Annotated in this window: 118 protein-coding genes (2 of these 118 cut by a window edge); 53 read left to right on the top strand and 65 right to left on the bottom strand. The window is 31.5% G+C overall.

Annotated elements, in window-relative coordinates; translation table 11 throughout:
- On the bottom strand, positions 1–218 hold the 5' portion of the coding sequence (locus tag D3P13_RS06060) for a YtxH domain-containing protein (RefSeq protein WP_117880431.1). 115 nt of this gene lie to the left of the window's left edge; the window shows 218 of its 333 coding nt (coding positions 1–218); it begins with the start codon at positions 216–218; the stop codon falls past the left edge of the window.
- A gap of 186 nt (positions 219–404) precedes the next feature.
- Between D3P13_RS06060 and D3P13_RS06055 the strand changes: the two genes are divergently transcribed.
- From D3P13_RS06055 to D3P13_RS21870, 8 genes are all read left to right on the top strand, one after another.
- On the top strand, positions 405–899 hold the full coding sequence (locus D3P13_RS06055; protein WP_117880430.1) for a hypothetical protein: 495 nt from the start codon (positions 405–407) through the stop codon (positions 897–899).
- Positions 900–1,185: 286 nt separating this feature from the next.
- Positions 1,186–1,389: a dodecin family protein gene (locus tag D3P13_RS06050; protein ID WP_117880429.1), complete on the top strand. Its 204-nt coding sequence runs from the start codon at positions 1,186–1,188 to the stop codon at positions 1,387–1,389.
- 150 nt (positions 1,390–1,539) lie between these two features.
- The gene (locus D3P13_RS06045) at positions 1,540–2,196 is read left to right on the top strand and encodes a carboxymuconolactone decarboxylase family protein (protein ID WP_117880428.1); all 657 of its coding nucleotides are present in this window, start codon (positions 1,540–1,542) and stop codon (positions 2,194–2,196) included.
- Between the two features lie 101 nt (positions 2,197–2,297).
- On the top strand, positions 2,298–3,071 hold the full coding sequence (locus D3P13_RS06040) for an RNA polymerase sigma factor (protein ID WP_117880427.1): 774 nt from the start codon (positions 2,298–2,300) through the stop codon (positions 3,069–3,071).
- Positions 3,072–3,083: 12 nt separating this feature from the next.
- A complete protein-coding gene (locus D3P13_RS06035) occupies positions 3,084–4,019 on the top strand; it encodes a DnaJ C-terminal domain-containing protein (RefSeq protein WP_117880426.1) in 936 nt (311 codons plus the stop codon).
- A gap of 11 nt (positions 4,020–4,030) precedes the next feature.
- Entirely contained in the window at positions 4,031–4,438 is a 408-nt protein-coding gene (locus tag D3P13_RS06030; RefSeq protein WP_117880425.1) for a hypothetical protein, read from the top strand.
- A gap of 65 nt (positions 4,439–4,503) precedes the next feature.
- Entirely contained in the window at positions 4,504–4,803 is a 300-nt protein-coding gene (gene trxA, locus D3P13_RS06025; protein WP_117880424.1) for a thioredoxin, read from the top strand.
- 36 nt (positions 4,804–4,839) lie between these two features.
- Positions 4,840–5,196, top strand: a complete 357-nt coding sequence (locus D3P13_RS21870; RefSeq protein WP_157972839.1) for a hypothetical protein — start codon at positions 4,840–4,842, stop codon at positions 5,194–5,196.
- Between the two features lie 412 nt (positions 5,197–5,608).
- Here D3P13_RS21870 and D3P13_RS06015 read toward each other — a convergent pair whose 3' ends face one another.
- From D3P13_RS06015 to D3P13_RS05870, 30 genes are all read right to left on the bottom strand, one after another.
- Positions 5,609–6,370, bottom strand: a complete 762-nt coding sequence (locus D3P13_RS06015; protein ID WP_117880423.1) for an exodeoxyribonuclease III — start codon at positions 6,368–6,370, stop codon at positions 5,609–5,611.
- A gap of 26 nt (positions 6,371–6,396) precedes the next feature.
- Positions 6,397–7,053 carry a BON domain-containing protein gene (locus D3P13_RS06010; protein WP_157972838.1) on the bottom strand — a complete coding sequence of 219 codons (657 nt, stop codon included), beginning with the start codon at positions 7,051–7,053 and terminating at the stop codon, positions 6,397–6,399.
- A 344-nt stretch (positions 7,054–7,397) separates the two neighbouring features.
- Entirely contained in the window at positions 7,398–8,294 is an 897-nt protein-coding gene (locus tag D3P13_RS06005) for a 3-hydroxyacyl-CoA dehydrogenase (RefSeq protein ID WP_117880421.1), read from the bottom strand.
- Positions 8,295–8,417: 123 nt separating this feature from the next.
- Positions 8,418–9,086 (bottom strand): BON domain-containing protein, encoded by a 669-nt coding sequence (locus D3P13_RS06000; RefSeq protein WP_117880420.1) that lies wholly within the window; start codon positions 9,084–9,086, stop codon positions 8,418–8,420.
- A 176-nt stretch (positions 9,087–9,262) separates the two neighbouring features.
- Positions 9,263–9,916: a BON domain-containing protein gene (locus D3P13_RS05995; RefSeq protein ID WP_117880419.1), complete on the bottom strand. Its 654-nt coding sequence runs from the start codon at positions 9,914–9,916 to the stop codon at positions 9,263–9,265.
- A 428-nt stretch (positions 9,917–10,344) separates the two neighbouring features.
- Positions 10,345–11,748: an NAD-dependent succinate-semialdehyde dehydrogenase gene (locus tag D3P13_RS05990; RefSeq protein ID WP_394336454.1), complete on the bottom strand. Its 1,404-nt coding sequence runs from the start codon at positions 11,746–11,748 to the stop codon at positions 10,345–10,347.
- Positions 11,749–12,049: 301 nt separating this feature from the next.
- Positions 12,050–12,703, bottom strand: a complete 654-nt coding sequence (locus D3P13_RS05985; protein ID WP_117880417.1) for a BON domain-containing protein — start codon at positions 12,701–12,703, stop codon at positions 12,050–12,052.
- A 171-nt stretch (positions 12,704–12,874) separates the two neighbouring features.
- Positions 12,875–13,345, bottom strand: a complete 471-nt coding sequence (locus D3P13_RS05980) for a TspO/MBR family protein (protein WP_117880416.1) — start codon at positions 13,343–13,345, stop codon at positions 12,875–12,877.
- A gap of 188 nt (positions 13,346–13,533) precedes the next feature.
- On the bottom strand, positions 13,534–14,865 hold the full coding sequence (locus D3P13_RS05975) for a ferredoxin reductase family protein (RefSeq protein ID WP_198679978.1): 1,332 nt from the start codon (positions 14,863–14,865) through the stop codon (positions 13,534–13,536).
- Positions 14,866–15,002: 137 nt separating this feature from the next.
- Entirely contained in the window at positions 15,003–15,479 is a 477-nt protein-coding gene (locus D3P13_RS05970; RefSeq protein ID WP_117880415.1) for a Dps family protein, read from the bottom strand.
- Positions 15,480–15,650: 171 nt separating this feature from the next.
- Complete coding sequence (locus D3P13_RS05965; protein ID WP_117880414.1) at positions 15,651–16,286, bottom strand: DUF2238 domain-containing protein; 636 nt, start codon at positions 16,284–16,286, stop codon at positions 15,651–15,653.
- 204 nt (positions 16,287–16,490) lie between these two features.
- Positions 16,491–17,060, bottom strand: a complete 570-nt coding sequence (locus D3P13_RS05960) for an HdeD family acid-resistance protein (protein WP_117880413.1) — start codon at positions 17,058–17,060, stop codon at positions 16,491–16,493.
- Positions 17,061–17,080: 20 nt separating this feature from the next.
- Positions 17,081–17,581: a hypothetical protein gene (locus D3P13_RS05955; protein WP_157972837.1), complete on the bottom strand. Its 501-nt coding sequence runs from the start codon at positions 17,579–17,581 to the stop codon at positions 17,081–17,083.
- Between the two features lie 60 nt (positions 17,582–17,641).
- Positions 17,642–18,142 carry a hypothetical protein gene (locus D3P13_RS05950; protein ID WP_117880411.1) on the bottom strand — a complete coding sequence of 167 codons (501 nt, stop codon included), beginning with the start codon at positions 18,140–18,142 and terminating at the stop codon, positions 17,642–17,644.
- A gap of 12 nt (positions 18,143–18,154) precedes the next feature.
- The gene (locus D3P13_RS05945) at positions 18,155–18,643 is read right to left on the bottom strand and encodes a hypothetical protein (RefSeq protein WP_157972836.1); all 489 of its coding nucleotides are present in this window, start codon (positions 18,641–18,643) and stop codon (positions 18,155–18,157) included.
- 16 nt (positions 18,644–18,659) lie between these two features.
- The gene (locus D3P13_RS05940) at positions 18,660–19,370 is read right to left on the bottom strand and encodes a 2,3-bisphosphoglycerate-dependent phosphoglycerate mutase (RefSeq protein ID WP_117880409.1); all 711 of its coding nucleotides are present in this window, start codon (positions 19,368–19,370) and stop codon (positions 18,660–18,662) included.
- A 34-nt stretch (positions 19,371–19,404) separates the two neighbouring features.
- A complete protein-coding gene (locus tag D3P13_RS05935) occupies positions 19,405–20,223 on the bottom strand; it encodes a DUF1269 domain-containing protein (RefSeq protein ID WP_117880408.1) in 819 nt (272 codons plus the stop codon).
- A gap of 54 nt (positions 20,224–20,277) precedes the next feature.
- Complete coding sequence (locus D3P13_RS05930) at positions 20,278–20,787, bottom strand: ferritin (protein WP_117880407.1); 510 nt, start codon at positions 20,785–20,787, stop codon at positions 20,278–20,280.
- 130 nt (positions 20,788–20,917) lie between these two features.
- Complete coding sequence (locus D3P13_RS05925) at positions 20,918–21,190, bottom strand: DUF5661 family protein (RefSeq protein WP_117880406.1); 273 nt, start codon at positions 21,188–21,190, stop codon at positions 20,918–20,920.
- A 172-nt stretch (positions 21,191–21,362) separates the two neighbouring features.
- Positions 21,363–22,634 carry an MgtC/SapB family protein gene (locus tag D3P13_RS05920; protein ID WP_117880405.1) on the bottom strand — a complete coding sequence of 424 codons (1,272 nt, stop codon included), beginning with the start codon at positions 22,632–22,634 and terminating at the stop codon, positions 21,363–21,365.
- Positions 22,635–22,655: 21 nt separating this feature from the next.
- Positions 22,656–24,338, bottom strand: coding sequence for an ABC1 kinase family protein (locus D3P13_RS05915; protein WP_117880404.1), 1,683 nt, complete (start codon positions 24,336–24,338; stop codon positions 22,656–22,658).
- A gap of 218 nt (positions 24,339–24,556) precedes the next feature.
- Positions 24,557–25,378, bottom strand: a complete 822-nt coding sequence (locus D3P13_RS05910; protein ID WP_117880403.1) for a 5'-nucleotidase, lipoprotein e(P4) family — start codon at positions 25,376–25,378, stop codon at positions 24,557–24,559.
- Between the two features lie 80 nt (positions 25,379–25,458).
- The gene (locus D3P13_RS05905; protein WP_117880402.1) at positions 25,459–25,809 is read right to left on the bottom strand and encodes a carboxymuconolactone decarboxylase family protein; all 351 of its coding nucleotides are present in this window, start codon (positions 25,807–25,809) and stop codon (positions 25,459–25,461) included.
- A gap of 184 nt (positions 25,810–25,993) precedes the next feature.
- Entirely contained in the window at positions 25,994–26,383 is a 390-nt protein-coding gene (locus D3P13_RS05900; RefSeq protein WP_117880401.1) for a hypothetical protein, read from the bottom strand.
- Between the two features lie 159 nt (positions 26,384–26,542).
- Positions 26,543–26,908 carry an arsenate reductase family protein gene (locus D3P13_RS05895; RefSeq protein WP_117880400.1) on the bottom strand — a complete coding sequence of 122 codons (366 nt, stop codon included), beginning with the start codon at positions 26,906–26,908 and terminating at the stop codon, positions 26,543–26,545.
- A 25-nt stretch (positions 26,909–26,933) separates the two neighbouring features.
- Entirely contained in the window at positions 26,934–27,152 is a 219-nt protein-coding gene (locus D3P13_RS05890; RefSeq protein ID WP_117880399.1) for a hypothetical protein, read from the bottom strand.
- 39 nt (positions 27,153–27,191) lie between these two features.
- On the bottom strand, positions 27,192–28,406 hold the full coding sequence (locus tag D3P13_RS05885) for an ABC transporter permease (RefSeq protein WP_117880398.1): 1,215 nt from the start codon (positions 28,404–28,406) through the stop codon (positions 27,192–27,194).
- 10 nt (positions 28,407–28,416) lie between these two features.
- Positions 28,417–29,169, bottom strand: a complete 753-nt coding sequence (locus tag D3P13_RS05880) for an ABC transporter ATP-binding protein (RefSeq protein WP_117880397.1) — start codon at positions 29,167–29,169, stop codon at positions 28,417–28,419.
- Between the two features lie 6 nt (positions 29,170–29,175).
- A complete protein-coding gene (locus tag D3P13_RS05875) occupies positions 29,176–30,396 on the bottom strand; it encodes an efflux RND transporter periplasmic adaptor subunit (RefSeq protein ID WP_117880396.1) in 1,221 nt (406 codons plus the stop codon).
- Between the two features lie 93 nt (positions 30,397–30,489).
- Positions 30,490–30,960: a hypothetical protein gene (locus D3P13_RS05870; protein ID WP_117880395.1), complete on the bottom strand. Its 471-nt coding sequence runs from the start codon at positions 30,958–30,960 to the stop codon at positions 30,490–30,492.
- A gap of 438 nt (positions 30,961–31,398) precedes the next feature.
- Here D3P13_RS05870 and aroC point away from each other — a divergent pair, with 438 nt between their 5' ends.
- From aroC to D3P13_RS05845, 5 genes are all read left to right on the top strand, one after another.
- Positions 31,399–32,460: a chorismate synthase gene (gene aroC / locus D3P13_RS05865; protein ID WP_117880394.1), complete on the top strand. Its 1,062-nt coding sequence runs from the start codon at positions 31,399–31,401 to the stop codon at positions 32,458–32,460.
- A 287-nt stretch (positions 32,461–32,747) separates the two neighbouring features.
- Positions 32,748–33,569 carry a T9SS type A sorting domain-containing protein gene (locus tag D3P13_RS05860; RefSeq protein ID WP_117880393.1) on the top strand — a complete coding sequence of 274 codons (822 nt, stop codon included), beginning with the start codon at positions 32,748–32,750 and terminating at the stop codon, positions 33,567–33,569.
- Between the two features lie 123 nt (positions 33,570–33,692).
- Positions 33,693–36,857, top strand: coding sequence for a S41 family peptidase (locus D3P13_RS05855; RefSeq protein WP_117880392.1), 3,165 nt, complete (start codon positions 33,693–33,695; stop codon positions 36,855–36,857).
- A gap of 77 nt (positions 36,858–36,934) precedes the next feature.
- Entirely contained in the window at positions 36,935–37,867 is a 933-nt protein-coding gene (locus D3P13_RS05850; RefSeq protein WP_117880391.1) for a peptidylprolyl isomerase, read from the top strand.
- A 99-nt stretch (positions 37,868–37,966) separates the two neighbouring features.
- Entirely contained in the window at positions 37,967–38,509 is a 543-nt protein-coding gene (locus D3P13_RS05845; RefSeq protein WP_117881173.1) for a YfiT family bacillithiol transferase, read from the top strand.
- A 7-nt stretch (positions 38,510–38,516) separates the two neighbouring features.
- Here D3P13_RS05845 and D3P13_RS05840 read toward each other — a convergent pair whose 3' ends face one another.
- From D3P13_RS05840 to D3P13_RS05790, 11 genes are all read right to left on the bottom strand, one after another.
- A complete protein-coding gene (locus tag D3P13_RS05840) occupies positions 38,517–39,983 on the bottom strand; it encodes a M14 family zinc carboxypeptidase (protein WP_117880390.1) in 1,467 nt (488 codons plus the stop codon).
- Between the two features lie 87 nt (positions 39,984–40,070).
- Positions 40,071–40,727: a peptidoglycan recognition protein family protein gene (locus D3P13_RS05835; protein ID WP_117880389.1), complete on the bottom strand. Its 657-nt coding sequence runs from the start codon at positions 40,725–40,727 to the stop codon at positions 40,071–40,073.
- Between the two features lie 329 nt (positions 40,728–41,056).
- Entirely contained in the window at positions 41,057–41,668 is a 612-nt protein-coding gene (locus D3P13_RS05830) for a hypothetical protein (protein ID WP_117880388.1), read from the bottom strand.
- A 1-nt stretch (position 41,669) separates the two neighbouring features.
- Entirely contained in the window at positions 41,670–42,155 is a 486-nt protein-coding gene (locus tag D3P13_RS05825) for an RNA polymerase sigma factor (RefSeq protein ID WP_117880387.1), read from the bottom strand.
- Between the two features lie 55 nt (positions 42,156–42,210).
- Positions 42,211–42,624, bottom strand: coding sequence for a 3D domain-containing protein (locus D3P13_RS05820; protein ID WP_232829137.1), 414 nt, complete (start codon positions 42,622–42,624; stop codon positions 42,211–42,213).
- 98 nt (positions 42,625–42,722) lie between these two features.
- The gene (locus D3P13_RS05815) at positions 42,723–43,844 is read right to left on the bottom strand and encodes a DEAD/DEAH box helicase (protein ID WP_117880385.1); all 1,122 of its coding nucleotides are present in this window, start codon (positions 43,842–43,844) and stop codon (positions 42,723–42,725) included.
- Positions 43,845–43,898: 54 nt separating this feature from the next.
- Positions 43,899–45,152 (bottom strand): carboxypeptidase-like regulatory domain-containing protein, encoded by a 1,254-nt coding sequence (locus D3P13_RS05810; protein ID WP_157972835.1) that lies wholly within the window; start codon positions 45,150–45,152, stop codon positions 43,899–43,901.
- Between the two features lie 134 nt (positions 45,153–45,286).
- On the bottom strand, positions 45,287–46,804 hold the full coding sequence (locus tag D3P13_RS05805; RefSeq protein WP_117880383.1) for an alpha-isopropylmalate synthase regulatory domain-containing protein: 1,518 nt from the start codon (positions 46,802–46,804) through the stop codon (positions 45,287–45,289).
- A gap of 24 nt (positions 46,805–46,828) precedes the next feature.
- Positions 46,829–47,425 (bottom strand): 3-isopropylmalate dehydratase small subunit, encoded by a 597-nt coding sequence (gene leuD / locus D3P13_RS05800; protein ID WP_117880382.1) that lies wholly within the window; start codon positions 47,423–47,425, stop codon positions 46,829–46,831.
- A gap of 45 nt (positions 47,426–47,470) precedes the next feature.
- Complete coding sequence (gene leuC, locus D3P13_RS05795) at positions 47,471–48,868, bottom strand: 3-isopropylmalate dehydratase large subunit (protein ID WP_117880381.1); 1,398 nt, start codon at positions 48,866–48,868, stop codon at positions 47,471–47,473.
- A 131-nt stretch (positions 48,869–48,999) separates the two neighbouring features.
- Complete coding sequence (locus tag D3P13_RS05790) at positions 49,000–49,671, bottom strand: hypothetical protein (protein WP_198679977.1); 672 nt, start codon at positions 49,669–49,671, stop codon at positions 49,000–49,002.
- 178 nt (positions 49,672–49,849) lie between these two features.
- Here D3P13_RS05790 and D3P13_RS05785 point away from each other — a divergent pair, with 178 nt between their 5' ends.
- Complete coding sequence (locus D3P13_RS05785; protein ID WP_117880380.1) at positions 49,850–51,208, top strand: dipeptidase; 1,359 nt, start codon at positions 49,850–49,852, stop codon at positions 51,206–51,208.
- 45 nt (positions 51,209–51,253) lie between these two features.
- Here D3P13_RS05785 and D3P13_RS05780 read toward each other — a convergent pair whose 3' ends face one another.
- On the bottom strand, positions 51,254–51,664 hold the full coding sequence (locus D3P13_RS05780) for an acyl-CoA thioesterase (RefSeq protein ID WP_117880379.1): 411 nt from the start codon (positions 51,662–51,664) through the stop codon (positions 51,254–51,256).
- A gap of 112 nt (positions 51,665–51,776) precedes the next feature.
- Here D3P13_RS05780 and D3P13_RS05775 point away from each other — a divergent pair, with 112 nt between their 5' ends.
- Positions 51,777–53,039, top strand: coding sequence for a mechanosensitive ion channel family protein (locus tag D3P13_RS05775; protein ID WP_117880378.1), 1,263 nt, complete (start codon positions 51,777–51,779; stop codon positions 53,037–53,039).
- A 2-nt stretch (positions 53,040–53,041) separates the two neighbouring features.
- Here D3P13_RS05775 and D3P13_RS05770 read toward each other — a convergent pair whose 3' ends face one another.
- Positions 53,042–53,434: an acyl-CoA thioesterase gene (locus D3P13_RS05770; protein ID WP_117880377.1), complete on the bottom strand. Its 393-nt coding sequence runs from the start codon at positions 53,432–53,434 to the stop codon at positions 53,042–53,044.
- 127 nt (positions 53,435–53,561) lie between these two features.
- On the opposite strand from D3P13_RS05770, the gene D3P13_RS05765 reads away from it, so the two are divergent.
- On the top strand, positions 53,562–53,951 hold the full coding sequence (locus tag D3P13_RS05765) for a glyoxalase (RefSeq protein ID WP_117880376.1): 390 nt from the start codon (positions 53,562–53,564) through the stop codon (positions 53,949–53,951).
- On the opposite strand, the gene D3P13_RS05760 is transcribed toward D3P13_RS05765, so the two are convergent.
- Positions 53,937–54,662 (bottom strand): DUF3307 domain-containing protein, encoded by a 726-nt coding sequence (locus D3P13_RS05760; RefSeq protein WP_117880375.1) that lies wholly within the window; start codon positions 54,660–54,662, stop codon positions 53,937–53,939. The two genes, D3P13_RS05765 and D3P13_RS05760, sit on opposite strands and share 15 nt — an antisense overlap.
- A 32-nt stretch (positions 54,663–54,694) precedes the next feature.
- A complete protein-coding gene (locus D3P13_RS05755) occupies positions 54,695–55,342 on the bottom strand; it encodes a SatD family protein (protein ID WP_117880374.1) in 648 nt (215 codons plus the stop codon).
- A 150-nt stretch (positions 55,343–55,492) separates the two neighbouring features.
- Here D3P13_RS05755 and D3P13_RS05750 point away from each other — a divergent pair, with 150 nt between their 5' ends.
- The gene (locus D3P13_RS05750; RefSeq protein WP_117880373.1) at positions 55,493–55,843 is read left to right on the top strand and encodes a GIY-YIG nuclease family protein; all 351 of its coding nucleotides are present in this window, start codon (positions 55,493–55,495) and stop codon (positions 55,841–55,843) included.
- A 150-nt stretch (positions 55,844–55,993) separates the two neighbouring features.
- Here the strand turns inward: D3P13_RS05750 and D3P13_RS05745 are convergent, their stop codons facing one another.
- Entirely contained in the window at positions 55,994–56,671 is a 678-nt protein-coding gene (locus D3P13_RS05745) for a DUF2461 domain-containing protein (protein ID WP_117880372.1), read from the bottom strand.
- Between the two features lie 135 nt (positions 56,672–56,806).
- Here D3P13_RS05745 and D3P13_RS05740 point away from each other — a divergent pair, with 135 nt between their 5' ends.
- On the top strand, positions 56,807–57,247 hold the full coding sequence (locus tag D3P13_RS05740; protein ID WP_117880371.1) for a hypothetical protein: 441 nt from the start codon (positions 56,807–56,809) through the stop codon (positions 57,245–57,247).
- Positions 57,248–57,404: 157 nt separating this feature from the next.
- Here D3P13_RS05740 and D3P13_RS05735 read toward each other — a convergent pair whose 3' ends face one another.
- The 10 genes from D3P13_RS05735 to D3P13_RS05690 form a co-directional block, all read right to left on the bottom strand.
- Positions 57,405–58,868, bottom strand: a complete 1,464-nt coding sequence (locus D3P13_RS05735; RefSeq protein ID WP_117880370.1) for a magnesium chelatase — start codon at positions 58,866–58,868, stop codon at positions 57,405–57,407.
- A 9-nt stretch (positions 58,869–58,877) separates the two neighbouring features.
- Positions 58,878–59,999 carry a vWA domain-containing protein gene (locus tag D3P13_RS05730; protein ID WP_117880369.1) on the bottom strand — a complete coding sequence of 374 codons (1,122 nt, stop codon included), beginning with the start codon at positions 59,997–59,999 and terminating at the stop codon, positions 58,878–58,880.
- 49 nt (positions 60,000–60,048) lie between these two features.
- Positions 60,049–60,645 (bottom strand): bifunctional phosphoribosyl-AMP cyclohydrolase/phosphoribosyl-ATP diphosphatase HisIE, encoded by a 597-nt coding sequence (gene hisIE / locus D3P13_RS05725; protein ID WP_117880368.1) that lies wholly within the window; start codon positions 60,643–60,645, stop codon positions 60,049–60,051.
- A gap of 10 nt (positions 60,646–60,655) precedes the next feature.
- Positions 60,656–61,411 (bottom strand): imidazole glycerol phosphate synthase subunit HisF, encoded by a 756-nt coding sequence (hisF, locus tag D3P13_RS05720; protein ID WP_117880367.1) that lies wholly within the window; start codon positions 61,409–61,411, stop codon positions 60,656–60,658.
- A gap of 5 nt (positions 61,412–61,416) precedes the next feature.
- Complete coding sequence (gene hisA / locus D3P13_RS05715; RefSeq protein WP_117880366.1) at positions 61,417–62,142, bottom strand: 1-(5-phosphoribosyl)-5-[(5-phosphoribosylamino)methylideneamino]imidazole-4-carboxamide isomerase; 726 nt, start codon at positions 62,140–62,142, stop codon at positions 61,417–61,419.
- A gap of 96 nt (positions 62,143–62,238) precedes the next feature.
- Positions 62,239–63,240 carry an AAA family ATPase gene (locus D3P13_RS05710; protein WP_117880365.1) on the bottom strand — a complete coding sequence of 334 codons (1,002 nt, stop codon included), beginning with the start codon at positions 63,238–63,240 and terminating at the stop codon, positions 62,239–62,241.
- A 2-nt stretch (positions 63,241–63,242) separates the two neighbouring features.
- Positions 63,243–64,388, bottom strand: coding sequence for a DUF4350 domain-containing protein (locus D3P13_RS05705; protein WP_117880364.1), 1,146 nt, complete (start codon positions 64,386–64,388; stop codon positions 63,243–63,245).
- Positions 64,389–64,437: 49 nt separating this feature from the next.
- Positions 64,438–65,163: a DUF4129 domain-containing protein gene (locus D3P13_RS05700; protein ID WP_117880363.1), complete on the bottom strand. Its 726-nt coding sequence runs from the start codon at positions 65,161–65,163 to the stop codon at positions 64,438–64,440.
- A gap of 4 nt (positions 65,164–65,167) precedes the next feature.
- Positions 65,168–66,058, bottom strand: coding sequence for a hypothetical protein (locus tag D3P13_RS05695; protein WP_117880362.1), 891 nt, complete (start codon positions 66,056–66,058; stop codon positions 65,168–65,170).
- Complete coding sequence (locus tag D3P13_RS05690; RefSeq protein ID WP_117880361.1) at positions 66,045–67,016, bottom strand: stage II sporulation protein M; 972 nt, start codon at positions 67,014–67,016, stop codon at positions 66,045–66,047. The genes D3P13_RS05695 and D3P13_RS05690 overlap by 14 nt, the downstream gene beginning before the upstream one ends.
- A 111-nt stretch (positions 67,017–67,127) precedes the next feature.
- On the opposite strand from D3P13_RS05690, the gene D3P13_RS05685 reads away from it, so the two are divergent.
- From D3P13_RS05685 to D3P13_RS05650, 8 genes are all read left to right on the top strand, one after another.
- On the top strand, positions 67,128–67,844 hold the full coding sequence (locus tag D3P13_RS05685) for an RDD family protein (protein ID WP_117880360.1): 717 nt from the start codon (positions 67,128–67,130) through the stop codon (positions 67,842–67,844).
- Between the two features lie 139 nt (positions 67,845–67,983).
- Positions 67,984–68,595: a trimeric intracellular cation channel family protein gene (locus D3P13_RS05680; RefSeq protein WP_117881167.1), complete on the top strand. Its 612-nt coding sequence runs from the start codon at positions 67,984–67,986 to the stop codon at positions 68,593–68,595.
- A gap of 139 nt (positions 68,596–68,734) precedes the next feature.
- Entirely contained in the window at positions 68,735–69,286 is a 552-nt protein-coding gene (locus tag D3P13_RS05675) for a hypothetical protein (protein ID WP_117880359.1), read from the top strand.
- Positions 69,287–69,385: 99 nt separating this feature from the next.
- The gene (locus D3P13_RS05670; protein ID WP_117880358.1) at positions 69,386–70,789 is read left to right on the top strand and encodes a sulfatase family protein; all 1,404 of its coding nucleotides are present in this window, start codon (positions 69,386–69,388) and stop codon (positions 70,787–70,789) included.
- Positions 70,790–70,935: 146 nt separating this feature from the next.
- Positions 70,936–72,015: a magnesium/cobalt transporter CorA gene (gene corA, locus D3P13_RS05665; RefSeq protein WP_117880357.1), complete on the top strand. Its 1,080-nt coding sequence runs from the start codon at positions 70,936–70,938 to the stop codon at positions 72,013–72,015.
- 33 nt (positions 72,016–72,048) lie between these two features.
- Positions 72,049–73,179, top strand: a complete 1,131-nt coding sequence (locus D3P13_RS05660; protein ID WP_117880356.1) for a DmpA family aminopeptidase — start codon at positions 72,049–72,051, stop codon at positions 73,177–73,179.
- A gap of 166 nt (positions 73,180–73,345) precedes the next feature.
- Positions 73,346–73,717 carry a hypothetical protein gene (locus tag D3P13_RS05655; protein ID WP_117880355.1) on the top strand — a complete coding sequence of 124 codons (372 nt, stop codon included), beginning with the start codon at positions 73,346–73,348 and terminating at the stop codon, positions 73,715–73,717.
- 47 nt (positions 73,718–73,764) lie between these two features.
- Entirely contained in the window at positions 73,765–74,187 is a 423-nt protein-coding gene (locus tag D3P13_RS05650) for a hypothetical protein (protein ID WP_117880354.1), read from the top strand.
- Positions 74,188–74,202: 15 nt separating this feature from the next.
- Here D3P13_RS05650 and D3P13_RS05645 read toward each other — a convergent pair whose 3' ends face one another.
- Together D3P13_RS05645 and D3P13_RS05640 are read right to left on the bottom strand one after the other, a co-directional pair.
- Positions 74,203–75,927 carry a sodium:solute symporter gene (locus tag D3P13_RS05645; RefSeq protein WP_117880353.1) on the bottom strand — a complete coding sequence of 575 codons (1,725 nt, stop codon included), beginning with the start codon at positions 75,925–75,927 and terminating at the stop codon, positions 74,203–74,205.
- Between the two features lie 129 nt (positions 75,928–76,056).
- Positions 76,057–78,561 (bottom strand): PIG-L family deacetylase, encoded by a 2,505-nt coding sequence (locus tag D3P13_RS05640; protein WP_117880352.1) that lies wholly within the window; start codon positions 78,559–78,561, stop codon positions 76,057–76,059.
- A gap of 215 nt (positions 78,562–78,776) precedes the next feature.
- On the opposite strand from D3P13_RS05640, the gene dnaN reads away from it, so the two are divergent.
- From dnaN to D3P13_RS05605, 7 genes are all read left to right on the top strand, one after another.
- A complete protein-coding gene (gene dnaN, locus D3P13_RS05635) occupies positions 78,777–79,895 on the top strand; it encodes a DNA polymerase III subunit beta (protein WP_117880351.1) in 1,119 nt (372 codons plus the stop codon).
- A gap of 297 nt (positions 79,896–80,192) precedes the next feature.
- A complete protein-coding gene (locus D3P13_RS05630; protein WP_117880350.1) occupies positions 80,193–80,891 on the top strand; it encodes a hypothetical protein in 699 nt (232 codons plus the stop codon).
- A gap of 109 nt (positions 80,892–81,000) precedes the next feature.
- Complete coding sequence (locus D3P13_RS05625) at positions 81,001–81,699, top strand: hypothetical protein (protein WP_117880349.1); 699 nt, start codon at positions 81,001–81,003, stop codon at positions 81,697–81,699.
- Positions 81,700–81,957: 258 nt separating this feature from the next.
- Positions 81,958–82,551 carry an acyl carrier protein phosphodiesterase gene (locus D3P13_RS05620; RefSeq protein ID WP_117880348.1) on the top strand — a complete coding sequence of 198 codons (594 nt, stop codon included), beginning with the start codon at positions 81,958–81,960 and terminating at the stop codon, positions 82,549–82,551.
- A gap of 108 nt (positions 82,552–82,659) precedes the next feature.
- The gene (gene ggt / locus D3P13_RS05615; RefSeq protein WP_117880347.1) at positions 82,660–84,372 is read left to right on the top strand and encodes a gamma-glutamyltransferase; all 1,713 of its coding nucleotides are present in this window, start codon (positions 82,660–82,662) and stop codon (positions 84,370–84,372) included.
- A 215-nt stretch (positions 84,373–84,587) separates the two neighbouring features.
- The gene (gene yidC, locus D3P13_RS05610) at positions 84,588–86,495 is read left to right on the top strand and encodes a membrane protein insertase YidC (RefSeq protein WP_117880346.1); all 1,908 of its coding nucleotides are present in this window, start codon (positions 84,588–84,590) and stop codon (positions 86,493–86,495) included.
- A gap of 168 nt (positions 86,496–86,663) precedes the next feature.
- Positions 86,664–87,944 (top strand): alkaline phosphatase family protein, encoded by a 1,281-nt coding sequence (locus D3P13_RS05605; protein WP_117880345.1) that lies wholly within the window; start codon positions 86,664–86,666, stop codon positions 87,942–87,944.
- A 154-nt stretch (positions 87,945–88,098) separates the two neighbouring features.
- Here D3P13_RS05605 and D3P13_RS05600 read toward each other — a convergent pair whose 3' ends face one another.
- Together D3P13_RS05600 and D3P13_RS05595 are read right to left on the bottom strand one after the other, a co-directional pair.
- Positions 88,099–89,385, bottom strand: coding sequence for an FG-GAP-like repeat-containing protein (locus tag D3P13_RS05600; protein ID WP_198679976.1), 1,287 nt, complete (start codon positions 89,383–89,385; stop codon positions 88,099–88,101).
- Between the two features lie 103 nt (positions 89,386–89,488).
- Positions 89,489–90,622, bottom strand: coding sequence for a cysteine desulfurase family protein (locus D3P13_RS05595; protein ID WP_117880343.1), 1,134 nt, complete (start codon positions 90,620–90,622; stop codon positions 89,489–89,491).
- A gap of 185 nt (positions 90,623–90,807) precedes the next feature.
- Here D3P13_RS05595 and D3P13_RS05590 point away from each other — a divergent pair, with 185 nt between their 5' ends.
- From D3P13_RS05590 to D3P13_RS05565, 6 genes are all read left to right on the top strand, one after another.
- A complete protein-coding gene (locus D3P13_RS05590) occupies positions 90,808–91,641 on the top strand; it encodes a hypothetical protein (protein WP_117880342.1) in 834 nt (277 codons plus the stop codon).
- Entirely contained in the window at positions 91,642–91,932 is a 291-nt protein-coding gene (locus tag D3P13_RS05585) for a DUF2752 domain-containing protein (RefSeq protein ID WP_117880341.1), read from the top strand.
- A 14-nt stretch (positions 91,933–91,946) separates the two neighbouring features.
- The gene (locus D3P13_RS05580) at positions 91,947–92,285 is read left to right on the top strand and encodes a CCC motif membrane protein (protein ID WP_117880340.1); all 339 of its coding nucleotides are present in this window, start codon (positions 91,947–91,949) and stop codon (positions 92,283–92,285) included.
- 25 nt (positions 92,286–92,310) lie between these two features.
- The gene (locus D3P13_RS05575) at positions 92,311–92,688 is read left to right on the top strand and encodes a DUF2752 domain-containing protein (RefSeq protein WP_117880339.1); all 378 of its coding nucleotides are present in this window, start codon (positions 92,311–92,313) and stop codon (positions 92,686–92,688) included.
- Positions 92,689–93,082: 394 nt separating this feature from the next.
- The gene (locus D3P13_RS05570) at positions 93,083–94,063 is read left to right on the top strand and encodes an OmpA family protein (RefSeq protein WP_117880338.1); all 981 of its coding nucleotides are present in this window, start codon (positions 93,083–93,085) and stop codon (positions 94,061–94,063) included.
- 173 nt (positions 94,064–94,236) lie between these two features.
- Positions 94,237–95,442 carry a hypothetical protein gene (locus D3P13_RS05565; protein ID WP_117880337.1) on the top strand — a complete coding sequence of 402 codons (1,206 nt, stop codon included), beginning with the start codon at positions 94,237–94,239 and terminating at the stop codon, positions 95,440–95,442.
- A gap of 27 nt (positions 95,443–95,469) precedes the next feature.
- Here D3P13_RS05565 and ytxJ read toward each other — a convergent pair whose 3' ends face one another.
- Entirely contained in the window at positions 95,470–95,841 is a 372-nt protein-coding gene (gene ytxJ / locus D3P13_RS05560; RefSeq protein ID WP_117880336.1) for a bacillithiol system redox-active protein YtxJ, read from the bottom strand.
- Between the two features lie 212 nt (positions 95,842–96,053).
- Here ytxJ and clpB point away from each other — a divergent pair, with 212 nt between their 5' ends.
- From clpB to D3P13_RS05490, 14 genes are all read left to right on the top strand, one after another.
- Positions 96,054–98,642, top strand: coding sequence for an ATP-dependent chaperone ClpB (gene clpB, locus D3P13_RS05555; RefSeq protein WP_117880335.1), 2,589 nt, complete (start codon positions 96,054–96,056; stop codon positions 98,640–98,642).
- 84 nt (positions 98,643–98,726) lie between these two features.
- Entirely contained in the window at positions 98,727–100,373 is a 1,647-nt protein-coding gene (locus D3P13_RS05550; protein ID WP_117880334.1) for a MutS-related protein, read from the top strand.
- Positions 100,374–100,493: 120 nt separating this feature from the next.
- The gene (locus D3P13_RS05545) at positions 100,494–102,545 is read left to right on the top strand and encodes a vWA domain-containing protein (RefSeq protein WP_117880333.1); all 2,052 of its coding nucleotides are present in this window, start codon (positions 100,494–100,496) and stop codon (positions 102,543–102,545) included.
- A 160-nt stretch (positions 102,546–102,705) separates the two neighbouring features.
- Positions 102,706–103,845, top strand: coding sequence for a glycoside hydrolase family protein (locus D3P13_RS05540; protein WP_117880332.1), 1,140 nt, complete (start codon positions 102,706–102,708; stop codon positions 103,843–103,845).
- Between the two features lie 72 nt (positions 103,846–103,917).
- Positions 103,918–106,290 (top strand): S9 family peptidase, encoded by a 2,373-nt coding sequence (locus tag D3P13_RS05535; protein WP_117880331.1) that lies wholly within the window; start codon positions 103,918–103,920, stop codon positions 106,288–106,290.
- A 74-nt stretch (positions 106,291–106,364) separates the two neighbouring features.
- The gene (locus D3P13_RS05530; protein ID WP_117880330.1) at positions 106,365–106,961 is read left to right on the top strand and encodes a TetR/AcrR family transcriptional regulator; all 597 of its coding nucleotides are present in this window, start codon (positions 106,365–106,367) and stop codon (positions 106,959–106,961) included.
- A 49-nt stretch (positions 106,962–107,010) separates the two neighbouring features.
- Positions 107,011–107,508, top strand: a complete 498-nt coding sequence (locus tag D3P13_RS05525) for an acyl-CoA thioesterase (protein WP_117880329.1) — start codon at positions 107,011–107,013, stop codon at positions 107,506–107,508.
- A gap of 165 nt (positions 107,509–107,673) precedes the next feature.
- Positions 107,674–108,114 (top strand): Hsp20/alpha crystallin family protein, encoded by a 441-nt coding sequence (locus D3P13_RS05520; RefSeq protein ID WP_117880328.1) that lies wholly within the window; start codon positions 107,674–107,676, stop codon positions 108,112–108,114.
- Between the two features lie 86 nt (positions 108,115–108,200).
- Entirely contained in the window at positions 108,201–108,662 is a 462-nt protein-coding gene (locus D3P13_RS05515; protein ID WP_117880327.1) for a hypothetical protein, read from the top strand.
- A 175-nt stretch (positions 108,663–108,837) separates the two neighbouring features.
- On the top strand, positions 108,838–109,335 hold the full coding sequence (locus tag D3P13_RS05510; protein ID WP_117880326.1) for a SixA phosphatase family protein: 498 nt from the start codon (positions 108,838–108,840) through the stop codon (positions 109,333–109,335).
- Between the two features lie 198 nt (positions 109,336–109,533).
- Positions 109,534–109,992, top strand: a complete 459-nt coding sequence (gene smpB, locus D3P13_RS05505) for an SsrA-binding protein SmpB (RefSeq protein ID WP_117880325.1) — start codon at positions 109,534–109,536, stop codon at positions 109,990–109,992.
- Complete coding sequence (locus D3P13_RS05500; protein ID WP_117880324.1) at positions 109,989–110,921, top strand: geranylgeranylglycerol-phosphate geranylgeranyltransferase; 933 nt, start codon at positions 109,989–109,991, stop codon at positions 110,919–110,921. The genes smpB and D3P13_RS05500 overlap by 4 nt, the downstream gene beginning before the upstream one ends.
- Complete coding sequence (locus D3P13_RS05495) at positions 110,908–111,489, top strand: Maf family nucleotide pyrophosphatase (protein WP_117880323.1); 582 nt, start codon at positions 110,908–110,910, stop codon at positions 111,487–111,489. Before D3P13_RS05500 ends, D3P13_RS05495 begins: the two co-directional genes overlap by 14 nt.
- Before the next feature lie 361 nt (positions 111,490–111,850).
- Entirely contained in the window at positions 111,851–112,495 is a 645-nt protein-coding gene (locus D3P13_RS05490; RefSeq protein WP_117880322.1) for a porin family protein, read from the top strand.
- Between the two features lie 134 nt (positions 112,496–112,629).
- Here D3P13_RS05490 and D3P13_RS22340 read toward each other — a convergent pair whose 3' ends face one another.
- The 3 genes from D3P13_RS22340 to typA all read right to left on the bottom strand — a co-directional run.
- Positions 112,630–113,517, bottom strand: a complete 888-nt coding sequence (locus tag D3P13_RS22340; protein WP_117880321.1) for an FKBP-type peptidyl-prolyl cis-trans isomerase — start codon at positions 113,515–113,517, stop codon at positions 112,630–112,632.
- Between the two features lie 138 nt (positions 113,518–113,655).
- Positions 113,656–114,144, bottom strand: a complete 489-nt coding sequence (locus tag D3P13_RS05480; RefSeq protein WP_117880320.1) for a c-type cytochrome — start codon at positions 114,142–114,144, stop codon at positions 113,656–113,658.
- A gap of 255 nt (positions 114,145–114,399) precedes the next feature.
- Positions 114,400–115,343 carry the 3' portion of a translational GTPase TypA gene (gene typA, locus D3P13_RS05475; protein ID WP_117880319.1) on the bottom strand. It continues 829 nt past the right edge of the window, so the window shows 944 of its 1,773 coding nt (coding positions 830–1,773); its start codon lies off the right edge, out of view; its stop codon occupies positions 114,400–114,402.

Raw genomic sequence — 115,343 nt, 5'->3', positions numbered from 1 at the left:
TGTTCAAATTCTTCTTTTTTTTCATTAACGGCTTTTGTTAATTCTTCTTTAGCATGAGAAATTCGATCAGAAATAATGTGCTTGGTATCTTCTGTTTTTTGTTTAATTCTTTTTCTGGTTTTTTTACCTTTATCAGGTGCGTAAAGAATTCCGATTCCAGCCCCAATAGCAACTCCTGTTAACAGTGCGAATAATGCATTTTCACTAGTATTTGACATAATTTAAAATTTTTAGATGTCCACCAACAAAGGCAGACAGATTAATAAATCAATTTTTACACTACAAAAATAAACAGGTAAATTATCTTTTAAAATGACCCAGGTCATTCATTATAATTATTTAACCTATTAATTTAGCTCCCATAAGTATTACTGGAAAAATGATAATACTTTTAAAAATTGATTATGAGTTATAGCTTGCAACATGCGAAGAAGAAACATATTTTTATAAAGTCATATTCGCAATTTAAGAAATTAGTAACCTCTATAGATATTTTAAAGAATGATAGCGAAATAAATTCTCAATTATCTATTCTTAGTATGTTTACCAATGAAGCGTCTTTTAAAAACAAAAAAGATCCAATTCAATTTGAGAAACAATTAAAAGAATATTGGAAAAAAGTACTCGGATCTTCTATCGAATTTGGTGTCTTTAAAAACCCTGAAATAGGTACTGTATATATTATTGGCTCATTAACATCATTGTTTATGCACGAAATTAATGGAAAAGCATTAGGAGGTATTTCAGTAGGGCTCAATGGTATTTTAAGAGGCTTAGGTGCTCAAGAAACAAATGTAAATACTTTTATAGAGATGTTACATAATGGGAATTATTTATTGATCATAAGAGGTTTTGATGATGACTTACAGCATTTAAAAACTGCATTGGAAGATGTATAGTAGCATCATGGTTTAATAAATCATAAAAAAATAAAGCACCTTATAAACCATTCAACCTATAAAACAGCATCTAAAAGGTATATAATTTCAGTCTCTTTAAGCGGTATTCTGCTATCGTTATCAAAACAAAAAACAAGTTCAATATTGAAATTTCAAAATGAAGTAATCAGTTCTTTTTGTAATTTAAATCATGTTGCTACTTATTTTCGTTTCCTGATCAAGATCATTTTGTATGATAAATTTGATTTCTACCTTTAATAAATATTAATTTTAAAATCACTTAGTTATGTCAGTATTAAAAGTAATTGAAGTATTAGGAAATTCTACCGTAAGTTTTGATGATGCGGTTAAAAATGTTGTTACTGAAGTTTCCAAAACAGTAAAAAACATTAAATCTGTTTATGTAAAAGATATGCAGGCAACAGTTAATAACAATCAGGTAGCAGAATACCGTGTAACCACAAAAGTAACTTTTGCCATTACGGCTTAGTTCTAAATGAAAAATTATTTAGGAAGAGGGTTCCTTAAAGATAAATTCAGTACTGATTTGCTTTAATGGAACCTTTTTCGCAAACCATTGATTTTGTTTCAATTAATTATTAAAGAGTTGGTTAGAAGGTAATAGATACATAATCTAAAAATGAAAGCAGATATACACATACCAAAAGCCATAAGCTCTCGATCAGCGTTTAAAAATAAATTCGGGTTAGGAGAAATGTACCGTGCTTTTATTTATATCCCTAAAGCAATGATAAAAATGATTGAAAATAACAAAAGCCAATTGGTTGATAAAGATTTTGTAAATCGCTTACAATTGGCAGTAACTGAAGTAAATGGTTGTACCATTTGCTCATATGGACATGCTAAATTGGCTTTACGTCTCGGCATGAGTGGTAAAGAAATAAGTAGCTTTTTAGGTGGTGAAAATAATTTTATAAAACCACAAGAAGCCATAGCAATATTGTTTGCTCAACATTATGCAGATTCAAGAGGTTATCCTAAAAAATATGCTTACGATGCTATTGTTAAAGAATATGGTAAGCAAGAAGCTCGTATTATACTTTCTGTAATTCAAATAATAACTGTTGGCAATATGCTAGGTATTCCATTTAGTGCATTTCAATCGAGACTAAAAGGGAAACCATACAAAGATAGCTCCTTGATTTTTGAACTTGGTACACTAATTATGGGTATCCTTCTATTACCCATTGCCATTCTTCATGGTCTTTTAAGAGGTCTGATTGGTTTACCCAATATAAGACTTGATAAAAAAAAACAAAAGAATAAAAAAGATTGAATGAAAAGCAATCAAAGAACACTATTTATGAACTGATCTAGGTCATTTTAATTTTGCTTATATGTTCACACCTTTACACTGTAAAATTAAAATAAATAAAAATGGAGGACATGGTAAAATATAACAAACAGCACAAAGAGTTTCGTGTGATTATTACTCAAGTATTTCCCGATCTTGTTCAACTTAAAAAAGAAGAAGACAAGGAATCTTTTAATGAATTGGTCTTGAAAATTTTACCTGAGATAAATAAATATATAGTTGGTAGGTTAAATTCAGCCATAAAAAATGGACATTTTTCAAAAAATAAATATAAAGCTGATGATTTTATTGATCAACTTTTTATAGAAATTTATGATCATATAGACGGGTTTGAAAATCAGAAAGATTTCTATTTATGGTTATTTAAAAAAACCAATCAATTATTGGAAGATACCATTGTAGAAGAAGAATTTGACGAACTTTTCTTTAAAAATATTGATACGTACACTAAACCTGAGTGGGATGAAATGGAAGAAAACTACACTGTTGATGCTGGTGGTGATTTCTTATTGATTGAAGAGTTAGACGACATGTCATATAACCATAATGATTACACTTTAAACCATGTGTTTATAGAAAATAAAGAGAATAAAATAGTTAAAAAACTTGATAAAGAAATAAGTAAAGAAAGAATTCATACCCAAATAGCTATGGTACTTCAACAATTACCTTTGGCTATGAGTTCTGTTTTTGAATTGTTTACCAATTATAAATTTACAGCAAAAGAAATTGCAGAAATAAGAAATAGTAGTATTACACAGGTCGAAAAATTATTAGAAGACGCTAGAAAAGCACTACAATTAAGTTTTTTCAATAGATATGCTATTAACAAATAAAACTTGTTGAAAATGAATTACAAGGATTATTATAAAATATTAGGAGTTAATAAAGATGCCTCTTCAAAAGAGATAAAAAAAGCATATAGAAAATTGGCAGGGAAATATCATCCTGATAAAAATCCTGATGATAAAACTGCTGAAGATAAGTTCAAGGAATTGAATGAAGCAAATGAAGTGCTTAGTGATAAAGAAAAGCGTGAGAAATATGACACACTAGGCTCTAATTGGGATGCTTATCAAAACACCGGAGATAATTGGCGTGAGTATGCAAACCAAGCGAATCAAAGTGGAAGAAAATCGAGATACGCTCAAGGAGATCCTTCTGATATTTTTGGACAAGGTGCCGCTGGTGGTGAAGATTTTTCTAGCTTTTTTGAAACCTTTTTTGGTGGTAGAGCAAATCAATCTTCTTTTTCAGGAGGTGATACGAAAGCAGAAATGCCCATTACGCTGCTAGAAGCCTATAAAGGAAGTAAACGAACCTTTGAAATACATAATGAAAAGTTACGTATTACCATAAAACCTGGCTCGTATGATGGATTGCAATTAAAAATTAAAGGTAAAGGACAAAAAGGTGTTAAAGGTGGAAACCGAGGTGATTTATATATCATATTAAAAGTTCAGCCAGATCATCGATTTAAAAGAAGAGGGGATGATCTTTTATATAATGCCGACGTAGATTTATATACCGCAATTTTGGGTGGTAAGATAAATGTACCCACCCTTTCTGGATCACTAAATATTACAGTACCAAAAAACAGCAATTCAGGTAAGACACTTAGACTTAAAGGCAAAGGAATGCCTAACTATCGTAAACCATCCACTTATGGTGATTTATTAGTCAAACTAAATGTGAATTTACCAAAAAATCTTACAAAAGAAGAAGAGAATTTATTTAAAGAATTACAACAGTTACATAAAAAAGAACCTATAAAATCAAATTAAAACATACAATTATGAACACTACAATTTTAAACCCCAAAACAGAATTCTTATTAGGAGCAGGGTTAGACGTTTTACATTTTGAGAGTAAAGAATGGATGGATACCGTAGATTTTTGGAAAGATGAAGTTCGTTTTTTCAACGATTTATTAAAGAAAAAAGAGGTTTCTAAGAAAAATGATCCAGTATATGAAATGATGCTAAAAAATCTAGATAAAGTTCACATTGATTTATTTGACGATTTAGAAGTGAGCATTGTAGAGCACGAACAGTTATTATCAAGAATAGAATTGGCTGAAAAAGGATTGTCTGATGATGATTACAGAGAAAAACATCATGAGATTTCATTGCGTATGGCAGATTTCACAAAAGAGTTTAAAGCCTTTAAAAGAGTTGTTTTTGATTATACAAAAAAGCTATAAATTTATGTAACTAATAAATCGCCCATACAAATGGGCGTTTTATAGCACATTTTAAATATAAACATATGAAAGCAGATTTCAGTAAACTAATTAAGGGCGATAAGCCCGTACTTGTTGATTTTCATGCAGAATGGTGTGGTCCTTGTAAAGCACAATCTCCCATAATAAAACAAGTAGCAAATGAAATTGATGGAAAGGTTCGCATTATCAAAATAGATATTGATAAAAACCAACCTATAGCTCAACGCTATAATGTAAGAGGTGTACCAACATTGATTTTATTTAAGGATGGAAAAATTGTTTGGCGTCAATCTGGAGTACAAACCAAAGAACAGCTTCTTTCAATTATTAAACAAAACGTTTAAACATATTATCTAATAATAATTTTAAAATCAAACACCATGGAAATAGCAATTTATAGAGAAGAATTTATAAAGCCAGATTCTATTGATAATTTTTTAGACTTTTATTATAGTATACACATGGAGCACCTTGCAAGTGATTTATTAGTTAAAGGATTGTCACCTAATCAAATTTCGGATGCTGTAGTAAAAGCAATTAAAATTGGAAAATCATCTGGCGTAGAGATTCGCGAACATTTTTTACCATTGCTTACCGAAATAAACCATGAAATTATGAATGACTGTAAGCTCTCTCATTTAGGTTATGGACTGGTATTAATGAATGCTGATGTGGACCTATCTGTTGTAGGAGAGTTTCAAGTGGACGTTTTAAAAGGGTATTTAGAAAACTATTAGTATCTAAATATAAAGTAGTTATTCTTTCAGGAAAAATTGTATTATTTCTGAACCTGCTTACTAACTTTTTTGAATAGATCCATGCACCAAAAGCTAATATAATATACAGAATAATTATTGCGAGCATTTGCTCTAATTCATGAGTGAATTCATAATATAAGATAAGTATACCTCCAATACTTAGACCTATGATTGATAAGGCAGTTATCAACGTTGAAGAATTTGTCTTATCTCTTATTTTATAATTTGCAATTGCCATAAGTAGTAATACCAATAGAAATGTAATTTTGATATTATTTCTCAATAATAAATTAATTCAAAAAAAACAGTTAGAAAAGCAACTATTTTAATCAAAATTAAGGATTACAAAGGGAAAATAAACCAACTTAAAAAGTGAATTTATTTAGGGTACTTATTCAATTTCTAGACCTATTGGACAATGATCTGACCCCATTATATCTGAATATATAGAAACGGCTTTTACTCTAGATAATATTGATTTATTAACTAAAAAATAATCAATTCGCCATCCGGTATTTCGCTCTCTAGCTTTAAAGCGATAACTCCAATACGTATAAGCAACCTCATCGGGATAAAAATGTCTAAAAGCATCTACAAAGCCTGATTTTATTAAATTATCCATTCCATCAATTTCAACCTGAGTATACCCTGCCGTTTTGTTATAATTAGATCTATCATTTTTCAGATCTATAGAATTATGGGCTACATTAAAATCGCCACAAACAATGACAGGTTTCGTTTTCTCTAACTCTTTTAAATAGATTAAAAAATCGGCATCCCATTTTTTTCGATATGCCAAGCGATCTAATTGCTGTCCAGAATTAGGCACATATACATTTATCAAATAGAAATCTGGGTAACTGGTGCATAGCACTCTACCTTCAGTATAATGTTCTGCAATGTTCAAATCATTTTTTATAAAGTCTGGTTTTGACTTACTCAATATGGTAGTGCCCGAATACCCACTTTTATCTGCAGCGTTGCAGTATTGATAGTACTCTTTAAAAGGTAATAATGCTTTTTCAACTTCCTTTTCGCTAGCTCTTGTCTCTTGCAAGCAAATAATATCTGGATTCAGTTTTTTAACACTTTCAACAAAATTCTTCTTTACAATGGCACGTATTCCATTTACATTCCAAGATATTATATGCATACCTATTCCTATTGTTAGATTTAAAACTAATTGTCTATTACTTCTAACTCATTTATAATGACATCAACTCCTGGAGAAAAATACGCTGCTTTTTCAGCTGCTTTTTTTTCAGAAATTGAATGCACAATTCCTCTTAGTTTTACCAAACCATTTATTATTTCAACAGTGATTCCATCTGCTTCTATATCAGCTGAACGTTTAAAAGCTTTAGCAATTTTGCCTGTAACGTCTTCTTTTATTTTTTCTGATATTATTGTAATCGTATTGTTGATCCACTTAACGCCTTTTATGCTCTCTATAACTCTAGCAGCGGCATCTCTTTCATATGCCCATTCTACCTCTCCCGATATAGTAACCCAACCATCGCGTACTTCAATTGAAATTTTATCTTCAGGCACAGCTGTATTCCATTCAAAAGCTTTTACAATTGCTTTACCTATTTCAATATCCGTTTTTTGAAAATTAGTACCATATTTTACATGAATGTCACCCGCAAATGCTTTTACACCTTTTACTCTTTTTGCTGCCTTCTCTGCTGCCACTTTTACGAGGTAATTATCAACTACACCTGTTAGCATAACAACTCCGTTTTCAACGACTACTCCTATCTGAGTTTCATCTACGTTAGGTTGCCACGCAAGTTCTTGGAGTACATCATTCTTTATTTTTAAATCTGTTTTCATTTTACTTACTTCTAAATTAAACAATAACTAATACATGTAAAATTACTTTAGAAAACCACCATCTAAAATGATCTATATCAGCCTATATAGAATTCTTATCTATTTTGACATTATATTTCAAGTTACTCAAGTTTTTTAATAATAGACAACTCCCCTATTCTACTATTCAACTTATCATAGCACCCATACGTTTCTTTAACTTTATAAAGAAAATGATCTCTGCTAGGGAAAAGTAGATATCCGAAACTGAATAGCTAAGACTATTTCTATATATAGCTACTAACTCAATTTTAAAACATGACATACATCAAAATAAAATAAAGCAACCTACAACATTTTAATACCTATTTTAAAAAATCTGGGCTTTCATAAGCTGGATTAGGGTATTTATAAAACCCTTCTCCTGTAGAAACCCCTAATTTGTTTTTATCTATAAATTTTTCTTTTAAGTAGTTTACTGTTTTAATTTTTAATTCATCTTTGGTTTTCTCTGCTTTCATTTTATCAATATTGTAGGCGGTTGTAATCCCTACAACATCAAGAATACCAAAAGGTCCTAACGGTGCTCCAGTTGCTTTCATCCATGTTTTATCTATGGTTTCTACTTCGGCAACTTCACTAACCAATAAGTCTGTTGCGGCACTTAGCATTGGCACTAGTAACGAATTTAGGATGTATCCTGGTTGCTCTTTATGTAAAGGCAAGGCTAACATACCAATAGCTTTTGCAAAAGCTACGACATCTTTAAATACCTCAGGGTCAGTTGTTGGATGACCCATTATTTCTGCGGTATTATGAATCCATATGGTATTGGCAAAATGCAACGCTAAAAATTTTGTAGGTCGACCTGTAAATTCTGAAAATTGACTCGGTAAAAGTGTTGAAGAGTTGGTTGCAAATACTGTTTTTTCAGGTGCTACTTTTGCTAATTTTTTGTAAAATTCAATTTTTATTGTTGGATTTTCAGGTACCGCTTCAATTAGTAAATCTGCATCTTTTACCGCTTCAGCCAAATTGGAACTATACCTTAAATTTAAACGTGTTTTCTCAATTTGTTGCTCTGATGCGTTTAGATCTCTTTTATAAGCTTTACTTAACCTTTCGAATTTTGCTTTTGCTTTTTCTAAAACAGTATCATTGATATCGTAAACGGTTACATGAAAGCCATGAAATGCAGTTTGAAATGCAATCTGGTATCCTAAAACACCACTTCCGGCTATGGTTATATTTTTATAATTCATTTTTATATATTTAAATAGTTTATTTATTTTACCTCAATTAAAACAGCCTTTTTTGAAATTTCTGTTCATTTAGAATTACAATCCAATTTTCCTACTTGTATCACATGTACAATGCAAATTACATTATAGATAAACTGGGGAATACTCTACTTCAAGTTCATTGATAACATTGGTTACTCCAGGAGCACTATATGCCGCAATTTCTGCATCATCTTTTTCTTTTAAAGAGTGAACCATTCCACCCAATACTATCGTATTTTCATCAAGGTGAACCATTATGTTTTTCGAATCAATAGTTGCAGAGCGTTCCAATGCTTTTTCTATTTTATCGGCTACATCACTAGCTGTTGTTTTATGTGACAACTGAATATTATTAATAACTTCTTTTACTCCAAATAAGTTTTCAATTGTTCTTTTGGCAAAGTCTTTTTGATAGGCCCATTCTACTTCTCCTGTTAAATAAATGGTACCGTGATCAACTTCTACAATTATTTGATCCATGGGCACAGAGGCATTCCATTCTAAAGCATCTATTGCAGCCTTTGCAATTTCTATATCTAAATGCTTGTCACTATCGCCATATTTCACTTTTATCTCTTCTGCTATTGCTTTTACACCCGCTATATTTTTAACAGCTCTCTCAATAGCATCCTTTTTTGTTAAATCACTTACAATACCTGTAAGGGTAACAATACCATTTTTTACCGCTACACCAACTTGAGTTTCATCGATATTGGGTTGCCATGATAATTCTTCTAGAACATCGTTCTTAATTTTTAAATCTGATTTCATGATACATTTTTTTTACTATGAAATAATAAGTATACTACAAAGTTAGTATGATAAAGAGTATTAGTTACTGACCAAGGTCAGTATAAAAAAAATTGCCCTAATTCATTTAATGAGTTAGGACAATTTTCTATAAGAAAACGATCGAATCGACTTCTTAAAAGTTTTTTTAGAAAAAATTAATACACCACTTCTAATTCATTGTCTACACTCCATACGCCTGGGGCAAAATAAGCAGTATTTCTAGCTTCATCTTTTTCTTTTAATGAATGTACTTTCCCTGATAATTTTACAGTATGACCTTCCGTTTTTACACTAATACTATTTGCATCAATATCTGCTGAACGTTCAAATGCTTTTTTGATTTTGGTTTCTATATCACTAACGTCAATATTGTTTTTGAGTGAAATATTATTTACCACATATTTTACACTGGTTAAATTTTCAACTGCTTTTGTAGCTGCTTTTTTTTCAAATTCCCATTTTACTTCACCTGTCAAATAAACCCAACCATCTTCAACTTTTACATCAATTTTGTTTTCAGGCACCGCAATATTCCATTTTAATGCACTTACTGCTGCTGTGGCTATTTCAGTATCTGATTTATGTGAAGTTGTTCCATATTTAACCTCAATATCTTCAGCTACCGCTTTTACGCCAACTACACTTTTTGCAGCTTTTTCAGCTTCACGTTTTTTAACATAGCTGTCAACAGTTCCTGAAAGTGTTACCACACCATCTTTTACAGTTACTCCAATTTGAGTTTCATCGATGCTTGGTTGCCATTCTAGTTCATCTAAGACATCTTCTTTAATACTAAAATCTGTTCTCATAATTTCTATGATTTAAATTAAACTTTTATTAATACCCCAAAATTACATCAGCATTAGAATAAAGACACTGACCTACATCAGCATCAACTTATTTTTGAAAATTTTAACAGAGAATACTATTTATTGTGTAAGAAGTATGCTCTACCATTGAAAATTAATTCTGAGTTAAATAAAACATAGAAAGAAATTTATTAGTAGTTGCTCATAAAAGGGTTGGAAAAAACATAGAAAAGATTTTAAATAAAATCTGAAAAATAAATAAACCCACTAATTATTTTAAATTAGTGGGTCATTTACAATTTAACTCTTCCAATTATGAGTTAGTCATCAGGCTTATGAAATCCTACTACTATTTCTATTGTCTAAGTTATAAATCAGATTCGATACGTGTTTAGATAGCACACCTTTACAAGGCTACACAAAACTTTTTAATAAATAGCCTTAGGAGTTGTTGTACGAATCAATTTCTCATTAACAAATTCATAAATTCCCATAGGAGCTTGTTCTCTACCGAAACCTGAATTTTTTGTTCCTCCAAAAGGTAATTCTGGTGCAATTCCAGTAACATGATTGATATATACCATACCGGTATCTATTTTTCGAGCCACCTCAACGGCTTTTTTGATATTGTTGCCAAAAACGGTGCCACCCAAACCAAACTTCGTAGCATTAGCAATACTGATAGCCTCATCTATATCTTTGTAGCTATACAACATAAACACGGGACCAAATATTTCTTCATGGAAAGCATCCATTTCTGAGGTTATGTCTGTAATTATGGTGGGCTCTACAAAGGCTCCTTTCCTATCCATACGTTTACCCCCCAATACAATTGTCGCATTTTGTTGTGCGGCTTTATTAATTTGGGCAATTACATCATTTGCAGCGGCTTCTGTACTCAAAGGAGCTACGTTGGTTTCCTTATCCATTGGATCACCCACTTTTAAAGTGGCAAAAACATCTTTTACTTTCGCTAAAAAGGCTGCTTTCATTTTTTCTGGAACGATAACCCTTTTAGGGGAAACACAAACTTGACCCGCATTCCACATTCTTCCATCAACAGCAGTTTTCACCGCCAAATCAATATCCACATCATCTAAAACTATAAAAGGATCACTACCTCCTAATTCCAATGTTACTTTTTTTGCTTTCGCTCCAGCTGCACTAGCAATACTAGTTCCTGCAAGTTCACTTCCCGTTAAAGAAACTGCCTTAATTTTAGGATTTGAAACCAAACTTTTAATTTCTTTTCCTGGAATAAAAATGTTATTATAAACTCCAACAGGTAAGCCTGCCTTTATAAATAAGTCTTCCATTAATTGAGCACACTGAGGTACGTTTGAAGCATGTTTTAACACCATTGTATTACCAGCCATAAGATTTGAGGCGGCACTTCTGGTGATTTGATAGTAGGGAAAATTCCATGGTTGAATGCTTAGAATAGTTCCAATAGGTTCATAGGAGATAAATGCTTCTCCATTTTTAACTTCTAACGGTTTATCAGCTAATAATTCAGCAGCTTTATCAGCGTAATAATCAAAAATATCTGCGGATAATTCTACTTCGTAAATTGATTCAGAAATTAGTTTACCCATTTCTAATGTGGCTAATTTTCCCAATTCCTCTTTCCTCTCTCGCATCAAAGATGCTACCTTATGCATTACTTTTGCTCTTTCTTCATAAGATTGATTTTTCCAAGAAGCAAAAGCTTTGTCAGCCTTATCAATTATTGCTGCTAGTTCAATATCAGTCATAGGTGCAAACTCTTTCACCAATTCATTATTATAGGGGTTGACTGTTTTAATACTCGATGTTTGTTTTATTATTTCCATTATTTTAATTTTTAGAATTCAAAATCAAAATTATCATGGCAAGTGAAAAGAAACACTGACCTAGATCAGTTCTAAACTTTTTTTGAATTTATTAACACAGTGTTCTATTTATAAATTCCATTTTTTAACCTAATTAAAGTTCAAGTAAAGTTATAGTTTTATTAATACTGCAATATTTTTTTTTTAAAATAAAATCAGTTAAATAGAGTAAAAAAAAATGCCCTAATCCATGTTATTGAATTAAGGCAATTTCTTAGAATTAATAGGATTAAAAATAACTTGTAATTGCTTTTCAGATAACCTAATACACAACTTCTAATTCATTATCTACAGTGTATACTCCAGGTGCATAAAACGCCGTTTTTCTTGCTTCATCTTTTTCTTTTAATGAATGTACCTTTCCTGTTAACTTCACATTATGACCTTCGGCACTTACGGTAATACTTTTCGAATCAATATCTGCAGAACGTTCAAATGCTTTTTTGATCTTTTCTTTAATATTGATAGCATCTATATTATTTTTAAGCGTAATATTATTTACCACATATTTAACACCGGGAATATTTTTAACAGCATTTTTCGCTGAATTTTTCTCAAAATCCCACACTACTTCACCTGTAAGATAAACCCAACCATCTTCAACTTTTACCTCTATTTTTTTCTCAGGTACTGTAATATTCCATTTTAATGCTTTTACTGCTGCGGCTGCAATTTCTGAATCTGATGTATGTGAAGCAGTACCATATTTAACTTCAATATCTTCAGCTACTGCTTTTACACCTAACACACTTTTTGCAGCTTTTTCTACCTCTTGTTTTTTCATGTAACTATCTACAACCCCAGTAAGTGTTACAACACCATTTTTTACAACAACCCCAATTTGAGTTTCATCAATGCTTGGTTGCCATATTAATTCATCTAAAACATCTCTTTTAATACTTGAATCTGTTCTCATAATTTTATAAATTAAATTAAACACTAATTATACATCAAAGATATAGTGGTTCTAATGTGAGAACCCTGACCTACATCAGTATAAAACTTTTTTTGAAAACTTTAACAACGTGAGTATTGTATTGTCCTTACATAGCAATCTTAATATATCATCTGTTATTACAAGCTATTTTTATATAATAATTTGATTTTTAAATAAGACGTACCCATTGAGTGACGTTGCAATTAATAACCAAATAAAATAAGGAATTATCAATATCGATTTTAATTTTAACTCTGGCCAATAAAAAAATAAAAAGACTCCGACAACAAATGCAAGTCCAATTAAAACCAATAGGCCTGCCAGAACATAATGATAATAGAAGAATGTCGGATTCCATGCCATGTTCAATAAATACTGTACGACTAATAAACCAATGAGTAGATTTTTGTTTTCAATTTCTGGCCATAAATAGGCTAAGTAAAAACTAAAACATATCATAATCGTAAACCATGCAAAGCCAAAGACCCAACCTGGTGGTGTCCACGGAGCTTTGTCAATATGTGCATACCAATCAGAAGAAGCTCCATTGCCTGCTAAAAATCCTCCAACACCAAGTGCTGCAAAATTAAGTACTAAAAATAGTATCAGTCTATAAATCATTTTAATATATTTTTAATTGATCACAAAAGAAATTATTTAGATATAACTGTTTGTCAATTTGAACAAATCAGTATGAAAAAATTTATTGAGTCTTTCTATCGTATTCTATAATAAAGCGATGTATACCAACGCCATATGCATCATATAAATATTCAAAATTGATAAATTATCCCCTTATCACCTTTCACTTAACGCATGTCAAAAAGCTCTTGATGAAAATTCTTAGTAGGTAATCCGTTTTTCAAAAAGTCTTTATGTAATGCTTTTCCAAAACCAACGGGACCACAAAACCAAACACTGGCCGACTTCCAGTCTGGAACTATTGTACGTAACTTTTCTCCAGTTAACTGACCATCTCTACTGTCAATTATCACATGTAAGTTCACATTGGCAGCCGCAGCATCAGCAGTTAATTTCTTTAACGCATCAGGTTCCAGTTCAGTGGTACAATGAAATAAATCGATAGGTTGAGATACTCGATTATGAGCGAGGTGTTTCATACGAGCAATAAAAGGTGTAATACCAATACCACCACCAATCCAGATTTGACGTTTGGCAGTATCATCAAAAGTAAAGCAGCCATAAGGACCCTCTACAATTGCTTTGTCACCAATATTTAGCTTTTCAGGTAAGTGGTTTGTATAATCACCCAGTGCCTTGGTAATAAACATAATACGAGGATTATTTTCATCCCAGTCTGAGGCAATAGTATAAGGATGTTGCCCTTCTTTACTATCAAAAGTAACAAAAGCAAATTGACCACTCTTGTGTCCTTTCCATCCCACTTTGAGCAAAATTAAGGTTTCCAACACCTTCATTTTAGGAAAATAGTGTTGTTCCTCTATAGTACCTTCCACTTTTCGTCGCTTACCAACCTGACGTGTCAACACAAGAATAGCCGAGACTACACCTGCCAATAACAACATACCCATTACAATACCCAATGGCTGTGTCCATGAAGCAAAATCTAATAGCACCACTGTGTGAAATACCAAAATGAGATACACCACTGCGATGATCGTGTGGGTCTTTGCAAAAATCCGGTAAGGAAATCGTTTTATTAAGGACAATGCAATTAAAAGAACCAGCCCATAGAATGCCCATTCACCAATAAACTTGGCAGGCCCATGCAGACCATCAAAAAACGCCTGAACCTGATTAAGTGAATCTGATGCTGAATTTGCTCCATCACCATGTCCACGGCCACGCCCCCCCTCTATCAACCCAAGGCTTGATAACCAATGGGGGGCTTTCGCAGCAATCCAATGAAACACCGCAGCTCCCAACCCAATAACTCCTAACCATTTGTGAAGTCTATAAGATTTATCTAAGCCCCCAAGCATGGGTTCTAGCCAAACTGGACGAAGTGCAAGTACCATAGCGATACTCATTACTCCAATACCAATGATACCAGAATATTGAATAAATAAATCACGTATAGCTTTTCCTGTCATTGCATCTGGAAAAGGCATAATTGCCAATACCCATAAACCAGTCAATCCTACGAGAATTATCCACAATGCGATTTTGATATTTCTAAGCATAATCATTTATTTGTCGTGATAAACTAAAATATTCAATTCATATTTATTAATATTTATACCGCTTTTATAAATTTTCTAAAACGTAATCATATATAAATATGTAGTAACTTAAATTACTTTAAATGTGAACGCAACATCCAAGCAGTTTTTTCATGTTGTTCCATTAGCCCTGTTATATAGTCGCTAATGCCCTGAGCTTTCCATTTCTCTGCAATTGGTTCTATTTCTTCTCGAATAAAAACGATGATGCTCTCATGGTCTTCCAGTAACTCTGCAAATATGCTTTGACTATCATTGCCACCTTTTGTTTGTTCGGTAAGGTGAGTTAATTTTGAATAATCTTTTAAAGTAGCGGGTACATAATGACCAAGCATACGTATTTTTTCGGCTACGGTATCAACAATTTCTTGTTGCTCTTCATATAAAGTTTCAAGATAAAGGTGTACGGAATGAAAGTCAGTACCTTCTATATTCCAGTGAAAATTCAGTGTTTTTGAATAGAGTACAAATTCATCTGCCAATATTTTTGACAATTGGTTGGCAATAGACTGTCTGTTTTCTTTTGATATTCCAATGTTTGGTGTTTTCATGTTTCTGATTTTTTAATTAATAATTAACCAAAGGTATTTGAATCTGAAAACTATATTACTGACCCATGTCAGTTTAAAATCTTTTTTGAAAACTTTAACTAAATGGAGTGTTTTAGTAATAAATAAATTAACGTTAGGTAAAATTTTACAATCTGAGAAGTTGTCTTTCTTTTAAGTATCTGTTTTAGATCTTGACTGATTATACAATCTATATATATAATAAAATATTACTCCTGATATGTTGCCAAAAAAAGCCACTGCCATATCTTTTTGCGAATCCCAAACATCACCTTGAGTACCTAAATATGAAATACCTTGTTCTACAAAAAACACATCGGCAACAAGCCATTCTATAATTTCATATAAAGCACTTGCCGAAAGAATTGTTAAAATAGGGAGTATAAATACTTCTCTTTTTTCAAGTTTTAACCATTTTAAAATACACTCGTACAGAGGATAATACAATAATAAACTAAAATGTACTAGCCTATCATAAGGGTTTCTGGAGGAATGCAAGACGTCTTGAAGCCAAAACCCAAATGGATTCTCGGCATAGGTGTATTCAGAACCATACACATGCAAGCATAAAAAAACACAGATTAAGAAATAACTAAAATTGCTAAAACGATACGATTTATAAGTGAAAATTAAAAAAAGCAATGCTATAACAGTTAAGGTATTTTCTATAAGCCAATTGGCAATATCTGTAGTTCCTACTAAAGTGTTTATCCATAAAAACACAAATACGAGTACAAATAAAAATAACTTACGTTCAATAACAGTTATAGCACCACTATACAATTTCATTCCACAACAATTCTTTTTTATAAATGTAACACTAAGTAATCAATTATAACTACCTCGCAATTGCTTTAACAGATAAAGTATTTTCTATAAACCAATTCTTACTATTTATTTTACCAGTTAAAGAATTTACTCAGAGGAGAATAAATAACAAATCAAATTAAAAAAGCTTATGACCTCTATCTCTTATAGTACTGCTTAAACTAATTAATCAATAGTGTTTTTTATTTTTTTTAAATTAAAGGCTAGTATTATTCTAAATATACCAGCAGTAACAAATGCCAATGCTGTCATATAAACAATACTTACGCCTGCTAAAATTGGATTTGCTAATAATAGAAAAGAAAATAGTAATGTAAGAATTCCTAAAAATAGTAACCATCCCCAAAATGGGCCTCGAACTGATTTTAATTGAAATGATAACCCAATTGCCATAAACCCTTGAAATAATAGCCAAAAACCCACATAAAAAGGTAAAATAGCCATAGTCATTAATGGGTGCGTTATTAATAAAACACCAATTATAAGATCTAGAATACCACCTGCCAAATACCATCCCCAATCTTGCATCTCATTTTTACTAGAAATAGATAATGCAATTTGAGATATACCTGAAACAAAGATGAATACACTAAAAATAATACTTAATGATACATAACTTTCTAATGGTGTTTGAAACACCCAAACTCCAGCAATAATATATAGGACACCTATTAAGAGAGAAATCCACCAATTTTTTACTGCAGTTTGTGCTGAACTTAAAATTGAAGTTGACATAACTTTATAGTTTAGGATTATTAATCCACGTTATTTTTAAAAAGATCTTTTAAAGCGGTACCTAATTCATTCATATCATGGGTAAATTCTCGTTCAAATTTTTCTTCGTTTGCTTTTGCTGATTCATTAAAATCAATTACATCTTCTTTAAATTCTTTGCCTCTTTGTGCTAGTTTCTCTTTAAGTTCTTTGTTTTTTTCTTCTAATTTATTCAATGCTTTTGTCAATTTTTCTTTTTCATTTTTATTGGCTTTCGCAATTTTTGTTCTAAGTACTTTAATTTCTTTGTCTGTATTTTCAATAGCTTTTTCAGATGAAGTTTTGAATGTATTCCAATCTGATTGTACTGCTGTTTTAATCTCTTGACTAGAGTCTTTTGCTCCTTGTTTTAAGTCTTTACTCAATTCTTTTGCATCTTGTTTAACTTCTTTCGCATCTTGTTTGGATTGATTACCACAACTTGTTAAAATGCTTCCCACCATAAAAACGATTATGGTAAAGGATAAAACTTTTGTTTTCATAATTTTAATATTTACATTGTTATTATTTTATTGTTATTATTAAAAGATCATAATACTTTATTATATAGCGTTTTTACTAAAAAAATCTTTTAATGCTGTTTGTAACTCACTCATATCCAAAACAAACTGTTTTTGAAAATCTTTTCTTAATGCATTGTCGGCTTCATTAATTTTAGTCAAACTTTTTTCGAGTGTATTATTTTTTTGTTTCAATCTTTTTTTAAGATCATTTCTATTTTGTTCTAATATGTCAAGTTCTTTATTTAACTCTTGCTGACATGCTTCATTGGAACTTGCTATTACCCCTCGTAATTTCTTAATTTCAGTCTTACTATTGTCTAATGCAATTTGAGAATCTGTTTTGAATTTTACCCAGTCTGCTTTCATAGTACTACTAACTTCTACTTGAGAATCTTTTCTTGCCTGATTCAAATCATTATGTGCTGTCTTTGCATTTTCTTTAGCGGATGCAACATCTTTCTTTACTGCCGTTCCACAACTTGTTAAAATGCTCCCTACCATAAGAACTATTATGGTAAAGGATAAAATATTTTTTTTCATTACTATCTATTTTTATTTATTTTTCAAAAAATCTCTAAGCCCCATTAAAAGCTCATTTAAATCTTGAACAAAGTCCTTTTCAAAAGCTATTGTTACTACTTCTTGTGTTCTATTTATATCTTCTATATTTGATTTAATTCTTTTATTAATTTTAACTAATCTCGATTTGAGTATATTCTTTTTTTCTTCTAATGAATCCAGTGTTTTGATCTTTTTCTTTTGATTTTTTTTGTCATGATTTGCAATCTCCCTTCTTAATGCTTCAATTTGATTTTCTATTTTTAATAGGTTTTTTTGAGAATCAATATTAAATTCTTCCCATCCTTCTTTTTTAGTTATTTCAGTATCTATAACAGTATCTTTAGCATTTTGATTTAATGGTATATTGGCTGTATTGGTAGTTTTTTTTGACCCATGTATAGCTTTTGTTTTAGCAGAGCCACAACTTGTTAAAATGCTTCCTACCAGAATTACCATTATCGATAAATTTGCAATACGCATCTCTTTTTACCATTTATTAATGAAATACTTCAACTTCCTTTTGCAGTACATATTTCTCTTTAACATTCATGATATTATCAAACTCATAAATATTTAAGACACCTGTTTGAACCTCAACTTTTGGCATTTCTTCTGCAACAATACCATCAATATGTCCTATTAAAGCTCGAATGGAATTTCCATGAGCCGCCACCAATACCGTTTTACCTTTTACAAGTTCAGGGACAATAGCTTCATAAAAATAGGCGACCGTTCTTTGTTTGGTGTCTTTTAATGATTCACCGATGGGTAATTCATCTACATTGACTTTTCTGTATTTCTCATCGAATTTCGGATTCCGTTCATCACCTATGGATAGTTTAGGAGGTGGAGTGCTAAATCCCCTCCTAACCTTCCAATAAAAATCTTCACCAACATCTCTTTTCACTTCATCTTTATTTCTTCCTTGCCAAGCACCGTAATTACGTTCATTTAGCTTCCAACTTTTTATGAAATCAATGTACATCATATCACTAGTATCCAAAATAATAGCGGCAGTTTTAATGGCTCTTTTCAAATAAGATGAAAAACAAATATCAATGGATATATTGCGATCTCGAATAATTTCACCTGCTATTATGGCTTCTTCAACACCTTCGGCTGCAATATCTACATCTGTCCATCCTGTAAATATATTTTCTACATTCCATATACTTTTTCCATGTCTCACTAAAATTAACTTTCCCATCTCTACTATATTTTAAATATTAAAAACCTTAAAATCAATCCACAATATCTTCACATAATGCAGCATGCAATTGATATAATTTTTCTTCTTGTTTTTTGATTCTTTTTTTCAATCTATTTTTTCTAACTTTCATTATTGAATTAGAAACAGAATGTTCATAGTCATTAAGACGATTTTCCATTTGTTTAATTCTATTGTCTGTTTTGTCTTTAATTATTTTTAATGCCTGTTTTCTTTTTGTTTCTAACGCAGCAATTTTAATTTTACGTTTGGCTTTAAGTTCAGCTATCTTAGATTTTATTTTAACCTTTTCTTCCTTAGTAGCTTTTTTGAGTTTTTCGCGTTCGTCTTCAATTTTATCTTCAATATCTTCAATTTGTCCATCTATATAATCGTCAAATTCTATTCCTGCTTCACTTCTTATAATTTCTGAACTATAAGGTTCAAGAGCTTCATTAATAAAAACGGAACTGTCTTCTCCTACCTCAGCAATTATAGCAATGGTACCCACAGTCATTTGATTACTTACTTTTTTTACAAAATCATCTTCAAAATCATAACGACTTACATCGGCAATTGCACCAACGGCTAAACCTGAATACAATCCGATAACAAAACCTACAGGTCCTGCAATGGCTCCTAATAAACCACCAACTGCAGCTCCTGTTAAGGTTCTCCAGCCTTCTTCATCAGTTTGATCGTTTAATACTTCAAATTGATTGTTTTCTTTTTTTCGAATCATCATATGTTCATAGAGGGTAATATCTCCATAAGCATCTAATTCTTTAATTTTGTGTAAGGCATCTATGGCCCTTTTTTCTTCCTTAAATGGAACTACTATAATATTTGCCATTTTATTTGTTATTTAAATGTTATTACTATTTTTTTTAATGTGAATTTTACCTAATTATGATGCCAATTGTCCCATTTCATCATCTAGTCTTCTCAACATGCTTAACTCTTCACCAAAAGCTTCCAGACGATCTAATAGGTACTGTACTTTGCTTAATTCCTCTGCTTGTTCTTTAGAGTACCATAAGCCCAATTCCACTACCATAAAATTACCTTCGTCATGGGCAGCTTTAGTAAGGGCATAACATTGTCTTGTAATTTCTTGTTCATGTGCCAATGCTGATTGTATGACATCAGGTAGACTTAAAAAATCTTGTTTTGGTTGTTTTAAAGCTGGTGTTACAGGTCGTAACCCGTTTGCTAAAAGCATTTTTCGTGCTTTATTTGCATGTACAATTTCTTCATCGCTATATTGTTTAAATAATTTGGAAGCTCCCACAAACCCCTTATCATCTAACCAAGTAGACATAGCCAAGTATATTCTTGAAGAATACTCTTCTTGTTCCACACGATAATTTAGTAACTTAACCATAGCTTCGCTTAAAAATTCTGATTTTGTTTCCATGATTTAATTTTTTAAATATTATATATTGTTGTTATTATTCTTTATCTCTAGGTAAAGATTTATAGGTCAAAATTAGATAGCTCTTAACTGTAATACACTGACCTAGGTCAGAGCGTATAAAATTTTCACATTAGTTTAACTCTCGTTCTTTCCAATACGCTTCCGCTTTATTTTCCATTTTCTCTAACCGTGTATAATAATCAGGAAACTCTTTTAAATGTGCCCAAGCTATTTTTCCTGTTAAGGCTGTATCATTATTAGTCACATTGGTTTCTGGATATCTTGTGCCATGTTCAAATTCAACATTTACACCTTTTGTGAATTCGTCTAATCGAATAGCATTCCAATCGATACCCAAATTATTTCCAATCACTTTTGCTTCTTCTGAGTTTATTTTTTTCATTGTATGTGTATTTAACTGACAGAAAATTTATACCTCCTGTCTAGATTATACCAACAAAATTAATTTGCTTTAACAATAGTGACACTGACCTAGGTCAGCATGATAAAAAAAGATGCTTTTTTTAATTATTTAGAACCTAGAAACGATAATAGAAGAGAAAATAAAGTTGTGATCAGTTATGGATAAGAATATAGATTACTCCCACCAAAATAACACTGCCAAAAGCGTAGCTTACTAGTTTACCTGTAGTTTTTGAACCTTTTATTATTGTAGTAATAAGCTTTACAAACATATTACTCATCGTAGCTGCAATAATAACCGATGATGCTAGTTGCAATTTTTCTCCGTCTAAAGAAAACTTAGCCATGCTAATAGTAATGGCATCCGTGTCTGCCAAACCTGCTATTAATGCAGAATAATACAAACCACTTTCACCAAATAATCGGTTACTATAATAAACGGCAAAAAGGATCACTAAATAGACCACTCCGAATCCTATCGCATTTAACATGTTAAGCGGATTACCCAGTTTAATATCAGTATCAGGCTTGCTGTCATCTTTCCGCATTAATACTAAAGTAGCTATGATACAAATCAAAGTCAATAAACCAAATGGTAGTGCTAAATATTTAATAATTGCATTGTTAAAAATATAAGCTAATAAGGCTATTCTAGGAAACATAATTGCCGAGGCTACAATAATACCTGCACTATATTTTTTTGAAAGCTCTGGAGAATCCTTACTTCTTGAGGCGTAATTCCAAGCCACTGCGGTACTAGATATTAATCCGCCAAGAATAGCCGTAAGAAGAATCCCTTTTTTAGAACCCACAAATTTTACTAAAAAATAGCCAATGAAATTCAGAAAAGAGACAATTACGATAATAGAACCAATTTCAAAAGGATTGAGTAAATGATCTGGACCATACGTTTTGTTAGGTAGAAAGGGTAGAATTAACAAAGCTATTATTGAAAACTTTATAAATGCAAATAGTTCTTCAGAAGTTATATTACTAATAACAGAATGAAATCGATTTTTGAGTGAAAGTAATGTTACAATTATTACCGACGTAGCTACCGCATCACGATAATATTCTGCAGAGATCATAACCCCTAAAACAAAAGTGACTATCAAGGCTATATTGGTAGTAATACCTTTGGCATATTCTTCCTGTTTCTGGTAAAAATTATTAAGTACCAAAAAGAAAATAAATGATCCAAACCCCACTATTAATAACCACGGCGTAAATTTTTCAGTTAATGTTCCTAAAGTAAACCCTAGAATTGCAACAATAGGAAAGGTACGAATTCCAGCAAACCCCCTTTCTTCTTTAAGTTTGTCATATTCTCTTTCAAGCCCCAATATTAAGCCAACACCTAAACTGATTAGTACACCCAATATGTAGGATCCAACCAACTCGCTAATTTCTTGATGTATTTGCATAATCTTTGAATATTAAAAAAATTAATACTCTTTATTCTTAAAAATGGAAATAACGATATAAAATCCTAAAAATGCAGAGAGTATAAAACCAATAGCTCCGAGTAAAGGAATACCATATACCAAAGGAGGCATTTTAGCGATCACTAAAATGGATGAACCTATAGATAATGCGGCAATAATAACCGCAAAAACTAACCGATTAGAAGCTTTATTTAGTGTGCTTTGAAATTCTTTTAGGCCCTTATGCTTATGTACAATTACTAGTTTTCCTTCTTTAATTTTATTTAGAATGATAGTAATGTCATCTGGTAATGAATCAGCGAGACTGTTTAGGTCTTGTAATTTTGTGAAGTTCTTTTTTAACAAACGTTTTAGACTGAAACGCTTTTTCGTGATTTTAGTAGTGTAAGGTTCTAAATTATCTGTGATATTAAATTTAGGATCTAGTTTTAAACCTACGCCTTCTATAATTATTAAACCGCGAATGAGCATATACATATAATGGGGTAAAACTATATGGTTTCCATATAAAACGGATTTAAACTGATTAAGAACAATCCCCATTCTGATATTTTTAATGGAAGTATTACTGACTCCTACTATCAATTCATACAAATCATACTCTAATTTTTTATAATCATCAATATTGGCTTTTACTGCAATTTTCTCTAATAATTGAATTATTTTTTTTACATCATATTTCATAAAATATAACAAGAGATCGCTTAACGTTTCTCTGTCATTTGGCATAATTGACCCCATCATTCCAAAATCAATAAAACAAATTTGTTGGGTCTTTGGAAGTACAAAAATATTTCCAGGATGCGGATCGGCATGAAAAAAACCTTGCTCTAATATCTGTTCTAAATATAAATCTACGCCAACCTTAGCAACAGCACTACAATCTATATTTAACGAAGTAAGCATATCAATTTCTGAAACTTTAATTCCATCAATAAATTCCATACAAATAAGCGTGTCTGTAGATAGTTCTCGATACACTTTAGGAACATAAATAGATGCATTGCCTTTAAAATCTTTAGCAAAATGTTCCATGTTTTCAACTTCCTGTAAAAACTGAAGCTCTTCTCTAATACTTTTTTCAAAAGAAGCTATTATTTGCTTGGGCTGAAAGGCTTTTGCTTGACTGCTATGTTTTTCTAAACTTTTAGCAACTTGTTTCATTACCAAAATGTCAGCTTCTATTGTTTCTTTGATATCGGGCCGTTGTACTTTTAATACTACTTCATTTCCGTTTAATAATATTGCTTTATGTACTTGAGCTAGAGATGCTGCTGCTAAAGGTGTTGTATCAATTGATTGAAAATAATCTGTACTATTTATTTTTAATTCCTTTTCAACTACTTCATTAATATTGAAATTTTTTAATGTCAATACATGATCTTGTAGCTTTACAAGTTCCTTTATTAAATCAGGTGGCAACATATCTTCTCTGTTGCTAAATATTTGTCCCAATTTCACATAAGTAGGTCCCAACTCTTCCAACATCATTCGTATACGCTCGTATTTTGTAAAAGAAAGATTCTTTTGCGTATCAGGATGTTTTTTAAGATAACTTTTGGGAATTATTTTTTTTATTTGGTTGTGAGCCATAACATCCTCAAAGCCATATTTTGTGAGTACAGCAAATAGTTTGTTATATCTTTTTAGTTCCTGTTGTTTTGGAATTTTTAAACCTGCCATAACATAATTTTAGTTATATATTTCCTTAAAAAAAATAGAATTCTTTTTTAAGAGTTGTATATACCTCTATTGGGTTACCATTTAATTCGGAAACTCCTACAGTTTTATAGCAAATTCAGTATCATACTTCTCAGTATTCTATACTTCAAAGATTTAAATTTAACAGCACATTTAAAATGACTTAGATCATTCTTTTATATATTACCTTTCTAAGGTGTTTAGTAAGTCTTTATTTTTTTTACTCGAAGTGAGTCTTTTTGAAAATTAGTCCAATCATACTTTCCTTCCATAATACCCTTTGTTTCCCAGTCTCCATACATTGGATTGGGTAGTACAATAAACGTTGTACCAAATGTGGATCTTAAACTATCTACCTTGTTATTTCTAACCTCTGTAGAACTGTTCTCAAATGTTTCCGAGAAATCAGATAAATTATCACCAATTAATAATACAATTTCGAAATTTTCTTGTACTAGAAGTCTTCTTGGTTCTTTTCCGCTAGTTTCATCTTTTAATAAAACATGTGCTTTATCAGCAAAAGGAAATCCTATTAATAAAAGATTCTCTATAGTTTCATTTTTTTGTTTGATAGATCTATTAGAAATATAAAACACTTCTACACCTTTACTTTTTGCATAATTAAAAAATTGTAATGCACCCGGTATCGCTTCTGCTTTTTTTAGCTTTACCCATTCTGCCCATCTGAGTGACGTATATTCTTCATCAAGTTCTATCTGTTTTCCGCTGTATGGACTATTATCTAATAACGTTTCATCAATATCTGTTACTATTGCTAGAGGCTTCTTAGCCTCTTTGTTATTCGCAATTATATTATCTAACTGAAGCTGTGCTAAATTGAATGCTTGGTACGCCAATGCTCTATATTCTGCTGCATTTTGTTGCCATAAAACCGCTTGAATCGAATATTCTCGAAGGGGAATATTTCCATTTACTTCTTGTTTAGATTGAACCTGTTGCGTTTTACATCCGTAAAGAAATATAAACGTAAAAATGATAATTAATAATTTATGGTTTTTCATTATTATTTTTTATTTATCCTTTGAAAGAACAAATGACCAATTTTTATTTAGAATTACAAAAATAATCAGGCAAGAAATAACTATCTTTCCAATACCACAAATTGACTTAAGGCCTCCATGGCTTGGCAACCATACACTAATGCAGGTCCTCCTCCCATAAGAATAGCGACACCAATAGTTTCCATAATTTCTTCTGAACTTGCTCCTGAACTTAAAGCATCGTGCACATGAAAGGCAATACAGCCATCGCACCTTACCGTTATGGCAATTCCTAATGCAATAAGTTCTTTGTTTTTTGAAGAGAGCACACCTTCTTTAATACTAGCTTCGTGTAACTTATTAAATCCACCCATTACTTCAGGCATTTCAGCACCCATTTCACGCATTAATTTAGTAAGATTACTATAGTGTTTTGAATAGTCTTTAATCATAACTTAAAAATTTAATTGGTTATGTTGTCTCTCAATGAATAGTAATTGAGAGTTATTATGTATTGTAACATCGTAAAAAACTCTACATCAGTTTTAAAAAACCATTATAGATTGATAACTTTTAGAATAAACATATCTTATTAATTGTATTTAACAACAACAACAACAACAACGCAAATAGTGCTTATTTTTCAAAATATGTTCTCACAAAAGCATCTTGTTGATTTAACGTTAACTTATCGGCAGGCTCAACACTAATTTTAATATCTTTAAAACGTAAATCTTCATTCAGATAATTAAAAAGTTCTGTTTTCGCTTTGGTCAAACCAAAAAGAAGTACATCATCATATTTCAAAATAACTTGAGCAATTTTATCATAATACTCCTCTTGCATTTGTTGTCGTTTATTATGCATAAGGTTTTCACTTCTAGTTAAGGCCTCTGCTTTTGTTTCAAAAGTAAATTCAGATGTAATCGTGTAACTATTTTTCTCAGAATGTAAATCAATTAATTTTGCTTTTGAATGATCCATATAAATACCGAGCTCTTTTGTTTTTGTGTTTTCTTTAATCATGATTTTATTCTTTAAAAATTAAATTAAATTTTTCATTACTCATTTAATAGTATTTCAAAGCTAAATGAATTGAAGCGTTCTTGAAATGACCATGGTCAGTTACATTAATAAAATCATTTTACTACACCAATCATCTTGATTTAAACTGCTCAATTTATTTTATATTTTTAAAATATCGGTAGGTGTTTCTACTAATACTGTTTTATCGCCTTTCAAAGCAATGGGTTGTTTCATTATTTCTGGATTATGCCGTATCATTTTTATCCAATCATCCGTTGATAAATCATGATGTTGCAAATGCGAAGTATAAGCAGGGTGTTCTTGATTAACAAGATCAGCGGGTTCTAGATGTAATCTATCTGCAAGTTCTATTATTTGGAGACCCGTAAGTTTCGTTTTTAAAATATCTACTTCGTGTATTGCCAAACCTTCTGTTTTTGCATAAGCTAAGGCCTGTTTTGCTCTTTCAGAATTTGAACTATATAACAAAGTTATTTCTCGGTTTGATGTAGCAATTTCTCCCATGACGTAGCTTTTAAAAGTCAATTTTTTATTCGTTTTTAATTTTCTCTTCGGCTATATACCGTTCTAACAACTCCTTTAATCCTACCAAATATTCTTGCATCACTTTTTTATCTATCTGAGGATGACTAGTGACAGGTAATGCCATCGGATTTTCATCTAATGAGCGATAAAGCTCAGGATAATTCATTTGAATATTCAAGGTTAGTTTCGTTACTTCCTTAAGTATCGTATGTAGATCTTTCATGATTTTATATTTTTATTTGTCTTACTTTTATATTACTTTTTATTCATATCGTAAAGCATCTATCGGATTCAATTTTGCTGCTTTTCGTGCTGGAAAATATCCAAAAGCAACACCTACTAGAGCTGAAAACCCAAACCCAATGAGTATTGAATAACCAACGGTGGGAATAAAAAACCCAGTCACTTTATAAATAATTTGATTTCCTATAATTCCAAATACTATTCCTAAAATACCTCCCACCAAGCTGAGCACTATGGCTTCTATTAAAAACTGAGTTAAAATATCGCTTTCTCTAGCTCCAATCGCTAGTCTAGTACCTATTTCTCGAGTTCGCTCAGTAACGGAAACCAGCATAATATTCATAATACCAATACCTCCAACAATTAATGAAATACTAGCTACGGCACCTAACAGAATGGTTAAGATTCCTGTAATATTTCCCGTAATTTCCTGCAGTTCAATTTGTGTCATAATTTCAAAATCATCTTCATCTCCATCTATTATTTTATGAGACTCTCGTAATAGTTCAGAGGCCTCCATTTCTGCGTCAGCAATATGATCTTCGCTTAATGCACTCCCCAAAATCATAGTATACCCCCTTTGATGACCATACAGTCTATTTTGAATTGTTGTATAAGGAGCTAATATTATATCATCCATATCCTGCATACCCCCCGAACCTTCTTCAGTTAAAAGACCTAGTACGGTAAAAGGAACTTTATCTATACGTATTTGATGACCAATAGGGTCTTCTCCTGGGAAAAGTTCTTCTCGTATGGTTTGGCCGATAACACAATACTTTTTTGCTGTTCGCACGTCGTCTTCGGTAAAAAAACTACCCGTTTGTAATGCCCTACTCGTTATATAAAAATAATCGTAAGAAACTCCATAAACCATAGTAGATTTATAACCACTTGGCCCTATAGCTTGAGCTCCAATAGCTACTAGAGGAGATAATTGGGGCATCCAAACTGAATTTTTTTTAAGCATTTCAAAATCTTTCTCATCAATAGGGCGTCCCATTCTTACATTGATACCTGCCTTATGTTCTGACTTGGTTTGTATCATTAATAGATTGGTACCTAACCCTGATATTTGGTTTTCAACCTCTAATGTTGCTCCTTCTCCTGCTGATATGGTCATAATAACAGCTCCTACACCAATTATAATACCCAACATAGTCAATAAACTCCGCGTCCTATTCTTATAGATAGACAGAAAAGCAACTTTAAATATTTTCAAAAACCTTTTCATAATTGTTCAATTAAGGAGTTTCAACTGGTTTTTCCAATTCTTTGAGTGCAAATGCTTTTGTACTCCTTTTTTCTATAACTTTATCAGAAATAATTTGTCCATCTCGTAAATAAATCATGCGTTTTGCAAATTGTGCAATTTCTGGTTCATGCGTAATCATAACAATTGTTTTTCCCTTATTATTCAATTGAACAAAAAGATCGGCAATATCAATACTGGCTTTACTATCTAAGTTACCTGTAGGTTCATCTGCTAAAATAAGAGCGGGATTGTTAACCAATGCTCTAGCAATAGCAACACGCTGTTGTTGTCCACCAGAAAGTTCATTTGATTTATGGTAAATACGGTCTGCTAATCCCACTTGTTCAAGAGCTTTTTGAGCCAGTTCTTTTGAGTTCGGAAATTGCCCCGTTCTATCATAAATAAGAGGCAGTTCAACATTTTCAAGTGCCGTAGTACGTGACAATAAATTATAACTTTGAAAAATGAAACCTATTTTTTGATTTCGGACATCTGCCAACTGATTTTTACCTAATTTATTTACTTGTACTCCGTCTAAATCATATTCGCCGGAGGTAGCCCTATCTAAACAGCCAATAATATGTAGTAAGGTTGACTTTCCAGAACCAGACGCTCCCATAATGGCAACAAATTCACCTTCTTCAATAATCATATCTATGTCCGTTAGGGCATGCACCTCTATTTCACCATTTTTAAAAATACGGTTTAACTTTTTGGTTTCTATGACTTTTTTTACAGGCATCTTTTTCTATTTTTTAGATTTTATACCGTTGATAGCCTTTATATTTTCTGTTATTTCAGATTCATCTAAAAATTTTATAACTTCAGACTGTAACCCTGATGTAATACCTGTTTCTATAAATTTGAAATCTAGTTTACCGTTTTCATTATTATAAAAGAAACCATTAATATTGGCGGGTAAACTTTTCTTGAAATTTGTTGGCGTAAATAACTCTTCATTATTAATCGCATTTTTAAACGCTACCTGTAGAGAATCAGATACTATTGTTTTTGCCTTATCTTCTAATATAGGTTTAACTTCTTGTAGCATTGCTTCAGTGGGTCTAAAGCGTAAAGCAGAATTATTTATAAGCCATACATTTTTTGCTTTAGCTGTAATAAACTCTATGTTCGTAGTCATTCCTGGTATTAATAACCCACCCTTATTTTCTATATCAATAACTACCTGATAATTAACTACATTGTTTATTTCTGTAGGCTGTAATCGGATTTGGCTCACTTTACCAAAAAACTTTTTATCTGGATAGGTTTGTATGGTAAAACGTACGTCCATACTATCCTTTACATAACCAATATCACTTTCATCAACATCTGCCAAAATTTGCATTTTAGACAAATCTTCCGCTATAATAAACATTGTTGGTGTAGAAAAACTTGCAGCAACGGTCTGTCCTTCATCTACGGTTTTTTCAATAACGACACCATTAATAGGTGATAATATTTTTGCATATCCCATATTAACCTGTGCATTTGTAAGTGCAGCTTGAGATGCTTTTTTGTAACTAACAGCTTGCTCATAACTATATTTTGAAGTATTATATTCTTTTTCAGATATAACATCTTTTTCAAACAGCACCTTATTCCTTTTATAATCATCTTCAACCTGATTCAATTGGGCTTGACTCACGGCTAAATTGGCCGAAGCAGATTCTAACGCCGTGCGTAGCATCTTCATGTCCATAGTAGCCAATAATTGCCCTGCCTTTACTTGGTCATTGTAATCAACATATATTTTAGAGATGGTACCAGATATTTGTGTACCTACATCTACAGTATTAATGGCTTCCAATGTTCCTGTGCTAGACACATCAGACTCAATATCACCTTTTTGAAAAACGGTAAACGTATAAGCTACTTTTTTAGACTCAATTTTAGGCCTTACATAAAAATAACCTATTGCTGCAATTACAATAACTGCTGTAACTATTAACCATCTGTATTTTTTCATCTCCTTCAATTTTGAAATGTAAAATTTTATATATGAATTTGTAATTAATATGATACAGGTCAATGTTAACCTATAGCTATAGAATCACATATTTTAAGCATAATTTTTAATTTTACTAAAGTCTAAATGCCTTACTAATTCTTCTTTATCAATTATAAATTCAGTAATACTAAAAACTTCCTTTCTATTTTTTCTAAAAGATTTTAGGAAATCAGATAAATCATCTTCAAGTTGCTCATGTTCATTTCTAAATTCATAAGCATCATATTTAAACGGATCATCAATTAAAGCTTCTAAATGTTCTAGATGTTTATTCGTTTTCTTTAATAACAAAGAATTTTGTCTATCTACATTTAGCAAGTTAATTTCTATCTCTTGTACCTTATCAATATGTTCTTTTCTTGCTATCCATAGAAAATATTTATCAATTAAATCATGTAGAAATTTTATATCATCTGCAAAAAACAAAAGATCAGATTTCCAATGTTCTGTAAGAACAAAAAGTTGTTTCCAGTTTGCCTCTTGAATAAAATTGTCTTTTGGTCTATATCTGAAATTATTCATAATCTATTTTTTTATTATTTCATTTAATGATTTACTTTACTCTAATTGTATCGTCTGCTGTTACTATACTTTAATGCTGTGAACGTTCATTTAAAGAAATTACAGACGCTTCAAATTCTAACTTTTATGGTTGATTTATTTAACTGTAAAATTATGCCTTCTCTATATTTCGTAAAATGACGTAGGTCATTTTATGAAAATGATTGCTCGCTACAAATTGGGAGAATAAAAACTATGAAATGATAAACGATACCATAAAGGTGAATTCTATTTTAAAGCCATTGAAGGGGTGAGATATTTGCAATATTTTATCAATACAAAAATGAATATTCAATATTCAAATGCTTAAAAAGATAACAATACGAAAGAAAAGTTATATTGAACCTAAGCTTATAGTATAGAATTATTATTTTATCTTTGCTTTTCAATTTTTAGTAAATGAGCAACAGTATAGGAAAATTATTTAAACTGACTACGTTTGGAGAATCACATGGAGCCGCTATTGGTGGTATTATAGATGGCTGTCCCGCTGGTATCACATTAGATTTTAAAGCGATTCAAAATGAATTAGATCGACGTAAACCTGGTCAATCTGCTATTGTTACCCAACGGAAAGAACCTGACACTGTTGAGTTTTTATCGGGTATATTTGATGGTCAAACTACGGGTACTTCTATTGGTTTTATAATCAAAAACACCAATCAAAAATCCAATGATTACTCAGATATTAAAAATACTTTTAGACCTTCTCATGCTGATTATACATATACTAAAAAATATGGTTTAAGAGATTTTAGAGGTGGAGGACGCTCATCTGCTCGTGAAACTGCCAATTGGATTGTTGCCGGAGCCATCGCCAAGCAAATACTAAAAGACATAAAAATTAATGCGTTTACCAATTCTGTAGGAGCAATTACTTTAGATAAATCCTATCAAGAATTAGATTTATCGCAAACAGAATCAAATGCTGTTCGTTGTCCTGATACAGAAACAGCTACAAAAATGATAGACCATATAAAAGCTATTAAAAAACAAGGTGATACCATTGGTGGTACCATTACTTGTGTAGCTAAAAATGTACCCTTAGGTTTTGGTGAACCCATTTTTGATAAATTACATGCCAGATTAGGTCAAGCCATGCTTACCATAAACGCCGTAAAAGGTTTTGAATATGGTAGTGGTTTTGAAGGCACAAAACTAAAAGGATCTGAACATAATGATGCTTTTAATGCAGACGGATCTACTAAAACAAATTTATCTGGTGGTATTCAAGGTGGTATTTCTAACGGAATGGATATTTATTTTAACGTCGCATTTAAACCGGTAGCCACATTACTTCAAAAATATGATACCATAGACACAGAAGGTAATGCCATAAATGTGCAAGGTAAAGGAAGACATGATCCTTGTGTTGTACCCAGAGCTGTACCTATTGTAGAAGCTTTAACAGCTATGGTTTTGATGGATTTTTATATGTTAGATAATTCAAGTAAAATTTAGTTTTTAATTCCGTAATATCATGGGCTATTGTACTAATGCTGAGCATTAGTGTTTCTAATAGTTTCCGTACATTTTTGACGTTGATTTTATAGTACACTTTTTCTAAAATATTTTAACACTTTTTACGTTATACTATTTACCTCTAACTTAGATTGTTTATAATAAATGATGAACGCTGTTTAATAACGAGCTTATCATAAACAAAAAAGTATGGAAAAAAAATCACTACTTAAAAACATATATCAAGTAGAATTCGAATAATTATAGTGGAATTAAAATTCAATTCTATGAGAAAAGTAATTTTACTGTGTATGTTATGCTGTATGGCCTGGATAGGCAACGCTCAAATACAAGAGGAGAATTTTAATGCGTCAGTAATTCCTGAGGGTTGGTCAGCAACTTCTGGTCCTACCGGCTGCACTTGGCAGTTTGGATATTCAGGTTCACTCATTGGTAGTGGCTATACAAATCCTGCTAGTTTCTCTTCAGGTGGGGTAATTTTTAATGACAATAGCTGTGGTAGTTTTGTGAATAATTACGTAGAATTAGAAGGTCCTTCCATAGATTTAATTGCCCAAAGTGTTTCTACAGCTGCAATAGAGCTGATATATAATCATCAAACATTTAGCAATAGTGGTAATTTTATGGTTGATGTTTGGGATGGTACAATATGGCAAAATGTACTTTTAGTAGATGGTGATGATACAGCTCCGAATAGCGGTAGTAACCAAAGTGTAAGCATCGATGTAACAGCATATATTAATAATGCTTTCAAAGTCAAATTTATTTATGATGATGAAAACACCTTCACATGGGGCATTGGCATAGACCATTACACCTTACTAAATACTACAACTGCCAGTATTGAAGACTTGGTTTCCGTTGGTTTTAATTATTCACCTAACCCTGTAACCAATGATGTTTTAACGTTGAGAGCAGATGAAAACATCGCCATTGTAAACGTTTATAATACTATTGGTCAGAAGGTATTGTCAAAAAAACCTGTCGCTTCAGAATCTAAATTATATATGGATCATTTACCAGATGGTGTATACCTTATTCAAGTAGAGGTTGGTGATAAAAACGGGACTTTTAAGATTATAAAGTAGTTCTGTTTCTTATTTGAATGGTTAAATTACTCAACTAGTTAATTTTAACCATACGTTTTTCTAAATTTATCGCGTTTCTAATAAAATTTGGTAATTTTAAGGTTTAAACCAAACCTTATTATTATGAAGTTCTATAAATTCCTGTTAATGACTATTGCCTTTTCAATAGTCCATCTTACTTCCGCACAACATACCGACACTTTTTTTACGCTTGATCCAACATTAACACCAAATGCTGAATCTATTATTTTTAGTATGGATAGTGATCTATGGAAAGTACCTACTTCTGGAGGAAACGCTCAAAGATTAACAGCAATGGAAGGCGACGAAACCAATCCTAGTGTATCTCCTGATGGAAAATGGTTAGCGTTCTCGAGTAATCAATTCGGTAATGCAGATGTATACATTATACCTTTAAAAGGTGGAGAAATTACGCAACTTACTTTTCATGAAAGTGATGATAAAGTTTCTTCTTGGAGCTGGGACAGTGCTACCATTTATTTTACTTCTGGACGGTTCAATAGTTTTACAACCTATAGTATTAATAAAAATGGAGGAACCCCGATACGACTATTTGAAAACTATTTTAATACCGTTCACAACGTAGTTGAAAATCCGCTTAATGATGAAATTTATTTTAACGAATCATGGGAAAGTGGTCGATTTGCACATAGGAAAAGATATAAAGGAGATTACAATCCTGACATAAAATCATACAACACAAAAACCAAGGCATTTAAAAAATATACAACATATAGAGGTAAAGATTTTGGAGCGACTTTCGATAAAAATGGAACTCTATATTTTAAATCTGATGAAGCCAATGATGAATACAATCTTTACACGTTTAATAATGGTGTAAAAAAATCACTTACAAATTTTAAAACTTCAATAATGTGGCCTAAAGTAAGTGCCAATGGAGAAAAAGTTGTTTTTAGAAAAGATTATCAAATTTATGTTTATGATGTAAACTCTGGAAAAACGAGTAAACCAATAATTCGAATTTTTAAAAACAATACCTTAAATAAAGATCAGAGTTTTAAAACTAAAGGTAAAATAAGCTATTTTGATGTATCACCAGATGATAAAAAGTTAGCTTTTGTTTCAAGAGGTAGATTATTTATTTCTGATATAAAAGGAAAATTTATAAAAGAAATAAAAACGGACCCGATAGAAGCTGTACAAGAGGTAAAATGGTTAAAAAATAATAAAACCTTAATTTATTCGCAATCCTTAAAAGGGTACTACAACTGGTATTCAATAAATGCCGAAGATAATTCCAATAAAAAACAAATTACAAAAAACAATAAGAATAATAGACAACTAACTTTTAATAGTGATAGAACAAAGGGTGTTTATATCAGTGGAAGAAATAATATAATTATCATAGATTTAATTACTTTTAAAACAAACACCATTGTAACCGATGAATTATGGGGTTTTTATAATAGTAATCCTTATTTTTCTCCAGATGATAAGTATGTAGTTTACAATGCACATCGCAATTTTGAATCTGACATTTTTACTTATGAAATCGCTACAAAAAAAACGACAAACTTAACCAATACCAAAGTATCTGAATCAGAACCTACTTGGTCTCCTGATGGTAAATTTATCTACTTTTCTTCTGATAAACTACAACCAGGCTATCCAATGGGAACTACAAATTCTAAAATTTATCAAATGGCTTTAGATAAATATGAAGCCCCTTTTAAATTAAATAAAATTGAAAAATTATTTGAAGAAGAGAAAAAAGAGGAATCTAAATCAAAAAAGGAAAAAGACAAAAATAAGGAGGAAGAAAAAGTTGTAAAACCAGTGGTAACTATTAACCCAAATAATACAATGGAACGTCTAAAACAAATTAGTCCCAGTTTTGGTCAGCAAGAAAATATTACCGTTGTAACAAAAGATGATAAAACCTTTATTTACTATATTTCTAATCATAGTGAAGGTAAAAGCAAACTATGGAAAACTACTTTAGAACCTTTTGAAAAAAACAAAACCGAAAGTGTAAGTGATAAGAAAATTAATAGTTATCAAATTGTATCCTCATCTAAAAACAATTATATCCTTTTTGATGGAGCTATTGCAACACTTGATATAGAGGGTAATAAGTTAAAGGAAATTGAAACCAATTTCACATTTAATAAAGCTCTTGTAAATGAATTTGATCAAATGTTTTATGAAGCTTGGGCGGGTATGGAAGAGAATTTCTATGATGAAAATTTCCATGGTCAAAACTGGCAAAAATTACGCGACCATTATGCTCAATATTTACCCAATGTTACCAGTAGAAATGATTTAAGTTTAATTTTTAATGATATGCTTGGAGAATTGAACACGTCACATTTTGGATTCAACTCGCATGGTAATGAACAAGATGTTTATTATGGTACACGTTCTTTAGCAACCGGAATTTTATTTAATAATACTCATCCGTATATCGTAGATGCGATTGTAAAAGAAAGTCCTACAGATGTAAAAGGTAAAAACATAAAAAAGGGTGATGAATTAGTAGCCGTAAATGGAGTCAAAATTGTAAAAACAGAAAATAGAGAAAAATATTTCTCTGTTCCCTCTTTTGAAAATGAGATTACACTAACATTGAAACGTAAAGGTGTTGAACATAAAGTAAATGTTCATGCTTCATCTACTAATACTATCAAAAGCTTACTTTATGATGAATGGCAAGATTTTAACCAAAACTATGTAGATACTAAATCAAATAATAAAATAGCCTATGTTCATATGAAAAATATGTCTGGTGGCGAATTGACAAAATTTAAAGAAGATTTAGTAAGTAACGAGGCCGATAAAAAGGCTTTAATAGTTGACTTACGTTTTAACACAGGTGGAAATGTACATGATGGTGTGCTTAATTTTTTACAACAAAAAAAATATTTAAATTGGAAATATAGAGAAGGTAAGTTAACCGGCCAGTCTAATTTTAATTATGGTAATAAACCAATTGTTCTTTTAATTAATGAACAATCATTATCTGATGCTGAGATGACTGCTAGTGGATTCAAAGAGTTGGGTTTAGGCACCATTGTAGGAACTGAAACTTATCGATGGATTATTTTTACCACAGGTAAATCTTTAGTTGATGGTTCTTTTTATCGTTTGCCTTCTTGGGGATGTTATACGCTTGATGGTAAAAACTTGGAAAGTGAAGGCGTAAGTCCTGATGTTTATGTAGCTGAAAGCTTTAAAGATAGATTAGAGGGTAAGCAGCCTCAATTAGATAAAGCAATTGAAATACTATTAAAAGAACTAAATAAATAGTATTTGGTTTTTATTTCGCTTAAAAGCAAACTATCTTTGCCGACAATTAAAAACGAGTACATTTAAAAAATATAATAATGAAAGACGGATTATACGCAAAATTCAACACCACCAAAGGTGAAATAATAGTTGAGTTAACATACGACAAAACACCTGGAACAGTTGGTAATTTTGTCGCTCTAGCAGAAGGGAATTTAGAAAATAATATACTTCCACAAGGAAAACCTTACTATGATGGTTTAAAATTTCACAGGGTAATACCTGATTTTATGATTCAAGGTGGTTGTCCACAAGGAACAGGTACTGGAAATCCAGGTTATAGTTTTGATGACGAATTTCATCCTGATTTAAAACATGACAAACCGGGTGTTTTATCTATGGCCAATTCTGGTACAGCAACTAATGGAAGTCAGTTTTTTATTACGCATGTACCAACTCCTTGGTTAGATAATAAGCACACCATATTTGGAAATGTTATAGAAGGTCAAGATGTTGTTGACAGTATTCAACAAGATGACAAAACAGAAAGCATTGAAATTATAAGAGTTGGTAAAGAAGCAGAAGATTTTAACGCTATAGAGGCTTTTAGAACTTTTGAAGGTTCTAGAGCAAAAAGAGAAGCTGAAGAAAAAGAAAATTCTGAAAAATTATTGAGTGATGTTTCTAAAGGTTTTGAAAAAACAGATAGCGGATTAAGATATAAAATCACGGAAAAAGGAAATGGAAAAAGTGCCACTAAAGGTGCTAAAGTTTCTGTGCACTACAGAGGCCAGTTATTAGATGGTACCGTTTTCGATTCATCATTTGAACGTAAAGAACCTATCGAGTTTGCAATTGGTGTTGGCCAAGTTATTGCAGGTTGGGATGAAGGTATTCAACTATTACAAGTTGGAGATAAAGCTCGTATGGTAATTCCATCAGCATTAGCTTATGGTTCTAGAGGTGCAGGTGGAGTAATTCCTCCTGACGCTCCATTAATCTTTGATGTGGAATTGATAGATGTGAAATAAAATTCACACAAGGTTTTATAAAAATTTTAAAAAAGACTCCACAAAATGGAGTCTTTTTTTATATTTGTAGTGTTGTTGCTTCTTAAAATTAAAACTAAAATGCCAGTAACAGACATTGATATCCTTAAATATCCTATAGGTAAAGCAAAAATACCCACTCCTATTTCTTCCCAACATATTACAGATTGGATTCAAATTTTGGAAGATTTCCCAGAACAATTGACAAAACTTGTAAGCTATTTGAATGATTCGCAATTGGATACACCTTACAGACCTGGTGGTTGGACAGTTAGACAAGTTGTGCATCATTTGTCAGATAGCCATTACAATAGCTATATCCGCTTTAAATGGGCTTTAACAGAAGTGAAACCAATCATAAAAACCTATTATGAAGATCGCTGGGCTGAACTTAGAGATGGTAAATCTGCCCCCATCCTACTCTCTTTAAGATCTTTAGATACATTACATCAAAAATGGGTGTATTTCTTAAAGGGATTAAGTGCTAACGAGTTACAACATACTTTTGTACACCCAGAAACCAATGAAGAAGTTTCTCTTGCTGAAAATATCGGAATTTACGCATGGCATTCCGTTCACCACTATGCTCATATTGACGGATTAAAAAAAAGAATGGGTTGGTAATCTCTTCTTACTTATAAATTAAACCGTTTTTAAAATTAGGGTTTTCACCATTTAAATTAATTAAATAACCGTTTACCACAGCATACTCATTCACACCGTTTTTCTGCAATAAAAACGTCGGATTTCTACCAACATTAACATCCAATTTAGGAGTAGCTTTAGTTACTTTTAATACAGTCATTGGTTTACTTGTATATCTAACATCAGGTAATTTTGCCATTTTAACATAGCCATATCCCTTTTTTAACATCGATAAAGCATTCAGTCTTTCGTAACTTGTACTAGAAGCAATCATTGTTGGGTATAATGTACCTGCAACAATTTTATAACCTTCTGCATCAAAAGTTTCATATCCATAATAAGTAGACAAATCTCCTAAGTCTACAATTCTACCAACATTATAAAAATCTGTATTTTCTCTATTATCAACCTCGATGCGATTGATACCTAAATCTATTTTATAAGGTTTCCCGTTTAGCTCATAGGTAAGATTTTTAATTTTTAGATTAAATAATTTACGATCATTCTGAGGGATTTTATTGTAATCTTCAACAGCGATATCATTATAATCACCATTTGCAATTGTATAAATTGCAGAAAGAATAGAAACATAATTTAGTTTTCTAATTTCTTGTTTTTCCACATCATTTAAATACCCCCCTGATTCTATTAAAATTGCACTCGTACCCCACTTTGTAATATTATCTCCAAATGCTCTAGGCTCAAAATCATCACTATAACGCCCTACTTGACCTGGGGCATATTTTTGTATAATAGAATTCATATAAACAATAACCTTCATGGCATTGGCTCTAACATCGTTTATTTCCTTTTCATAATTATAAGCAGGTGCCAAATAAGAAATCGTTGCTGGTTTATCCGTTCTCTCAGCATTGTAATAGGTACTTTGGTCATGTAAATTGAATCCGAATTCAGCATTTAAACTATCCCTAACACGCTTTAACGTTTTTCCTTCTGGCGATTGCAAACGCAAGGCATCTCTATTAATATCAACACCCAGAGCATTTCTTCTCGTAAAAACTTCCGCTCCATCAGGATTAAGCATTGGCAAAAAGTGCAATGTCAATTTTTTTAATATTTTCTTTTTCTCTTTTGAAAAATCATCACTATCTAAAAAGTTTAAAATATCAAAGATGGCTTGTGTAGCGGTTGGTTCATCACCATGCATTTGTGACCATAAAAAAACATTGGTTTTACCTTTACCAATACTTATTAGATTTAAATCGCGACCTTCTATAGATTGTCCAACTTTGTTTACAGTAAACTTTGAATTCTTATGAAATTTATCAACTAATGGCTTTATATTAGTATGCTTAATTCTTCGTTTGTCTAAACTTACCTCTTTAAACTTTTCATAAGTCTTATAAAGTTCGCTGGTCATTTCTTCAGATTGACCCAACATTAATTCTGTACTTAATAGGATAATAGTTATAAGTAGTATTCTTAATTTCATAGTTTAATTGTCTTGATCATTATTCGTTGAAGTTTTACCCTTGGCATTATCATTAAGTTGATTTTAATGCCTCGTATAAATCAATTCTTATTTTAAAGGTGTTGGTTTCAAATTTAAGCTTTTTGTAGCACTTTTAACTTTGTTTACAAAATCTATACCAGGATCAGTTTTTTCTGTTCTATAATTGGCATCTTTTTCTAACCATAATGGATGTCCTTCAAAATTAGTATATTCATAATGTCCAATCACATATTGAATATCATATTTTTTAGCTAAATAAGTAACCAACCATATATTAGATTTTAATTGAGCCTCCGTCAATGGCGTATCTTTTGTACCTCCTACATTTTCTATGCCAATTGCTGCATGGTTTAATCCAATAACATGCCTAGCCATAAAAGTTTCGGGCATTAAACGATAAATAGTACCATCTTGAGCTACTAAAAATTGTGAAGAAACATTTAAACCACTCTTATTAACCAATGCAGGTCTCCAGTTTGGTAAAGCTGATTTATTAAACGCTGTAAAAGATTTTTCTAAAGTAGGAATAGCCGTCCAGTGTAGTACCACCATTTTAGGCTCTATTATTGGCAATTCTTGTTCTAATCCATAACGATTAGACAAATAAGCTAAGGTTAACGCCTTCCTTTCTTCGTCAAAAACTATTGGCTTATCCACAATTTTTTGAGCAGATTTACAGGAAAAAAAGGCTATAAAAACAATTAACAATACACTACATTTCATTGAGTACGATTTTCCACTTTTAACGTTTCAAAAATACTAAACTTAATTACATATAATAATGTATTTTGATAATTTAAAATAACGCAAAAAAAACTGCCTTAACTCACCATTGCGTTAAGACAGTTTTTTACCCCTTTGTTCTATTAATCTTATAGTATATCTGTTATTATAATTTGATTAATATTATTTCACTATTCACTATTAAAACAACTTCTACCCAAAAACTCCTACATAAAATCAATGTTTTTTTACATTTTTTAGAAGATATTATTTAAACAACTAATTATCAGATTAATAAAATTTACTTTATTTTTAAATAAAAATTTATTTTAATTACTACTTGAAGATTTTTCAAGGTCCTTTAATAAATCTTCACTTGATTGCGTTACATTATTTACACATTTAATTCCCCATCTTGAAAAGAAAAATAGAAATACCAACATAATGGGTAAATAGATATACCAAATGTTACTTTCAAAGAAAATATCTTTATTATTTATTATTTTACCTGCTAAAGGCATTGCTGTAAATACTAATAAAAGACTAAAGTAGATACTTGATTTTTGAATCATCATATATCTTTTTTTATTTCTTGAAAATTTAATTAAGGTCTGCTTATAATTAGTATCATCAAGCGAAACATTTTTCATTTTGAATAAACTTCTTAGCGAAACTATAGGCAGTAAAATAAGATACAAAATAGTAAAAACACCACAGGTAATAAAATACCAGGTATCTAATTTTGAAAAATTTACTAGAATAAATAAGGCTCCAGTAAAACAAACCAATGCTCCAATCATTTCAGGAAGAGCTATTTTATTCAATTTCGAGTTAATACGTTCCTTTGTCATTTCAATTATTAAATGATCAGTTAATATTTTTTGTTGTTCAACTTCTTTAGATAAATTGAACCAAAGCGATTTCATTTCTTCTAATTCCATATTACTTTAAAATTTGTGTTTTTAATTTTTCTTTAATTCGAGATAATCTGGTACCCACATTTGTGTTTGTGAATCCTGTTATCTCGGCTATTTCATCATAGTTTTTTCCTTCTAAATAAAGTAGAATTATACCTTTTTCTATGATATTTAATTTTTTAATCTTGGTATGTAACAGTACAATACGATCTTCTATAATGGTATCTTCTTGTTCCGTTTTATAAGTAAGTATTTTTTCAATTGGAATTCGAACGCCACCTCTTTTTTCCTTTTTCAAGTAGGTTATTGATGTATTTAAAGCTACCCTATACATCCAGGTGCTAATTTTAGCGTTACCCTTAAAGGTCTTATAAGACTTAAACAGCTGATAAACTATTTCTTGATATAAATCTTGTTGATCTTCTTTGTTATTTGTGTAAACTGAAGTTATTTTAAAAATAATTCCTTGGTTCTCTTTTATAACTTCAGTAAATGCTTGTTTCTTGGTCATTCAAAATTAATTACACTCCATTAGTAACTGAAGTCTCTGAAAAATCACAAAAAAATTATTTTTTTATTTTTGTAGTATCGATAACACCGTATTGTATTTCTAATTTCTTACGGCCCCACTCTTTCGCTCGCTTAATATCTTTACCCATATAGATATCAATTTTATTTCTCCAACGATAATGCATTTTATCTTTTACAAGATAAGTTCCTTTTATTCCTTCAATTTTTATGGGTGTATTATGCTTTAATCCCATTCTAAGTAAATCTCTAGAAACGGCAATATATGGCATTCCAGGTCTTAGACTATCGCCCCAAGCGGTAATATGTGGATTCCCATCTGTTTGTGCTGTAGTTGAATTATAGGCAGTCGCAGTAACTTTTATTGTTTTCCAAGTAAAAGGGTCTTCAATTTTTTTCTTACATCCAATTACAACGGATAAGACCATAAATAGGCAGATATTCTTTAGCATAATAGTCTATTCAACATTAAGTTAGATGAATGAAATTTACTAAAAAATTTCTAAATGATTAAAATGATCTATTTTTAAAAGAAATAAGTATGCTCTTTCTAAGATGAAAATACTTCCGTAAATTTTATGTCTAAGCTCTTTTGAAGCCCGTGAATCAACTGTAATTCACTTGGCAAAATCAATGCCATTGAAACTCCTTTTTTTCCAGCTCTTGCCGTTCTACCACTTCTGTGGGTATAATATTCTAATTGCTCTGGCAATTGATGGTGAATTACAAAGGCTAAACTATTAACATCGATTCCACGAGCAGAAACATCTGTTGAAATAAGGATTTGTACACTTTCATTTTTAAAAGCCCGCATTACCTTATCACGATCTCTTTGTTGCATATCACCTTCCAAAGCTCCTACAGAGAAGCCTTCTTCCTTCAAAATATTTGTAAGATTTTGTGTACCTGCTTTTGTTCTACAAAAAATAATACCTCGTTCTTCGGGCTTACTTTCTAAAAACTGGATAAGAACATCTACTTTTTTCTTTATAGTAGTGATTAAATATTGATGACTAATATTTGAATTTACTAAGTTGTTTTCGTTTACTGCAATTCGTACAGCCTTTGGCGACATATATTTCTTAATGATACTTTGAATTTCATCTGGCATGGTAGCCGAAAACAACCATGTATTTCTAAGCCCACTTGTATATTTTAATATGGTATTTAAATCTTGTTTAAATCCCATACTCATCATTTCATCAGCCTCATCTAAAACTAACGTCTTCATATGTTGTAAATCAATTTCTCCTCTTTCAATAAAATCAATCAATCGTCCAGGAGTAGCAACAACAATATGCGTGGTACGTTGAATTCTTTTCAATTGAATATCAATTTTTTCACCACCATAAATTCCTTCAGAAAATATTTTTTTTGAATGATACTTCGTGAACCTAAATAATTGTTTCTGGATTTGTTGTACCAATTCTCGCGTTGGAGCCAAAATTAAAGCCTGAATCTCATCTTTAGAAGGATCTATTGATTGCAAAATAGGCAGTCCGAAAGCGGCAGTTTTACCCGTACCTGTTTGAGCTAATCCAATAAAATCTGTCTTTGTACTTAAAAGTACAGGAATAGCTTTTTCTTGAATTTCTGTAGGAACAGTAATTCCTAATTCTTGCAAAGATTTTATATAAGAGGATTGAATACCTAAATCAGAAAACGTTGACATAATTTTATGTAATTTTCTGCAAAAGTACGTTTAATAATAGAATTGATTAGCAGTTTACCCTTTATTGGCTTTATTTAGTTGTTTCTTTATTTTATTAATAGCAGATTCAATAGACTTTTCAGGTTCAATAACATTATATGCTCCCCAAAATTCAGGATCTGAAAACCCTGATGCTGCATCACTTATAACAACAGATTTCTTAAGCTTTTCTCTATTTTTTAACTTCTCATTATCAATATTAAATTTCCAATCGGTTACCGCCATTTCACTTGTTAATGAATAGTTCGAACTAAACAATTTACGTTTCCGTTTCACCTTAAAACTCAATTGCACATTTCCATAACCATAATACCATTTACCATCTTTCTCTAGGTAATCTACCCTATAAGCCGCATTGGTAGGATACACTTTAATATCCCTTGGTTTTTTTCGCACAAAAAGGTCGCCTGTTAATTCTTTATTTTCAACATTCAAATTGTAGATCGCACTTTTTAACGCTGAAGTTTCAACATCTATATATAGTTTTCCATAATATAAGGGTTCTGTAACCGTATTTAGTTGTTTAAACTGAACGACATAAACGGCATTACCATTAATTGTAGTTGTAGGTGCAAAGCTAAATCTGTAAGAATCAATCATATCCGAATTAAAAATATATTCAGGGTACTTCATTAAATCGATATATAATGGATTATAAGGACCTCCTTGTAATTTTAAAGCTACTGTATCTAACTTGTTGTAATCAGTACTTTTTCTTGCCTTAAACAGCTCTATATCATCTTGTCTAGAAGAGGTATAAGGCTGCTTATACACATTTACAATAGCTTCAGCTAAAGAGGCATTTTTGCGACCTTTTTTAATAGTTTCTCTGTAAAAAGCGGTCATTAAGACAGGTTCATTCACATTATTAATAGCTTTTTTCTTTAAGGTAGATTTAACCAAAGCTTTGGCATCATTTGGAGCTACCAATTTAATTTCCCCTAACTTAATTATTGAATTGATTAATTCAATTTTATTATCTTCAGCCTTTAATGTTGTCAATAAAACCTCCTTCGTATCAAATCCAATATAGGATATTATTAACACCCCATTGTCTAGATCTTTTGGGACTTTTAACAGAAATTTGCCATCGGAATTTGTTATCGTACTGATATTTGTTTCTTTAACCGTTAATGTTGCAAAAACCAACGCATTACCAGTTTCACTGTCCAAAACAACACCGCCGTATTCTAAATATTCATTAGTATACTCAATTGGGTCTTCCTGAAAATTTGAAAATGCAAACACTGTACCTGCTGATAAAGTCATGCATATAAAAGAGAACAATATCTTTTTTGAAATTGAAGTAATATTTATAGCTACCATAGTTTAACGTACAAAATTAAGGTAGTAATTTAATCAAAAAAAAGGAATATTTGGCTATAAATGTAACTTTACTAAAGTTAAATTATATTCAACATCTTTTGAGTAGCTTTTATGGCCGAGACGGTTTGATCAGAATCTAACCCTCTTGTTTTAAAAGTTTTATCATTAGTTTTCCAAGTAATTACTGTTTCACAAAGTGCATCAGAGCTTGATCCAGGTGGAATTCTAACTGCGTAATCAGTAAGTTTAGGTAATGTTAACCCTTTACTTTTATATACCTTACCTAATGCATTCATAAACGCATCAAATTGACCATCACCTTGACAATGCTCCTCTATTAAGACTCCATCTATTTTCACAGAAACGGTTGTAGATGGCTTTAACCCCTTAGCATGTGTTAACACGTAAGATTCAATAGTAATACGTTCTTCATAAACATTACTATCCAAGACATCAGAAATTATATAAGGTAAATCTTCCTTGGTAACTACTTCTTTCTTATCACCTAATTCAATAATACGCTGCGTTACTTTTAAAACATCTTCATCATTCAATTGTAAACCTAGCTCTTGTAAATTCTTTTGAATATTGGCTTTTCCAGATGTTTTTCCTAAGGCGTATTTCCGTTTTCTGCCAAACCTTTCAGGTAATAAATCATTAAAGTATAAGTTATTTTTACTATCGCCATCAGCATGAATACCAGCTGTTTGCGTAAACACGTTATCTCCTAAAACAGGTTTATTAACAGGAATTCTGAAGCCAGAGAACGTCTCTACCAATTTACTTACCGTATATAAAGCTTGTTCATTGACACCAATTTCAATATCAGGTAAAAAGTCATTTATTACAGCTACTACACTTGCTAATGGAGCATTACCCGCTCGCTCTCCCATTCCATTAACTGTGAGATGCAATCCGTTTACACCTGCCTTTACAGCTTCTAAGGCATTTGAGACTCCCAAATCATAATCATTATGAGCATGGAAGTCAATATGCATTTTAGGATATTTAGCTCGTATGGCGGAGAGATATTTAAAACTTTCTTCTGGAGATAACACCCCCAAAGTATCTGGTAATAAAATTCGTTCTACGGGTTGCGTTTCTAAAAAATCTAAATATTCATAGACATAAGCTTCTGAATTCCGCATTCCATTACTCCAATCTTCTAAATAAACATTGGTTTTAATAGAAGCGGCTACAGCAAGTTCTATAACTTTTTTTATTTCTGAAAAATGTTGTTCGGGTGTCTTTTTAAGCTGATATTTTAAATGATTTAAGGAGCCTTTGGTCAGTAAGTTCTGAACTTTAGCCCCCGTATTCTTCATCCACTCAATGGACAACCCGTTATCTACAAAAGATAAGACCTCTATTTTATCTAAATAACCTTTTTCTTTAGCCCATTCCGTTATGCTTTTAACCGCATTAAATTCACCTTCAGAAACTCGTGTTGAAGCAACTTCAATACGATCAACTTTTAGTTCTTCTAATAATAATTGAGCAATGGTTAACTTTTCTGATGAAGAAAATGAAACACCACTAGTTTGTTCACCATCTCGTAAGGTGGTGTCCATGATTTCAATTTTACGCTTGGTCATATAGGTCTGCTGTAGAAAATTATATTAAAAAGGACGTGTTTTTACAAACTCTTGAATCTCTCCTTTTATATTTTGTAAATAGTCTATATCATCAAAACCATTGAGCATATTTTCCTTTTTATAAGAATTAATTTCAAACGACTCTGAATTACCCGAACTTAAAAGTGTAACGGTCTGATTTTGTAAATCTACTTTGATTTCCGTGTCCGGATTAGCTTCAATAGCTCCAAATATTTCTTGTAAAAAATTTTCGCTTATCTGAACTGGTAAAACACCTACATTCAAGCAATTCCCTCTAAAAATATCTGCAAAAAAACTAGAGATTACACATCTAAATCCAAAATCGTATACTGCCCACGCTGCGTGTTCTCGTGAAGATCCTGATCCAAAATTTCTCCCTCCAACTAAAATTTTACCGCTGTATTTTGGATTGTTTAAAGGAAAATCTACTTTCGGACTATCATCTGAATTGTATCTCCAATCTCTAAAAAGATTATCTCCAAAACCTTTTCTTTCTGTAGCTTTTAAAAAACGTGCAGGAATGATTTGGTCGGTATCCACGTTTTCTATTGAAAGTGGGTATGCTGATGTTTGTAATATATTAAATTTATCGTATGCCATTGTATGGTTATTCTATTATTATACTTATTGTTATTTGGTAGACACTTACGCCATCAATTCACGAGGATCAGTTACTTTACCAGTTACTGCCGCTGCTGCTGCCACTAAAGGACTTGCTAATAATGTACGAGAACCGGGTCCTTGACGACCTTCAAAATTTCTATTGGACGTACTTACCGCATATTTCCCTGCAGGTACCTTATCATCATTCATCGCTAAACAAGCTGAACAACCTGGCTCTCTTAATGCGAAACCTGCATCTGTTAAAATATCTAAAATACCTTCTTCTTTAATTTGAGCTTCAACTTTATGTGAACCTGGCACTAACCATGCTGTAACATTGTCTGCTTTTTTTCTTCCTTTAACAATAGATGCAAAAGATCTAAAGTCTTCTATTCTACCATTTGTACAACTACCCACAAAAACAAAATCTATAGTTTTACCAATCATAGATTCTCCTTGTTCATACCCCATATAGCTCAATGATTTCTCATAAGTAGCTTTACCATCTTTTACGGCATCAGATTGTGGAATTTGATTAGAAATACCCATACCCATTCCTGGATTGGTACCATAGGTAATCATTGGTTCTATATCTGAAGCATTAAATGTATATTCTTTATCGAAAGTAGCATCAGCATCCGTTTTCAACGTTTTCCAATACTCCATAGCCGTATCCCAATCCGCTCCTTTTGGTGTAAACTTTCTTCCTTTTATATAATCAAATGTTTTTTCATCAGGGGCAATCATGCCACCTCTAGCTCCCATCTCTATACTTAAGTTACAAACGGTCATTCTTCCTTCCATAGACATTTCCTCAAATACATCACCTGCATATTCTACAAAATAACCTGTAGCACCCGAAGTTGACAATTGTGAAATAATATATAATGCAACATCTTTAGGCGTAACTGCTCTATTCAGTTTCCCAACGATATTAATTCTCATTTTTTTAGGCTTAGGCTGCATAATACATTGTGTAGAAAGTACCATTTCAACCTCCGAAGTACCAATACCAAAAGCAATGGCACCAAAAGCACCATGTGTTGATGTATGTGAATCTCCACAAACTATTGTAGCTCCTGGTAATGTGATTCCATTTTCTGGTCCTACAACATGTACAATTCCATTATTTTCATGACCTAACCCCCAATGAAGAATACCGTGCTCTTTAGAATTTTCTTCCAACGCTTTTAACTGATTAGCAGAAAGTGGATCTTCAACTGGTAAATGTTGATTTATAGTTGGTGTATTATGGTCAGCTGTAGCGAAAGTTCGCTTCGGCTCCATAACTTTAATGCCTCTAGTTTTTAAACCCAAGAAAGCAACAGGACTTGTAACCTCATGTATTAAATGTCTGTCGATAAAAAAAACATCTGGTCCTCCTTCAATTTTACGTACTACATGGGCATCCCAAACTTTGTCAAATAAAGTATTACTCATAATCAATCTAATTTTTTTGATATTTTAATAATCTTGCGAATATAAAATTTTATAAAATATCTATAAAATAACTTAATTAGAGATTACGATGTTCAACACGTTATTTCGGGTTTTGGACTTGACTTTTATTCCTATTTTTCAGTCGGTGGTGTAATCATAATATGTGCACCAGCAGAACCTGGAAACATTAACCAAGGATGTCCCGGAGCATTTGGTTTTAATGATAAACCTGTACTTTCTTGTGTAGCGAAGGGCATATAAACAACATACCTATAATGCGTATTTACATTCGTTGCACTTTCAACATCAAAACCACCTTTTTCACCTTGTAACACATGCAATGTAGATGGGTTTTTAGGCAATTCTAATTTACCATCTTTACCTTCTTGTTCTCGTATTGCCCTTAATTCTTGTGTTTTCTTTCCTTCCGCTTTTAAGGCTCTACCTCTTGCCATAAAGGGGTCTAGATCTTTATGATAAGCTACTACTTGAAACCCTTTTTTATTGGGATTGTCAGCAATACAAATCATCGCATTTGTTCCTTCTCTTAAAGTGATAAAATTTCCTTCATCATCATACCCATATACCTTTGCTCCTGCTCTCGTTTCTTCTGGGGCTGCCAAAATTGCCGAAGCAATTTGATGCTCTTTCGTCAATTTTTGATTTGGAACAATTACTTCCACTTCAGTTTTCATATCTTCCTGTGCTACTTTATCCGTTTCTTTTTTTTCCGCTGGTTTATCGCAAGAAATAAAAATAGTAACTGTGAAAAGAACAAGTAAAATGTTTTTGGCGTGTTTCATTTTTATAAATTTTAAATAAGATTTTAATATTCAATTATTTATACCGAGAAGATACTGGCTTTTACCATCTTCGGAATTGTTAAGTACCTAGTATAGACTTTTATAATTGATATATTGCATTCAAATATAAATAATTATACATATTTTTAGGGTTTCAATTTAACTAAAATTACTTTTTATGAAAAATGCGATGTTTTTATTCACACTTTTAATGCTATCTTCTTGTAACATGAATAAAAAATCGGACACTTCCGAAACCTCAAAAATCATTTCAGATTCTACTGATATTAAAACTGAAATTGTTGAAACAAAAATAGTAGATACAGTAGCTTACGCCAAAGAAATTCATGAACGCGTTATTACGTTGGATACCCATGACGATATAAATGTAGCTAATTTCATTAAAGAAAAAAATTACACACAACGTTTAGAAAACCAAGTTAACTTACCTAAAATGGAAGAAGGTGGACTTGATGTTGCTTGGTTTATAGTTTACACCGGTCAAGGTAATTTGAATAAAGCAGGTTATAAAAAGGCCTATGCAAATGCAATGGCTAAATTTGAAGCTATTCATAGATTGACTGAAGAAATTGCACCAGATAAAATTGAATTAGCATTAACTTCTGATGACGTTAGAAGAATAAATGCTGCCGGTAAAAAAATTGCAATGATTGGTGTAGAAAACGGATATCCAATTGGAACAGATATTTCTAATGTAAAGAAATTTTATGACCTGGGAGCTAGATATATGTCCTTAGCTCATAATGGCCATAGCCAATTGGCTGATTCTAATACAGGTGAAAAGGATAATGTATGGTTACATAATGGATTAAGTGACTTGGGTAAAGAAGTTATTGCTGAAATGAATAAATATGGAATTATGGTAGACTTATCTCATCCATCTATTGAAGCTAATAAACAAGCAATTGCATTGTCTAAAGCTCCAGTAATAGCTTCACATTCAGCCGCAAGAGCTTTATGCGACCATAGCAGAAACCTAAATGACGAAGTATTACAGCTAATTAAAGAAAAGAATGGCGTAGTGCAAACAGTAGCCTTTAAATCTTATGTAAATACCGATAAACAAAATAAAAGAAATGCTTTTGAAAAATCTATTTATAAAAATGTTTTAGACTCCATGGGTGTAAAGTACTTAGAAAGAAGTGAAGCTAGAAAACTAGTTGAAGCTGACAGAGATGCCTATTATGCAAATTATATGAAAGCTAGAACTATTGTTAATGGCAAGATGAAAACAATTAAAGATGCTCCTGGTGCAGTTGATGTTTCTGACTTTATAGATCATATTGATTACTTGGTAGATTTAATTGGTTTAGAACATGTTGGAATCTCTTCAGATTTTGATGGTGGTGGTGGTATTGAAGGTTGGTCAGATGCTTCTGAAACTTTTAATGTTACATTAGAATTGGTGAAACGAGGATATACTGAAGATCAGATTGGTAAATTATGGAGTGGTAATTTATTAAGAGTTTTAGATGATGTTCAAAAAGTGGCTGCAGAATTGCAAAAAGAAGCCTAAATATAAATAGATATTTATTGTTTAAAGACGCGATATATAGCGTCTTTAAACAATAAATAAATCTGCTAACTCATTATCAATTCGTTTTGGTTTTAATGTTTTGGCGTCTATCAAACACCATGTAGTTTTACACTTCACTAAAAGTTCGTCTTCACGATAAATTCGAAATATCCGATTTGACCGTGCTCCTTTTACATCTTCAATCCAAGTATAAACAGTTAAAGTGTCATTGTTAAAAGCTTGTTGTACATAATCAACTTCATGCCGAAGCACAAACCATTGAACGTTTTTCTTTAGTTCATCCGAAGCTAGTTTTTCCCAATGCATATTGGCAACCATTTGTGTCCAAGCTAAATAAGCTACATTATTTACATGCCCCAATCTATCAATATCATTTAACGTAACTTTAAAAGAATATTTAAATGACACTTTGTTTTCTGGAATTTTATCGATCATATCATTATAATTATGAATACTAAAATACAATATAAATAGATAACCGTATATAGTTCCTTCATTTTCTTTAGCTTTGTCTTTTTAGTTTGAACTCCACAAAATACCTTCTATAATGAGCAATTATTTTAAATGGTTTTATAATATTTTAACAACCAATAATGTATCTGAAGATGTAGCCCTATATTTAAACCTATTGATAAATTTGGTTATTTTAATCGTTGTACTCTTATTGATTGATTTTATTCTTAAAAGAATAATTATAAGGGCCTTCAAAATTTTTACAATTAAGACTAAAACTACGTACGATGACTACTTGGTTCAAAGTAATTTTCCAAAATATATAGCTCATATCATACCTTTTATTATTCTAAGAAAATTAATTCCTTTTGTTTTAGTGGACTTTGAAATATGGAAAAACTTTTTTATTAAAGCCACAGATGTATACCTAATTATTTTAATGGTTTGGATTTTTAGAAGCCTTTTAAGAACTACCAAAGAATTTTTAAAACAAAAAGAATACTTTAAAGATAAACCCTTAGATAGTTATGCTCAAGTAATCGTAATATTTATTTGGTTTATAGGTGCCTTATTTATTTTTTCTGAACTTACTGACAAGAGCATGATAAAATTCCTAGCAACCTTTGGTGCTGCTTCTGCGATTTTGTTACTAATTTTTAAAGATACCATATTGGGTTTTGTAGCAAGTATACAAGTTTCTATTAATGACATGGTTCGTATTGGCGACTGGATAACAATGGATAATTATGGTGCCGATGGAGATGTTGTTGAAATAAATTTAGCCACAGTAAAAGTGTCTAATTGGGATTTAACAATTACTACAATACCAACCTACGCCTTAATTTCTGATTCTTTTAAAAATTGGAGAGGAATGCAAGAAAGTGGTGGTAGAAGAATTAAAAGGGCTTTTATTATTAAAACAAATAGTATTAAATTTTTAACGGATAAGGATCTGAAAAAGTTTTCAAAAATTCAAATTCTTACCGATTATATAGCTCATAGGCAATCTGATATTGATAAGTACAACACAGAACATAATTCGGACAGATCTTTTGTTGTTAATGGCAGAAATCAAACCAATCTTGGCTTATTTAGAAAATATTGCGATTTATATTTAAATGAGCACTCCGCAATCAATAAGGATATGATGATTATGACGCGTCATCTCGATCCTACTTCAAAGGGAATTCCATTAGAAATTTATACTTTTTCAAAGGATAAAAGATGGATTAATTATGAACATATTATGGCAGATATTTTTGAACACATGATCGCTGCTGTTCCCCATTTTGACTTAGAATTATTTCAAGAACCTAGCTCTAAAGATTTTCAAGAGTTGAGTTCTAAATTTAAGTAAGGCTACTTATTTTTTAACCGATCCGTAACATATTCCATCTCCGTTTTACCATGTGCTTTTGGCTTACCCTTATCATCAAGATTTGCCATCACAATACTAGAGATCGTTAAAATAGTTTCTTGTGTCATTTTGTTTCTAACCTCACATGCCAAGGTTAAAGATGCCATGCCAAATTTAACTACTTCTATACCTATCTCGATAATATCGCCTTCTCTGGCTGAATTTTTAAAGTCTACTTGAGATATGCGTTTGGTTACTACTTTTGTATTCTCTAATTGAATAATTGTAAACAAGGCTGCTTCTTCATCTATCCAAGACAATAGTCTTCCTCCAAACAAGGTTCCATTAGGGTTTAAATCTTCTGGTTTTACCCATTTTCTAGTGTGAAATTTCATATGTATTAAATTACGATAGAATTACTTTTAAACGTGTTCCTTTTGGTTGATAATACGTGGACAACTATTCTTCTATATGCTCAATCAAATATACATAATCCTTATTTTTAAATAAAACTTATGCATCATGAATTCTAGAAAAGAGCACTTATTAAGCATCAGGCCCATCATAAATTATAAAGTCGAAGCTATTTCTGAAATAGAAAATTTTCAAAACACTACGCTTAGACCCATATTAAAATTTCAGAATGAGCTCTTAATAGCCATTTTTAAAGATTATATAAAACGCTATAAAAATGCCTTTTATGAGTTACCCATTGCTGGAAAAATGAACTATATAGACAATGCAGTACAGAAAAATACAAAATTCAGAAATGCTCTAAAGGGTTTAGTTACGGGAATGTTTACCCTAGATGAATATCAATATTATTCGGAAAATTCATCAGAAATTAGTAAAAGAATGATGCAAATGATTAGTGAAAGGTTGAAAGATCAATTACAACTATTTGAAAACTAAATAGCGTATTGCCAACCCTATGATAATACAAATAGCAAAACTCATTAAGGTACCAATTAAGACATATTCCGTTTGTTTTCTTGCCCCTTTTGTATCACTAAACCTTAATATGGACTTCGCTCCTATCAAGAACCCTATTGCGGCAAAATTATTAATTAAAATAAAAGTCAATACCAATATACGTTCAAAAATTCCAATATAACGGCCTGCTTTATTCAAGCTACTCTGTGCTTCTTCGTTTGATATTTCCTTTTGCCATCGCTCCGTTGCTTTACCAATAATGAAACCCACAGGAAAAATCACAATTAAATATCCTGTGAAAATGGCTAAGGCTTGTGTTGAAGTAAAAAATGTGGCTATTGCTGGCAGCACTTCTGAAAACCCATTAATTAAGTATAACCAGGCGATAACAAGTATCATTAAGTGTAAAATTTGATCAATTATAAAGTACTTTAAATTATCCTTCTTTTGATGTAACTTCCATAGGTCAATAAAAAAATGTGTGATCACGATAACTATTGGAATTAAAAACTGATTCCAATCTTGTAAAATTATATAAGTTAATACACCCGCCAATAAACTATGAGCATATAAATACCATGACTTGCCCTTATAATTGCGTTTGTGCTTGACCATTTTAGTATTTTGAAATACAAAATCGGTCAATACATGAGCTAATAACAATTGCAATATGATAAGAATGTTGTCCATATAATCTATTCTATTTTTTTCTAATAATCATTTTAAACGTTTGTATAGTTTCCAATGGCTGACTTATAACGTTCTAATAATAGGGCTACAGCATCCCAATTGGCTGCTTTTTTTCGATGATTGACCGCAGATTGATTTATACCAAGTATTTCTGCTACCTCCGTTTCTTTTTTACCTTTAAGCAAATAATAAGCTACCTCAGCAGATGCGACACTCCATTTACTAGTAACACTATCTAACAAAGCGAAATGCACATTAAACTCATCGTTTAAATTTTCATCAGCCGTTTTTAATAGTAAACGTGGATAATCTCCTTTCATACTATCTAATGTTCTTCCTGAAAAATGGAAAGCTTCGCCATTAGATTCTAAAATTGATTCTCTTTTTAAATTAATATTACCAATACCTATAGCAATTCTAAAATCTGTTAACCCACTTATTTTCTTATTTTTTGTTGGAATTTTATTAACGGCTGTCTTTACCGTAAGCACCAATTCTAAAGCTCGTGAAGAATCTAACACAACGCCCTGAAAACTATCGCCTCTGAATATTTTAAAATCCGCATCATAGGCAGTTCTAAAGTATTCAAATTCTGTATTTACCACATTAAGTATCGCATCTAAATGCTGTGGTGGATAGTTGGTAGAGTCTATTAAGTCTCCTGTAATTACGGTTTTCATACTACAAATATATAAAAAATATTAGTCCACAGGCTAATAATGACTAAATATTAGCCTACAGACTAATAATGATATAATATTAGCCTATAGACTAATAATATTTAATTGCTGTTTTTAAGATTTAAAGTATATTGCGTAATAATTTGAAACATGGCTAAAACAGAATACAGTGTATATGTGATAGAGCTATCTAAACGTGTTTTTACCGATAATAGAAGGTTTAGAGCTGCCAACCCACAATTTAATGGCGTACTCCAATGTCTTTATGTGGGTATGACAAGTAAGACTCCTGAAGACCGTTTCAAACAACACAAAACTGGCTATAGAAATAAAAAAGGGCATAAACTATCTTCAAATATTGTTGAAAAATACGGTATGTATTTGCGTCCCAGTTTATACAATCATATAAACCCTATAAAAACAAGAGCTGAGGCCTTAAAAATGGAAGCACAATTGGCGTTGAAACTAAGAAGAATGCGTTATGCTGTTTGGTATAATTGAGACAGACTAACTTGATTGAGAGGATTAGCAGCTTATTATTTACCATGCCCATAAAAAATATGCAGCAATAACATTCAAAAGATTACCACGTCGCATAATCATTTCTATTTAACGAGTATATTTTTATATTGCTCGCAATGACAATATTAATTATTCAATTAAAGAAACACCGTTCAAATCAGTAGTTAAAATATCACTCATCAAATTAAAATATGGACGAATGGATTTAAATGCAGTATTCACTTCATCCATAAAATCAGCTGAAAGAACTTCCTTATCTGTATATTTTTTAATGAACATAAATTGCTTTCTACGAATTAATTCTATATTCTCATGTTCTTTATTAAAACCTTTTGGAGCGGTCTTAACAGCATCACCTACCATTGCACCCCAAATGTTTTTAAAGCTTTTGTCATTAAGAATGTCATTAATTTCGGTAGCATCCAATTCAAACTCTTTACGAATTCGCAATAAATCTTCTTTCTCAGGGTTCCAAAAACCAGTCGCTATAAAAGAATCACCCGGAGCAATTTGTAAGTAATATCCTCCTCGCAATTTTGGTTTTATTCGGCTATAAGAACCACCAAAATGTGTCTTATAGGGAGCTTTATTCTTTGAGAAACGTACATCTCTATAAATCCGGAACATTTTTAATTTATCAACCTCATCATGTTCCTGTATTTTTTTTAATAATTCATTATAGAATTGCTTTACCTCAGCCTCAATTTGCTTAAACTCTGGTTTACGTTCGTTAAACCAATCTCTATTATTGTTCTTTTCTAGTTTTTTAAAAAAAGTAAATGCCTCTTGAGGTATCGTAGTCGCCATAAATATGTTTAATTTCTCTCAAAGGTAAGAAAGATAATTTACATTAAAAAGAATGAAATATCATTATTTTTCATATCTTAGTAACTGTTAATCAACCAGTAACGACACACTCACATTAACTAAACCCAATTAAACATGACCAATTTTATAAGAAAAACAAAACCACCTATGTGGTTCTGGATCATAAGTCTAATTTCACTTTTGTGGAACGGAATGGGTGTATTCCAGTATTTACAACAAGCTTATAACACAGAAAATTTTAGAGTAATGTATACTGATGAACAACTCTCAATGATTGCAAACACGCCTTCTTGGGCAATTGCAGCCTTTGCCATTGCTGTTTTTGGTGGACTTCTTGGTACATTCGCATTATTACTTAGAAAAAAATATGCTAGACCTCTATTTTTAGTTTCCTTAATCGGGATAATAGTACAGATGGTTTACAACCTATTTATAAGCAATGCCATGGAAGTTTATGGCCCTGGTGCCATTGCTATGCCAATTATGGTATTGGTTTTTGGTATGATACTAATTTGGTTTTCTAAAAAGAGTATTGGTAAGGGGTGGATTTCTTAAACTACTTAGCTAAATAATAAATAGGCTGTTTAAAAAGTCTATTCAACAGTCAATTCGAGCGGAGTCGAGAACAACAAACTACTGAGGTTCAATTGTATCTCGACTTCGCTAGATGTGACAAAAGGACAAAAATTAGACTTTTTAGCCAGCCTTTTATCTATAAATCATTTATATAACTTCCATATAGGTCATTAAACCGATACCCTTTTGTAAACCTACTTTTGCTTAATTTTTTATGCTCTACCAATGCCCATAACACAAACTCTTTAAAGAAATAACGATCGCTTTTAGCAACCTCTGGTTGATATTTATCTATCAATACGTCTAAGGCTTTAATTTTATCGAGTTCATTTTTATACATCTCATCAGTCATATCATCAAGCAATTCAAAATCACTTTCTTCAAAAAACCATTGTATGATTTTATCATAAGGCGTAACCTCGTCTTTGTGTTGCAATTTTTGAATTTCAGGAAAATAATCTGGAAATAATGTTTTAATGGCATCAGCAATCAAGGTTTTAGCTACAAAAGAAGCTCCTTCTTGTTCGCCTTCATATACCAACTCTACTTTACCCGTAATTGCAGGAATAACGCCTAAAAAATCTAACAACCGAACTGAAGTAGTACTATCAGAAGTACGTATACTTCTACGTTCAGCCGTACTTAATAAATTCTCAAAAATAGTAATACTCATACGTGCACTTACACCACTTTTAGCATCTACATACTCACTTTCTCTCGCTTCAAAACTAATTTGTTCTAATAATTTCTTTGCGATGTCTGGCACATGAATTTTCTCTAACTGCGGCTTATCTGCATTTGCTTCTTGATTCGTAATCTTTTGAGCAATTTCGATAGACTCCGGATAATGGGTCAATATTTGAGATCCTATTCTATCTTTTAACGGAGTTACAATACTTCCTCTATTGGTATAGTCTTCAGGATTTGCAGTAAAAATGAATTGTAAATCTAAAGGTAAACGTAATTTAAAACCTCTAATTTGGATATCACCTTCTTGTAAAATATTAAATAATGAAACTTGAATCCGAGCTTGTAAATCGGGCAACTCATTAATAACAAAAATAGATCTATTGGCTCTCGGTATCATTCCGAAATGGATAACCCGATCATCGGCATAGCTCAATTTTAAGTTCGCCGCTTTTATAGGGTCAACATCTCCTATTAAATCTGCTACAGTTACATCTGGTGTTGCTAACTTTTCATAAAAACGATCATCTCTATGAAGCCATATAATAGGTGTATCATCTTGCTTTTCATTAATTAAATCAATCGCAAAACGTGATAATGGTCTTAAGGGATCATCATTAATTTCAGACCCCTCTACAACAGGAATATATTCATCTAATAAATTCACCATTAATCGAGCTAAACGCGTTTTTGCTTGTCCACGTAAACCTAATAAATTGATATTGTGACGTGAAAGAATAGCCGTTTCTAATTCAGGAATTACTGAATTTTCATACCCCCAAACACCTTCAAAGACATTTTCTTCTAACTTTATTTTTTCAATTAAGTTCTCTCTCAATTCATCTTTAATAGACTTTGATTGATAACCCGCTTTTTTTAAATCGCCTAATGTTTTTATATTTTCAATATTCATATATTCTTTTTATCCTTTTAATCGTTTCTTTCTGTTTTGATCATAATCCTCAAAAATCATTTCTCCTAAACCTTGTAAACCAGTATAAAATGCCTTTCCTTGATTTGCCTGTGTAAATTCACGCACAAACTGCATTAAATATGGGTCTTGAGCAATCATAAATGTGGTAATAGGTATATGTAACTTTCTAGCTTGACTCGCCATATTATAACATTTCTCTACAATGAATTGATCTAAACCATTGCTATTTTTATAATACTGACCATCAGGCATTCGTAAACAACTTGGCTTACCATCCGTTATCATAAAAATTTGTTTGTTCGTATTTCGCTTTCTCCGGAGCATATCCATTGCCAATTGTAAACCGGCAACCGTATTCGTATGATAGGGCCCTACTTTTAAATAAGGTAAATCTTTAATGGCTATTGGCCAAGCATCATTACCAAAAACTAAAATATCTAAAGTATCTTTTGGATATCTTGTCGTAATTAATTCTGCTAAAGCCATGGCTACTTTTTTAGCTGGCGTAATACGATCTTCACCATATAAAATCATACTATGACTTATATCTATCATTAAAACCGTACTCATCTGAGCCTTAAAATTGGTCTCTTCAACAACTAAGTCATTTTCGTTCAGTATAAACTCACCAATCCCATTATGTATTTGTGCATTTTTTATGCTTTCGGTCATGGAGATATGATCAAGACCATCTCCATAACGGTAATTGCGAAATTCACCCGTATGCTCATCGCCTTGACCAATACTTTTAGCCTTATGATTACCCGATCTACTTCTTTTTAAGTTTCCGAAAATTTGATCTAGTGCCTTTTGCCGAATGGCACGTTCTGTTTTTGCAGTAATTGCTAAGCCACCACCCTTTTCAGGATCTATTTCATCGCGTAGGTATCCCTTCTTTTTAAGATCTTCAATAAAATCATCGAGGGTATATTCAGCAGTAGTCAAATCATACTCCTTATCAAGTTGTGCTAGCCAGTCTAGGGCTTCTTCAACATCACCAGAAGTATGCGTTATTAACTCTTTAAAAATTTCAAAGAGTTTATCAAAAGGAGAAATATGAGGAGCTTCGTAGTTTTCGAAACGTAACCCTTTTTTAAAGATGTTATTCATCGTATAAAAATAGGAACAAAATATTACAATAACTCTAACAAAATGTTAATTAATGCCGTGTCTTTAGCACTTCAACAACATCATTTAGTTTAAATCCTTTCGCTTGTAATAGTATAAGATAATGAAAAAGTAAATCAGCTGACTCATTTAAAAACAAATCGTCATTGTCATCTTTTGCTTCTATAACCACTTCTACAGCCTCCTCACCAACTTTTTGAGCTATTTTGTTCATACCATCTTCAAATAGGGAAGCCACATAGCTTTTCTTTCCATCTGAATTTTCTTTTCTGTCAGTTATAACCGATTCTAATTCTGATAAAAATCCGAAAGTCGTTTTGTTATCCTCTCCCCAACAGGTATCCGTTCCTTTATGACAGGTAGGCCCAACTGGTGCCACACTTACCAATAAAGTATCATTATCACAGTCTAGCTTTATATCAACTAAATTTAGAAAATTTCCACTTTCTTCACCTTTAGTCCACAATCTATTTTTAGTCCTACTAAAAAAAGTTACTTTTTTACTTTCAATAGTTTGTTGATAAGCTTCGGCATTCATATAGCCCAACATCAATACATTTTTGGTCAATGCATCTTGAATTATTGCGGGTACTAATCCGTCACTATTTTTATTAAAATCGATCTCCATGTTCTATTAATTATAACCTTACAGGAATATTATGCAATTGCAATTCCTTTTTTAATTCGTTAATTTCAATTTCTTTAAAATGAAAAACACTTGCTGCTAATGCTGCATCAGATTTTCCGTCTACAAAAGTATCAATAAAATGTTGATTAGTACCTGCTCCACCAGAAGCAATTATCGGGATATTTAATTCCGTTGATAATTTGGCCAATGCCTTATTTGCAAATCCGTTTTTAGTACCATCATGATCCATCGAGGTAAATAATATTTCACCGGCTCCTCTTTGCTCTACCTCTTTTGCCCATTCAAACAAATCTAATTCAGTAGGTACCTTTCCTCCTACTAAATGCACCGTCCATTTTCCATCAATTTGTTTTGCATCTATGGCAACTACAATACACTGACTGCCAAATTTAGCCGATAATTGATTGATTAAATCAGGATTTTTAACGGCAGACGAGTTAATAGATACTTTATCAGCTCCGCATTTTAACAATACATCAACATCTTCAACTGAAGAAATTCCACCACCAACTGTAAAAGGTATGTTCACTTTTTCAGAAACATGTAATACTAAGTCGGCCAAGGTTTTTCTACGTTCTTCTGTGGCAGAAATATCTAAGAATACCAATTCATCGGCACCGTTTTCAGCATAAATAGCCGCCAATTCTACTGGATCACCAGCATCTCTTAAATCGACAAAATTAACACCTTTAACGGTGCGTCCGTTTTTGATATCTAGACAGGGTATGATTCTTTTTGTAAGCAAAATCGTTAATTTTTTAAAATATATTCTTCCAACTGTTTCAAACTTATTCTATTTTCATAGATGGCTTTTCCTATAATAGTACCTTCACAACCCATTTCTGCCAACTTAGGGATTTCATCAAAAGTTGAAATACCTCCAGAAGCTATTAAATTAATTTTTGGCACTTCTAACAACAGCCTTTTGTACAATTCAAATGAAGGCCCTTCTAACATCCCATCTTTACTAATATCTGTACAAATAACATATTTTATACCATCTTCTTTATAAGCTTGGACGAAAGGAATTAATTCTTTATCAGATTCTTCTAACCATCCGCTAATGGCTATTTTTTCACCTAAAGCATCTGCACCTAAAATAATTTTATCTGCACCATATTTCTGAATCCAACTTTTAAAAGTTTCCGGATTTTTTACGGCAATACTGCCACCAGTGATTTGATTTGCACCACTATCAAATGCAATTTTAAGATCGTCATCCGATTTTAATCCACCACCAAAGTCAATTTGTAAACTTGTTTGAGAAGCAATTTTCTCTAAGACCTTATAATTGACAATATGACTTGCTTTTGCACCATCTAGATCTACCAGATGTAAATGTTTGATGCCATGTGCTTCAAATTGCTTAGCCACTTCGAGTGGACTCTCATTATATATTTTTTTTGTAGCATAATCACCTTTCGATAATCGTACACATTTACCATCTATGATGTCTATGGCGGGAATAATTCTCATTTTTTCTAATTAAATTAAATATATTTTAAATAGGGCATACACCTCTAAAATCGCCTCAAGGGGACAATCTTACAATTAAACTTCTGCAATTATAAACTATCTCGGTACTTCTACAGATTGCACTATCATTTCTATTACTTTATCCGTCGTCATTCCTTCCATTTCTCGTTCTGGAGTTAGAATAATTCTATGCCTTAAAACAGGAGTCATGGATTTTTTTACATCTTCAGGTATTACAAAATCACGACCATTAATGGCTGCAAAACCTTTAGATGCCATTAACACGGCAATACTTGCTCTTGGTGAACCTCCTAAGTATAAATGTGGATGATTTCTTGTTTTAATTATGATTTCTGCTATGTATTTAATAATCTTTTCTTCAACTAAAATTTCATAAATCTTACTTCTATACTCGGCTAAATCTTTTTCAGACAGTACTGATTTCACTTGTGATTGTGGCGATGCTCCTTTACGATTATTGTGCGATTGAATGATCATCACTTCTTCCTCTAAATTAGGATAACCTACATTAATTTTAAATAAAAAACGGTCTAATTGAGCTTCTGGTAAAGCATAAGTTCCTTCTTGCTCTATTGGGTTTTGAGTGGCCAATACCATAAAGGGTGGTGGCATAATATATTTAGTACCATCTATTGTTATTTGGCGTTCCTCCATCACCTCAAACAACGCCGCTTGTGTCTTAGCAGGTGCTCGATTAATTTCATCTATCAGTACGAGATTAGAAAATATGGGTCCTTTTTTAAACTCAAAATCCGAAGTTTTCATATTTAATACCGACGTACCCAATACATCTGATGGCATTAAATCGGGTGTAAACTGAATTCTATTAAAATCTGTAGCAATAGTTTTTGCTAATAACTTAGCCGTAACTGTTTTTGCGACTCCAGGAACCCCTTCTATCAGTACATGACCATCTGCCAAAAGTGCTACCAAAAGCAATTCCATAAATTCTTCTTGGCCCACAATTACTTGATGTAATTGCTCCTTTATTGCCTCCACCGCAACTTTCAACTTACTTAAATCTATTCTGCTATTAAAATGTAAGCCTTCTTCTGGGTTTTGTTCCGTGTTTTCCATGTCTATACTGGATTTTTAAATTTTTCTATTAAAGAATTAAGACCAATCAATTCTTCCTTTGTAATTGTATTTTTTTGATGGATTACGTCTATCTGTTTAAAAAGCTTTTTTACATCGTCCAATTTATGTCCGCTTCTTGAAGCCACATAAGTATAAAAACTATCATTAATAGTTACCGTTGGTACATGTAATTTAGTGCGAATATACTCTAACAAATAGGTAATCTTATGTTCTGCAATATTTTTATGTTCTGACTTTTCGTAATACATATTTGCTATGGTACGCGTAAATGCCAAAGTTTGATTTTTTAATGGTGTAATAATCGGAATATAACGTTGCTTGCGTTTCCCTTCGAAAATAATAAAAATTAGCACCCCAATTAAGGTAATATAATAGGCCCATTTCAAACTTTTTGAGCCTAATATATATTGCATTGGCGAAGTTATTTTGCTCTTACCTGTTTTATAATAAGCATCCCAAAGTATGGGTTTTGAAGCATCTAAATAAGACAACACTGAAGCAGTGTATTGCTGGTTAGGCGATTTTAAAATATAATAATTGGTAAAAGCCTCAGGAAAAGTATGAAAATAAAAATTCCCTTTTCCAAAAGGTTCTTTTAGGAAATTAATGCCTTCATAAACCCTTTCTCCATCTGAATTGAGATAACCTGTTATACCTAATGCTGTTGCCTTTAAAGTATCTATTTCAGAAAAAGTAGTGTTATAAAAACCTCTATCAAAACTAAATTCTTTCTTACTTAAATTCTTATTGTAAAGCTTAAAAAACACATCTTGCTCATATTCAACTGAAGAAATTCCCTCTGTTTTTAGATGTAGGGTATCAATATTAATACCGTGCGTTGATATAAAGACATCGTTACCTCGCTCTACAAATTGCAACAACTTGTTAAACTCATCTTCACCAAAATTTATTCCATCATCAATAAAAAAATAAGTACCTGTTTTGGTTGTATCTTGCAAAAACTCATAAGGAGGAGTAGTAATGTCTTGAATTTCTGTATCAGGGAAAATAGTTTCTAATTCGTTACGCAACACATAAGTACCATAAGGTAATTTGTGCTTTGCAGCATAGGTAGGAAACCAATTTAACGGCTTAGGTTTAACGCTTTCCAAATAAATAAAAGCCATAAACACGAGTATAGCACCCCCTAACAATATTTTAGATCTCTTACTCAAATTACTTTATCAATTTTGTAAGTTCGTTTAATTGATTTTCTGCTTTTACAAACTCTGATTCATTCAATTCAAAATTTCCATACCAAACAAAATCATACAAATAGGTGCCTGAAGCAAACTTATGTTTTAAAGTTTCAGATGTTATTTCCTTGATATAATCTTCATTTGTTTTTTGTTGTTGCCAATCAATTATCTCTGAGTTAGACAGCTTTTGTAAAACCATAAGGTAATAGTATCTCACTGCGAGTCTGTAATTTTTTTGAGCAATTGCATTTTTTATTAATTCGGGTAAGTCTTCACTCTTTATCAATTCTTCATCATCAGTTAATCGAACTGTTGATGTATTTGTAGTGCCTGAAATAAGGCTACTTGTATTCACTTTTAAAAAGAATTTTATCAATAAAAACAATACAACCGCTGCAATGGCATAAGGTATAATTCTAACCAAAAACCCCATAATACCTGTAGCAACCTCATTACCAAATATAGCTCTTAACATATTCAAAAACACTCGATACAACCAATCGAGTGCTCGCTCTAACATGGAAGGCTCTCTTATTTCAACTTTATAATTGAAATTTTTATCCGCATTATAGTCATCAAGGTTGTTCGTATCAAACTTTTTTAATTCAATGGCTTGCTTATCTACCTGAACCTTGAGAGAGTCTTGTTGAGCATTACTGTATAAAGTAACTAAAACGAATATGTAAAATAAGATTTTTTTCAAAGGATTATTGACCTAAACTATCAATTTTTTCAATGGTTCCTGTTAAATTCTTTTGCTCATTTAAATCGTAATAGATAAAAACGGATGCTATTAGCGTTATTGATGACAATACGAATTTACCTATAAAGGAGATTACATTTAAACCGATACTAATTGGATCATTAAGTGCCATTACAATTTCTGTGGGATCATTACTTCCAATTGTTGTACCTCCACTTATCAAATCATAGAGCATTGCAGGTATAGAAAAGGCATATCCTAATATATTAACTAAAATAGTTACCACAAGTAACACACCAAAAGTGTTCCACCATTGTTCTTTTATTAAAATAAAACAATGTGAGATACTTTCACTAACACTTTTGTCTTCAAATACCATAATTGAAGTAGCTAAGGATAATACTACCCATAAATAAATACCTGGTAAATAACATAAAACAGCTCCAAAACCAATCATTAGTACTATTAAAATACCTAAACCTAAAAATTTAAATATATTTTTATATGTATTTGATTTTACATCCTCAATGTTGACATCTCCATTATTCTCTATATAAGATTTTATATAATATAACGATGTTAAAGACACCATGATAAAGACCAACATAAATACGACAACCATCAATCCAATCCACCCAAACATAGGTATCATTAATCCAAACATATCATTAGGATTTGAACTATTGATCATACCGGCCATTTCACCAGCAACTCCTAGGTAATAACCTAAAATTACAACCATCAATATTGATCCCGCCAAAATAAATGGTCCTGCAATTTTAATTATGGCACTAAAATAAGATTTCCAATTTTCTCTAATAAAGGCAAAAGTGTCATTAATTATGGCACCCAAATCTCTTTCCTTTTTAAATTCAATAAAACTATGATTCTCCATATTCTAGATTTTGTTTGGTTAATTTGATTGGATAATAAACGTAATAATATAATATACTAAATAAGGAGGCCGCTATAATTAATAAAGCCAACCAATCTGGCATTTCTGTATGTCTTGTTACAAACCCTTCTAAAAAACCTGCGACGATAAAAAACGGAATGGTACTCACCATAATTTTTAACCCCGCCTTGAAACTGCGTTTAAAAGAATCTAATCGGGTATACGTTCCCGGAAAAAGGAGACCATTACCTAATACCATTCCAGCACATGAGGCTATCACTATCACCGAAATTTCTATGGTACCGTGGATCCAAATGGTCCGGGTTGATTCCCACAGTAAATCATTGTCGTAAAAAAAATACAAAAAGGAACCTAACATGATACCATTTCGCATCATTATATACAGCGTACCTACAGAGAATAATATCCCCAATAGAAAAGCATACATGGCTACTTTTATATTATTAATAGTTATTGAAACCGCCATTGCAGTTTCGCCTTCCTGCTTATAAACAGCCATTGGGTCACCTTTGGCAATGTTTTCTAGAGTCATATTCACATAAGAATCACCAAGTATAAGCCTCACAAAGTCACCATCTTTAGCAGCAGAAAAAGCACCTACTATGGCAAAAAATGCAAATACTAAAAACGCAATTAATAATTGTTTACGATGGGTATAAAAAGCTAAAGGAAATTCCGTTTTAAAGAAACTAACAAGTCTATTCTTTCCTTCTTTTTTTGTTTTATAAATCTTTCTATGAGCTGTAGAAGCTACTGTATTTAAGTATTTTACAGTATTACTTTTAGGATAGAAGGTTTTGGCATAACTCAAATCGTCTGTTATTTCTATGTATAAATCAGATAATTTATCGGGCGAAATTTGTTGTTGGTTGGATAGCACATTTTCAAATAACTGCCATCTTTCCTTATGTTTTTTTACAAAAGCCGCTTCTCGCATTGCTATTTTTTAATTCTTTTATAAAAAGAAAAATCATATTTTAAATTGTAGATTCTTTTTATATTCGCCTGTTTTTAGTTTCCAAAACTATTTGTACAAATAAACGTAAAAATGGATAATTTTCAAATAGAAACCGCCCAAAATGTAAGCATTAATCAAAATGTTGCCAATGTGAGCACCAGAATAGGTTCTTTTCTTATAGATCTATTAATAATTGTTGGGTATTATATTATAATGTTTTTGATTTTAAATGCTATTGGCATTGAACAAAATATGGATTCTTGGCTCATCCTTACTATTATGGGATTACCTATTTTCTTTTATAGCTTAATCTTTGAAGTATTAATGAATGGACAAACACCAGGAAAATATGCCAATAAAATACGCGTAGTAAAAATAGATGGATCTAAACCTACTTTTGGAAGTTACTTAATACGATGGATGTTACGTTTAATTGATATAGACATCGCTTCTGGCTCTATAGCATTACTAACGTTATTATTAAATGGAAAAGGGCAACGTCTTGGAGATATTGCAGCATCTACAACGGTTATTTCAGAAAAAAAACGAGTTACAATTCACGATACGTTAGTAGCAGATATTCCTGATAATTATATGCCAACATACCCTCAAGTCACAATGCTTTCTGATGCTGATATTCAATCGATTAAAGAATTATATAGAACCGCTAAAAGAAAAGGAAATCATGGCGTTATCGTTAAATTACACCAAAAAATTATTGAAATAACAGATATAAAAACAGATATGATGGCCGTTGACTTTGTTGATTTGGTCATAAAAGATTACAACTATTATACACAACAATAAAAAAGCAACAAAAAATCAGATAACAAAAACCAAATAAATCTCAAAAATTAAAAAAATTAAATTATTTTGTTTTAATTGAGATGTGAACATTAGTTGTTATTTGGTACTTGTAATTTGTTTATTAATTTAACCCATGACTATATTTTATTCTTTAGATCTTTTAGGTACTATCGCCTTTGCTGTATCTGGCACATTAACGGCTATCCATAAAAAGTTTGATCCTTTTGGTGTTTTTATAATTGCTTTTGCAACAGCCGTTGGTGGCGGAACCTTACGTGATATACTCATTGGCAGAACTCCAGTAGGTTGGATGCTTGACCTCAACTATGTCTATGCAATTATTGGTGCTACTATTTTTGCGATTATTATTAGAAAAAAGATAAATTATTTAAGCACTTCCTTATTTTTATTTGATACTATCGGACTCGGTATCTTTACCATCATAGGTACTGAAATTGGTGTACAGCAAGATTTACATCCTATTATTTGCGTTGCTTTAGGAGTGGTTTCTGCAACTTTCGGAGGTGTAATTAGAGATATTCTTTGTAATGAAATACCCGTAATTTTTCATAAAGAAATTTATGCCAGTGCCTGTATTGTTGGAGCCATCACATTTTTAGCCTTAAGTACATTTAATGTACCTGTTAATATCAACTATATTATTACTTCTCTGATAGTAATACTGATTCGGTTAATTTCTGTGAAATTTAAGCTTAGTCTACCTACTTTTATTGCCGATACAAAAAGTTAACGCTTTTCTTTAGTTTCAAAAGTTATATTAACTCAGAAAATTTACCTCAACACTTAAAAATTAATTAAATTTATAACTTGCAACTATAAACGATATAACTGCGATGTGGTTGTACAATTGTCGGCAATAATTTAACTGAATGCAAAACACACCAAACCCAGCAGTAATTTTAGCAATCGTTCTAAACGGACTAATTTTTGTAATATATCTGATTTTAAAAAATAATGGTGAAAAAGGAAGTTTTTTTAATGGAGCAATTTTAAAAAACCCAATTAAACTTTTCCGACTTGCAAACCGAACTGAAAATAAAGGAATAAAATTTACTTATTTCTCATTGGTTTTTGCAGTTCCAGTTTTGACAATTCTATTTGCATTTACAGCCTTTACTCGAATCTCTGAATTTGGAAAAAGTGATGAATGTGAATATGAAGAATATTTTAGGAGTCGTGAATGGAACGGAAAAATAGTTGATAAATATCTTGACAAAGAAAATCACGGATATCTAACTATAAGTATAAAAAACCAAAAAGGAATTTATATAATACAAGATGAAATTTTATATGAATTTAATAATTATGAACTGATTGAAATTGGAGATTCTATTTCAAAAACTAAAGGAGAATTAATAGCACATTTATATAAACCGAATGGAGAAACGGAATTGAAATCTGATTTTAATTGTGGAAAATAAAAAACTAATGCCAACAATTTAAAACAAAAATAGGGAGTATTGGTGCTTTAACAAAGGTTTTGGTACATAACCAATGTGACAATTTTTTATATTCGTATCATGAAAAAATTTATTTTTATATTATGTATTGCTGCAACACTTATTTCATGTAATAAAAAGGTTCAACAACCAAATATCGTATTTGTTTTTGCAGATCAATGGAGAGCAGCATCGATGGGCTATCTCGGCAATAAAGATGTAAAAACACCCAACCTTAATCAGCTTGCTTCTCAGGGCGTTTATTTTACCAATACCGTTTCTACAAGTCCCGTTTGTACGCCTTATAGAGCAATGCTGTTAACGGGGCAGCACCCATTAAAAACGGGCATGTTTATGAATGATATTAGGCTTAATCCAGCATCGAATAGTTTTGCCAAACTCTTTAAACAAGAAGGATATAATACAGCCTATATTGGCAAGTGGCATTTAGACGATAATGGTCGTTCTGCTTATATACCGAAAGAAAGAAGACAGGGTTTTGACTATTGGAAAGTGTTAGAATGTACGCACAGCTACAATAACTCTCCCTATTGGGGAACCGATGATAAATTACATAATTGGGATGGCTATGATGCTGAAGCTCAAACAAAAGATGCTATCGCCTATATTGAAGAACAGTCTAAAAGTGATAAACCTTTTACCTTAATGCTATCTTGGGGGCCACCTCATGCTCCGTATGGAACGGCTCCTAAAGAATTTCAAGATTTATATGAAAATGCTGATATTCAGCTAAGACAAAATGTACCGGAAAAACTTGCCGAGAAAACAAAAGCCATATTAAAAGGATATTATGCACATTGTTCTGCACTTGATAGCTACATTAAACAATTACAAGATGCCATAAAGCGAAATAATATTGAAGATAACACTATTTTCGTGTTTACTTCTGATCATGGAGATATGATTAATAGCCATGGCGAAACGAAAAAACAACGCATCTATGAAGAGTCGGTTAAAGTACCTTTTATTGTTAAATATCCAGCATTGCTTGGAAAAGAAGGCAAAAAAAGTGATTTCTTATTAAATACCTTAGATATACTACCTACCCTATTAGGAATGTCAGGGGCTTCTATACCAGAAAATTTAGATGGAGAAGATATAACTGAAGTAATACTTGGTAAAAAGGAAGATGATAGAAAAGCATCACTTGTAGCATGTATTCAGCCTTTTGGTCAATGGAACAGAAGCCGAGGAGGTAAAGAATTTAGAGGAATTGTAACAAAGACACATACCTACGCTAAAGACTTAAATGGCGAATGGTTACTTTTTGATAATATTGCAGACCCCTATCAGTTAAACAATCTGATCGGAAATCCGGATTATAATTCTATTTCCAAAAACTTGGAAGCATTACTTGCTGAACAACTCAACTCATTAGACGATGCGTTTTTAACAGGACCAACGTATGTTAAAAAATGGGGACATCAAGTTGATTCCACCGGAACGGTACCTTACAAATGGTAACGCTAAGTAGCATGGTGCTTTTTTAAAAGTATTGAAGTTTAATTTAAATAGTATTTCATTCTAGGTGAGTTATGAACAGTCAATTGTGCTACTATATCTAATTATTTATTTTAGTATCTTTGAAACAGAACCTTAATTTAAACCTCTTGAAAAAAAAACCTATCAGACACAGGAAATCAAACGCCTCTAAAAAAGCGGGCTTGCCTCCTGGCAGTATTACCTATATTGGTAAAGAAAGATCAGAAGCTGCTATATTAGAAATGATAAGTTATAATCCTCAAGAGCTTTCTAAAGTAAAATATGACACCTGTGCAGAGCTTCATAAAAATATGCAGCCGAATTCTGTAAATTGGATTAATGTTGATGGAATACATAATTACCAACTCATTAATGAATTTCATGATATTTTTAAACTTGACAATTTGTTACTTGAAGATGTCTCCAACACCAATCAAAGACCAAAAGTGGAAGAATATGAAAATTACCTCTTCTTATCTTTAAAGATGCTACGTTACGACGAAGTGGAAAAAACGATTGATAGTGAGCAAATTAGCTTGGTTTTAAGTAAAGATTATGTCATTAGCTTTCAAGAAAAAACAGGTGATGTCTTTGGCCATATAAGAGAGCGGATTGAAGCTCCTAAAGGACAAATACGAAGTAAAAAGAATGATTATCTATTTTATTCGCTCATAGATTCCATCGTTGATAATTACTTTATTGCCATTGAAAATATTGGTAATGACCTTGAAGATTTGGAGGATGAAATCTTTAACGATCCCTCACAAAAATCTTTACAGAAAATTCATGCCTATAAAAATGTTTTATTAGTATTGAGAAGGTCTATCTATCCTTTACGGGAATCTGTCAATAAATTACTTCGTGATAATGACAAATTTATTAGCCCAAAAAACATTAAATATTTTAATGATGTACATGATCATACCATTCAAATTATAGACATCTTAGAATCTTATAGAGATGTAGTTTCAGGTTTAAAAGATAGTTATTTGTCTAGCTTGAGTCTTAAAATGAATCAGGTAATGCAAGTACTTACCATTATGGCTACCATTTTTATTCCACTAACCTTTATTGCAGGTATTTATGGAATGAATTTCGAAACCATCCCTGAATTAAAATGGGAATATGGATATTATTATTTCTGGGCCATTTCTATAGCTATCGGAATTGGTTTGTTATTCTATTTTAAAAAGAAAAAGTGGTTGTAATAGCTCTTTAAATTCAAATTATTTTATACATAAATGAACTTCAACTATATTTTATTTTTTGCAGTATTAATTTCTCAAAGCATCTCATCTCAAGAAAAAAGAGCCCGAGATTATGGTATTGAAATTGGCGTTATGAAAACGGGAAAACAAAACGCAATTACTGATGTGGATGGCGTAAAAGTAGGACACACTACTTTAATTGATGGTGATAGCATTAGAACCGGAGTCACAGCCATTTTACCACACGCTAAAAACATATTCCAATTAAAAGTACCTGCTGCTATTTATATAGGGAATGGTTTTGGAAAATTAGCAGGGTATAGTCAGGTAAAAGAATTAGGGAATATAGAAACCCCTATAATTTTAACGAACACCTTAAGTGTTCCGAAAGCTTCTGACGCATTGATTACATATACTTTAAACCAACCCGAAAATCGAAATGTGAGATCGGTAAATTCCGTTGTTGGTGAAACCAATGATGGTTATCTTAATGATATTCAAGGAAGGCATGTTAAAGAAAAGCATGTGTTAGACGCTATTAAAAATGCAAGCACTTCAAATGTAGAAGAAGGTAATGTTGGTGCTGGAACTGGTACTGTTTGTTTTGGATTTAAAGGTGGAATTGGAACTTCTTCTAGAGTGATACCAGAAGCATTAGGTGGCTATACTGTTGGAGTATTAGTACAAACTAATTTTGGCGGCGTATTACAAATCAATGGTGCTCCCATTGCAAAAGAACTAAATAGCTATCCCTATAAAAATGAAATGGAAGCGGATGGTTCTTGTATGATTGTTGTAATTACCGATGCTCCCATCAGTTCAAGAAACCTAGAAAGAATGGCAAAAAGAGCCATGTTAGGTCTCGCCAAAACAGGTGGCATTGCCTCCAATGGAAGTGGTGATTATGTGATTGCTCTTTCTACAGCAAAAGAAAATTTAATTGATTCAAAAAATGACTCCGCTTTTTATCAGCGTAAAGAATTAAAAAACAGTAAAACTACGCCCCTATTTATGGCAACGATTGAAGCTACAGAAGAAGCAATTATCAATTCACTATTCGCCGCTAAAGATATGACTGGTAGAAATAACCATACCATTAAGGCACTGCCTATTCTTGATATTCTAGATATTATGAAAAAATACAATCTCATTAAAGAAGAATAAAATACTTCTTTTGCTTCTTTTTTAGTCTTGTCTCTTTATTCTAACATTAATGAGCACAATCTAAACTTTACCCCTGTATTCAGGGTACTCATTTTCACCAAAAACCAGCTTTTGCACACATAGGTTTTCAGATACTTTTGTTTTAAATAATAAAAAAACAAACATCATGAAAATTTTTGCAACCCTACTAATCGTTTTATCATTAATTTCTTGTAATACTAAAGAAGTAGTGAACACCAATGCTAAAGCGGATACTATCCAAAAAGAAAAATTATATTTAAGTCATGTCAAATTCACAAATGCCATTCAGGTCTATGGTGAGCCCCAAATCAGTAATAAGAAAAAAGTAGCAGAAAACAATCTTTCTGAAGAACAACTTGCAGTTGTAGATAAATATTTTCCAAATAAAGAATATAAGTCTAAAAAAGTATTTTTTCTTGAAGCTCAATGGAAAAGACCAACAAACACAGAACTTACGGTATGGTATTTATTTATAGAAAATGAATGGAAACCAATTGAAGTTCGCACTAATGCGTAATATATTAATATTCATTTCGTTACCTAACAAACTATAGGCTAACCATTATGATAAAATTTAAACATATTGTGTTTTTGTTATTCTTCTGGATTCTAATATTTTCTTGTGAAGATAAAAAGGATACCGTAGCGAATTCAAAAGAAGAAACGCATGATGCTATTGCAAAAAAGGAATCAAACAATACCTTAATTTCAAAAACAAAAGAGCAATTAAACATGCTCTCTTTACGTGAAGCGACAACAAAATATGGAACGCCTCAAGAAAAAGAAATCATTAAAATAACAGCAAATAGTATTCCTTATAATTTAGAAGAACTAATAAAAAAACAATATCCCAACAAGGAATATGTAACCCATGAAATTGAAATCATAGCAGCTTCATGGAAGGTTCAAGACCAATCATGGATTCAAGTTTGGTATACATTAGAAAATAAGGTATGGATGCCTATTGATATGTTGGTTACAATTTAATCATACAAAAGCTTATTAAGCCAATTGCGTATTTTTTGTTCCTGATGTAGCTTGTATAATAATTGCAATACCCATTACCAAACCACAACCAATTAAATTCAGCCATAAATAACTTAACATGGCTTTATCACCTTGACTTTCAGGTAAAAACATAGTAAAATAATAGATTCCAATTACTACTACTTGTGTAATAAGTGCCGCCGTAAACACCGCATTACTCTTCACAAATTTTATAAAAAAGGCCAACAAGAACATTCCTAGTACATTACCATAAAATATGGAACCTATAATGTTTACGAGCTGTATCAAATTATCAAATAAGTTGGCAACGCAGGCTATTAAAATAGCAATAACACCCCATAACAAAGTAAACCATTTAGAAGCGATCATAAAATGCTTTTCAGATCTTTCACCAACTACATTTCGCTTGTATAAATCTAATGCTGTTGTTGAACCTAAGGCATTTAGCTCCGACGCTGTTGACGACATAGCCGCCGATAAAATTACGGCTAACAACAATCCTATCAAACCTCTTGGTAAATTGTTTAAAATAAAATGGATAAAAACATAATCCTTGTCATTAGCTTCTACTTTTACATCATTTTCTATTGCGGCTTCATTTATAAGAACTCTAGCTGCTTCCCTATTCTCCTTATCTACAGTATTAATTTCAGAGATTTGTTTACTCAAGGCCTCATTTTCAGATTTCACATATTCTTTGATTAACAACTGTTTTTCGTTAAAAATCAATTCTTGTTCTTCCTCCAGAGCCTTATAATCATTAGCATAAGATGAATTTAATACCGTCTCAGTAGCTGTTGGACTAAAATTTAAAGGTGTAGCATTAAATTGATAAAACACAAATACCATAACCCCAACTAACAATATAAAGAATTGCATTGGTACCTTTAACAAACCATTAAAAAGCAACCCCAATTGCATTTCTTTTATGGACTTCCCAGAAAGGTAACGTTGTACTTGACTTTGATCTGTCCCAAAATAGGCTAAGGCTAAAAAACTACCCCCAATTATACCACTCCAAAAGGTGTATCTATTATCAAAATCAAATGAAAAATCAAGGATTTTCATTTTATCACTGGCTCCTGCAATATCTAAAGCCTTAGTAAAGGTTACACCCGCTGGCAAGGCATCAACAATCATAAAAAAGGCAATGAACATACCCGTAAAAATAACCAGCATTTGATGTTTTTGCGTTACACTTACCGCTTTGGTACCTCCAGAAACCGTGTAAATAATAACTAAAATTCCTATGGTAATATTCAGCGTTATCAAATCCCAACCCAATACAGCAGATAGAATAATAGCTGGTGCATAAATCGTAATTCCCGCGGCTAAACCTCTTTGAATAAGAAATAAAATAGCTGCCAAACTTCGCGTTTTTAAATCAAAACGACTTTCGAGATATTCATATGCTGTAAATACTTTAAGCCGATGGTAAATAGGTATAAATACCAAACAAATAATAACCATGGCAATAGGTACGCCAAAATAGAATTGCACAAATCCCATTCCATCATGAAACGCCTGGCCTGGAGTAGACAAAAATGTGATAGCACTCGCTTGTGTAGCCATAACCGACAAACCGATAGTCCACCATTTAGATTCGTTACCTCCTCGAATAAAATCTTGTACATTTTTACTTCCTCTGGTTTTGTAAACACCATAGGCTACTATAAAAATAAGAGTACAGATTAAAATTATCCAATCAATTTGCTGCATAGCTATTTTTTTATGAAAATATCTTCATTATTAGATAAAATAATACCACATAAAACGCATTGGCTACTAAAACCCAGGTATATAATTTTTGCCATGTATATTTTTTATCCTCATTCATTAGATTTGTTCTTATTTTTTACCAACTGAAATCATGTTAGCGAATAATTTATAAGCTCCGGGTACACCAGCAGGAAGTTCTCTAAAAAAACTAATCCCAGTATATATGAAATGCCCTTTTCCGTATTTTGCTATAAGTAGACTTCCTTTTTTTGCCGACTCTCCTTTATCATGCATTGATAATATTGGTGTAAAATCTTTACTCCATTCATTTGGAAAATACAAGCCACGTTCTTGAATCCACCCCTCAAAATCTTCTGACTCCATATTGTTCGGTGAAGTTAACAAGCCGTATTTTTCTGATAAAAAACCTACGGTAGCATCTTCTTCCACTACCCTATCTCTTGATAATTTCAATTCATAAGGAGCAACAGTATCTACTTTCAATCCTCTATTCGTATTGTATTGAACAATTAATGTACCTCCATTTTCTACATATTTATGAAGAGCAGCTTGATAAAATTTTGCTTTATCACTTACATTATATATTCTAATACCCAAAACAACGGCATCGTATTTATTCAATGACTTTAAACTTATATTGTCTTCGTTTAATTCCTCAACTTTAAAACCAATTTGTGCTAAACTGGTAGGGATTTGATCTCCTGCACCTTGAATATATCCTATTAAATTTCCTTTCTTTTTAATATCTAATCGCACCAATTTAGCTTCTGACGGCATTAAAATTGTTTGTTTCGGAATATGATCATAATCAATGTTTATCAATTCTTTTGTATACATACTATCGCCGATGGTTACAATAGGTGACATTAATCCTTCACTTTGATTGTTTGGTGGTGTTACCGTAAAAACAACTGTTTTTTCTCCACCTTTATTAGCGATGGTAAAGTCAATCTTTTCGGGACTCACTTTCCAATCAGAAGGGTAACATAAATTAACAGAACCTGATAAATTATCTTTTGATGATTTAATAACTACTGGTATTTCTTTCGCTGAATTATCAGCAAAAATATTTATCTTATTTGAAATTTTTGCGGTTACTTCTGGTAAAATTTCAAAAGGTTGGTACACTTCACCCTTTACAGGATCGTTATATTTATAAACAATAGGCTTTTTTATGTCTATAGGATAGCCATCAATAACCAAACTAAAGACTGCGGTGGCATTATGTGGCGTTTCTGGGTTTCCTATTAATGAATGATCCGTAACTTTATACATCCCCAAGGTACTCACATCAGTTAACCAATAAGGAGCAGTAAATTGTTCTTTATCAGAAATGTAAAGTTGATCCGTATACGTGTATGATTGATTATTGGCCAGATCTTTTACGTGTGCAAACTCTTGACCTTCTATTGGTCTTTTAAAGGAAGTCATCAAATTAACGGCCGTTAATTTAATAGTTACATTACTTCTATTGATGGCTTCGATGTCAATATTCACTTTTTCATTTAAAGTACTAAATGAACTTTCTGCTTTGGCCTCTAAATACAAGCCCGCACAAGCTGCAATAACACTTTTAATTTCAGGTAATTTTAAAAATTTCCAATGACCCTCAGGTAAATTATCAATCAATTGATAGGCTTTCATTAATTCAGGTATACTATGGTCTGGATTCTTAAAATCGAAATCTTGTTGCACTTTACCCAAAATATCAGCAATGGCTTTACCCCCATCTACTCTGTTCCAAGAAGTATCAACACCTTCAAAAATATTTCCATTTTTGGGCATTGTACCTTTTAAAAGTTCTATATATTCTAATTCAGAACCTCTAGAACCCGTACTACCAAAACCTTGTGATCTATGTTGGCTTCTACTTAACGACGCAATTTCAGGGTTAGACAATCCTTTAGAAGGAAAATAAACTCCCATATCAAAACTTAATAAATTTGTTTTATCAGCTTTATCAAATTTTTCTTGGCTTCCATAAAACCACCAAGAGGTATTAAAAAATAAATTCTTTGGTTGCCACGTTCCATATAAATTGTGACTTTTAAAATTTTTATCTCCAACCAAATCAAATGCCTCTACACTTAACATTGCTGACGACGTATGATGCCCATGCGTAGTACCTGGCGTTCTATGATTGAAACGATTAATAATTACATCTGGTTTGAATTTTCTAATGATAGAAACTACATCTTTTAAAACTTCCTCTTTATTCCATATAGATAAGGTCTCATCAGGATGCTTAGAATAACCAAAGTCTTTAGCTCTTGAAAAAAATTGCTCACCACCATCTGTTCTTCGTGCAGCTAATAACTCTTGTGTTCTTATAACACCTAAAAGTTCTTGCAATTCAGAACCTATCAAATTTTGTCCACCATCACCTCTAGTTATTGACAAATATCCCGTTCTGGCTTTAATATGATTGGAAAAATAGGAAATTAATCGTGTATTTTCATCATCCGGATGTGCTGCAACATATAGTACTGTTCCTAAAAAATTCAATTTCTGTATAGATTCATAAATCTCAGAAGTACTGGATTTATTAGGCTTTTGAGCATTAATTGGTAATACAAAAAGAAGAATTACCAGTAATAATAGTATTTTTTTCATAAATTTTAATGAGTCTAATTAAATCTTAGGCTCACAAATCTACTTAAAATTTACGATTGTGAATAAAACAGTAAAATTTATTTTTTTAGCTCCTATATATTAATCTATATTTGTAAATATATTATAAGACATCATTGAGAGCTTTGATATAACTCGTTTAATTACTGCAAAAAGGTAGTGACTAAACATTGAACATTTTAACCTATTATACAGAGATGAAATTTATAGTTTCAAGTAATCAATTATTAAAGCAACTTCAAGTTTTAGGAGGTGTTATCAATAATAGCAATACATTACCAATTTTAGACAATTTCTTATTTGAATTGTCAAATAATCAGTTAAAAGTTTCTGCATCAGATTTAGAAACTACAATGACTACAATTATTGAAGCTGAGGCTGATGAAGATGGTAAAGTTGCCATCAATGCCAGATTATTATTAGATACTTTAAAAACTTTTCCAGAACAACCCTTAACTTTTGTGGTTGAAGAAAATAATACGCTTGAAATCAGTTCTGAAAGTGGTAAGTATGCCTTAGCGTATGCTGATGGAGAAGAATTTCCGAAAGCAGTTGAGTTAGAAGAACCAAGTAAAACGGTAATAACAGGAGATATATTAGCAACAGCTATATCTAAAACTATTTTTGCTTCTGGTAACGACGATTTACGACCTGTAATGAGTGGTGTTTTCTTTCAGTTCTCTAAAGAAAATTTAACTTTTGTAGCTACAGATGCTCATAAACTGGTTAAATATACTCGTAATGATGTTAGTGCAAGTGAAGTCGCTGAGTTCATAATGCCTAAAAAACCATTAAACTTATTAAAGAATATTTTATCAGGTTCGCAAGAGGATGTGATCGTTGAATATAACGACGCAAACGCTAAATTTTCTATTGATAAAACAGTTTTAGTTTGTCGTTTAATTGATGGTAAATATCCAAACTACGAAGCGGTTATCCCAAAAGAGAACCCAAATAAATTAACCTTAGAAAGAAGTTCATTTTTAAATTCTGTTCGTCGTGTTTCTATATTCTCAAGTAAAACGACACATCAAATACGTTTAAAAATGGCAGGTACTGAATTAAATATCTCCGCAGAAGATATTGACTTTTCAAATAAAGCAGATGAACGCCTAAAATGTAACTACGAAGGTGATGATATGCAAATAGGTTTTAATTCTAAATTTTTATCAGAAATGTTAAACAATTTAGAATCAAATGAAATTTTATTAGAAATGTCATTACCCAATAGAGCTGGAATTTTAACTCCAATTGATGGATTAGAAGAAGGTGAGCACATTACAATGCTTGTTATGCCTGTAATGTTAAATGGATAATACCTTTTAAGTCCCTTTTATTTTATTATTTTAATTACTGTTTTTAAGGCTTATTTTAAGACCAATCGGTATGTTTTTTTATTAAATAAACAGAATACTATCATTTTCTTACCATTTAAATAGAAAACCATACTTTATATTGATTTTATTGTAATGTAATGAAATATTCGTTACTTTAGCAGTCTTATAGAACCCCTAAATTCTATTTTAATTTATTGTATTAATAAAATTAATATTATTTCACTAAAATATTATTAATTTTCGTGTGTAAAAGCGAAGTGTAATTAAAGTAACTCTATGAAAAGAACACTACTCTCTATTTTAACATTTACAGTATTCACCTATGTGGCAGTTTCTCAAACAACTGACTACTCTAAGGTTATTTTCAGTAGTAAAATATATGAATACAAAAACGACGAACCCAGAACTCAAGAATTAGGTATCGATAAAGAATTATTATCAAGTATTATTGATAATCTTGGCGATTCACTTTACTCAGAGAAAGAAAAAAAAGACATTGTAGATAAAGCATGGTTGGCTTTTTCTAACCCTAAACTATTTGATTTTGTTTTTAAGGATTTTGCCGTAAAAACAATTAATAATTGGGGCCAAGTAAATGCTAATGGTGAATTGGTATTAGAACCTAACCCATACCTTACGGAATGGACGATCAATAGCGACGAATTCCCCTATTTTCAATTGGCATTAAGTAAAATATTAAGTCACTATGATTTAATTACTTATGGTGATGATGCTGAAGGTGTGAAATCATCGTTTAATGAATTACTAATCACAAAAAATATTAACTTTCAAGATCCTAAAGATGACGATTGGGCCTATTCTTATTTAGAAACTGTAAATGCCGATTTAGCACCAAAAGGATTAGTAGCTTTGGTTACGAAAGGATATTATAACATCATCGTTTGTAAACTTGAAAAGAAGGATGAAATAACAGAACTTTTCAAAAAAATTGAATGGGATTTTATTCAACCCTAAAATTTATAAAAAAATTATACTCAAGTAATTAAAAAACCGTTCTTTAAGGGAGCGGTTTTTTTCCATACAACGCCGAACCAGCAATTAATAAATAAAAACTAATGACAACATGATGAAAAACATCATATTTATCTGTTTAGCGTTAATTACATTTAATGTTGACCTTTTTGCTCAACCAGATTATTCTGCAATACGTTTCCACAGTACTATAAAGGAATATAAAAAAGTAAAACCCAACTTAAAAGAGGCTAATTTTAAAAAAGCCGATATTCAAAATATCGTATCATTATTAGGAAGTTCTTTTTACAATGAGGAAGAAGTTATAGATATTACCGAAAAAATTTGGCTGGCTCTTTTAGATCCAAAGAAATTTGACTACGTCTATAAGGATATAGCTGTTCAATCTATTCCTAATTGGAATAAAAAGAATTTTAAAGGTGAAATTGTTATAGAACCCAACCCTCTTTTAGCCAAATGGACCAAAGCTCAAAACGATATTTTATATTTTAAAGATGCCGTTGGGCAATTACTAACTTTCTATAAATTAATGGGGTATAGTGAAGATGCAAAAGGTGCAAAAAAGGCATTAGCCAATATGTTGCATACAGAAAAATATAAATTCAGATCAATTAGGGCTAATGATTGGCCAAGCTACTATTTAAGTTCTGCTAATGCAGGAATTAATTCAAAAGGACTAACAGCAATGATATCCAATTATGACTTTTTTGTATGTAAAACGAGCCAAAAATCCAGTCTTATAGCTGCTTTTCAAAAAATGGATTGGTTATTTGAAAAACCTGTTAAATAAGAAAAAGGCAACTTAAATTTTTATTTATATCCTACATTCATTTTACGTTTAGTTCAATAGTACATACCTAATTCGTTGACGAAATTTATTATTATTAAAATAATTTCGTTCAGGTCATTGTGAAGTTTGGTGTTATAATAATTAATCAATATAACACTTGTTCAAAACTTCAAGCTCAAATTACTTCTAATTAAATAATACAGAAAAACTACCAATTGAAGAAGATGGACTGAAGACTTTTTTTCCTACCTTTCCAAAATGAATTTTTTAGCACATATTTATTTATCTGGTAATAACGATCTACTTAAAATTGGTAATTTTATTGCTGATGGCATTGTTGGAAATAAATATAAACACCTTCCCATTGCCGTTCAAAAAGGAATTCAACTCCATCGAAAAATTGATTCATTTACAGATACACACCCAATTGTAAGAAAGAGTAAAAAAAGACTTCACCCAAGATACAGACATTATAATGGAGTAATTATTGATATTTTATATGATCACTATTTGGCCAAAAACTGGTTAGTATACAGCGATATAGAATTGAATGCTTATACACAACAGTTTTATACATTATTAACGGACAATCATGAAATTCTACCTGAAAAAATTAAAAAGCTATTGCCTTATATGATTAAAGACAATTGGTTGTACAATTACAGAACTATCGAAGGGATAGAAACGGTATTAATAGGTATGAATAAGAGAACAAAAAACATCTCTAAAATGAATTTAGCCATTGAAGATTTACAACTTTATTATACTGATTTTGAAGATGACTTTACAACCTTCTTTGAAGATTTACGTAACTTATCATCTGAACAAACAAAAATAATACTTAATAAATAGAGGTATATTCGTCTAATTATTTTTCTGTTGAAACAATAATTAATAACATATCCTACAACGACTTATCTAAATAACCATAAGCATAAAGGTTCTTATAATTTTATTTAAATGAAAAAAATCCTACTTATTTTAAGCATTTGCTTCCTTGTGATACAATGTAAAAAAAGTGCCCCAAATACTTCAATACTTGAAACCGAAGATAATAGAACCTATGGCATTCTTGCCGATTCTGCCATGGTGGTATCTGCAAGAGAAGAGGCTTCCAAAATTGGATTAGCCATTATGAAACAGGGAGGAAATGCATTTGATGCTATGGTTGCCACTGATTTATCATTGCTTGTCTCCTATCCATTTGCAGGCAATATTGGAGGTGGTGGTTTTATGGTTTATCGATTAAAGGATGGTAAAACAGGAAGTATTGATTATCGTGAAAAAGCTCCTCTCAAAGCCTCGAGAGATATGTATTTAGATAAAAAAGAGAATGTAATTCCCAATAAAAGCACCTTGGGAGCTATGGCTGTCGGCGTGCCTGGCACTGTGGCTGGGTTATTTGAAGTTCATAAAAAATTTGGTACCCTACCCATTGAAAAACTTATGCAACCTGCCATAGATTTGGCAACTAACGGTGTTGTTGTTACCAAGCACCAAGCGAGAATGTTTAATGCATACAGACCTCTTTTTGAGAAAGCAAACAAACGCACTATCCTTCTAGATAAAGAATGGCAGGTTGGTGATACTATAAAATACCCCGCACTAGCGTCAACATTAACAAGAATAAGAGATAATGGCAGAGATGAATTCTATAAAGGAAAGACAGCTGATCTTTTGGTGGAATATGTTCAAAGTTTAGGTGGAATTATAACAAAAGAAGATTTAGCAACTTATGAAGCACAATGGAGAAACCCAATAACATTTGAATATAAAGGTAATAAGATCATTTCTATGTCTCCACCATCTAGTGGTGGTATTTGTATTGGTCAAATTTTAAAAAGTATTGAGCCCTATAATATCAATCAATATGCCCATAACTCTTTAGAATATGTTCAATTAATAACAGAAGCCGAACGAAGAACTTATGCCGATAGATCTGAATTTTTAGGCGACCCTGATTTTGTGCATGTACCTATTGATACCTTACTCTCACCCTATTATTTATCGCAAAGAATGTCTGATTTCAATTGGAATAAGGCCACTAAATCTACCGATATTACGTATGGTGAAATCACCCTACCAGAAAGTGACGAAACAACACACTATTCTATTGTAGATCAATTTGGGAACGCTGTAGCAGTTACCACTACAATTAATGGAGCTTATGGCTCTAAAGTGTATGTTAAGGATGCAGGATTCTTTCTAAATAATGAAATGGATGACTTCAGTTCTAAACCTGGTGAGCCAAATATGTTTGGATTATTAGGTGCCGAAGCTAATGCTATTGCCCCTCAAAAAAGAATGTTAAGTGCTATGACACCTACAATTGTAGAAAAAGAGGGTAAACTTAAAATGGTGATTGGCACGCCTGGTGGTTCTACAATTATCACCTCGGTAATGCAAAACATTTTAAATGTTTTAGAATACGATATGACCATGCAAGAGTCAGTATCACAGCCTAGATTCCATCATCAATGGTATCCAGATGATATTAAATTTGAAACTACCTTTGACAGTATTATATTTCCTGCTTTGCGAAATAAAGGATATATCATTGACCAAAGCAATTCTCGAATTATAGGTAAAGTAGATGCCATTTTAGTTTTACCTAATGGCAAATTAGAAGGTGGTGCCGACCCTAGAGGTGATGATAGTGCGGAAGGTTTTTAAATTGAATTATAAAATATAATTTCCAATTATGAACACCATTTTTAACCCAAAATAGGAAGTAATTGTGTTTTGTTATTTAATAATTGATTATTATTTCTCTTTTGGTGCTTGAATATTGATATTTCTCAACAGTTTTTTATATTTTCGCAGTCTCAAAAACCCATCTGTTTTTTACTTTAAAACTTGATACTATAGTTGGGTTGATTTTATACATTATGGAAGAAAAGAAATTTGATGTCAATTCGCTCATAGGTTTTTTATTATTAGGTGCTATTATGGTTTGGTATATGTATACCAATCAACCAACACCTGAAGAACTTGAAAAGCAAAGAACTGAGCAAATACAAGATTCAATACAAAACGTCCAAGAGCAAATAACTCAACCCACCACAAAGACCGTTGACTCAGCTATAACCACGGTAAACCCTACAGATTCTGTCGCTCTTTCAAATGCTCAAAGTCAATTAGGAGCTTTTGCATATAGTGCTACATTACCCTCTGCATCGGCCAATGAAACTATTATTGAAAACGATTTATTAAAAATTAAAGTTTCCAATAAAGGTGGACAAATAACAGATGTTGAGCTGAAAAAATTTAAAACAAACGCTCAAAAACCATTACACCTCGTAAAAGATAATAATGCTCTTTTTAATATCAACTTTGCGACAATGGATAATAGAACTTTAAATACTAAAGATCTATTTTTTGAACCAACCTTATCTAAAAATGGCGAAAACCAAGTACTTTCTATGAAATTGAAAGTATCAGCTGACCAATATTTAGAATATCGTTACGAGATTAAACCAGGAGATTACATGCTAGATTTTACTTTAAAATCTCAAGGCATGGATAGGGCAATAAATACCACGCAACCTTTACAATTGAATTGGGACTTTAAAGCCTATCGTCAAGAAAAAAGTATAAAGACCGAAAACATGTACGGTTATTTCTACTATAAAGCCGATGATGATGTAAGTTACTTAAGTTTTACAGATGAAGATGAATTAAAAGATGTAAACTGGGTTGCCTACAAACAACACTTTTTCACCTCTTTATTAAAAACCGAGACTCCTTTTAGTTCTGCAAATGTTTCTTCTACAGATTTAGTAAAAGATGAAGAAAAGGACACCGTATTTACAAAGCTGTTTACTTTAAAAGCACCATTAGACATGAAAAATGGTGAGCTTAATTATGCCATGAACTGGTATTATGGGCCTACAGATTATAAAATATTTAAAAAGTATAAAGACACAGACATTAAAGATGTGGCTGACCTAGGTTGGGGTATTTTTGGTTGGATTAACAGAATTATTTTTATTCCAGTATTTACTTTTTTAAGTACGTACATGACCAATTATGGATTAATAATTATTTTAATGACCATAATTGTTCGGATAATAATGTCGCCTGTGGTATACAAATCTTATTTATCGAGTGCAAAAATGAAGGTATTACGGCCTGAAATGCAAGCGATAAATGAAAGACTTAAGGGTAAGGAAAACGCAATGAAGCGTCAACAAGAAACAATGGCCTTACAACGTAAAGCAGGGGTTAGTCCACTAGCTGGTTGTATACCCGCGTTGATTCAAATGCCAGTATTCTTTGCCTTATTTAGATTTTTTCCATCAGAGATAGGTTTACGACAAAAAAGCTTTTTATGGGCAGATGATTTATCTTCTTATGATATGGTTGCTCAATTACCCTTTAAAATTCCTTTTTATGGAGATCACGTCAGTTTATTTCCAATCTTAGCATCTATAGCTATATTCTTTTATATGCGTATGACGCAAAGTCAGCAAATGAATATGCAGCAGCCCACTCAAGAAGGTATGCCTGATATGAGTAAGATGATGAAATACATGATGTACTTCTCTCCTCTTATGATGCTTTTCTTTTTTAATAATTATGCAAGTAGTTTGAGTTTATACTATTTCGTATCTAACTTACTTACTATAGTAATTATGTTGGTAATTAAGAATTTTATTATCGATGAAGATAAAATTCACGCACAAATACAAGAAAACAAGGCTAAGCCTGAAAAGAAAAAAAGCAAGTTTAAACAACGTTTAGATGACGCCATGAAGCAAGCTCAAGTACAACAAGAACAAAAGAAAAAGAAATAATTTCTATAAATTAATATTTAGTATTTAAAACCGAAGCTTATCGCTTCGGTTTTTTTTTATGATTCTATTTTATTTGATTTTCTTCTTTAAAAATACGAACTTCGTTTGCTCTAATAATTATAGTGATTTTATATCTTTATATTCAAGGCAACCTAAAAACCTAACATAATGCTTAAGAAATTCTTTAGTTACCAACTTGTTTTATTTATAAGTGTGATAGTACTATCATCTTGTAGTTCAAGTTCAAAATTAACAAGTTCAACACCAACTACGAATTCAAAAGCTTCTCTTGAAAAACCATATGTCATCTTAATTTCCTTGGATGGTTTTCGGTGGGATTATGTAGAAAAATATAAACCGCCTCATTTATCTAATTTTATTAAAAATGGTGTAAAAGCGGAGTCACTAATCCCATCATTTCCGTCTAAAACCTTTCCAAATCATTATACCATTGCCACAGGAATGTATCCTGATAAACATGGTATTATTGGGAATTCATTTTTTAGTTACAAAAAAAATACTATTTATAAATTAGGAAATCGTGAAACCGTTGAAGATGGTACCTTTTATGGAGGTACACCAATTTGGGTACTCGCTGATAAAAATCAGATGGTTTCTGCAAGTTATTTTTTCGTTGGCTCTGAAGCAGACATTCAAGGTAAACACCCTACCTATTATAAAATTTATGATGGCAGCATAAAAAATGAAACCCGAGTAACTCAAGCTCTTAATTGGTTAGCATTACCCAAAGAAAAAAGACCACATTTAATTACCATGTATTTTTCTGACATGGATAATACGGGTCATGATTTTGGACCAAATAATGATGCTGAAATAAAAAAAACATTGTTTACTTTGGATAAAAACTTAGGTGATTTATTCAAAGGTACAGCAGCAACAGGACTCCCTATAAATATTGTTATTGTTTCTGATCATGGTATGATGGAGTTAAAGACTGAAAATTTGATTCCCAGAGAGACTATTAAAAATGATAGTTTGTATGTAACCATAGATAATGGAGCCATTGTAAATATCCATCCAAAGAAAAATGTTGATATTGATGTTTTACTTAAAGATTTAAAACAAAAAGAAGCTCACTTTAAAGTTTATAAAACTGAAAATACTCCGGGTTTTGAATATACACCACAAAATAAAGACTGGGGCAGCATTCAATTAATACCAGATGTTGGCTACTATTTTAGTTCTAAATCACGCATAGCATCGCTAAAAGAGAAAAATATTGATAAAATAGGTATCCACGGACCTGATCCGAAGTATAAAGATATGCATGGTATCTTTTATGCGAACGGCCCAGGTTTTAAAAACGGATATGAGACCGCTTCAATTAAAAACATACACATCTATCCAATTCTTTGTAAATTGTTAGGATTGGATATTCCCAATACTATTGACGGGAAGTTAGAAGAGTTAAAAGATGTTCTAAAATAAAAAATTGCAATAATAATCTATTGTGCATTTTGACTTTTTTATCAAAAATTATTCTCTCGAAGTTTAGGGAGACGCTTTTACTTATTATTTCTTTCATAATGCACAATGGGTTAATACTACTATAATATATACGGTTATTCCCAAAATTCGCGGATTACTGAGGTCTTAAAAAAAGTGTATATAAGGTTCCTGTTCCACCAGCACCACCTCCAAAATTAATTGCTACAGAGCCGTCTCCCTTTAAATCTCCCACATAAGAAATGGAACGAGAAAAACGCCCCTCATCAGGTAAGTTTATATTAAAACCACCTTCAGTGTTATTAATCTTATCGTATGCTTTTACGGTCTTATCTTCATTAAGATAAAGCACATAGCCCCAACCTTCATATTGTTGATTTGCCCCCGTAATTAAATCAGGTATTCCGTCACCATCAATATCACCTGCTGCACACATGGCATGCCCAAAATTTGCCCCAAAGGTTCCATTTGGATTTTCGTCTGTCACCAAAGTATCTGTAAAACCATTGATACCTTCCGCAATTTTTACTTTAGACACAACATTGTAGGTCATGTTATCCAACGAAATAATCCAAACGGCTCCTTTACCTCCATCGGACATAAAAGCTCCTACAGCCAATTCTTTATTCCCATCATTATCAAGGTCACCAAGCATTGCTACTTCTCTACCGCCAAATTGATCTCCATCTTCGAGTCCAACTCCAAAACCGCCCTGAGTAGAGCTTATAGTTATCTTATTTCCATATTCAACTTGAGACGCACTATTCAAAAATAAAATATCTATCGCACCTCGGTTACTACCACCATTATCTGAACCAGGGTTACACGCAACTAAATCTATGCGACCATCTCCATTTAAATCACCAATTGCCGATAATCCATTGGCTATAATATTTTCATTTTTGACAAAATTCTTAACTGTTCCATCTGAATTTAAATGAATGATATATAATGAATTATTTGGAGGGACTGGTGACGCCACTGCAATATCTGGAATTCCATCAGCATTATAGTCTCCAATACCTGCTACACCATAGCCAAAAAAGTTTCCTGAATTTAAAGTATCCGTAAATCCACCCTCTAACATGGAAATTTTCTGGTTTGATTGTACAGAACCATCACTATTCATAAATAAAATGTAAACGGCTCCAGCATCGGTTGCTCCATCATCATCTGAGCGTGCTCCCACTACAAAATCTATGACACCATCACCATTAACATCACCAATTTTATCATGATCTCTTCCAAACCGATCTCCGCTCTCTAAATTAGCAGAAAAACCTCCTGAGCCTTCGTTAATTGTGATAAACCCTTCTGGTTGATATGATAATGTAGATATGGGTATTTCTTCTGTTAAATTATCTTCTGTGCTACAATTAATACATATTAAGCTAATAAAAAGCACTACTATTTTTCTCATCATTACAAATGGTTTAGCACTTTGACAACTGATTAATCAAATGGTTTAATTAAAATTAAAAAAATTACTCTTTTAAACCCGATTACAAGTTAAAAACTTAAAAAAATTAAACCAATCCTTTCAACACTTCTACTACTAAATCAATCTCTTCTTTTGTGTTGTATTTACTAAAAGAAAACCGAACCGAAGTTGATTTGGCCTTATTTTCTGGTAAAATGGCTTCTAACACATGTGAGCCTTTTGCACTTCCACTTTGACAAGCACTGCCTCCTGAAGCCGCAACACCTTTTAAGTCTAGTTGAAACAATAACATTGGTAATTCTTTTGGAAAACGCACATTTAAAATAGTATAGCTACTTTGTTCTAAATCTGCTGAACAACCATTAAATTCTAATGTTGGTAATTCACTTTTTATTTGATTAATAAAATGCTTTTTTAATTTGGTGATGTATGTTTTATCTATTTCTTCATTTTCCAAGGCGATATCCAATGCTATTTGCATTCCTGCTATTTGCGGTACATTTTCTGTTCCTGCTCTAGCACCACGCTCCTGCTCTCCTCCTATTAACATGGGTTTTATACCAAATCCTTTTTTAAAAATGGCAAACCCCACCCCCTTTGGTCCATGGAATTTGTGAGCACTTGCTGTTATAAAATCAATAGGTACTGCCCGTAAATCCATTGTAAAATGACCAATAGCCTGAACTGTATCAGAATGAAACAAGGCATTATTGGCAATACATAAATCAGAAACTTTCGCACTATCTAATAAGTTTCCCAATTCATTATTCACTGACATTAAACTCACCAAGGTTTTATCTTTATTTGAATTCAAAAGAGCCTCAATTTGACTATAATTAACCACTCCCCGTTCGTCTAATTCTAAAAAATCTATGGTTATATTAAACTCATCTGCCAAGGCTTCAATGGTATGCAATACGGCATGGTGCTCAATGTTAGTAGTGATTATTCTTTTTACTCCTAAATGTACAATCGCGTTACGTAGTATTAAATTATCAGCTTCACTTCCTCCTGCAGTAAACACAACCTCTCCAGCAGTAACATTAAAATGTTTTGCAATGCTTTTTCTGGCTGCTTCAACCACTGATTTAGCTTTCCTACCTACTTGATGTGTTGAAGACGGATTGCCATAAACCGTGGTCATAACCTCCGTAACCCTTTCAATTACCTTAGTATCTATTGGCGTAGTTGCGGCATTGTCTAAATAAATTATACTCATCTAAATATATTTTCATTAACCCATTTGTTTTCAAATACTTATAAGGTTAGTGTTATGTGTTTTCAAACTAAATGCCCATTATGAGCTCTATGAGCACAAAAGTAATCAAAATTAACAGCAAGTATTTTTACTTTGTTGCGTATTTCGCCTATTTTTGTCAGTGAACAGATTTTTAAAGTTTATAAATGAGCAGAATATATTTAATTTTTATACTGATACTTGTATGGTCATGTGATGATGGTAGCATCGACATTCCTGAATTTGATTTTTCCTCAACAGATATTGAAACTTGCGGAGAGATTGTCCTATTTAAAATTAATGAAAATGAAACTTTTGTTATTGAATTGGATTCTGATTTAGATGATGATGAAACTTTCTTAACGTATAAATGGGATGAAGAAACATTTACCGTTTCCGGGAGCGGAACCAATAGCATTACCTATAGAACAATGTCTGAAGCACCAACCTCTAGTTATTTTTGTCAAAATATACCGCCAACTTCTCCTACGGTTACACAAGAGTGGACAGGAACAGGTACTGTTTTGGTAAATACTGTATTTTCAGAAGATGATAATGATGGCGTAGATGAAACTGATGATTTATTACTTGATACAGATGGGGATGGTATACCAAATTATCGGGACTCTGATGATGATGGTGATGATATAACCACCAAAAATGAGGATATTGACGGAGATGGAGATCCTACAAATGATGATACCGACGGTGATGGTATCCCCAATTATTTAGATGCAAATGATGATGGTGATAGTGTGGACACAATAAATGAATCTACTACTCTAGATGCGAACGGAAATGGTATTGTTGATTATTTGGACCCTGATACTTCTAGTACGATAACAGAGCAAAGAAATATACAAAATAGCTACGTAGAGACTTATGAAACTGCTGTAACCATAACACCTCTTAAACTGGTAAATGAAAATGGTGATCCTATCAATTATGATACTTATGAATTTGGAACCATAGAAACTTCAAAAACAATAACACCTGAATAAATGGGCGTAATCTCTTTTTTGGAAGAACATATGCTGTCTTGCCAGTGGAAACAATTGGGAGTAGAATGTATGGGGTGTGGTATGCAACGCTCATTAATTTATCTTTTAAAAGGAGATTTTATTGCCGCATTTTATATGTATCCAGCTATTTATAGTCTCATTGGAATGTTTGTATACTTAGGATTTCACTTAAAATTCGCTTTTAAAAACGGACATAAAATTCTGTTATTTTTATTTGTAAGTAATGTTTTAATTATGCTAACGAACTATATTTTAAAATCTATTAATTAACTAAACTCAATAATATGGAACAACAAAAATTACCAAATGCAACCTTAGTACTAATAATGGGTATTCTTTCTATTGTAGGAGCATGTTGTTATGGCCTACCCGGAATTCTTTTTGGACTTATTGGACTTATTGTCGGTGTAAAGGACACTAAAACCTATAAACAAGCTCCTGAAAATTACTCAAATTATGGTAACGTACAAGCAGGAAAAATCATGGCTATCATAGGATTAATTATAAGTCTTTTTGTGATAGGTATGGTCTTATATGTACTTTCTTTAATTGGATGGGACGCTTTAGGTGACCCAGAATTAATGCAAGAAAGAATCGAGGAATTACGAAGCCAATATTCTTAATATTTTGAAATATAAAAAATTAATAATGCTATTACTTTTATTGGTAATAGCATTATTTTATTTTAGTGGCACTCCAAATCAATTCAATTTTCTACTTAAATGTCCACTCTACAACACCACTGGTATTTACTGTCCTGGTTGTGGTAGCCAGCGTGCTTTTCACAATTTGTTTCATGGTAATTTTTTAGAAGCTCTTCATAATAATATAATGTTACTGTTAGGTATAATAGCGTTGATATACCATTACGGAATACAATTGAGCAACCATTTTTTTAAAACACGTGCTAAAAGTATCTTTAGCAATAAAAAGATACGATTTTGGATTTTAGGAATATTTTTACTTTTTTGGATTTTAAGAAATATAAACGCTTACCCTTTTTCACTATTGGCACCAATAAATTAGGTGAACTCCTTCTTTAATAACAATTATAGATAAAAAATTAGCTGTACTAGTTATTTTTATTTTCGATATTTAGCATCACACATGGAAAATTACTTCATATTAATTTATAAATAATGTAATTGAAGAATTAAAACAAAAAACGTTAACCTCTAACTTTCAATACACTACATATTACTCTCCAATTTAATTTCTATTTTTCTAAAAAATATTAATAAAACAGGTAGGAATTATAGCTCTTAAATTGTTCTATCAACAACTACCTAAACCTAACACATACTATTTCGTTCATGTGAGTAATCCATGATGTCTAATAGTATATAACTGTATTATATATTTCCTCATAGAATATGTACTACAAAAAATAATTTATTAATATAAACTAATATTTCCCCTTATGAAAAAAGTAATTTTAACAACATTTTTAATGTTGACATCCCTAATTTATTCACAAGAATATTCCAGAATAACAATTGAACCCTCCATAGGTATCACACAGATACAAGATGTGGCCTCATTCGCCTTTGCGAATTACAATATTGGTGGTAGATATATGCTTAATAATAAATTTGGAGTTCGAGTCTCTGCAACATACACTGACAATTTAGAAAATTATTACTCAGCCAATATTCAAGGTATAGTCAATGTAGGCAGGGTATTAAATTTTGAGGAGTTTACCAAGGCCTATACTATATTATTAGGAGTTGGTGGAGATTATACGTATTTACATAAAATACATGACCCAAAAATATTTAGAGAAAATAGTAACTTTCATTTAATGACCAGTATTGACAATTTGTATAAAATTAATAATAAATTGGCTCTAAAAGCATCTTTAAATGTGGTTACAGGTATTAACGATTTACAAGAAAGTGATCTTTATACTACCAATTCTTTCGGTATCAATTTAGGTGTTTCATATACTTTAGGGAAAAAGGATCATATTGATTGGTCAGTTAAGAATATGGACCCAATAATAATTGACAGCACTAAAACTATCATTGAAAAACCGGTTATCAATAATTATATTACCAAAGAAACAGATAGTAATTATAGCCAAAATGAATACGTATTTTTCGACAATAACGAATCAGAAATAAAAGCAACTGGTTTAAATGCAATAAGCAAAATAGTTAATTACTTAAAGGCATATCCTGAAAAAGAAGTAACTTTAATTGGTTATGCCTCTAATACGGATAATACAACTGTTGATTATGATAACGCTCTTTCAGAAAAAAGAGCACAAGTTATTTTTGAAAAACTTTCAGAATTAGGTATCTCAGCTGGTAGAATAAATTTAGAATTTAGAGGTAAAGATGCTGACAAAATAAAATCTTCATTTGATTTTGCACGAAGGGTAGAACTCATAATTAGATAATATTTTACGTTAAACTTAAACATTTAAAAACTCCTGAAATAGTTAAAATTTCAGGAGTTTTGTTTTATATCTAAACCTACTAAATTATAAAATTGAGTGTAATACAGAATTGCAATATTTCAAAAAACTAACCGTTATTTATTCGAACCATTATTAAAGTTTAACTAATCATTATGAATTTCGTATTTAAAAAATATAAATCGCTAATATTATTACTATTAACAATAGGTCTAGTCTCTTGTAGTGGTACCAAAAGAACCCAAGAAGCTTTAAATAGTGGAAATTATTACAGTGCAATTAATGCGTCAATCGCTAAATTATCTGCCAATAAAACTAAAAAAGGAAATCAGAAGTATATTACAATGCTTGAAGATGCCTTTGCTAAGAATACAAAAAGAGAAAATAAAGAAATTAATTTTTTATTGAAAGAAGGGAATGAAGCTAATTATGAAAAAGTTTATAATAGGTATTTAGAATTGGAGTCTATTCAAGAAAGAATAAATCCGTTACTTCCACTGTACTTGTCTGAAGAAGGTAGAAAAGCAAAATTTTCATTTAGTGATTACACCAATAAAATATTAACTTCTAAAGAAAAACTAGCATCTTATCTCTATTCAAATGCTTCTGGTTTGGCTAAATTAGCAAGTACAAAATATGATTATAGAAAAGCATATAATGACTTTACCTATTTAGAAGAATTAAGCCCAGGTTATAAAGACACAAAGCAAAGAATTGAAGATGTTTATGTAAAAGGGATAGATTACGTAAAAGTGAAATCATACAATGCAAGTGACAAGATAATTCCTGAAGATTTAGAAAATGAATTACTAAATTTTAATACTTATGGTTTAAATGATTTATGGACAACATATCACACGAACCCTCAAAAAAATATTAATTATAATTATGAAATGGTATTAGAGTTTGTAAGCATAAATATTAGTCCTGAAGCCATATATGAAAAACAAATTATCAAAGAAAAGGAAATTAAGGATGGTTGGAAATATGTCTTAGACACTAACGGCAATGTAACTAAAGATAGTCTTGGTAACGATTTAAAGGAAGATAAATTTATAAAAGTTAAAAGTGTTTTTAATAAACTAACACAGCATAAAGAGGCAAATATAACAGCCAAAGTAAGTTATTCTGATCTACAAACAAATCAATTAATTAACGCATACCCTATAACTTCAGGGTTTGTTTTTGAACATATATATGGTAATTACAGTGGAGATAAAAGATCTTTAGACTCTGAATACTTAGGTTTCTCTTCACAAAAGGCAGTTCCTTTTCCAACAAGTGAACAAATGATTTATGATTCTGGTGAAGACCTTAAACTCAAAATAAAAAATATAGTAAAGGCCTATAAGTTCAATTAAAGTACAATAACTATATCCTTATTTTCTCTAAATTTTCACACTCATAATATCGTAATGCGAACCATGTGCAACTACGGCACCATCTTTTAATACTATTAATTGTGGGGATTGGTGCATCACTCCAAATTTTGAAGTAATTTCTTCTGAAATTGGTCGAAAACTTAACAAATCCAGTAAGTAAAAATCTACTTCTCCGGTATCCTCTTGACGCTCAAACTGACGTAAAACTCCACTACTTATACCACATCTCGTGCTGTGTTTAAATATAGCTTGATATTTTGAGTTCGACTTTTGCTCGATTTCATCCAGTTGTTCCATTGAATTTAAAGCAATCCAATTAAAATTATTTTTGGGTTTTGAAGCCTCAGAACTACCAAACAAACTTTTTAATATTCCCATGTTAATATTTTCGTTTTCAATTTCAGTTTCAAAGTTAGCTATTTTATTACTGACAATAAACGTTGTGCCTAAATGACTCTCAATATTCTTATAAATTCATTAAAAAATGACATTTTGTCTTTAAAATCAACTCTAAACAGCCATTTTGACGCTTAACTATTTTATGCTACTAATGGAACACTAATTGCATCTGCTGTAATAAAAAAAGAAAGATGAATCTAAATAATTATACCATAAAATCGCAGGAAGCAGTGCAACAAGCTCAGCAAATTGCACAAGGCTTAGGACATCAACAAATAGAGAATGCACATATCTTAAAAGGTATTTTTGAGGTTGATGAGAATGTAATACCATTTTTACTGAATAAATTAGGCGTAAATGTTGATATTTTTAAACAAACATTAGATAATATAATCGCTAGTTTCCCTAAAGTTTCTGGAGGCGAATTAATGCTTTCAAGAGTTGCGGGAACAATGCTTTCTGATGCAGCTAATATTGCGAAGAAAATGTCTGATGAATATATCTCAATTGAACATATTTTATTAGCCATAATAAAATCTAAAGGTGATACTACTCAATTATTTAAAGATAATGGAGTAACAGAAAAGGATTTAAAAGCGGCTATTGCAGAACTTCGTAAAGGTAGTAAAGTTACGAGTCAAGGTGCTGAAGACACTTATAACTCTTTAAGTAAATATGGTAAAAACTTAAATCAATTGGCCAGTGATGGTAAGTTAGATCCCGTTATTGGTCGTGATGAAGAAATTCGTAGAATTCTTCAAATCTTATCACGTAGAACAAAGAATAACCCAATATTAATTGGTGAACCTGGTGTAGGTAAAACAGCTATTGCAGAAGGTTTAGCTCATAGAATTGTAAAAGGTGATGTACCTGAAAACTTAGCAGATAAAATTATATATTCTTTAGATATGGGTGCCCTTATTGCTGGTGCAAAATATAAAGGTGAATTTGAAGAAAGATTAAAATCAGTAGTAAAAGAAGTCATTGATGCTGATGGACAAATTGTATTATTTATAGATGAAATTCATACCTTGGTAGGTGCTGGAGGTGGACAAGGTGCAATGGATGCTGCTAATATTTTAAAGCCTGCATTGGCAAGAGGTGAATTACGTGCCATTGGAGCAACCACTTTAGATGAATATCAAAAACATTTTGAAAAGGACAAAGCTTTAGAGCGTCGTTTCCAAAAAGTAGTGGTTAATGAACCTGATACTGAAAGTGCTATTTCAATTTTACGTGGAATTAAAGATAAATATGAAACGCACCATAAAGTACAAATTAAAGATGATGCTATTATCGCTGCAGTTGAACTATCGCAACGTTATATCACAGATCGTTTTTTACCAGATAAAGCGATTGATTTAATGGATGAGGCTGCTGCTAAATTACGTATGGAAATCAATTCTAAACCTGAAGAGTTAGACGCATTAGATCGAAAAATAATGCAATTGGAAATTGAAATTGAAGCCATAAAACGTGAAAAGGACGAGAAAAAACTGAAAAGTTTAAAAGAAGAAGTTGCTAATTTAAAAGAAGATCGTGAAGGTATCTATGCAAAATGGAAAAGCGAAAAAGAAGTTGTAGATCAAATTCAGGCTGCTAAAAAAGCAATTGATGATTACAAAACTGAGGCTGATAAGGCAGAGCGTAATGGAGACTATGGTAAAGTAGCAGAGATTCGTTATGGTAAAATAAAAGAAGAGGAAGAAAAGTTAGCGATACTCCAAAAAGATGTATTGAGCAATCAAGATAACGCCTTAATAAAAGAGGAAGTAACGGCAGAAGATATAGCAGAAGTTGTAGCAAAATGGACAGGTATTCCAGTTCAAAAAATGCTGCAAAGCGAACGTGAAAAATTGTTACACTTAGAAGATGAATTACACCACCGTGTAGTTGGTCAAAATGAGGCTATTGAAGCGGTAGCAGATGCTGTAAGACGTTCAAAAGCTGGATTACAAGATAGTAAAAGACCAGTGGGTAGTTTCTTGTTTTTAGGAACCACAGGGGTTGGTAAAACGGAATTAGCAAAAGCATTGGCAGAATATTTATTTAATGATGAAGCTTCCATGACAAGAATAGATATGAGTGAATATCAAGAGCGTCATGCCGTAAGCCGATTAGTTGGAGCACCTCCGGGATACGTTGGATATGAAGAAGGTGGACAATTGACTGAAGCTGTTAGGCGTAAACCTTATTCTGTTATTCTGTTGGATGAGATTGAAAAAGCACACCCTGACACCTTTAATATCTTATTGCAGGTATTAGATGAAGGACGACTTACAGATAACAAAGGTCGTGTAGCTGATTTTAAAAACTCAATAATAATTATGACCTCAAATATGGGTTCTGACATTATACAAGAGAATTTTAAAGAGTTCGACATGAATAAACGCGATCAGGTTACAGAAGCAACGAAAGTAGATGTGTTAGGTCTATTACGAAAAACAATTCGACCTGAATTTATCAATAGGATTGATGAAATTGTGATGTTCACTCCTTTAAATAAAGCAGAAGTTACTCAAATTGTAAAATTACAATTGAATGGTTTGATTAAAATGTTAGCCGAAAAAGGAATTACACTGAGTACCACAGATGAAGCTATTGAAAGTCTTTCACGCCAAGGATTTGATCCACAATTTGGAGCAAGACCTATAAAAAGGGTGATACAGCGTAAAGTTTTAAACGAATTGTCTAAAGAAATTTTAGCGGGTAAAGTAGTTGACAATAGCTCTATACTTCTCGATGCTTTTGATGACGAATTGGTTTTTAGAAATAAATAATTTCAAGAAACTTTAAACCTTAATCTTAAAAAATCAGGTCATAACTGACCTGATTTTTTATTTTCACCAACTAACAACCTCACAATGAACTGGATTTTAGCGACACTTTTAATACTAATTGTTATTTATTTGGTAAGTAATTACAACAGGAAAAAAAGATTAGCTAAACTCAAAATATATTTTATTGACAATTGGGGCAAACCAAAATTGACACGATTTCACTTTCGATCCATTGGTCAATATTACTATAATAATTTTCACAAAAAAGAAGCCTATCATTTAATATCTGACCGGGTTAATACCGATTTAGACATTGATGCTGTTTTTCAATTTATTGACCGTACCTCTTCAAAAATTGGTCAGCAATTTTTATACTTCAAATTAAGAACCATTGGAACTATTGATAAGCTAAAAAAGTTTAGTGCTTTTAGTCAAGTTTTTAGTAATGATGATGATTTAAGGCTCAAATGTCAATTACTGCTATCAAATTTAAATTCTAATGCATCTTATGAATTAGAAAAATTAATAAATGATAAAACGATAGAAAAACCTAAAAATATAAAATGGATCTATGCATTAACCATAACTGCAGTTTTATCAATTTTATTAGTAGTTGTTCATCCACTATTTTTATTATTATTAATTCCCATTTTTGCTCTAAACACCGTTTCTCATTATAAAAATAAAGAAAATATAACCTATTATTTAGATGGTGTAACACAGCTGAATAAAGGTCTAACAATAAGCAAAGAACTGATTAAGATTGAAAAAGTAAAGTCCCATTTTAAGTATGTTGGTTTTGTTAAAAAGTTGGATTCCATCCGTTATAAAACCAAGTTTATAGGATTTGAGAAACATATAGGAGGAGAATTTGCTGCCTTTTTCTGGTTAGTGACAGAATTAGTAAAAATTCAATTTAATATAGAACAAATTGTATTTTTTAGCTTTATTGATACTATCTCTAAAGAGCAAAAAAGCATTGAACAACTCTATTTATTTATTGGAGAAATTGATGCAGCTATTTCAATTGCTTCTTTAAAGGCTGGGAAAGAGCAAACGTGTACTCCTAACTTTACGGATAAAAAACAAATTAAAACTCAAGAAGTTTACCATCCTTTAATTGAAAATTGTATTGTAAACGATTTAAATTTAATTGATAAAAGCATGTTGTTGACAGGCTCAAACATGTCTGGAAAAACAACATTTATTAGAACCATTGCTGTCAATAGTATTTTAGCCCAAACACTAAATATTTGCTTTGCAAAGACCTATACCGCACCATTTTTAAAAGTACACAGTTCCATTAGAATTACAGACGATTTACAAGAAAACACAAGTTATTATCTACAAGAAGTACTAACCGTAAAAGAGTTAATAGATGCTTCAAAAGCCGAAGAACCTTGCCTTTTTGTATTAGATGAAATTTTTAAAGGCACCAATACCGTTGAGCGAATTTCGGGTGGAAAAGCCATTTTAGCCTATCTTAATAAAAAAAATCATATTGTTTTAGTTTCTACACACGATATTGAACTAACTGAATTATTGAAAAAAGAAAATTACGAATTATATCATTTTAGTGAGCAAATTGAAAATGAAGAACTCTTGTTTGACCATAAATTAAAAAGTGGAAAATTAAAAACAAGAAACGCCATTAAGGTTTTAGAACTATATGATTATCCGCCAGAAATAATTGCTGATGCTAGAAAAACGGAGACAGAGAGTTTTAATTAATTTCTTCTTTACGCATCCAAAATTACACTTCACTCATTCGATAGTATCATTAACACATCCTTAGTTTTATAAATAAAACATTGATAGTAGGTTTATATCGAATTTAAAATCTAACCTATTATGAAAAAAGTAATTATTTTGGTTTTTGTAGCACTTGTTGCATTAACCGCTACTGGTCAAGAAAAACTTATCACAGGAAAGGTATCAGATGAAACTGGACCATTACCAGGTGTTTCAGTACTTGTGAAAGGAACTAGCAACGGAACACAAACTGACTTTGATGGTAAGTATTCCATAAAAGCGAATCTTGGAGATATACTCATATATTCATTTGTTGGTATGAAAAGTGAGCAAAAAATTGTGGGTAAAAATGAAGTCATTGATGTGGTATTAGAAGCTGATAATGTTTTAGAAGAAGTTGTAGTGGTTGGATATGGAATTTCAAGAAAAAGTAAATCTTTATCATACAGTGTATCGACAATCGGTACTGCAGATAAAGCCTTAAAAGGAAAAATTATTGGCGTTCCAATTACAAATACTAACAACATAAAAATTCGAGGTACAACTTCAGTTTCTAATAAAAACCAACCGCTGTATATCATTGACGGAAACCCTGTAAGTGTGGACTCGAAAGAATTCAAAAAACTAAATCCGAATCAAATTAAAAATGTAAGTGTCTTAAAGAATAATACTGCAGCATCAATTTATGGAAACAGAGCTACAAATGGGGCTATAATAATTAGTACAAAACAGAACAACTATGAAAGTGAGTCTTATAAAAAAATAAAAGAAAATGAATTTAAACATGTTTCATTTTCACCACTTTCAACCTTTTCCATTGATGTTGATAAAGCTGGATATAGCAATGTTAGAAGACTTTTGAACAATGGTTCTTCTGTTCCTGCAGATGCTGTTAAAATTGAAGAAATGATTAATTATTTTGATTATGATTATCCTCAACCTATTGATGAGCATCCTTTTGCAATCAATACAGAATTGGCGAGTAGCCCTTGGTCTAAAGATTCTAAAATTTTAAAAATAGGATTACAAGGCAAAGAAATATTGAATAAAAACATACCACCTTCAAACTTGGTTTTTTTAATAGATGTTTCTGGATCTATGAGTAACGCTAATAAATTACCCTTGTTGAAATCTGCTTTTAAATTATTAGTAAATCAATTAAGAGATGAAGACAAAGTATCTATCGTTGTTTATGCCGGTGCCGCAGGTGTGGTTTTAAAACCTACCTCTGGTAGTAATAAAACTAAAATTATTGAAGCTTTAGAAAATTTAAGTGCTGGAGGTTCTACAGCAGGTGGTGAAGGAATTAATTTAGCATACAAGATTGCAGAGCAAAATTTTAAGAAAAAAGGTAATAACAGAGTCATTTTAGCTACTGACGGTGACTTCAATATAGGTGCTTCAAGTGATGATGCCATGGAAGAATTAATCAAAGAAAAACGAAAATCTGGTATTTTCTTAACAGCACTTGGTTTTGGAATGGGTAATTACCAAGACTCTAAATTAGAAACGTTAGCTGATAAAGGCAATGGAAATCATGCTTATATTGATACCATGCAAGAGGCCAAACGTGTGTTAGTTACAGAATTTGGAGGTACCTTATTTACCATAGCAAAAGACGTTAAAATTCAAGTTGAATTTAATCCAAATAAAATAGAAGCGTATCGATTGATAGGATATGAAAATAGACTATTAGCCGATGAGGATTTTATTGATGATAAAAAAGATGCTGGTGAATTAGGAAGTAATCATAGTGTTACAGCACTATATGAAATTATACCGAAAGGCAAAACAAGTAAATTTTTAAAGGAAATTGGTGATTTAAAATATTCAGATAACACTTCTAAAGATAAGTTTAAGGATGAATTGGTCACTATCAAATTCAGATATAAAAAACCAAAAGGTACCAAAAGTATTGAAATGGTGCATGTAGTAAAAGATAATACTATAGAGTTTGATAACGCAAGTAACGATTTAAGGTTTGCATCGGCAGTTGCCTTATTTGGTATGAAACTAAGAGCATCACAAATAAGCAAAGAAATAAGTCTTGATGATATTAGTAAAATCGCTGAAAATGCAAAAGGTAAGGATAAGTTTGGCTACAGATCAGAGTTTGCTAGATTGGTTGATATGACAATACTAGAAAATTAAATACATAATTTTAAAATTAAAATCAGATCACACTCGGTCTGATTTTTTTTATTTTAATCAATTAGTTACTTTTGAGAATAATCAAATACCGATTAAAATGAGAATACTTTTTTTTTGCTGTCTACTTCTACTAAGTTGTAGTAAAAACAAAAATTTTACATTGAAAATAAAGGCAAAATCAATTGATGCTCATGTCGAAGGTGAAATATTAAAAGGACCTTCTGTTTTAAACGATCCTGACCGGTTTGTTTGGGGAGGTTCTGTCATTAAAGGAAAAGATAACAAATATCACATGCTTTATAATACTTGGGAGTGTGGAGATTCCATTCCTGTATTCTCAGATTCCTGGGTGCTACATTCAAAGATTGCATACGCAGTTTCAGATGAGCCAGATAGAAACTTTAAATTTCAAAAAATTGTACTGAAGGGAAAACGTTTTGACGGTGATACGATTGCGTGGGATGCACAAGTAGTTACCAATCCTCATGTCAAATATTTTGATAATAAATATTATTTATACTATGTAGGCTCTAAAGATCCTGGTATTCAACCAAAAGGTTCCAAGGGTGAAAAATTAAACAAACGCAATCGCGTTCAACAGAATCAAAAAATTGGTGTTATAGAATTTGATAGTTTTGATGACTTAGTCTCTGGGAAATTTAAAAGGCCCGATATCCCCTTATTAAGTCCACGTACTCGCGTAAAACCTAATAATATTATTAACCCTTCACCAGAAGGAACAACACCAAAACCTGACAATATTATTGTTGTAAATCCGTCAGTTGTTCAGCGACCATCAGATGGTAAATTCTTACTTTATTTTAAAGGTAATTTTTACAATCCGCATTGGCGAGGCGTACATGGTATTGCCATTTCGGATAAACCAAATGGCCCATTTACGACCACTGAGAATTTTGTTTTTGACTTTAAAGATACTGATGGTAAAATTGCTTCTGCAGAAGATCCATATGTATGGTACCATTCTAAACATAAAAAATTCTATAGTGTAGTAAAAGATTTTTCCGGATTGATTACGGAAGGAATGCCAGGATTAGCATTACTAGAATCAATAGATGGTATAAAATGGACTAAGCCAACACATCCATTTTTTATGAAAAAAGAAGTTATTTTAAATTCTAATGACACTATAAAAGTAAATCGACTCGAACGCCCTCAATTATTGATAGATGAAAATGGAAGTCCAAAAGTTTTGTATGCTGCAAGTTCTTTAGTTAATATTAATCCAAGACAAGATGGAGCTTCTTTTAATGTACATATACCACTAGAAAACATTGAGTAGCAATTACGTTTCCTTAACAACTAGAAAATTAAAACTTATCTTTGGTTTTAATTAATCAATCTTATTTCGACAATGAATATTTCTAAAAAAGCACTTTTATTACTCTGTTTACTCATAGGTTTAAACAGTTTAGGTCAAGTAAAAAATGAATCAACATTATCTTTAGATCAAATAATGAAAGGTGATGCTTTTGTTGGACACTTACCTGAACGCATCAGTTGGTCAGACGATAGTAAGTCTATTTATTTTAGCTGGAATCCTGAAGCTGACACCATCTCATCTCGTTACAAAGTAGCTATTAATACGAAGACTATTAAAAAATTAAGCACAGAAGAATCACTTGCACAAACGAGTAATGGAATTTATAACCGTGATAATCTTTGGAAAGCATATGAAAAAAATGGAGACATTTATTTATTAAACACTAAAAATCTCGCAGTTAAACAGGTTACGAATACCTTAGCATATGAAACCAACCCCCTATTTTCTGGAGATGAAAAGGATATTTTATTCCAAAGTAATTCAAACTTTTTTAAATGGAATATTGCAGAAGGAACCACAACTCAATTAACTAATTTTAATACTGGTAAAAAACCAAAAGAAGATAAAAAGCTTTCAGAACAGGACCAATGGTTGAAAGACCAGCAATTACAAAATTTTCAAGTTTTAGGAGATCGAGAAAACGTACAAAAAGCCTCAAAATACAGAAGAGAATTAACTAAAGTTAAAAGGCCAAGAGCAATTTATTTAGAAGGCAAAAGATTGAGAGGTTTAAAGATATCACCCAATTTAAATTATGTAGTATATAGTCTATATTCACCAGTAAAGAATAAAAATACGGTAGTTCCAAATTTTGTTACAACATCTGGTTATACTACAGATATTTCTACTAGATCTAAAGTTGGTGTCAAACAATCAACTTCAGAAACTTGGATTTACAACATTCTAAAAGACACTATTTATCAAGTAAAAACGGATAAAATTGAGGGAATTTATGACAAGCCAATATTTTTAAAAGATTATACGCCCAAAGATTCTGTATTTAATCCAACATATAAAAAACCTCGCAATGTAACTATTGGCTCGCCAGTTTTTTCTGATGACAATAAAGCTGTAGTTAATATTACTTCAGAAGATAATAAAGACAGGTGGATAATGAGCCTAGATGTATCGACGGGTAATTTATCTTTAATTGACAGACAACATGACGACGCTTGGATTGGCGGCCCTGAAGTGGGATGGTTTTCACAAGGCAGAATAGAATGGATAGACGCTAATAGGATATGGTTTAAATCTGAAAAAACGGGATATGCTCATATCTATATTGCTAATGTAAACACTGGTGAAATTACCGCAGTAACCTCTGGTAGTTATGAAGTTTTAGAAACCACATTAAGCAAAAACAAAAAATCTTTTTATTTAGTTACCAATAAAGTAAGTCCTTTTGAACAGCATTTTTACCACTTAACAATAAAAACGGGTAAAATGACCCAAATTACAACACTAAAAGGTGGTCATGAAGTAACCATTTCTCCAGATGAAAAGCAATTGGCTATTCGTTATTCTAATAGTACAACACCTTGGGAGCTTTATGTAATGCCAAATAAAATGAATGGTAAAATAACACAATTAACACATTCTGTAACACAAGATTTTAAAGACTACAATTGGAAACAACCAGAAATAATACGTTTTAAAAGTAGCGATGGTACTGATGTACCCGCTACCCTATTAAAACCAACCGCTGAAAAAAATAATGGTGCTGCCGTACTATTTGTTCATGGTGCTGGTTATTTACAAAATGTACACCAATGGTGGTCTTCTTATTTTAGAGAATATATGTTTCATAATATGCTCGTTGATAATGGCTATACTGTGTTAGCAATTGATTTTAGAGCAAGTTCAGGCTATGGTAGCGATTGGCGTACCAGTATTTATAGACATATGGGCGGTAAAGATTTAGATGATCAAATTGATGGAGCCAAATATCTTATAGAAAATCAAGGAGTGAATAAAGATAAAATTGGTATTTATGGTGGATCATATGGTGGTTTTATAACCTTAATGGCAATGTTCAAATACCCTGATACATTTAAAAGTGGAGCTGCAATACGTTCGGTAGCAGATTGGTCTAATTATAATCATGGTTATACCGCCCCTATTTTAAATACACCTGTAGAAGATAGTATTGCTTACAACAGAAGTTCGCCTATAAAATTTGCGGAAGGATTAAAAGGAAATTTACTTATTTTACATGGAATGGTAGATACCAATGTTCATTTTCAAGATGTTGTACAATTATCACAACGACTTATTGAACTTAAAAAAGAAAATTGGGAAATGGCAGTATTTCCAGTTGAAAGTCATGGATTTGTAGAAGCTTCTAGTTGGAGAGATGAATACCGTAGAATTTTCAAACTATTTCAAGAAACTCTTAATAATTAAATAGCTATATGGGCTTAATACTTCTTAATATATAAAAAATATACCAATTGGTATATTTTTTATATATTTGCTTTATGTTAACCAAGGCCGAACTTACCAAACTACACATTTTAAAAACCGTGGCTCCTATTTTCAATCAGAATGGATATGCTGCAACTAGTATGAGCGATATCACGTTGGCCACTAGCCTAACCAAAGGTGCTATTTATGGTCATTTTGAAAACAAGGAAGAACTTGCAATAGCAGCGTTTAACTACAACGTTAAAAGCATGTTACTACGCATTGGTGAACATTTAAGTACAAATGACTCCCCTATTGAAAAGTTGTATTTAATTACTGATTTCTATCGAAATTATTATAATTATAGTAAAGAACTTGGCGGATGCCCTATTACTAATGTTGGTGTTGATGCAAATAATCAGAATACTGCCTTATTAGAACGTGTACGATATGTAGTCCGAAAAATACAAGATCAGATTGCAACATTAATTGAAGATGGAATAAAAGCGGGTGAAATTAACACAGAAATAAACGCAATGACTTTTGCTAAACGAATTGATACCATGTTGCAAGGAGCCATATTTTTAACGTATACAATGGATGATGATTCTTACCTTAAAGAAACAACGCATCATATTGATAGTATTATCTCCAATGAACTAAAAGAGTAATATTTTTTTAACTAATTATATACCAATCGGTATATTTAAACAAAAACCAATGAAAAAATTACCAAAAATTGTAACGAACCAAGCCAAAATTAGATTTCAAGATTGCGATCCCTTTAATCATTTAAACAATGGGAGCTATATCAATTACTTTATGAATCATCGTGAAGATATGCTTATTAAACATTATGATGTTGATATTTATGCACTTGCAAAAACAACAGGAAAAAGCTGGGTTTCTTCAAGTAATCAGATTGCTTATTTACGTCCAGCGTTTCTAATGGAAACCGTAACTATAGAATCACAATTAATCCGATTTTCAGAAACAGATTTACTCGCAGAAATGCGAATGTATAATAAAGATAAAACGGAGTTAAAAGCAGTCATTTGGTGTGGATTCGTACATTTTAATTTTTCTAAACAATCTCGTGATAAACACGATGAAACATTTACAAATCTTTTTCATGACATTTGTCTTCCAATAGAAAATAGCAGCACTTTTGAGCATAGAATTAAGAGCTTAAAAACTAAAAGCCCTATTTCTCTGTAATTTAGGCTTCAAAACCTGAAATAAAGTCATAAACACCTAGATATCAAGAGACAAAATGTCTTTACCGTAAATGAAAAAGTGACAAAATATCATAAATCACCAATTGGTATTTAATTTGCTTTACACCTAACAAATAAAAAAAGTTTAATTTAAAAATAAATTATTATGTTAGTAAAAAGCAATGGTGTTCCTGTAATACCAACAGTATTTGACAATTTATTTAGAGATTGGTCTTCAACTAATTTTTCAGAAACCAATACAAGTTTACCTGCTGTAAATATCAAAGAAGATGAAGACGGATTTACAGTAAATTTAGCAGCTCCGGGAATGGACAAAAAAGATTTCAATATTGATTTAAATAATGATGTATTGACTATTTCCTCAGAAAAAAAAGTGAATCCCGACGCTTCGGGAGAAGTAAAAAAAGATAATTATACACGAAGAGAGTACAGTTATCAATCTTTTAAAAGAAGTTTTAATTTACCAAAAAACATTGTAGATAATGATAAAATTAAAGCAACTTACACTAATGGAGAATTGAGTATTGTAATTCCTAAACGTGAAGAAGCAAAACCAAAACCAGCTCGATTGATTGAGGTAAAATAATGATTAATATGGGCGAATAGTATTCGCCCATTTTTTTAGTATCAAATCACAATTATCCTTTTTTATTTAATTAAAATTATATAAAAATGAAAAACTTAATAATAATTACAGTGTTGTTAACTTTTTCGTTAACAAGTTGTACCGGTCAAAAACAGACTGATAAAACAAAAACTCAGTTAGATAGTATTGAACCAATTATAAACAGTAGTGTTCATAAAGAATATGATGAAGATGGAAATTTAATTAGTGTTGATTCTACATACTCCTATTTCTATTCTAATATAAAAGATGATTCTATTTTAGAACAAAAATTTTTCAAACAATTTAAAATAGGATTTGATGATAATTTTAATCATAGAGATAGCATCATGGCTAACGATTTCTTTAATGAAGATATGTTTAAAATGCACGATTTTTACAATCAAGATTTCTTTAGTAAACGATTTAGAATCAATGATGATACTGTAGATGAAATCTTCAAAAAAATGGATTCTATTAAGAATAGGTATTATTTAAAAAACGAAGATAATTTGACAAAAGAAATTTAAAGAATACAAGCTGCCTACTTTGGCAGTTTTTTTTTGGTTATAAAATAGATCTTGAGAATTTGTTTTTAGCTTCGCTCCTAATTATTAATTAATATATAAGAAAACTGTTATAAATACGTTTATGGTATAGCTAACCAACTTATATCTAATAATTAAGATCTAATTAACCAACTAAATGAAAAAGTATCTCATCGCCATTTTACTGTTTTCAATAACAGTTACAGCATTTTCTCAAAAAGAAAAAACTACCTATTATCTCATACGTCATGCCGAAAAAGTGAAGACTGATACAACTGATAAAAATCCAGAGCTCAACAAAATAGGAAAAGAGAGAGCAAAATCATGGAAGAATATTTTTGATGAATTAAAAATAGATGCCATATATTCTACTGATTATAATCGCACGCTACAAACCGTTGCTCCAATTGCTAAATCTAAAAAACTGACAGTTCAGAATTACCATCCGAATAATTTGGATGTTGATCAATTTTTAAAAGATACGAAAGGAAAAGCTATTCTAATTGTTGGCCACAGTAATACGATACCTAGCTTTGCTAATAAACTTGTTGGTAATGGTGAATATTTAAATATAGATGAAACCGATAATGATAATTTGTATTTGGTAACTATAGAAGGTGATATAATTGAGCATGTTATGATCGATGTGGAATAATAATTCAATTCGATACAAAATTTTATAATTACGGAGAACTTATTAGCCCAAAACTAAATTCTAAAATCTCATAGTATGTTGTGATTAGCGATATACGCCATAGCTATTATCTAGAGATAACCTTAAATTGTCAATTCTTCTTATAAATATTAAAGCTTTAATCTTTTTAATCTTCCAATTTTAGTTAATTTTGTAGTAATGCAACCAAAGATTAACATAAGGAACAAAAAAGCTCGTTTTGAGTATGAAATTTTAGACACTTACGTGGCTGGAATTCAACTTACAGGTACTGAAATAAAGTCAATTAGAGCTAGTAAAGCTCGTATTACGGAGAGCTTTTGTGAGTTTAATGAAAAAGGTGAACTTTTCGCTATTAATATGTTTATTGAAGAATATATTAATGGAAATATATACAATCATAAACCCAAAAGTGAACGCCGCTTACTCCTTAATAAACGTGAATTAAAAAAACTACAAAAAGAAGTACAGAATGTTGGACTGACCATCGTTCCACTTAAATTATTTCTAACGGATAAAGGTTGGGCTAAGCTAGAAATAGGGTTGGCAAAGGGTAAAAAACTCTATGACAAACGAGAAACATTAAAGGATAGAGACAGCAAAAGAAATTTAGATAGGATAAAAAAAATCTATAAATGACATTGAGCTCTTTTTTTCAACTTGTTCGGTGGAAGAACTTGGTAATGTTAGCTCTTATTCAAATTCTATTTAAGTATGTTTATTTCCCTTCCTTTTCAATTGATACAGCATTATCCAATGTTACTTTTGCAATATTAGTTTTTACTACGCTTATAATTGCAGCTGCAGGTTACATTATGAATGATATTTATGATGTTGAAGCCGACAAAATTAACAAACCTACCAAAGTTTTAGTGAGCCGAAAAATAAGTAAAAAACAAGCAAACTTTCTCTATAACATATTTAACAGTATAGGACTGTTATGTGGATTATATGTGGCTCACACTGTTGACAAGCTTTCTTTTGTAGCCATTTTTGTAATTACCATTTTATTATTAAAAGTATATAACTCAGACTTAAAAAAAAGACCTTTAATTGGTAATGTAATCGTATCATTATTAGTTTCAATGAGTATTCTAATTGTTGGTGTTTTTGACATCATTCCCATGGTTACTGAAGAAAACGATATTAAACAGTATTACGCTTTTAGAGTGTTGATAGATTATGCTGTTTTTGCCTTTATATTTATGCTGTTACGTGAAATGGTAAAGGATGCCGAAGATGTAAATGGTGACAAATACATGAACATGAAAACACTACCTATTATTTTAGGTAGAAAAAGAGCAAATACTGTCATTTTTGCCCTCAGTTTTTTTCCATTAATAATAATTACATCCTATAGCTTTAACAGCTTTTCTAATGTACCATTTGTTTTGGCTTACATGCTAATTGTAGTGCTATTGCCCCTACTCTATTTTATGACAAAAATATTGTATGCCAAGTCTAAAAAAGATTATATTAGAGCAAGTAGACTATTAAAATTAATTATGCTATTAGGAATTTTTTCTATAGTAATACTCTCCTTAACTATTTATTATGCTGACCGATAAATTAAAAAATTACAATATCTTATTAGGATCTCAATCCTCCAGAAGAAAACAATTTCTTAGAGATTTAAGAATCCCTTTTACCACGGTTTCTATTGATGTTGATGAAGATTATCCGAAATATTTACACGGTAATGAAATTACAAGTTATTTAGCTGAATTAAAAGCTGATGCTTACGAAAACACGTTAGAAGATAATGATATCCTTATAACAGCAGATACCTTAGTTAGAGTGTCTGGTAAGGTGTTAGGGAAGCCCAAGAATGCCGAAGAGGCTAAAGAAATGTTGAATTTATTATCTGAAAAACAACATGAAGCCATCAGCTCCATTTGTTTAAAAACAAAAAGCAAAAAAACAATTATTAGCGATACCACAACTGTTCATTTTAAAAAATTAACGGATGAGGAAATCGATTTTTATATCGATAATTACAAACCATTTGATAAGGCTGGAGCGTATGGTATTCAAGAATGGTTAGGATATGTTGCTGTGGAAAAAATAGAAGGAAGTTTTTATAATGTAATGGGTTTTCCCATCCATAAATTTTACAAAGAAATGATGAAATTATAATTCTAGAAAGTTGTTAACGGTATTCGTTTAGTTAATTATTTTATTTTATTTGAAAGTTTCGAAACGTGTTACCACCTTTTTTTATAGGGAATTTGACTATTGTACAATAATTTTAACATTTAGGAGTTATCAACATTCTGCATATTGGCTCGAATTTTGCGTTTTAGTAAAGAACTTATCTTGACTTATTGCTTTTAACCGAAAATAAGTTGAAATTTAACCAGATGAGGCACTTTTTATAGGATATAGCATCGCTACATACGAGAAAAGTAACAAAATATGGACAAATTTCAGTTATTTTTTAGGAAATAGAAAAAGTTATGATGAGTTCTATGAATACATTTAACTAAAATTAATTATTATGAGAAAATTAGTATTAACACTACTAACCCTTACCTTAACCTCAAGTTTAGTATTTGCACAAAAAATTGACGTCGGCTTTAAAGGCGGACTCAATTACAACTTTGGTGGCGATCTCTCTGAAGTCGTTTCTGAAGTCGGTAGTAATGCCGAAAATTTAATTTCAGGAGCTGATAACAAAGCTGGCTTCCATCTTGGCTTATGGTCACGTATTCATTTTTTAGGATTGTATTTACGTCCAGAGATTAATTATACACAGTTAAATAACTCGTATAATAATCCCGATGAAAATGTGAATACCGATTTTAAAACCAAAAAAATAGACATTCCTATTTTATTGGGTACAAAAATTATTGGTCCCGTACATATTTTTGCGGGTCCATCTATTCAGTATATTACAAAATCTGACTTTAGTCAAAGTGAATTTGAAAATCTTAAAACCAACGATTTTAGCGTTGGACTTCAAATTGGAACAGGCTTAGAACTTGGAAGATTCGGTCTTGATGTAAGATGGGAAAAAGGATTTTCAAACGACTTAAAAGGTGACTTAGATAATGGTGTTCTAAATACTGGTATTGAAGTAGACAATAGACCCAATCAGATTATATTTGGTTTATCTTATCGATTTAATGATAATAGAAGGTAATTTACAGTAGCGGTAACACGCTTCAGTAAATCAATAATATGTAAAAAAAGCACCAAATTCGATGAATTTGGTGCTTTTTTGTTGTTGTCTTAATTGAATACGAAATTAAAATACTGCCAACGGAATACTAATTTCTAACTATCAGAATCTAAATAATCTGGTATATTATCTCCATCTGAATCAAGGGCATCTACAGGATTACCATCTCCATTTGGGTCTGCATTCTCATCTCTAGTTAATATACCGTCACCATCATCATCAGTATCTATAAAATCAGGGCTTAAATCACCGTCAGTATCATCATCAATAATCTCACCATCATTATTTAAGTCTTCATACTCATTTAAAATACCGTCATTATCATAATCAGTCTTTACAACCATATTTAAATCAATAAAGAATATCAAGGATTCATTAGGTCCAATGGCATTACTACCAAAATTACTGTAGGCTAAACCAGAAGGTATAAATAGAACCCCTTTACCTGTGTTTTCAAAAGAAATCGGTTCTCCTGGTACAGATACATTTGTACCGCTTTTAAAGTGGGGGAAACCATATTTCCACCCTTGAATAACTCCAGAACTTACACCTTGAGATGATACTGACCCTCCAATATTAAGCCATATGTTTTTATTTTCATCAAATTTCAAGCTATCTAATGTAAATCCTCTATAATTTACAAATACTGAATCATAACGCGTTGCACTAATATTTTCTCCTTGTTCTAAAACCAAATAATATAACTTATAATCAATTTCATCATAAGTTAAATTTTCTGTTTCCACTTGTAAAAATAAAGACTCTTCTCCATTTAAAATTGTATCAATAACACCAAAAGACTCTCCTGCAGCGGGTGGAATATAATAATGTGTTTGTAAGTAATCTACTAATAAATCATCATCTAATAATGCCTGTGCTTCAGGGTCATGAGGTATTGTATCATCATCATCGTCCTTTTTACAAGAAACAAGTACTAATCCTAATATAAAAATGTAAAATATAGCGTTAAATTTCAATTTCATCTGTTATTTTTTTTGAGCTTGCAATTTACATCTATTTTCTAAAATACATATAAGTAAACTACATTTAACAAAAAATTATAAAGGCAACTTATGAATGTGCTGTTATTATTAGTAAGTATAGCATTCTTATATTAAATACTAATTGTTATTGCCTTGTCTTCCAGCTCCCATTCTACCTCCTCCTTGTTCATTAAAATGAGCATCAAACCAAACTGGTTTTTCAATATCATTTTCATAAATATAAGTTGCTATTTTTTTTAAGTCTTCCTCTTTATAATTAAGATTTGTCATTACTCTAAATTGCTGTACTGCTCCAAACATTAATGCTTTTTGCTCAGTTGGCTCTTTAGAGAAATTAACGATAGCATTAATGAAATCTTCTTTTTGAGGATTAGCCATTAAGTATCTTTTCTTTACGGCTATCATTGGTGGTGCTATAATCTCATCATGAGATGTACTAGTTATACTATGGCAAGCATAACACGTGTTTTTAAACAACGTATAGGCTTCTTCTTGCTGTTCTGTGGTCTTAGTAGTAGAAAGTGTAGCTTGTGTTGATGATTTTTTATCGGTATTACAGCTTACTAACGCAAATAATATTACAGAGCATAACATTAGATTTTTCATATTTTAAGTCTTTTTCAAAACTAACTTTTCTCTTATCTTAAAAAAATGATATTCATCATATAATGAAAAACTTTTTGGTAAATGAAATCCTTTTCAGAACACTCAATAATAGTTTACATTATAATTGGAAGGTTATTATTATTATTATGCAAAACAAAAAAGTATTGTTTTTGTTATGAAGATTCACAACAAAAACAATACTTAACTATACATGAGTAAACTTAAGTTACATCATGTTTTATCTTTAGTATAGACTTACGCTTTAAAAGTAATCTTACGCATACGTAAGCTCTTTGGTGTAATTTCTAAATACTCATCATCTTTAATATACTCCATACATTCCTCTAAAGAAAAATCTACTTTAGGAAAAATTTTCATTGCCTCATCAGTACCTGATTTACGCATATTTGTCAATTGCTTTCCTTTTATTAAGTTTACTGACATGTCTTCTGTTTTACTATTTTCTCCTATGACTTGACCGACATAAATCTCATCGTTAGGATCAATAAAAAACCTTCCTCTGTCTTGTAAACGGTCTAATGCATAAGCAGTAGCTTTACCTGCGGCAGCTGAAATAATAGCTCCTTTTGGCTCATCAGAAAATTCACCTTTAAAAGGTTCATATGAATTAAATCTATGATTTACAATTGCTTGACCAGCAGTTGCTGTTAATATTTTATTACGTAATCCAATCAACCCTCTTGAAGGAATGTTGAATTCTAAATGTTGTAAATCTCCTTTAGGCTCCATTACCAACAAGTCACCTTTTCTCAAAGAAACTAAATGTACAGCTTTTGATGAAACCTCTTCTGGAACATCTATTACAAGCGTTTCAAAAGGCTCACATTTCTTACCATCAATTTCTTTTAAAATTACTTGAGGACGGCCTACTTGTAATTCGTAACCTTCACGACGCATCGTCTCTATCAAAACTGATAAATGCAATACACCACGCCCAAATACGATAAACTTATCTTCAGAATCAGTTGTTTCAACTTTAAGAGCTAAATTTTTCTCTAATTCTTTGAATAATCTATCACGTAAATGACGAGAAGTAACAAATTTACCTTCCTTACCAAAAAATGGAGAGTTGTTTATTGTAAACAACATACTCATTGTTGGTTGATCAATTTCTGTTCTTGGCAATGCTTCTGGATTTTCTAAATCTGCAATTGTATCACCAATTTCAAATCCGTCAA

The organism is Aureibaculum luteum, from assembly GCF_003449015.1.
Lineage (GTDB): Bacteria > Bacteroidota > Bacteroidia > Flavobacteriales > Flavobacteriaceae > Aureibaculum > Aureibaculum luteum.
Note: the sequence above shows the minus strand (reverse complement) of the source record. Positions and strands in the feature narration are given on the sequence as shown.

Excerpts from the sequence above, each read along its gene's own strand:
- D3P13_RS05590 (WP_117880342.1), top strand. The coding sequence starts at position 90,808 with ATGAGCAGAATATATTTAATTTTTATACTGATACTTGTATGGTCATGT.
- D3P13_RS05790 (WP_198679977.1), bottom strand. The coding sequence starts at position 49,671 with ATGAAACACGCCAAAAACATTTTACTTGTTCTTTTCACAGTTACTATT.
- D3P13_RS05945 (WP_157972836.1), bottom strand. The coding sequence starts at position 18,643 with ATGCGTATTGCAAATTTATCGATAATGGTAATTCTGGTAGGAAGCATT.
- D3P13_RS05695 (WP_117880362.1), bottom strand. The coding sequence starts at position 66,058 with ATGGAGAATCATAGTTTTATTGAATTTAAAAAGGAAAGAGATTTGGGT.
- D3P13_RS05830 (WP_117880388.1), bottom strand. The coding sequence starts at position 41,668 with ATGGAATTAGAAGAAATGAAATCGCTTTGGTTCAATTTATCTAAAGAA.
- D3P13_RS05525 (WP_117880329.1), top strand. The coding sequence starts at position 107,011 with ATGAAAAAATTACCAAAAATTGTAACGAACCAAGCCAAAATTAGATTT.
- D3P13_RS05630 (WP_117880350.1), top strand. The coding sequence starts at position 80,193 with ATGAAAAGAACACTACTCTCTATTTTAACATTTACAGTATTCACCTAT.
- D3P13_RS05845 (WP_117881173.1), top strand. The coding sequence starts at position 37,967 with ATGCCAGTAACAGACATTGATATCCTTAAATATCCTATAGGTAAAGCA.
- D3P13_RS05640 (WP_117880352.1), bottom strand. The coding sequence starts at position 78,561 with ATGAAAAAAATACTATTATTACTGGTAATTCTTCTTTTTGTATTACCA.
- D3P13_RS05870 (WP_117880395.1), bottom strand. The coding sequence starts at position 30,960 with ATGAATAATTTCAGATATAGACCAAAAGACAATTTTATTCAAGAGGCA.
- D3P13_RS05840 (WP_117880390.1), bottom strand. The coding sequence starts at position 39,983 with ATGAAATTAAGAATACTACTTATAACTATTATCCTATTAAGTACAGAA.
- D3P13_RS05850 (WP_117880391.1), top strand. The coding sequence starts at position 36,935 with ATGAAAGACGGATTATACGCAAAATTCAACACCACCAAAGGTGAAATA.
- D3P13_RS05930 (WP_117880407.1), bottom strand. The coding sequence starts at position 20,787 with ATGGAAACAAAATCAGAATTTTTAAGCGAAGCTATGGTTAAGTTACTA.
- D3P13_RS05895 (WP_117880400.1), bottom strand. The coding sequence starts at position 26,908 with ATGGGAGAAATTGCTACATCAAACCGAGAAATAACTTTGTTATATAGT.
- D3P13_RS05935 (WP_117880408.1), bottom strand. The coding sequence starts at position 20,223 with ATGGCAAATATTATAGTAGTTCCATTTAAGGAAGAAAAAAGGGCCATA.
- D3P13_RS05750 (WP_117880373.1), top strand. The coding sequence starts at position 55,493 with ATGGCTAAAACAGAATACAGTGTATATGTGATAGAGCTATCTAAACGT.
- D3P13_RS05940 (WP_117880409.1), bottom strand. The coding sequence starts at position 19,370 with ATGGGAAAGTTAATTTTAGTGAGACATGGAAAAAGTATATGGAATGTA.
- D3P13_RS05775 (WP_117880378.1), top strand. The coding sequence starts at position 51,777 with ATGAGCAATTATTTTAAATGGTTTTATAATATTTTAACAACCAATAAT.
- D3P13_RS05755 (WP_117880374.1), bottom strand. The coding sequence starts at position 55,342 with ATGAAAACCGTAATTACAGGAGACTTAATAGACTCTACCAACTATCCA.
- D3P13_RS05855 (WP_117880392.1), top strand. The coding sequence starts at position 33,693 with ATGAAGTTCTATAAATTCCTGTTAATGACTATTGCCTTTTCAATAGTC.
- D3P13_RS05735 (WP_117880370.1), bottom strand. The coding sequence starts at position 58,868 with ATGAATATTGAAAATATAAAAACATTAGGCGATTTAAAAAAAGCGGGT.
- D3P13_RS05955 (WP_157972837.1), bottom strand. The coding sequence starts at position 17,581 with ATGAAAACAAAAGTTTTATCCTTTACCATAATCGTTTTTATGGTGGGA.
- D3P13_RS05880 (WP_117880397.1), bottom strand. The coding sequence starts at position 29,169 with ATGCCTGTAAAAAAAGTCATAGAAACCAAAAAGTTAAACCGTATTTTT.
- D3P13_RS05835 (WP_117880389.1), bottom strand. The coding sequence starts at position 40,727 with ATGAAATGTAGTGTATTGTTAATTGTTTTTATAGCCTTTTTTTCCTGT.
- D3P13_RS05825 (WP_117880387.1), bottom strand. The coding sequence starts at position 42,155 with ATGACCAAGAAACAAGCATTTACTGAAGTTATAAAAGAGAACCAAGGA.
- D3P13_RS05950 (WP_117880411.1), bottom strand. The coding sequence starts at position 18,142 with ATGAAAAAAAATATTTTATCCTTTACCATAATAGTTCTTATGGTAGGG.
- hisIE (WP_117880368.1), bottom strand. The coding sequence starts at position 60,645 with ATGGAGATCGATTTTAATAAAAATAGTGACGGATTAGTACCCGCAATA.
- D3P13_RS05550 (WP_117880334.1), top strand. The coding sequence starts at position 98,727 with ATGAACTGGATTTTAGCGACACTTTTAATACTAATTGTTATTTATTTG.
- D3P13_RS05620 (WP_117880348.1), top strand. The coding sequence starts at position 81,958 with ATGAATTTTTTAGCACATATTTATTTATCTGGTAATAACGATCTACTT.
- D3P13_RS05690 (WP_117880361.1), bottom strand. The coding sequence starts at position 67,016 with ATGCGAGAAGCGGCTTTTGTAAAAAAACATAAGGAAAGATGGCAGTTA.
- D3P13_RS05675 (WP_117880359.1), top strand. The coding sequence starts at position 68,735 with ATGCAAAACACACCAAACCCAGCAGTAATTTTAGCAATCGTTCTAAAC.
- dnaN (WP_117880351.1), top strand. The coding sequence starts at position 78,777 with ATGAAATTTATAGTTTCAAGTAATCAATTATTAAAGCAACTTCAAGTT.
- D3P13_RS05500 (WP_117880324.1), top strand. The coding sequence starts at position 109,989 with ATGACATTGAGCTCTTTTTTTCAACTTGTTCGGTGGAAGAACTTGGTA.
- D3P13_RS05780 (WP_117880379.1), bottom strand. The coding sequence starts at position 51,664 with ATGATCGATAAAATTCCAGAAAACAAAGTGTCATTTAAATATTCTTTT.
- D3P13_RS05535 (WP_117880331.1), top strand. The coding sequence starts at position 103,918 with ATGAATATTTCTAAAAAAGCACTTTTATTACTCTGTTTACTCATAGGT.
- D3P13_RS05995 (WP_117880419.1), bottom strand. The coding sequence starts at position 9,916 with ATGAGAACAGATTTTAGTATTAAAGAAGATGTCTTAGATGAACTAGAA.
- D3P13_RS05805 (WP_117880383.1), bottom strand. The coding sequence starts at position 46,804 with ATGACCAAGCGTAAAATTGAAATCATGGACACCACCTTACGAGATGGT.
- D3P13_RS05920 (WP_117880405.1), bottom strand. The coding sequence starts at position 22,634 with ATGCAAATACATCAAGAAATTAGCGAGTTGGTTGGATCCTACATATTG.
- D3P13_RS05660 (WP_117880356.1), top strand. The coding sequence starts at position 72,049 with ATGAACTTCAACTATATTTTATTTTTTGCAGTATTAATTTCTCAAAGC.
- D3P13_RS05985 (WP_117880417.1), bottom strand. The coding sequence starts at position 12,703 with ATGAGAACAGATTCAAGTATTAAAAGAGATGTTTTAGATGAATTAATA.
- D3P13_RS05910 (WP_117880403.1), bottom strand. The coding sequence starts at position 25,378 with ATGAAAAACCATAAATTATTAATTATCATTTTTACGTTTATATTTCTT.
- D3P13_RS05810 (WP_157972835.1), bottom strand. The coding sequence starts at position 45,152 with ATGACTTTATCAGCAGGTACAGTGTTTGCATTTTCAAATTTTCAGGAA.
- D3P13_RS05655 (WP_117880355.1), top strand. The coding sequence starts at position 73,346 with ATGAAAATTTTTGCAACCCTACTAATCGTTTTATCATTAATTTCTTGT.
- D3P13_RS05575 (WP_117880339.1), top strand. The coding sequence starts at position 92,311 with ATGCTATTACTTTTATTGGTAATAGCATTATTTTATTTTAGTGGCACT.
- ytxJ (WP_117880336.1), bottom strand. The coding sequence starts at position 95,841 with ATGGGAATATTAAAAAGTTTGTTTGGTAGTTCTGAGGCTTCAAAACCC.
- D3P13_RS06010 (WP_157972838.1), bottom strand. The coding sequence starts at position 7,053 with ATGAAAACAGATTTAAAAATAAAGAATGATGTACTCCAAGAACTTGCG.
- D3P13_RS05900 (WP_117880401.1), bottom strand. The coding sequence starts at position 26,383 with ATGATTAAAGAAAACACAAAAACAAAAGAGCTCGGTATTTATATGGAT.
- D3P13_RS05770 (WP_117880377.1), bottom strand. The coding sequence starts at position 53,434 with ATGAAATTTCACACTAGAAAATGGGTAAAACCAGAAGATTTAAACCCT.
- D3P13_RS05600 (WP_198679976.1), bottom strand. The coding sequence starts at position 89,385 with ATGATGAGAAAAATAGTAGTGCTTTTTATTAGCTTAATATGTATTAAT.
- D3P13_RS05765 (WP_117880376.1), top strand. The coding sequence starts at position 53,562 with ATGAATTCTAGAAAAGAGCACTTATTAAGCATCAGGCCCATCATAAAT.
- D3P13_RS22340 (WP_117880321.1), bottom strand. The coding sequence starts at position 113,517 with ATGAAATTGAAATTTAACGCTATATTTTACATTTTTATATTAGGATTA.
- D3P13_RS05605 (WP_117880345.1), top strand. The coding sequence starts at position 86,664 with ATGCTTAAGAAATTCTTTAGTTACCAACTTGTTTTATTTATAAGTGTG.
- D3P13_RS06015 (WP_117880423.1), bottom strand. The coding sequence starts at position 6,370 with ATGCATATAATATCTTGGAATGTAAATGGAATACGTGCCATTGTAAAG.
- D3P13_RS05745 (WP_117880372.1), bottom strand. The coding sequence starts at position 56,671 with ATGGCGACTACGATACCTCAAGAGGCATTTACTTTTTTTAAAAAACTA.
- D3P13_RS06005 (WP_117880421.1), bottom strand. The coding sequence starts at position 8,294 with ATGAATTATAAAAATATAACCATAGCCGGAAGTGGTGTTTTAGGATAC.
- D3P13_RS05925 (WP_117880406.1), bottom strand. The coding sequence starts at position 21,190 with ATGAAAAAAATAAACTCAGAAGAAGCAAAAGTGATTGGAAATAATTTG.
- hisA (WP_117880366.1), bottom strand. The coding sequence starts at position 62,142 with ATGAGAATTATTCCCGCCATAGACATCATAGATGGTAAATGTGTACGA.
- D3P13_RS05885 (WP_117880398.1), bottom strand. The coding sequence starts at position 28,406 with ATGAAAAGGTTTTTGAAAATATTTAAAGTTGCTTTTCTGTCTATCTAT.
- yidC (WP_117880346.1), top strand. The coding sequence starts at position 84,588 with ATGGAAGAAAAGAAATTTGATGTCAATTCGCTCATAGGTTTTTTATTA.
- D3P13_RS05860 (WP_117880393.1), top strand. The coding sequence starts at position 32,748 with ATGAGAAAAGTAATTTTACTGTGTATGTTATGCTGTATGGCCTGGATA.
- smpB (WP_117880325.1), top strand. The coding sequence starts at position 109,534 with ATGCAACCAAAGATTAACATAAGGAACAAAAAAGCTCGTTTTGAGTAT.
- D3P13_RS05495 (WP_117880323.1), top strand. The coding sequence starts at position 110,908 with ATGCTGACCGATAAATTAAAAAATTACAATATCTTATTAGGATCTCAA.
- leuD (WP_117880382.1), bottom strand. The coding sequence starts at position 47,425 with ATGGCATACGATAAATTTAATATATTACAAACATCAGCATACCCACTT.
- D3P13_RS05960 (WP_117880413.1), bottom strand. The coding sequence starts at position 17,060 with ATGTCAACTTCAATTTTAAGTTCAGCACAAACTGCAGTAAAAAATTGG.
- D3P13_RS06045 (WP_117880428.1), top strand. The coding sequence starts at position 1,540 with ATGAAAGCAGATATACACATACCAAAAGCCATAAGCTCTCGATCAGCG.
- D3P13_RS06040 (WP_117880427.1), top strand. The coding sequence starts at position 2,298 with ATGGAGGACATGGTAAAATATAACAAACAGCACAAAGAGTTTCGTGTG.
- D3P13_RS06035 (WP_117880426.1), top strand. The coding sequence starts at position 3,084 with ATGAATTACAAGGATTATTATAAAATATTAGGAGTTAATAAAGATGCC.
- D3P13_RS05625 (WP_117880349.1), top strand. The coding sequence starts at position 81,001 with ATGATGAAAAACATCATATTTATCTGTTTAGCGTTAATTACATTTAAT.
- D3P13_RS05645 (WP_117880353.1), bottom strand. The coding sequence starts at position 75,927 with ATGCAGCAAATTGATTGGATAATTTTAATCTGTACTCTTATTTTTATA.
- D3P13_RS05970 (WP_117880415.1), bottom strand. The coding sequence starts at position 15,479 with ATGAAAACACCAAACATTGGAATATCAAAAGAAAACAGACAGTCTATT.
- D3P13_RS05530 (WP_117880330.1), top strand. The coding sequence starts at position 106,365 with ATGTTAACCAAGGCCGAACTTACCAAACTACACATTTTAAAAACCGTG.
- D3P13_RS05705 (WP_117880364.1), bottom strand. The coding sequence starts at position 64,388 with ATGGCTTTTATTTATTTGGAAAGCGTTAAACCTAAGCCGTTAAATTGG.
- D3P13_RS05710 (WP_117880365.1), bottom strand. The coding sequence starts at position 63,240 with ATGGAAAACACGGAACAAAACCCAGAAGAAGGCTTACATTTTAATAGC.
- D3P13_RS05915 (WP_117880404.1), bottom strand. The coding sequence starts at position 24,338 with ATGGCAGGTTTAAAAATTCCAAAACAACAGGAACTAAAAAGATATAAC.
- D3P13_RS05905 (WP_117880402.1), bottom strand. The coding sequence starts at position 25,809 with ATGATTAAAGACTATTCAAAACACTATAGTAATCTTACTAAATTAATG.
- D3P13_RS05515 (WP_117880327.1), top strand. The coding sequence starts at position 108,201 with ATGAAAAACTTAATAATAATTACAGTGTTGTTAACTTTTTCGTTAACA.
- D3P13_RS05815 (WP_117880385.1), bottom strand. The coding sequence starts at position 43,844 with ATGTCAACGTTTTCTGATTTAGGTATTCAATCCTCTTATATAAAATCT.
- D3P13_RS05650 (WP_117880354.1), top strand. The coding sequence starts at position 73,765 with ATGATAAAATTTAAACATATTGTGTTTTTGTTATTCTTCTGGATTCTA.
- D3P13_RS05875 (WP_117880396.1), bottom strand. The coding sequence starts at position 30,396 with ATGAAAAAATACAGATGGTTAATAGTTACAGCAGTTATTGTAATTGCA.
- trxA (WP_117880424.1), top strand. The coding sequence starts at position 4,504 with ATGAAAGCAGATTTCAGTAAACTAATTAAGGGCGATAAGCCCGTACTT.
- D3P13_RS05890 (WP_117880399.1), bottom strand. The coding sequence starts at position 27,152 with ATGAAAGATCTACATACGATACTTAAGGAAGTAACGAAACTAACCTTG.
- D3P13_RS05595 (WP_117880343.1), bottom strand. The coding sequence starts at position 90,622 with ATGAGTATAATTTATTTAGACAATGCCGCAACTACGCCAATAGATACT.
- D3P13_RS05990 (WP_394336454.1), bottom strand. The coding sequence starts at position 11,748 with ATGGAAATAATAAAACAAACATCGAGTATTAAAACAGTCAACCCCTAT.
- D3P13_RS05980 (WP_117880416.1), bottom strand. The coding sequence starts at position 13,345 with ATGATTTATAGACTGATACTATTTTTAGTACTTAATTTTGCAGCACTT.
- D3P13_RS05480 (WP_117880320.1), bottom strand. The coding sequence starts at position 114,144 with ATGAAAAATCTAATGTTATGCTCTGTAATATTATTTGCGTTAGTAAGC.
- D3P13_RS05570 (WP_117880338.1), top strand. The coding sequence starts at position 93,083 with ATGAAAAAAGTAATTTTAACAACATTTTTAATGTTGACATCCCTAATT.
- D3P13_RS06055 (WP_117880430.1), top strand. The coding sequence starts at position 405 with ATGAGTTATAGCTTGCAACATGCGAAGAAGAAACATATTTTTATAAAG.
- D3P13_RS06000 (WP_117880420.1), bottom strand. The coding sequence starts at position 9,086 with ATGAAATCAGATTTAAAAATTAAGAACGATGTTCTAGAAGAATTATCA.
- D3P13_RS05545 (WP_117880333.1), top strand. The coding sequence starts at position 100,494 with ATGAAAAAAGTAATTATTTTGGTTTTTGTAGCACTTGTTGCATTAACC.
- D3P13_RS06050 (WP_117880429.1), top strand. The coding sequence starts at position 1,186 with ATGTCAGTATTAAAAGTAATTGAAGTATTAGGAAATTCTACCGTAAGT.
- ggt (WP_117880347.1), top strand. The coding sequence starts at position 82,660 with ATGAAAAAAATCCTACTTATTTTAAGCATTTGCTTCCTTGTGATACAA.
- D3P13_RS05820 (WP_232829137.1), bottom strand. The coding sequence starts at position 42,624 with ATGCTAAAGAATATCTGCCTATTTATGGTCTTATCCGTTGTAATTGGA.
- leuC (WP_117880381.1), bottom strand. The coding sequence starts at position 48,868 with ATGAGTAATACTTTATTTGACAAAGTTTGGGATGCCCATGTAGTACGT.
- D3P13_RS05730 (WP_117880369.1), bottom strand. The coding sequence starts at position 59,999 with ATGAATAACATCTTTAAAAAAGGGTTACGTTTCGAAAACTACGAAGCT.
- D3P13_RS05685 (WP_117880360.1), top strand. The coding sequence starts at position 67,128 with ATGGATAATTTTCAAATAGAAACCGCCCAAAATGTAAGCATTAATCAA.
- clpB (WP_117880335.1), top strand. The coding sequence starts at position 96,054 with ATGAATCTAAATAATTATACCATAAAATCGCAGGAAGCAGTGCAACAA.
- D3P13_RS05490 (WP_117880322.1), top strand. The coding sequence starts at position 111,851 with ATGAGAAAATTAGTATTAACACTACTAACCCTTACCTTAACCTCAAGT.
- D3P13_RS21870 (WP_157972839.1), top strand. The coding sequence starts at position 4,840 with ATGGAAATAGCAATTTATAGAGAAGAATTTATAAAGCCAGATTCTATT.
- aroC (WP_117880394.1), top strand. The coding sequence starts at position 31,399 with ATGAGCAACAGTATAGGAAAATTATTTAAACTGACTACGTTTGGAGAA.
- D3P13_RS05565 (WP_117880337.1), top strand. The coding sequence starts at position 94,237 with ATGAATTTCGTATTTAAAAAATATAAATCGCTAATATTATTACTATTA.
- D3P13_RS05670 (WP_117880358.1), top strand. The coding sequence starts at position 69,386 with ATGAAAAAATTTATTTTTATATTATGTATTGCTGCAACACTTATTTCA.
- D3P13_RS05785 (WP_117880380.1), top strand. The coding sequence starts at position 49,850 with ATGAAAAATGCGATGTTTTTATTCACACTTTTAATGCTATCTTCTTGT.
- D3P13_RS05520 (WP_117880328.1), top strand. The coding sequence starts at position 107,674 with ATGTTAGTAAAAAGCAATGGTGTTCCTGTAATACCAACAGTATTTGAC.
- D3P13_RS06030 (WP_117880425.1), top strand. The coding sequence starts at position 4,031 with ATGAACACTACAATTTTAAACCCCAAAACAGAATTCTTATTAGGAGCA.
- D3P13_RS05580 (WP_117880340.1), top strand. The coding sequence starts at position 91,947 with ATGGAACAACAAAAATTACCAAATGCAACCTTAGTACTAATAATGGGT.
- D3P13_RS05740 (WP_117880371.1), top strand. The coding sequence starts at position 56,807 with ATGACCAATTTTATAAGAAAAACAAAACCACCTATGTGGTTCTGGATC.
- D3P13_RS05510 (WP_117880326.1), top strand. The coding sequence starts at position 108,838 with ATGAAAAAGTATCTCATCGCCATTTTACTGTTTTCAATAACAGTTACA.
- D3P13_RS05760 (WP_117880375.1), bottom strand. The coding sequence starts at position 54,662 with ATGGACAACATTCTTATCATATTGCAATTGTTATTAGCTCATGTATTG.
- D3P13_RS05965 (WP_117880414.1), bottom strand. The coding sequence starts at position 16,286 with ATGAAATTGTATAGTGGTGCTATAACTGTTATTGAACGTAAGTTATTT.
- D3P13_RS05585 (WP_117880341.1), top strand. The coding sequence starts at position 91,642 with ATGGGCGTAATCTCTTTTTTGGAAGAACATATGCTGTCTTGCCAGTGG.